Source organism: Polyangium jinanense (assembly GCF_028435365.1).
Genome location: NZ_JAGTJJ010000012.1, coordinates 1 through 115,343 on the forward strand (window position 1 = coordinate 1; position 115,343 = coordinate 115,343).

Genomic DNA, 115,343 nt, shown 5'->3' on the forward strand with positions numbered 1-115,343 from the left:
CGGTTTCTCGGCCCTCGGTCCAGGCCGTGCCTGGTCCGGGGTGCAGGGGGCGGACAGCCCCCTGCTGGGGTGCGGGGCAAAGCCCCGCTCCGCCCCCTCACCAGCCGCAGGTCTCGCCCTTGCTCTCCTCGCGGATCCACTTCCGCAGCGGCTCGAAGTATTCGAGGATCGCGCTTGCGTCGCCCTGGGTCTCGCCGGAGATTGCCTTCATTGCCTCTGGCCAGGGCTTGCTCGCGCCCATCGCCAGCATGGCCTTGAGCTTGTCGCCGGCTGCCTTGTTGCCGTAAATCGAGCACGTGTGCAGCGGGCCCGTGTGACCGGCCGCCTTGCAGAGCGCGCGGTGGAACTGGAACTGGTAGATGTGCGCCAGGAAATATCGCGTGTAGGGCGTCCCGCCGGGGACGTGGAACTTCGCGCCGGGGTCGAAATCCTTTTCGCTCCGCGGCACCGGCGCCGCGACGCCTTGGTATTTCTGGCGCAGATTCCACCACGCCTCGTTGTACTTGTCCGGCGGCGTCTTGCCCGCGAAGACGTCCCAGCGCCATTGATCGATGAGCTTCCCGAACGGCAGGAAGGCGATCTTCGCGAGCGCCTGCTTCATCAGGAAGTTCGTCTCCGCTTTCGGGTTCTCCGGGGCGTCCTTGAGCAGACCGATCGTCTTCAGATACCCAGGCGTCACGCTGAGCGCGATCGTATCGCCGATGCCCTCGTGGAAGCCGTCGTTCGCGCCCGATTGGAAGAGGACCGGCAGCGTGTGGTAGTAGACGTAGTAATAGTTGTGGCCGAGCTCGTGGTGGATGGTGATGAAATCCTCCTCCTTCGGCTCGATGCACATCTTGATGCGAATGTCGCCGGCGTACGTGACGTCCCAGGCGCTCGCGTGGCAGACGACCTCCCGGTCGCGCGGGCGCACGAACATGGAGCGCTCCCAGAACGTCTTCGGCAAGGATTCGAGGCCGAGCGACGTGAAGAATCGCTCGCCCATCTTCACCATTTCAATCGCGTCCACCTTCTTGTCGACGAGCGCCTTCGTCACGTCGATCGACGCTTCCTTCGGGTACGGCGTGACCAGGTCGTAGAGGTTCGACCAGTCCTGCGCCCACATGTTGCCGAGCAGGTGCGCCGGGATCGGGGCCTTTGCGCCGATCTTGTCCTCGCCGTAGAGCTTGCGGAGCTTCCCGCGGACGAGGCAATGCAGCTCGTCGTAGAGCGGTTTGACCTGGGTCCACAGGCGCTCGGTGTCGGCCTCGAAGGCCTCGGGCGTCATGTCGTAGCCGGCCCGCCAGAGCGCGCCCATGTCCTTGAAGCCAATCGAGCGCGCGCCCTCGTTGCCGAGCTCGGCGTAACGCGTGTACCGCTCCTTGATCGGCGGCGCGATCGAATGCCAGCCCGTCCAGGCGTCGAGCAGCTCGTCGTACTTGCGGCTCTTCCCCATGATGTTCGACAGCTCGTCGAGGTTCAGGCATTTGCCCTCGAGCCGCGGCGGGCAGTATTTGCCCTTGCCGTAATCGGCCTCCATCGAGACGGCGATCTGCGCGAGCTCGGCGCGCTTCTTCGGGTCCGGCGGCGCGGGCAGCGTGCTCGACAGCTTGATGAGCTTGAGCTGCCGCGCGACGGGCTCGTCGAGCTTCAGGCCGTCGAACCGGGTCGCGCCCGTGATCGCCGTGCCGAGGTATTCCATGTTCGCTTCCTCGGCTGCCGCCGAGAGCGCCGTCGTATCGTCCGTGATGTACGTCTTGTTCACCCAGGCCGCGCGTGCCGAGGCGGTCCAGAGTTTCTTCAGGTCGTCGTTGACACGGAGGGTGAACCCGTGCGCCTCCTCGGCCGTGGGCGGCTTCTCGGCCGCGGGCGCCTGGGTTTGCCCCGGCTTGGCCGTCGGGGCCTGGGTCGACGTGGGCGGGGGTGGCTCGGAATTACACGCGACGACGGCGGCGGCGGCGAACGCGAGCGGGAAGGTGAGGGCGAGGGAGGCGTAGGGGCGTAGTTTCATGGACCGGGCTCCGAGGTTTTGCCCGGTATAATCCGGAAACTAGGCGTCGGGGAAGAGCATTGCGAAGGCGCCCGGCGAAAGAAGATTGTCGCAGACGAACGTGGCGCCGGCCTTCGCGAGTTCTCCCGGGACGAACCTGCCCGTGCCGACGGCGAGCGACTCGGCGCCGATGGCATGCGCCGCCGCGATGTCCTTGGGCGTGTCGCCGATGACGACGACGCGGCAATCGCCCCGGTCCCTGCCGAGCTGCTCGGCGCCGCGCCGGGCGCCGGCATCGAGGATCCGGGCGCGTTCCTCGGCGTCGCAGCCGAATCCGCCGAAGGAGAAACGATCGAAGAGGCTCGCGCGGTCGAGCTTGATACGGGCGCCGTCCCGAACATTGCCCGTGCCGAGGCCGAGCGCGATGTGAGGAACACGAGCGGCTCGATCGAGGACGTGGTCGATGCCGGGGTGGGTGACGTAGCCGGTGGAGGCGGCGACCTCGGCGACGAGGGCTTCGAGGTAGGCTTCGAGGACGCGGTCGATCGAGGGTTCGTCGGCGCTCGCCCCGACGGCGTCGAGACCACGGCGGACGATGGCGCGATCGGTCATGCCGTCGAAGGAGAAGTGCGCGCACGCATCGGCCCGGCCGGTGACGCACTCGAAGGCGCGCTCCATGGAGCGACGGCCTGCCCCGCCCGTGTCGATGAGGGTGCCGTCGATGTCGAAGAGGAGGATGGTGGGTTGCACGGGCGGAGTATGCCAGAGACGAAGGATCGTGCTCCCCGCGGCGTGCGACCGGCTGCTCGGGAAACGAGGGCGCCGCTCAGGCGCGGCCGGCGCGCCGCGCGAGCTCGTGCAGGTCGGGGGCCCCGGTGGGGAGGTCGCCGGGGAAGCCCATGCAGGTGAGCTCGAGGTGATTGCCAAAGGGATCGTAGAAATAGAGGGACGCCTGTCCGGGTGAGCCGAGCCGGCGCGGCCCTTCGGTGGCGACGCCGTTCGCTTCGAGGGCGTTTTTCATCGGGACCATGTCCTCGGCCGCGACGGCGAAGGCGATGTGCGGGTGGTCCTGCGTGGCCGCCGGCCAGCCGTGGCCCTGCGGGAAGAGGTCGATCCGAGCCGTGCCGAGCTGGATCGTGATGTGGGTGCTGCGCGCGGCGTCACCTGTGCGGCCGAGCGAGGCGAGGAGCTCGGGGGTGACGCGCATGAGGACCTTCGCGCCGAGGAGGCCGACGTAGAAACGTTCGGCGACCGCGAGATCGCCGACGGGCAACGTGAGGTGATCGATTCCGTGGATGCGGCCCGCGAAGGGGCTTTCTTGGATATCGCTCATGATGTGACCTCCCCGAAGGGGATTCGTGAAGCCAGGGGAGGGCGACGTCCAATCGTTTCGTGCGAACGAGGATGAGCGTGGATTGTCGGTCGTTATGGACATACCTCCGGCGAGGCAAGGGCATCACCCCGAAGTCCGGTCGACAGGGCGCAGAGATGAAGGCGACCATGCCGACGCGCTGTCGATCGGGCGCGGGGATGAAGGGGACTACGTCGACGCGCTGTCGATCGGGCAGGGGGGATGAAGGCGACTACCCCGACGCGCTGTCGACAGGGCAGGGGGGATGAAGGGGACTACGTCGACGCGCTGTCGACAGGGCAGGGGGATGAAGGCGACTACCCCGACGCGCTGTCGACAGGGCGTGGGGATGAAGGCGACTACCCCGACGCCCGATCGATCGCACGCGGGGGTGATCGTGAGAACGTCGACGCCCGATCGATCGGGCACAGGGATGACAAGCGGGAGCCCCCTCCCTACTCCGCCGCGCGGAGAGGGAGGGAGGGGGAGGGGGAGGTCACTTCGGGGGCTTCTGCGCGCAGAACCCGTCGATGCACTCGTCGGCCGGGTTGCAGCAGTCGGCCTTCGTGGTGCAGGCGTTGCCGGTCTCGGAGCAGGAGCCTGGCGGCGGGGGCTCGCCGCAGACGTACGCGCCGCTCGCCGGGTCCTTGACGCACTGGCCGAGGCAGCAGTCGGCGCCCGTGACGCAGGTCTCGCCCTGCTCCTTGCAAGGCTCCGGCGCCATGTACGCGTTCTCGGAGAGGCCGCAGCCCTCCTGCCCGCGCATGTAGAAGGGCGGATGCGAGGGATCACCCGCCGTCGGCGGGTCGTCGATCGCCGTCATCCAGAGCTGCTGGCGGTTCGTGTTGACCAGCGTGTTGCCGTAGTCGCGGCGCGAGATGAAGACGAGCCAGTAATACCCGCCCGCGCGCTGCGGCGCGAAGACCGGGTTGAAGCTCTTGTTGTCGCTGGAGGCGATGGCGAGCTTCTTCAGCTCCGTGCCGTCGGGCTTGACGAGCCAGAGGTCGCCGTTGCCCGTCGAGCGCGAGCCGGACGTGGGGCGGCCGAACGCGATATACTGGCTGTCGGACGTGAAGCTCGGGTACGCCGGGCGTCCGCTGCCCGCGGCCTGCGAGACGATGGGCTGGACGTTGCTGACCGTGACGCCGTCGGCCGCGACGTCGCCCGCGGCGAGGTAGCCGCTCGACGCGTCGAAGACCCAGCCGCCGCCGCCGAGGCCACAGATGGCCGCGACCTTGTTCCCGTCCGGCGACCACGCCGGCTCGCCGCAGCCGGTGCCCATGGCGTTGCTGTTGAGCACGGCGCCGCCGGCCGCGTTGACGATGCGCAGGATGGCGTTGCTCGGGTTCAAGGCCGCGTCGTTGCTGACGAGGATCTTGTCACTCGTGTGGTTGAAGGCGCTGAACGTGCCGCCGAGGCCAGAGCCGGGCGGGATCGCGCCGTATTGCGCCGGGACCTGCGTGAGGTCGACCGTGATCTGCGGGAAGGGCGAGCCCGTGTCGAGCGTGGCCATCATCGTCTTGCCGTCACGGCTGACGCTGTGGCAGCCCCAGCAGCCGCCGGGGTTGAAGAACTCCTCGGGCGTGGCGGAGTCGGGCTTGATCTTGAGGATGCGGCCGTTCGAATTGCCGCCGCAGGCGCCGGGCAGCTCCCAGTAATACACGGCGCCGCGGACGCGGCCCTGCGCGACGTGCCAGACCTGGCTCGTGGGCGCATACGCGCCGCCGCCGGGCGCGAGGCGCGAGAGCTGCACCATGATCGGGTCGCTCTGCGCGCCCGTGCCGGAGGAGCCGATGTACTCCCAGTCTTTCTGGTCCATCAGATACCGAGCCGGCGCGCCGGTCTGGAAGTACGAGACGTACTCCATGTGCTTCTCGGTGATCTTGAGGCGGTAGATCTCGGTGCCGGAGGCGCCGTTCCACTGCATCTCGGGCGCGAGGACGCCGAGCGGGAAGACGGTGTCGTGGTACGGGTAGACGATCGACATGCCCGGGTCAGGGCCGATGGGGTTGTCGAAGGCCGCCTGCTGCGCAGGATCGAGGCCCGCCCCGTTGACGGTCTTCTTGACGTTGACCGTGACGTTGGTGTTCGCCACGGCGTTGCTGAGCTTCGCCGTGAGGACGCCGGTGCCGCCAACATTGCCGGTCGGCATGAAGGTCGCGCCGGTCATGTCGCCGATGTCCGGCCGCTCGTAGACCCACGAGACGAGGTTCGTCACGTCCTGGCCAGCCTGGGTCTTCACGGTGAAGATCTGGGTCGGCTTGTTGAGGTCGATGACGTTCAGCGTGGGGTTGAGGGGCGTGATGATGAGCGCCTGGACGTTCGGGTCGCCCCCATTGCCGCCCGAGCCGCAGTTGAAGAGACAGCCGCCTTCGCCGCCCCCTCCCCCCTGACTGGTGCTGGTGCTGCCCCAGTCGCCGGCGTCGCCGCCGTCGCCTCCATTGTTCGAGCTGGTGGCGCCGCAGCCATAAGCGAACATCGCCGCGCCGAGCGAGCTCACGATACCAAGGAATGCAAAGCGTCCGCGCATGCCCATCTCCCGGTGTGGGTCGCCGGCCGTGCCTGGCGGGCGAGAAGCCGCAAGATACCACTGAGCGGAGGAGCTCTGCAGGGCGAAGTGGCAATTTTCCGGCGGAGAGGGCCAGTACGCCGAGCAGAGCCGTCGCGCCGGGGCGCTGCCCCGGACCCCGCGGGGGCTGTTCGCCCCTCGACCCGAACCAGCGCAAGCGCTGGACTCGTGGTGGAAGAACTGCGCTTCGCGCAGTTCTTCCAACGGGCCCGTTGGACCGCGTCGCCCATCGACAGGGCAGCGCGGCTGTCTTGCTTGGCAGGGTGGTGGGTGGTCTTGACTCGGCCTGTTCGATGAACTGCGCATCGCGCAGTTCATCGACCCCGGGTCCAGCGCTTGCGCTGGTCCAGGTCCAGGGGCGGAGAGCCCCTGGTGGGGCCTGGGGCAACGCCCCAGCGCAACGGCCCCCGTCAGCGGGAGGTGCGGCGGCGAAGCGCGAAGGCGGCGCCGAGGAGCAGGGCTGCGAGGGGCGCGCCGGAGGAGGGGGCGGGGAGGCCGGCGACGCGGCAGCCGCAGCCACCTTGCTTGGGGGCTTCGGCGGGGGGCGCCTCGGTGGGCGTCTCGCCCGTGGCTGCGGGCTCCGTGGGCGCCTCGGCGGCGGCGGCGGCGGGCTCGCCTTCCTTCTTTTCGGCCGAGGCGTCGTCCTTCTTCTCCTCGGTGGGCTTCTTCTTCTTTTCGCCTGCGAAGACGATGGCGCGACGATCGACGACGGGGTTGTCGCCCTTCAGGATGAGCTTGATGGTCTGGCCCATCTGGGCGCCGTCGGTCTGGCGGGTGATCTTGAGGTCGTATTCGCCGGCCTCGAAGCCCTTGTCACGACGGATCACGAAGTCGAACTTCGTGATGTTGAAGACCTTGCCGCTCGCGTCGGAGAAACCGACGTCCATGCTCTCGTTGATGCTCGGCTGGTTCTTCAGCGGGAGCTTTGTGAGCAGCGGGCGCTCGGGGGACTGGTCCGTGAGCGAGCGCTCGTAGAGCACGGTGGGCGTGAAGCTGAAGATCATCGGGATGTACGCGATGTCCGGCTTTGCCCCGTAGTTGATGGTGAAGTTCAGCTTCCACTTGCCGTTGACCTCCTCGGGCTCGCGCGTGGCGAGGGCGACGGTGCCTGCGGCGCGCGCGTCGGTCGGCGCGAAGAGCACGAATGCGAGCGCGAGGGCGGCGAAGAGCGCGCGGAGGATCGCCGCACGACGAGGCTGTGGCTGCAATGCGAGCGCTGATTTCATGGTGGGACCAACCTATCAGGTTCGAGGGATCACGGGAACCAGAGGAGCTTGTCCTCGGCGCCCTTGTAACAATCGGCCTGGGCTTGCTCCTCGTTGTCGCCGCAGCCGCCGCCTAGGCAACTCGCGATGTCGTGGAGCGCGGAGGCGTTGTACCGCGTGGTGAACATGGCCTGCTGCGCGGGCTCGAGGCGCTTCATGGCGGCCTTGCACTCGGCGAACTCGACCTTCTCGCAGCGCGTGGCGCGGTTGCAGCGAGCGTCGATGACCTCGTCGACGCCGGGGCCGCTCATCGGGAGATCGACGAGGGCCTTGTCGTTGCACTCGGAGAGGAGGAGGGCGCGATCGGCGGCGGCGGGATCGCCGGACGCCTTGGCCTCCTCGACGCGCTCGAAGTAGCACTTCGTCATGACGCGGATGTAGGCTGCTGAGGCGGTGGGGGAGGCCGTGCGGCACTCGGTCATGCGATCCCAGGCGCCGCCCGGGCCCTCGGACTTGGCGAGGGCGTCGCACCACGCGGCCTGCGCGGTGGTGACGTCGGGCCGGTCGGGGTAGTTCGCGTTGCCGCCGCAAGCGACGATGGCAAAGCCGGTGACGAGGAGGGCCACGGCGCGGCGGGCCGTGCTCCGGCGATCCTTCGGGGTGGAACGGACGTCGTGCATGGCGCGACGGTATCATGCACGCGCCGGGCGGGACGAGTTCGTCTGCTTGGATCGATGTCCTAGCCGCCGCGGATCCGCGCGAGCACGGCCCGCGCCGTGGTCGAGAGGCCGTCCGGATCGAGCGCCGCCTCCACGACACGTTGCCTGCGCGCGAGCTCGAATGCTTCGGCCCGGCCCGCCTCGTCGAGGTCGTGAAAGGCCGGGTGGGTTCGCACCTCGCCGAGTGGGCCGCGGGCCCGGTAGGCGCCGGCGAGGGCCTCGATCAGCGCGTCTCGGTCGTCGCCCGGGTTGCCGCTCATCGGAGCTCTGCCTCCAGGTTGACGTGGTGCTTCTCCAGGCACTCGGCGAGCAATTTGCGCGCGCGGGTGAAGTTCTGGAGGAACGTGTTGATGCGCATCCCGAGCCGCTCGGCGAGTGTCTCGTCAGGCTCGGCGCCTCCGCTCGCGAGGCGGGCCCCGAGGACCTCGGCGGGCTTGTCGGGGAGTTTTTCGTGGCAATGCGCGATGAGCTTGCGCAGGAGCGGGTCGGGGGCGCGGGGCTCGAAGGTCTCGAGGCGGGTTTCGTCGAGGTCGTCGTCTTCGACCGGCGCGAGGCGGGCGCGGCGGAGGTCGTCGATGCAGAGGTTTCGGCCGATGCGGATGGCGAGGCGGACGAGGCTGTTGGGGCGGCCGTCCGCTGCGTGGCGCGGCGCGACTTGCCAGACGCGGAGGAGGGTTTCCTGGAGGACGGCCTCGGTGTCGACGCGGGTCGCGTAGGGCCGGAGGCTGTCACGCACGCGGCCCTCGGCGCCGGCGATCCAGCGCCCGAAGGCGTCGGCGTCGCCGGCGGCGATGGCGGGGAGGTGGACGTCGAGATCGAGCATCACGCGGGGGCGATGGAGGTGACGGGCGCAGGCAAGAGGCCGTGCTTGCCCGGCGAGTCGGGCGGCGCCGCGGGCTTGCGGAAGGCGTAAAGCAAGCCGGCGAGGAGCGCGAGCAAAAGGAGCACGAGGAGGACGACGGGAAGGCGTGAGGCGTGTTTCTTGGGCGCGGTCGCTAGCGCGAGCTGCGTATCCACGAGGGGGGACGGCTCCGGCATGTTGTTCTGCGGGATCACCGGGGTCGCCGGACGCGGGGCCGACGCAGGAAGATTGCGAGGCGCGGCCATGGCCGGCAGCGGGAGCGAGGGGGCCGGGCCCGCGATCAGATCATCCGTCGGGTCGAGCTTCGCCTCGGGCGCTGTCTTGCCGAGCCGCGCTTTGAGGTCGATCTTCCCTTTCGTCTTTCCGCCCGCGGCCGCGCGCGCTGGCCGCAGCCCGAGGCCCTCCGCCGACATGCCGTGCGGCAATTCGTGGGGCATGCGCTCGCGCCGGAGCGCGTCGTCGGGATCCACCGTCACCTGCTCGGTGACCGCGATCCACGAGGTCAGGCGCGTGGCGATCTTGAAATCGAGTCCGATGCGCTCGATGGCGTCGTCGAGGGTGCGCCGATCGCCGCCGCGGGCCAGGGCGAGCTCGAGGTCCTCGACCTTCTCGCGGCCGAAAAGCGCCGCTGCCGGGCTGTCGTCGCCGGCTTCGATGGCGGGGACGTCGAGGCGCTTTTCCCAGGTTCCTTCGCGGGTCTGTCCGCGGACGAGGAGGCTGCCTCCCTCGGGGCGGAGCGCGAGCGCGACGAGGACCGGCGCGCCCGCGAAGAGATCCGGCAGGCGCAGAGGCGCGTGCTCGACGAGCGCCGAGCCCGAGATGTCGAGGTTCACGAGCACCGGCGCCGCGGTGCGCGCGACGAGGCGCGCGGCGGCCCGCTCCGGGTCCTCGCCGAGGCCGATCACGACCTCGATCCCGCGTCCCGCGCGCGCGGCCGGCGCGGTGAGCGAGCGGTTCACAGCCGAGCCCACGCCCACCGTGTGCAGGCGCGACGAGGCCGGCAGGCGGTCGAAAATCGCCCGGAGCACCTCGGTCTCGAAGCCGATGTGGCCGTCGGTCACGAGGACGACCTGCCGCTGCGCGTCGGGCCGGAGCGTGCGCAGCGCTTCGAGGATGCCGGCGCGCATCTCGGTGCCGCCGGACGCGCGGAGCGCCCGGAGCCAGGCGAGGGCCTCGCGCTTGGCAAGGTCGGTCGCGCGGACGGGCGCGTCGTTCCAGCGCCGCGGCGCGCTCGAGAATTCGATGAGCTCGAGCTGGTCGTCGTCGTGGAGCGTGTCGATGAGGGCCGCGACGACGCGGCGGGCCTGATCGAGCGGCTCGCCATGCATGGAGCCGCTCGTGTCGAGCAGGACCACGAGATCCCGCGTGACGGGACGGAGCGAGGGCGAGGCCACGGGCGGGACGATGGTGAGCAGGCCGTGGGCCATTTGCGCGGCGTCGCCTGCGCGGCGCGAGGTGTCGAGCGAGAGGCCGACCTTGGGCGTGGCGATGCTCCAGCGGACGACGAGGTCACGATCGAGGCGCGCGCCGGCGCGGGCGCCGAGGTTCACGACGATGCCCTGCTTCGGGTCGCCGCTGATTTCGAGGGCGTGCGAGGGGGACTCGGGCCGCTTGCCCGCGGCGAGCGTGTCGTGGATGAGGCACGTGAGGCCGAGGCGCGCGGGCAGGGGGCCGTCGGCGACGTCCTGCGTGATGCGCGCGGCGTCGGGGACGCGGCCCTCTTCGCCGAGGTAACGGGGCGCGACGACGGTGGGGAAGCGCCACTCCCAGGCGCCCTCGTCGAGCCAGGCGAGGCGTTGGTCGATGACGATCTCGGCGACGAGCTCGGCGCCGGGCGGGATGTTGCCGATCTCCTGGGTGAAGAGGCTCGACCGGTCCTGTTCGAGCAGCGCGGCGCTCTTGCCCTCGACGAGGGCGCGCTCGTACCGCTCGCGTGCTTCGGCGCGGCCGCGGACGTCGCCGACGATGCGCTGATCGCCGATGCGGAAGGAGAAGGCGCTGACGGCGCCGCCTTCCGGGAGCGGGAGGCTGTAGGTGACCGCGAGGGGTTCTTCGTACGGGTTGGCGAAGCGCTGCTCGAGGATGACACGCGCGATGCCGCCTTGGGCGTCGGCCTGGAGGGTGGTGCCGCGGAGAGGGAGGGCGCGGCCGTCGGTCGTGACGAGGCGCGCGCCGTTCGAGGGCGCGGCCGGGGCGAGGTTCGGGGACGAGGGGGCGTTGCGGGAGAAGAGTGACAGGGTCATCGGTGCCTCCGCCCGACCAACGAGAGGGGCCGCAGGCTGATGACAAAAAATCGTACGGGCTTCGGAGCCGGGTGACCAGATGGGATGGACGGGGTCGTCCGGACGGAACGACGTGGCCGTCGACGCAATGGCGGGGCGAATGAAGAGCGCGCTCCATAACGGGCGGCGAAATCTTTACGCTTGCCTTTCTCGCCCTCGTCTCCGAAGGTGAAGAACGAGCGTCGGCAGCCATGAAGAGGATCCTGGGGAAAAGCTCCGCAGCGCGAATCGTGAGCGGCTGCGACGTGAACGAGCCTCCAGATCCAGGCCTCCTGATGTTCGGGCGTGGCATGAGCCGCGCGAAGCACGTGAAGGCCGCCGATCGGCTCGATCCGAGGCGCTCGGCGACCGAGCGGCGCGCGCCTGATCTGGCGAGGGGCCCTCCGCCCGAGCGCGCCGAACCCTAGTCGGGGCAGCGTCACGAAGGCCGTGATTTCGGCCGTTACGGATCGCCTGCCCTCGTTTCGCGCGCGCCGGTGAGCGCCGGGAGCCCGGTGCATTCGTGCGTGCTCGCGATGCCAGTCGTCCACGATTTCGATCAGGAGGGGACGATGAGGTTTTCGTATTTTCTCACGCGCCCCGAGCTCGTGCTTTTCGTGAAGCTCGGGCTCCTCGTGTCTTGTGTCGTCGGATTGCGGTCGCTCGCCGGGGTCCTCGTCGAGGAGGGCGAGGACGACGAGTCGGACGAATGACCGGTCCGCATTCCTTTCATGCCCCGAGAGGTCCACGCCCATGTTCCCCATCGCTCCGAGCCTCGTGATCACGACCCAGGATGCAGAGCGCCTTCACCGGGTCGTCGAGCTCCACCTCGAAGGCCAAAGGCGCGCGGCCGCGGAGGCGCTCGACCGGGAGCTCGCGCGCGCCAGGCTCGTCGCGCCGCCGAACGTGCCGCCCGACGTGGTGACGATGAACAGCCTGGTGTTGTACCTGGACGAGGTGACGCAAAAGCGCCGCGAGGTGGTGATCACGTATCCGCGGGACGCGCGTGTCGAGGATGGGCGCGTGTCCATCCTTTCGCCCATTGGAACGGCGCTGCTCGGTCTCTCCGTGGGCCAGGGCATCACGTGGCCGATGCCCTCTGCCGGCCCCAAGCGGCTGCGCGTGCTCGCCGTGCCCTACCAGCCCGAGGCCGCAGGGAATTTCCAGCTCTGACGACGGGCCCGTGGGCTCGTCCCGCGCCGTCCATGGCAGATGCCTTGCTTGCGCGGGGCCGTGGAACGGAGGGTGTCATGGCAAACGAGCTGACGGGCAGGCGGGTGGCCATTCTGGTGGAAAACGGCTTCGAGCAGGTCGAGCTGACCGAGCCGCGGCAAGCGCTCGACAGGGCAGGCGCGCAGACGGCGATCGTGTCGCCGGTGAGCGGGCAGGTGCGTGGCTGGAACTTCACGCAATGGGGCGATTCGTTCGGCGTGGACGTGGAGCTCGCGAATGCCGGGCCGGAGAATTTCGATGCATTGCTCCTGCCCGGCGGGGTGATGAACCCGGACAAGCTGCGGATGAACTTCGAGGCCGTTCAGTTCGTGCGCACGTTCTTCGATACCGGAAAGCCCGTCGCGGCCATTTGCCACGGGCCATGGATGCTGGTGGAGGCGAACGTGGTGCGCGGCCGGCAGGTGACGTCGTGGCCGTCCATCCGGACGGACCTCGTGAATGCGGGCGCGACGTGGGTCGATCGGGAGGTGGTGAACGACAGCCAGCTCGTGACGAGTCGCAAGCCGGACGATATCCCCGCCTTCAATCGGGTGATGATCGAGCTCTTCGCGAAGGCCCGGCCCGTGGCGAAGGCGGCGTAGGCGAGAGCGGAAGCCCTGCTCACGGGCTCGAACAAACGCCCGCGTCGCTGCGTCCCGCCCCACGGACGAGGGATGCGCCGGGCGAGGGAAAGCGGACGACGAGGGTCGTATTGTTCCGGGGGAAACGCACCTCGAGCCCCTCCAGGCAGGTGCGGCCGGTCGAGACGGCGACGAGGGCCGTGGCGCCGAGGCTCGGGGCGTCGTGGTCAGGGTCGGGCGGATCGAATTGCACGTCGACGAGGACCTCGGCGAGCAGGCGATAGGCGTCGGGGTCAGGGCGGCAAGCCGGGGAGGGGTCGAGGTTCGTGAGGCTGCCGGCGGCGCGTACGGGGCCGAGGGTCGCGCGGGCGAGGTCGAGGTCGGCGAGGAGGATGTCGCCGGAGGTGCCGGAGACGGCGCTCACGGCGAGCCGAGGGGAAGCGGCGTCGCCGCGGCGGCGCGCGAGGCCGAGGCGATGGCGGGTGACGTCGGGGACGCGGCCCATCTGGGTGAAGCGGCGGAGGAGGCCGCCGCGGAGGAGGAAGAGCTCGCCGTCTCCGGCCTGGAGCGTGAGGAGGTCGCCGCGGCCGAGGTCGGCGGCGGCGGTGAAGACGCCGTTGTGCTGGAGGGGAACGGGGTCGCGGCTCGGGCTGCCCGGGAGGCCGAGGTCGAAGCGGAGCTCGGGGGTCCGGAGGAAGAGGCCGACGGGCGAGGCGTCGGTCGCGAGGAGGACGGGGACGATGGCGCCCTCGACGCGGGTGAGGGACGGGGCCTTGAAGGTGGCACGGCGCGGAGGGCGCGGGTCGAAAGGGAGGCCGACGTCGACGGTGAAGCTGCCTGCGCGGACGAGGCCGACGGCGACACCAGGCGGGGTGCGGAGCGAGGCGGGGAGGGGCGCGGCGTCGGCCTTGCTGTCGCCGCGGGGCGCGGGGGCGCCGGGTCGTTCGAGGCGGCAGCGGAGGGGGAGCGAGCCGAGGCGCTTGACGGGCGGCTCGGGGGCGGAGGCGATGTCGGGAGGTGTGTCCAGCGGGGCGGCGGGGGCGGGGCTTCCCCAGCCGAGGCGGACGACGCCGTCGCCGAGGGCGCAGCCGAGCTCGGAGCAGCCCTGGACCATGTTCGCGTCGTAGGGGGCGTTGAGCTCGCCGACGGGGGGCGCGACGACGGGGCGGAAGGTGCGGCCGCCGTCGGTGCTCTCGTGGTAGGTGGCGGCGCCGTCGTTGTCGGCGCGGGCGAGGGCGAAGGGGCCGCCGCGGATGACTTCGACGACGCCGGGCGGGAGGGGATGGACCTCGACGCGGCCGTCAGGATGGATGTGGACGCCGGCGAAGCGGCCGCCGAGGCGCGTGGAGACGGGGAGCATGCGCTCGGAGCGGCCCTGGGGGATGGGGTCGGGGCGTTCGGCGTCCTCGGCGGACTCGTCTTCGGGCGGGAGGACGATCCAGCCGTGGATGGAGCCGTCTTTTTCGTCGAGCCAGAAATCGCGGTCGATCGAGCGATAGGGCGGCTCCTCCATGGGCGTCGGGGCGGCCGGGAAGGCGGCGCCGCCGAGGGCGGGATCCTCAGGGTCGACGTGGAGGATGCGGACGCCTTCGGGCGCGGGTTTGGAGGCTGTTTTCGTGTCTTTGCTGCGGAAGACCAGGGCCGTGGCTGTACCGCCGTCCCCGGGGAGGAACCGGTACAGATGGGTCGCGTCTTCGCCGGTGAGGCGTCGCTCGGTCCAGGCGCCGTCGGCGCTGCGGACGCAGACGTAGGCCTCGTCGGCGGGGGTCGGGTCGAGCGGCTCGGGCGGGTCTGCCGGGGGCGTCGTGAATTCGCGCTCGAACTCGCTGGGCCCGAAAAGCTTCGGTTGCGCGTCGTTCACGGGCGGGGCGCCCCGGAAATCGGCGGCCGTGGGGACGAGCGCGCCACATCGGCCCGTGAAGGCGAAACGCGGGCCTTGGCCCGCGATGAACGTGGACGGCTCGGGGAAGGTGGCTTCGAGGCGCGGCGCGGAGGGGTCGTCCTGGAGGGCGAGGACGTGGGCGCCGTGGGAATGGGTGCACGCGAGCAGGACGTCCGCGCCGCGGGGGATGGGCTGGCAATGTGCGAAGGGTTCGGCGACGTTGGTGAGGGGGGCGTCGTCGAGGACCTGGCCCGTGGCGAGGGCGAGGACGCGAACGGATTGCTCGCGGGTGACGAGGACGCGGCCGCCTGGAAGGCGAGCCCCGGCGAAGACGGCGGTCGCGAGCTCGGGAGGGGCGAGGCGGCGGCTCGAGGGGAGCGTGTCCTCCGTGGGGCTCGTCATCATGCCCCAGCCGAGGTCGTTCGGCGGGTCCGCGACGACGGGGACGAGGCCTTTGGCGGGGTCGAGGGCGAGCGTGGGCTGGCGGCCGGCGCCCGTGAGCAGGAGGAGCTTTCCGGATTCGCCTTCCTCGAGGGCGAAGATGCGGACGCTGCGCTCGGCGGTGAGGTCACGGAAGGTCTTGCCGCCGTCGGTGGTGATCTCGGCGCGGCCGAAGGCGTCGAGGCGGACGCCGTGCTTGCCGTCGAGGGAGAAGGCCTCGGCGAAGCGGGCGAGGTCGGTGCGGCGGAGGTCGGGGGTGGCGGCGCGGGGGTCGAGCTCGAGCAGGCCGAGGTCGGTGCGCAGGACGAGGGTGTCGAGCCAGGGGCGCGCGCCGCCCTCGGCCGCGATCTGGGCGATGGGGCGGAGCTCGCCGAGGAAGGTGTCGGCGCGGTAGGTGCGCGCGTCGGACCAGAAGACGTATCCGCCGCCGAGGCGCGCCGGCAGGGAGCGGAAGCCGTACAAAGCCTCGGGGCCAGGCGCCTCGGCGAGGACCAGGCCGCCATCGAGCAGGAAGCGATGGCCGGACGCGAGGGCGGGCTCGCGGCGCGGCAAGGCGGAGTCGCGGCCGGCCTCGTCGAAGGAGACGCCGACGCCCTCGGCGAGGACGTACCGGGCCGGGCCGAGGAGGGGCTCGGGCGCGGCGGTGGGCTTCGGGCGCAGCGGCGAGGGCGGCGGGGCGGAGGCGCCTGGGCGCTCGGGCTTCGCGGAACAGGCGGCGAGGGCGACGAGGGCGACGGACGCGGCCCGGGGGAAGGCGCGTTTCTTCATCGGACGATGCCTTCGCAGGTGAGCGGCTGGCGGACCTCGGCGCCGAAGCCGAGGACCACGAGCGTGCCCTTGCCGGGCCCCTTGCCATCGAAGCGAGCGACGACCTTGCGGACCGTGCCCGGCGGGTCGTAGTAGCCGAGCTCGGGCTCGTGGCGATCGTCGCGGACCGCGAGCTCCACGGCTTCGAGGCACACGCGCGAAGGCGACCAGCGCAGGACGGCGAACCCCGCCGTGCCGCTCGCCGTGACGCCGAGGAGCGAGCCCTGGGCGAGGCCGATCTTCGTGTCGAAGGGCAGGACCACGCGGGCGTCGTCGGGCTCGGGCGCGCAGCGAGGATCCGAGGCGGCGGCGAGGTCCGCGAGGGACGCGAGGCGCTTCTCGGGGCCGAGTGTGCCTCGATCCGGGTCGAGCGGCGCGAGCACGGCCTCGCCGCCCGCGTCGACGGCGACGACGACCGGGTCCTGCCCGCGCAGGCCAGCGGCGAGGTCGAAGCGGCCCGCGCCCTCGGGCGGATAAAGCAAACCGAGCTCGCGTCGCGCGCCGGAGAGAACGGCGCGGCCGGGCGTGCGCGTCGTTTTCGGGAGCTCCACGGCGGAGACGGCCTGATCGCCGCCGCTCCCCGTCACGAGCAGGACACGGCTCCCGTGCACGACGCCCACCGTGGGATCGTCGACGCACCCGCCGATGGGAATGGTCAGGCCGGCGTCGTCGACGAGCGGAGCGGCGCAGCGGCCGAGGCCCGAGGTGGCCACGGCGCGCACCTTCGCGCCGTCGAGCACGTAGCCGAGCCGGATCTCGTACGGGTGGAACGGCGTCGGGCCGAGGCGCGAGAGCGGGATCGTGGCGCGGGTGATCGGCGCCGCGAGGTCGAGCAGGGGCACGTACGCGATCTCGGCGTCGCCCGTCATGCCCGCGGGCTGCGGGCCGTTCAGGGGGATGAGCATCCCGCCCGTGAAGCCGATCCGGCCGGGCGCCGCGCGAGCGATCGGCGTTTTCGTGTAGCCGAGACCAAACGAATCGGGGATCCGTTTGCCCTCACTCGGGCCGGCGTACCGGCAGGCGAGGCGCACGAGCGGGGGCTCGGGGATCGGGCGCTGGTAGTCGGGGTTCGGCTTTGGCGGGGTCGTGTCCTCGAGCGCCGGCTCGGACCCGTCGTTCCAGCCGATCCGCACGAACGTGCCGACCTGGCAGCCGATCTCGCTGCACGACATGGGCTCGGACGATCCACCACTCGGCGGGGGCGCGATGGGGCGGAAGGTGCGGCCATGGTCGGTGGTCTCGAACAGGCGCTCGGTCTCGGTGCGAGCGAGGCCGAAGCGGCCCGAGGTCGCGATGCTGACGGTCTGCGCCGGAAGGGGGTGCTGCCGCGGGCGGCCCTCGGGGTCGATGGTGACGGCCGCGAGGCTCGAAGGGCCGTGCCCCGAGGGGAGCCAGCCTTCGATCGTGCCGTCGGGCGTGACGTGGAGCGCGCGGGTGAGCAGCGCGGTCGTCGAGGAGGAATACGTGGTGATGTCGAGCGGCGGCTCGTTGCGGGCCACGCGCACGACGCGGAGGGCGCCGCGCACGGTGACGCGGGGCGCGCCGTGGAGGAACGTGCCGGGGATGGCCACGAGGGCCACGGCGGCGCCCTCGGCCCGGGGAATCCAGGCGACGACGTCGCTCGCGTCGGCCGGCGCGAGCGTGTGCTCGACCCACACGCCCGGGCTTTTCCGCACGCAGAAAACCGGGCTGCGCTGGTTCGAGGCGTTCGTCGGCGAGGCCGAGGCGACGACGTCGGCAGGCGAGCCCGGCGCGGGGCCCTCGCACGGGCCGACGAAGCCGAGCGCCTCGCCGTCCGCGACCACGAACCGATCCCAGCTCGGCGCGTCCGGCAGATCGAACGTGCGCTCGATGCGCCCGCCGCTCGCCAGATCGAGCACGGTGGCGCGGCTCGGCGACTCGCAGACGAGCAGCGCGCCGTCCTTCACGCGGAGCGGCATGCACGTGTCGTCGCCCGTTTCGATCGAGAGCAGCGCGGTTGCCCGGCCCGTGCGCAGGTCGACGCGCGCGACGGCGCCCTCCGTGACCGTGAGGGCGTCCCCTTCGAGCCAGCGCAGCCCGTACGCGGCCGCCGCGTCGAGGGCCGACACGGCGGATTCCTCGGGCCAGCGATCGTCGAGGTCGGGCGGCGGCGCGTGGCGCGTCGGGCCCTGCGGAGCACGATCCGACACGATGCTCCCGCGCGCGTCGACGAGACGGCTCTCCTCGCCCCGGAGCAGCACGTGCAGATCCTCGCCCCGGACCTCGATCTCCGTCGCGTCCGGAAGCTCGGCCGACACGTCGCGGAACGTCGCGCCGCCGTCCATCGTGAGGCGCGCATGCCCGAACACCGTGAGCACGAGCGCGCGGCGCGCGTCTGCCGCGAGCCCGATGGCAAACCCGGGCAGGTCGAGCTTCCGGGGCGGCCCGCCCGCGGGCGACACCACGAACACGCCGGCCGCCGTGACGAGCCCCGTGCCGTCGACCCAGTCGAACGTGCGTTGCACGGCCGCAGGCAGCTTCCCGAGTGAACGCGCCTCGCCGAGCCATTCGGCCGCGCCGAACACCTCGCGCTCCCGAAAGAGCACGTACCGCGCGGGCGCCGCCGGCGCGACGGTCCACGAAGGGGCCGCGGTCGCTCCGTCGAACTCCGCCGTGTCCTTGGCCGTCGCGATCACGTCGGCGCCGCGCGACTCGACCCGGCGACCGCTCGCGAGCGACCGATCGACGCCGGCCTCGGTCCGCTCGATCCAATCTGTCGCCATCGGCACGACCCAGCGCGGCGGACCCAGCGTCGAAGCCGATGGCGACGCCTTCTCCGCCGCACGCGCCTTCTGCCCAGACGGCGGCGTGATCGGCTCGGGCCGCGCCTGCGTGCAGCTCGCCGCGGCCACGACGAGCGCGCAGGCCGACGTGAGGGCGGCGCGCTTCATCGGGCTCGCTCCTCCGGCGCCGGTTCGAGCTTGCAGTCGAGCGCTTGCCGAAGCCCGCCCGCCTGGAGCACGGCGCCGCGGCGTTTCGAGCCCGAAGCCTCCCACCGCACGACCAGGCTTCCCTCGCTGCGCGTGATGTCGTCGGGCCGCCGCTCGGCTCCGAGGTCGAGCGCCTCCACGCACACCCGCTCCTCCGTCCAGCGCAGGAGCGCCGCGCCTGCCGCGCGCAGGGAGATGCCCGGCAGCGCGCGTGTATCCATCCCGAGCCACCACGAGGGCTCCATCGGCACGAGCGCGCGCCAGCCCTTGGCCTTCTTGCAGCGTGGATCGTCGGCCGGCGTCGCGGTCGACCATGGCGCGAGCGCCGTGCGCGGCCGTGGGCTCTGCGTGGCCGGATCGAGCTCCGCGACTGCGATCACGTGCGGCGGGCTCCCGTCCCAGAGCAAGATCCCGATCGCCCCATCGTCCCGCCGCGCCAGCGTCACCGGCCTTCGCCCGCCGCTGTCGCGCTCCTGGCCCATGAAGACCGGCGGCCTCGTCGGCGCCTGCCCGTGCTCCTCGAACGTCATGCGCCGGCGGGTCTCGCCCAGCACGAGCACGCGCTCCGGCCCGAGCAGAAGCCCGGCGCCGACGGAGTTCTCGCTCATCGCGTAGCGCCGTGGCTCGAAGAGTGGCAGCGTCGTCGTGCGCTCGTTCGTTACCACGACCTCGTTCCTGTCGGTCACGAACAGCAGCGCGACGTCCCCTCTCGGCGCGAGCAGCGGCGTCACCACCACGCGCCGCGCTTCCTCGAGCTCCGCGCCCGTCGCGTCGATCCTGAGCGGCGGCGCGCCCGGCTCGAACGGCATCCGCATCATGAGCGAATGCGTGCGGAGTGGCGCCGCGCTGGCCTTTCGAGGCGGCGTTTTCCCCGGCGTTTTTCCGGGGGACGCCGGCGGAGCCTGTCCGGCCTGCTGCGCGCCTTTCATCAAGGCCTGCAGCGCGTCCTTCGGGAGCTGCGCGAGGACCTCCGGCGGCAGCGCTTGCAAGAGATCGGCCGACGGCCCCGCCGGAACGGCCTCCTCGGGCGTATTCTCCACCTCGCGCACGAGCGTCACCAGGTCGCCGAGCCCCGTTTGCCACGACAACTTGCCCTTGTCCGGCACGAGCGCGGCCTCCGGGACGACCTCCGGCGTGCCGGCCGGCGTGCAGGCGAGCCGCACCGGCGCCTTCACCTCCGGCTCCTCGTAGGGTTTGGCCGGGTACACCACCGGCGCCGCGCCGGTCGATCCCCAGCCGAGGCGCGTCACCGGCCCGATCGCGCACCCGAGTGGCGAGCAGAAGCCGCCGAACGCCGCGGGCGGCAGCGGCGACCGCCCCGCCGCTCGATAGCTCCGGCCGTGATCGAGCGTCTCGTACAGATCGCCGTCCCGCGTGAGCGCCACGCCGAAGTCGCCGGTCGTGATCATGCCGAGGACCCGCGGCGGCGGGGCGAACGCCGTCACCCGCCCGCGTGGATCCACGACGACGCCGGTGAACACCCCGCCCACCTCGCCCCCGTTCGGCGACACCAGCCAGCCCTCGACCGAGCCGTCCTCGCGCACCTGGAACCGCCGCTCGACGAGCGGCCCGAGCGGCCCACGCATGCCGCCCGAATACATGCCGTACGGATTGAACGAGGGCCGCGAGAACACCATGCCGGAGACCTCGGCCGGCACCCGCACGATCCGCACGCCGCCCTGCGCGACCACGCGTGGCTCGTCGACCTTCGGCTCGGGCAAACCCTCCAAGCGTGGATCGATGACCAGCGCCACCGCCGTCCCGTCCCGCCGCGGCGCCCAGCCGTACACCTCCTGCCCGGGCGGCAGCTCGATCGTGTGCTCGACCCATTCGTCCGCCCCTCGCCGCACGCAGATCCGCGTCGCCGGCCGGATCTCGCTGCCGAGATCCATGCGCGACGGATCGTTCATATCGAGCATCCGCGGCGTGAACTTGCACGACCCCACGAACGCGAGCGCGCCCGCGTCGTCGGCCACGAAATACCCGTCGTCGCTGAAGGCCCGCTCCAGGACCGGCGGAAATGCCCCGTCCCGCAGGCTCATCACGTACGAGCTCGTGTCCTGGTACATCTCCCAGCCGCACACGACGAGCGGCGCCTCGGGCCCCGCCACCGCCGAGCACATGAGCCCCGGCTGCGGAAAATCCGTCACCGTGCGGAGGAGCGTGCCCCGCGCGAGATCCACCTCGCCCACGGCCGACGGGTTCACCGCCAGCGCGCGCCCCGCCGCGACCCTCGCCCCGCCGAGCACCGCGGCCTGGATCGGCGGCGTATCCCGCCAGATCCACCACGCGTTCCGATCGTCCGCCCGAGATCCTGGCAAGATCGGCTCGAACCCGCGCCCGTGCGACGATCCGTGCTGCGCCCCATCCATCGGCCCGAACCGCCCGTCCGCGCCGAGCGGCAGCCGCCCTTGCCACGTCTCCACCGCGAGCGCGCCCGGCTGCACCAGGAACGTCTTGCTCCCGAGGCCCGCGACGCCCGCCGCATCATTCCACGTCGCTCCCCCGTCCCCCGTCGAGGCGAGCCGGCCGAGGTAGTCCACGCGCACCGCGCGTTTCCCATCGAGCGCCGCGAAGTCCGCGAGCCCTGCCTCGCTCGCCGCTTCCAGCGCGTCACTCCCTTTCCGCAGCGCTGCCGTCCCCGCCTCGCCGAACACGAGCACCGCGTCGAGCCCGCTCCTCGCCCCGCGCACGGCCCCGACCCCGAGCGCGCCGCCGAGCGCGACCGGCCGGAGTGGCCCTGTGAACGTGTCCGACCGAAACACCCGCGCGCGGCTCCAGTGGACGAACCCGCCGCCGAGGTGCGGCGCCACGGCGAGCGACCCGACGAGCGGATCACTCTTCAGCGACAGATCCACGTCCCACGCCGCCGAAAGCACCTCGCCGCTGTCGGGCGCGAGCTCGAACCGCACGCCCGCCGACACCAGCCGGTCCCGGTCCGCCTCGTGCGACACCCAGAACGACTCGTCGACCGCCGTATGAAACAGCCGCGCCCCGCCCACGAGCGGCGCGTCGAGCCCGAGGGACGGCGCTTCCTTTGGACCGGCCTTCGCGTGGGCGGGCGTGGGCGCCGGGCGTGTACAGGCCCCGAGCGCGAGGGCCGCGGCGAGGAGAGACGGTCGGTCGAGTCGTCCCAGCATCAGGGAAGCGCGCCGACGGTAGCGAAAGCGGCGCCCGGGTCCTAGGGGTTTTTGCTACCTCGCCCCGTGCCCGAGCGGCACGTGCGCGTGCGAAAACGTTCGCTTCTCCCGCACCTTGCCCCCCTCGAAATGCAGCACGTCGAGCCCCTGCCACGCGAACACGCGCCCATACACCCCGCGGAACAGGAGGTTGCGCACCTCGGCGAGCCCGGGCAGCGCTGTCTGGCCTCCTTCGAGCTCGTGCCGACAGGTCCAGCGCACCATTGCCTTCCCGGCCTCCTCGTCGAGCAGCCGGTCCTCCGTGATGAATGAAATCCGGCCGAACTCCCCCCGGAATTGCGGCTCGAATGCGGCGCGGATCCGCCCCTTGCCCCGGTGCTCCTTACCGTCGTACGTCACGTAGAGCGCATCTTCCGTGAAATGCTGCATCACGGCGTCGAGGTCTCCCCGGTTGAACGCATCGAGGAAACCGTCGACGAGGACCAGCAAATCGTCACGGGAGAGCGCGTGGATCGCCATCGGCCGCGGCATCGTCGCCGCCGCTCGCCTCCTTGTCAACACGCCTCCCCCCGCGGACGCTTGCATCCTCCTCCCCACGGGCGCCCCTCGATGTGGTACGAACGGCCCGAGGCGCGTGCGTCTCGCGAGACCCGTTCGCCGCGTACGCAGGCTCCGCTGCTTCCCGAAGTTTCGGATGTTCCCATGTGTGGTCGATACACCCTGACGAACGTCGCGCCGAACTTGCTCGGGCCCCTTTTCGGGGTCCTCGACATCCCGCTCCTCTCGCCGCGCTTCAATGTGTCGCCCACGCAGGACGTGCCCATCGTGCGTGTCCTCTCGCCCGGCGCGCCGCGCACGCTCGAGCTCGCGCGCTGGGGGCTCGTTCCTTCGTGGGCCAAGGATCTCTCGATCGGCGATCGCATGATCAACGCCCGGGTCGAGACCGCCGCCGAGAAGCCCGCGTACCGGTCGAGCTTCAAGTCGAAGCGTTGCCTCGTCGTCACGGACGGCTTCTACGAGTGGAAAAAACTCGGCACCGGCAAGAAGCAGCCCTGCCGCATGCACATGCCCGACGAGAAGCCGTTCGCCTTCGCCGGCCTCTGGGCGCGCTGGAAGAACGCCGAGGGCAGCACGCTCGATACCTTCACCATCCTCACGGCCGAGGCCCGCGCGGCCGTGGCGGACGTTCACGATCGCATGCCCGTCATCCTCGCCCCGGACGCCTACGGCTCCTGGCTCGATCCTGACGAGCAACGAGCGGATGTCCTGCAGGCGATGGTACAGGCGCGCATCGGGGACGACCTTGTGGTCACGCCCGTCTCCACCCGCGTCAACAACCCCCGCAACGAGGGACCCGAGAACGTGCGTCCCCTTTTCGCGCAGGACCTTTCGTGAACGCAAGACGCGCGAGGTCCGCGGACATCAGTGCAGCGTCCAGGCATCAGCGCGACGCGCGCGGGACGGACGTTCGGCGCGCGATCTTTGCGCGACACGCGCCAGCTTCGCGCGCCCTCTGCTCAATCGGGCGCCTCCCGACCGCACCTATGCGGTGGCACGACAATTGTTTACCTTGGTGGCGAATCCCCTGAACCCCCCGCCCCCCGGAGGAGGTACGTCATGTCCGCATTCGCCCTCGTCGCCGAACCCGATCCAGCCCTCTCTGCCGCCCAGGTCGCCGTCGTCGACGCCCTCGGCCTCGTCCCCCTCGTCGCGCAGGACGGAGAGCGCGCCATCTGGCTCCTCCGCCGCTTCGGGACCCCGGCGCTGCTCGTCACCTCCTTGTCGCTCCCCGTCGTCGACGGATTCGAGGTCCTCGACTGGCTGCGCGCGCGCATCAGCGGTCGTGGCGCGAAGGTCATCGTCACCTCGCCGTTCCCCGAGCTCCGCGCCTTCGCCGGCGCGCTGCGCGAGCACCTCGGCATCCACGCGATCCTGCCGCGGAACGCCTCGGCGGACACGCTGCGCGTCGTCGCCGAGGCCCTGCTGAAGGGCGCGGAGCTGCCGGCGCCGCTCTCGGAGGCGGCGCTCTCGACGCAGGTGAACTCCGTCCGCTCGATGCAGGAGGGCCCGAAGGATCCGCGCCTCGACTGGTTCGTCCGGTCGGCGGCGGAGGAGCTGCACGCGTCGGTGGCGCTTGCGATCGTGGCCCAGGGGGAGGGCCGCGTCCTCGTCTCGGCGGTGGGGATGGATCCGCGCAGGTGGCCGGTACTCGGGGGGATTGGCCGGCACGTGCTCGGGTCGGGGGAGACGCTCGTCGTGGCGGACGCGTTCGCGCACCCGTTTTTCCAGGGCGACGTCTCGGTGACGGAGGGGCTCGTGCGGGGCTTCGCGGCAGCGCCGGTGCTCGACGCGGCGGGACGCACGCGAGGCATGCTCTGCGTGATCGAGCCGAAGGCGCGCCTGCGCATCGGACCGGAGGGCCTCGTGCGTCTCGCCGAGCGGGCGCGGCTCATCGGCACGGCGATCCCCAACATCGAGCCCGGCATGGGCCGCCTCCTCCGCGCCAGCCGCCGCCGGATCATCGAGGCCATGCCGGACAGTTCGCCCATCTCCAGCCCTCGCTAGTAGGCGCTGCGCTGGGGCTTGGCCCCAGACCCCAGCAGGGGCTGTCCGCCCCTGCACCCGGACCAGCGCAAGCGCTGGACTCGGGGTCGATGAACTGCGCGATGCGCAGTTCATCGAACAGGCCAGGTCAAGACCAACGACGATCCTGCCAACCACCGGCCTGTGGGAAGAACTGCGCATCGCGCAGTTCTTCCCCAACTGGTCCAGGGCTTGCCCTGGTTCGGGTCGAGGGGCGAACAGCCCCCGCGGGGCCCGGGGCAGCGCCCCGGCGCGACGCCTCGCGATGAGACCAATGCTCTGTCGTTGATCTCCTCCCGCGTCGGGTTCGTGCCCGGGCCGCATCGGGTCCGTGCTGAAACACCGAGGGTTCTACCTGGCACGCTGGCCGGCGCTGGCCTTTCATCTTGGATTCCGGTATCAGTGGCGCATGCCCCCGGCAGTTCCTCCGAGAGCCCACTCCAGTGCGGAAGAGCACATCCGCTGGAGCCGGGGGGAGCTACGCATCAAGGCTGTCGACGACGTCGTCTACGAGCAGGTCAGCGGCTACCTCGAGAAAGAGATCGTCAGTAAAATCACGCAGCCCATCGACAAGCTGATCGGGCAAGGCGTGAAACCCATCATCTTCAACGACTGGTGGGACCTCTCCGGGTACGACTCCGACGCCCGCCTCAAGCTGACGGATTGGATCTTCTGGATTCGCGGCAAGATCGTGGGCAGCCACATCCTCGTCCGCTCGAAGATCGTCAGCATGGGCGTCTCGATCGCGAACCTTGCGCTCGGGGGGATGCTCACGGTCTATACCGATCGACAGGAATTCACGCTCGCCTACCACCGCGCCTTGCGGCAGGGCATGAAGCCGTCGTCGACCTCCAGCTCGTCCACGATGGCTGCGCCCGTGTCCACCGCGACCCCGCCGGTCTCGCAGACCTCTTCCGGCGCCTCGTCCTCGGCCACCGGCTCCTCCCCGGGCTCCTCGCACGACGAGCCGGTGCGGCCTCCGCGCTCGATCCGTTGACCGCGGGCGAGCGGCCTCGTGTCAAGAGGCAATGACGTGTCTTTGGGCATTTCGTGGCGTCCGCCCGGCGTGGTAGGAGTCGGGGAGGAGAGGCGGCCATGAGCACCGACAGCCCCAGGCTGCACCCCGATATCCCTGAAGACGCGGCCGTGCCGCGCGTGCCTACCTGGTACGTCGATCGAACGGCGGCGCGCGAGCGCTTTGGCGAGGCCGTCGACTCGTTCGGCCCGTTCCTCATGCGTGGCGACCCGCCCGCGGACGAACTCGTCGCCGTGCTGAACGAGCTCCGCCCCGCGCAGGCGAACCGCATGCTGCAGCAGGCGCTCGACGAGGGCATCGCGAGCGTCCGCCGCCCGCCGCGCGCGTTCGTGCAGTTCTTCCGGCAGGTCGACGAGATCCCGCTCTGGCTCGACTGGGACAAACTCGACCGTGGCGGCCGCGCCATCTTACGCACCGGCCCTCTCGGCGCGGTCGTCCTCGCCTGTTACTCGCTCCCGCTCTCCTATGCCTCGCCGGATGGCTCGAAGCCCCTCACGGCCTCGGGTCGCCTCGTCCAGCGTGCCTCGCGCAGGCTCACCGAGACGGCGCGCTTCCTCGTCGAGACGTGCCGCCCCGGCGGCCTTCGTCGTGGCGCCGCGGGCTTCAAGATCACGATCCGCGTCCGGCTCATGCACGCGCAGGTGCGCAGGCTCCTCCTGCAGCGCAAGTCCTGGCCCTACGAGCGCTGGGGTTTGCCCGTGAACCAGGCGTACATGGCCGGGACGAACGTGCTCTTCTCGTCGGTCCTCATCGAGGGCCTCTCGAAGCTCGGCTACGAGGTCCCGCAGGCCGAGCGTGACGACATCGTGCAGCTCTGGCGTTACGGCGGCTTGCTCAGCGGTGTCGACTCGAAGATCTGCGCGGCCACCGAGGCCGAGGGCTTGCGCCTCATCCGGCTCATCCACGCGGTGATGGATCCGCCGGACGACGACTCGCGCGCGCTCGTCAAGGCGCTCATGGAGGCGCCGCTCGAGCTCGCGAAGAACCCGGCGCAGAAGGCGGTGGCGCAGCGGCTCGTGGATCTGCTCTACGGTCTGTCGCGGCACCTCGTCGGCGAGGACCTGGCGAACGCGCTCGCGTATCCGCGCACGTCGTGGCGCCACGTCACGCCGCTGCTCCGAGGGATGAACATGATGATGAACTCCGTCGAGCGCCGTGTGCCGGAGAGCCGCGACGCGCTCTATCGGTTCGGGCTCGAAGCATGGGAGAGAGTCATCGAGAACGGCCTTGCCGGCATCCCGGCGGCGTTCGATTTCCGCAAGGCGACCGTGGGGGATGGAGGTCCGACGCATGCTCCGTGACAAGCTGAGTTTCCTGGGGGATCAGGACATCGAGCTCCTGCTCCGATCGAGCCAGAGGCGGCACGTCGTGCGGGGTGAGACCATCGTCCGAGAGGGCCAGAGCCCCGAGGCGATCTTCCTCGTGCAAGAAGGCTTCATCTCGGTCCGCGCGGGCGGCGTCACCGTCGGCTACTTCGGCCCGGGTCAGATCCTCGGCGAGATCTCCTTCCTCGAACGACGCAGCGCGAGCGCCACCGTCGTCGCCGAGGGCGACGCTGTTCTCAACCGCATCGACAACGCCGACCTCGAGGCGCTTCTCTCCGCGCACCCCGACCTCGCGGCGCGCTTCTACCGCTCGCTTGCGGTGAGTTTGTCCCGTCGCGTGCGCGCGCTCAGCGGCAGCCTCACGAAGCTCCGCGGCCAGCGCTCGCACAAGGCGCGTTACGGCCAGCTCTCGGCGCGGCACGTCCCTTCGAGCCTGATCGACGGCCTCACGACCGTCTTGAAGGAAGTCCAGCGCGTCGAAGAGTCGCTCGCGGCGCGCAGGACCACGGTGGACGCGGCGGCGCGCGTGGTCGCGTCCGCGTGCGATCGTGTGGTCGCCCTGCTCGAACAGCACACCACGGAGAAGGCGCTGCTCGCGATCAGCGTCGACGACCTTCTCACGTTCCGGGACATCAGCCGCCTGCGCGAGGGCGTCGGCAGCTTCGTCTTCCGCATCTGCTTCGCGCTGCTCATGTCGAGCGCGACGATCGCGCGTGTCTACGACAAACCCGGCGGCGTCGCCGAGGACGACGGGACGCGCCGCGCGATCGCCGATGCGGACGCCGAGGGCGACGGCCTCATCGGTCCGCTCGTCGATCGCTGGTTCCTCGACCGCGCCGTCTGCCGTGCGCGCCGCGAGAGCCGCAAGGCCATGGTCGCCGAGATCGTCCGTCGCGCTGCGGAGCACACGGGCACGGGCCCCTTCCAGGTGACGAGCATCGGCAGCGGCGGCGGCGACGAGCTGCTCGACGCGATGGACGAGGCGGACGAGGGCGCCCTCGCGGCGACGTGCATCGACCCGGATCCGGACGCGCTTCGCCGTGGCAACCACCAGGCATCGGAGGCGGGCCACGCCTCGTCGATGACGTTCCTTTGCGCGGAGCCTTTGAGCCTCTCGGGCTCGGGCTCGGAGATCTTCCTCGGACCGCAGCACATGGTCTATGCGCTCTGCTTCTTCGACTACCTCTCGGACGACGACGCGGTGGCGCTGCTCGACTGGATGTGGGGCCGCCTTGCGCCTTCGGGGACGGCGGTGTGGACGGCGCTCGGCCCGGACCTCACGGATCTACCGATGATGGAGCACCTGCTCGAGTGGAGCGTCGTCCCGCGTGATGCGCCGGCGATCCGCGCGCTCGTCGCCCGGACGCGCTTCGGCCGCTCGGTCGAGGTGCAGCTCCTCGAAGGCACCTCGCTGCACATGGTCACGTGCACGCGAGGGGCGGAGCCGTGACGATCGTCCCTTCGAGTCGCGTCGGGCCCAAGGAGGTCTACCGCAATCCGTACATGATCGTGCGGCACGACGTGACTCGAAAGCTCCTGATCGTGACACGAACGAGCGCGCCTTATCCCAGCATCGAGACGATGCGGGAGACGTTTCTCGAAATGGAGACGGCGATTGGCTACGTCTCGCGACCGCGGACGATGTTGCTCATCGACGCGCGCCCGGCGCTGCCGCGGAACGACCCCGACTTCGAGGCGGAGTTCGGGCGATTGCGGAAGCACTTTCTGCGAGAGTTCCAGAAGATCGCGACGCTGGTGCAGACGGCCGTGGGGATCCTGCAGGTGACGCGGCAAGTGCGCGCGGACGAGCGGCCGACGGGGGTGTTCACGGATCCCGGTGAGGCGCTCGCGTACCTGGGGGTGACGCTGGAGCCGGAGCGGGTCGAGGTGCGGGGGTAGAGCGAAGGGGGGCGGGTGGGGGAGTGCGGTCGCTCGGGCTGTTCTGCTCCGCTCTTCTGCACGCCTCCGTGCTCCTTGCAGCACCGGGACGGGCACACGCATTCGAACTCAGCGGCGGCGTGAGTTTGGGTGGGATTCTGGTGGGCACAGACCCGCGGCTCGCGGTGAGTCCGCACGTGCGCATGTCGTGGCGCATGAAGGACAGTATCCTGCTCGCGGTGGATGAGATGTGCAGCATTCTGCCGTCGACCAACGAACTCGGCATCGGCGTCTATAACCACACGTCCGTCGCCGTGGGATATGCGTCGCAGCAAGGCAACTTCAGTCTTGGTCCCTCACTTTCGCTTTACACCATGCCGGCGTGCGGCGTCACGTTGTGCGGCCGCGTGGCGGGTGTAGCGCCAGGCGCCCGCGCGCAGGCGGACGTTTACTTCGTCGGCCCGCTGGGCGTGTCCGTGAGTGCCGCGGTTGACTGGGTGGGTGGGAGGAGCCTCGTGCTTCCTGGCGGCATGGCAGCAATGGTGGTCGCAGGTCCCGTGCTTCGATGGGGGGCGAAATGAGCTCGGTGAGAAGTCTTGTTTGTGTCGCGATCGTTGGTATCTGGGGTTTCGCCGCGTGTAACTATACCGTTGGGGAGTGTTATACGCGCGATCAGCTCGGGGAAGGGGCCGGCGTAGGTGGTGGTGTGATTCTCCCGAGCGGGGTTGGTGGCTACGGAGAGACGCCGCCGGAGCCGGAGCGCTCCAGCAAGCAACTCGAATGCAACGCAACCGACGAGGGGGAGAGCCGCCCGGTCGAGGAGGATGCGTACGAAGCCGGTCTGAAGGTCTTTTGCTTGAAGCCGGACTGGGGAGGTACGTGCTCGGAGAGGTGCATTGCGCAAGGGATTGGGTGCGTGCCACTCGCTGTGCATCCGTACAAATCCGACCCCGGATATGGCGAGCTGTTTTCGTGCAACACTTTACCCATAGGGTTCATGTGTGGATATCATTACCCCAACGGAGACGATTGTTATTGGCCGTTCGGTACTCCGTTGCCGAAGTTTTGTTCATACTCGGGAAGCCACTAGGGGGATCGAATGACTGACGCAGATAAGGTTGCCGATTTCTACAGCGGCGCACAAATGCTTCCGTTCGTCGCCGCATGGGCGTACGTCGTCGCGAATCGTGAAAGGGTCCTCGAACTGCTCGACGCCTTCGAGAAGGCATACGAGCAGATGATCCCCCTTCACGCGGCTGGCAAGATCTACGCCGGAGACGCGGAGTTCACTGCGGAGAACCTCGACCGCGTCAAGCGCATCCGCCTTCTCCTTCAACCGGGCTTGGACAGTCGCGAGGCGATGCAGGCGGCCCCGGAGATACTCGCATTGGCCGAGCGATGCTGGAAGGGACTGACCGGAAAGGATGTCTTCCCTCTCGGTCAGGAAGAGTGACGGACCTCCCCCCGGAAGATCCACGCCGCGTTCGAGAACCTTGCCCTCGCCGGACAGGCGACGTCCGCCACCCCGCACCTCCTCGGACCTGCTCCCCGCCGCCGCCGCTCCGCCCGGCGAGCTTCTCCGACCTGCTCGAACACATGCCGGCCGCCCCGTACGACGAGATCCGAGAACCTCGCCCGCGCCGATGTCCGCCTGTGCCGAGCTTCTCGGACCTGCTCGAAGGGGGTGAGCTCGGGTGGTTCGGGTAGATCGGACCTGCTCCCCGCCGCCGCTGCTTTGCCCGGCGAGCTTCTCCGACCTGCTCGAACACACGCTCGCCGCCCCGTACGACGAGATCCGAGAACCTCGCCCGCGCCGATGTCCGCCTGTGCCGAGCTTCTCGGACCTGCTCGGAGGGGGTGGGCTCGGGTGGTTCGGGTAGATCGGACCTGCTCGGCGTAGGGTGGCCGCGGCTGTTCGAGCAGGTCCGAGAAGCTCGCGCAGGCACGTTCCTTCCCATGCACGTTGATCCGATGATCTGGCTCGTGGCTCGACGCGGGGCGCGGCGCTGGTCGGATGTGGTCGCTGGTGGCGACGGGTGGCGCGGCGGGCATGTCGGAGAAGCCCGTCGGTCCCGGGGGGTGGCTCGTGGCGCAGGGTCGAGGTGCTACGGGATGGCGGGCGTCGGGTGTGCGGGCAGGTGCACATTCCGCCCATCGTGAGCCGGGGAGGGCACGTGGGAGCTGGTACGCCCATTGCGATGCATACGCGAGGACGCGCCGAGAAAGGGACCACGAACATGCAGGATGGGCCGACCTCTCGAAGGGCATTCCCCAGGGCTCCGATGCATGCACCGGTCGGGTACGCCGCGTCTGTCGCTATCGCGTCCCTCGTAATCATGCTCGGCGCTTGTGCAGGGGACGGCGGCGTATCCGAGGCCGAGGATGGGGATACGAGCGAGGGGGGGACGGCCCAGTCCGACGCGCAGACGAGGAGATGCTTGTCCGTCACGCCGGACGCGACGTTGAGCCTCCTTGCCGGTGAAACGGAGAAGTCCTCGACGAGCAGGGGCCCGTCGTACAACACCGGCGTGGCGGGCACCCTCCATGGCTGCAACAGCTACGTCGTCGAGGTCTCCGTGCCCTCGACCAGCACGCCGCCGCTCGATTATGAGTCGTCCTTTCAATTTCATGCCGAGAAATCGACGCCGATTCGTGAAGATCTGTGCAATGTGGCGGAGATGCAATTCCGCGTGTACGCGTGGAACATCGTCGTCGGGGATTGGGCGTTCGTCGGCGGCGGAGTCAAGGAAGGCAAGTGGATTCCCGGCGGTCCCCTCACGAGCCCAGAATGCAGGTTTTTCCCGAAGCCGGGCGCATATACCGAGTTCGGCAACCACTTCGAGCCTCCATTGGCTGGAACGAACCGCTACCGCATTCTGAGCTCGGTCATGCTCCCCGACGCGTTCTTCGCGGAGGTTCGCGTCAGCGTGCAGCGCGATCACGAGATCTTCCTTGAATGACGAGCGCCTTTGTCGACCTCCGACGCCCCCCGCGCTCCTCACTCGCCGGACCGCTCCCCCGACTTCTCCTCCTGTGCCCGCGCGCGCTTCGCCTTGAGCGCCTCCGTCTCCGCGTCGAGCTTGGCCGTCGCCGCCCGCAGGCATATCGTGGGCTCTCTGCGCCCCTCGGCCCTGGCGATGGAACCAGCCCCTGCGACGTTTACGACACCAGGCATTGAGCAGCCATCGCTGTTCGGGCAGATGGAGGCTCCATCGGGTTTCGACGCGGGCGAGATGCGCCGCAAGCCGTGGGCGTGGCTTTTGCGGCATGTGTTTGCGATTGACGTGACGGTGTGTCCTGAATGCTCGGGCAAGATGCGCTGGAGCCGGTGGCGCTCACGCCCCCCCGAGGAGGCGGAAATCCTGGTTTATTTGTCCTAGGTGCCTGGCGTTCCAACTCTGGAAGCGTACGAGGCCCGCCCAGGAAATGCACAGAGAGGACACTCTGGCACAACGTGCCACACAGACGTATCGTATCGTCAACAGCGAGCGAAGGAGCAACATGAATCGCTATGAGGGTCGCCGGGCACTCGTCACGGGTGGGGGATCGGGCATCGGGCAGGCCACCGTGCTGCGGATGCTCGCCGAGGGCGGCCGCGTCGTCGCCGCCGACGTGAGCGAAGCCGGCCTCGCCGACACGGTCGCGAAGGCCGGCGACGCGGCCGAGCGCCTGCACACGGTCGTCGTGAACATCGCCGACGAGTCGTCCGTCCGCGAGGGCGTCGCCGACGCCGTCGCCTGGCTCGGCGGACTCGACGCGCTCGTCAACGCCGCCGGCATCCTGCGCTCCTCGCACACCCACGAGACCACGCTCGACGCCTTCGAGCAGATCGTCCGCGTGAACCTCGTCGGCACGTTCCTCGTCATCCGCGAGGCGATCCCCGCCCTCCTCGAGGGCAACGGCTCCGCCGTTGTCAACTTCAGCTCGACGTCGGCGATGTTCGCGCACCCGTACATGGCCGCCTACGCCGCGAGCAAGGGCGGCGTGCAGTCGATGACCCACGCGCTCGCGGCCGAGTACGCGAAGCAGGGCATCCGCTTCACCGCCGTGCAGCCGGGATCGATCTCGTCGGGCATGACCGACGGCTCCGGTCAGAGCGGTCAGAGCCGTGGCCCGGGTCTCCCCGAGGATGCCGACATGAGCCTCTTCATGAAGCTCCGGCCCGCGCTCGGTCAGGGCTTCGCGGGCCCCGAGACCGTGGCGGGCGTCGTCGCGATGCTCGCGAGCGACGACGGCCGGTTCATCACGGGCACCGAGGTGCGCATCGACGGCGGCACGCACTTCTAGTCGCCCGCCTTGGCAACCGGTGCGTCTTGGTGAATGCATGTGTGGAGGAGCTCTTGCGTTCGCTGCGAAGGCGAGCGAAGCGCCTCTTCGGGCTTGCAAGCGTCGATCGTGCGTTTCCCGGGGCGGTGACGTTCATCCAGCGCTTCGACTCGGCGCTCCGTCTCAACGTGCATGTACACACGCTCGCGCTGGACGGGGTCTATGTGCGGGAGGATGATTCGATGGGAGAGCCTGTCTTCCGCGCGCTCCCGGCGCCCACGGCAGACGAAGTGTTCGACATTGCCGAGCGCACGGCCAAGCGAGTCGTCGCCGCGCTGAAGAAGCGCGGCCGAGCTGTGGATGGGCTCTGGGACGAGGGGAGTACGGTGGACGATTTCGATCCAGCGCTCGTCGCTTGTTATGGTGTGGCAGCTCGTGCGTCCGCGCTTCGGATGGTGGAGGGCGATCGACCGCGCGACGGTGAGCGTGTTTCCGTGGTGATGGGCTTCGACATTCACGCGGGCGCGGTGATCGATGGCCGCGATTGCCACCGCGGGGCTTGGGGCGAAGGACGCCGAAGGCGATCCGGAGCCCCAAATGTCGAAGGGAGAGGCTGTGCCGGTATCTGGCCCGGCCGCCGATTGCACAGGAACGGCTCGTCGAGATCGCCGGCGGGAAGCTGCCTATGAGTTGAAGAAGGCGTTGTCCTAGGTGCCGCCGTCAAGCCTGAGGAGACCGCCTCGGCGGCTGGGCTCTCGAATTTCCTGCGCACCTGCGCGGGCGCGTTCGCGACCTCGCTGATGACCACCCTGTGGGACAACACCGCGAACGAGAAGCGGGCCCAGTTGGTCGGACACCTCAACGATGTCCCTGCGACCATCGATGCCATGAGCGCGAAGGGGCTGACGCCGGATCAGGCGGTGGGTCAGATCGAGCGCATGGTGCAGGTGCAGGCGGTCATGCTGGCGACCAATCACCTGTTCCTGGTCTCCATGCTGTTGTTCATCTTCGCCGCGTCGATCGTCTGGATCTCGCCCCGGCCGCGCGCCGCCCCGCCTCCAGGCGGGGGGCACTAGCTAGCGGGCGGGCCCTTCAGTTCGACCGTGTTGCCCTCGGGGTCCCGCAGATAGATCGAGAGGCCTTCGCCGAGCGCGCCGTAGCGCTGGCCGGACTCGGTGACCTCGACGCCGTGACGGGCCAGGTGGGCGCGGATCGCCGCCTCGTCGAACGGCGCGACCTGCAGGCAGAAATGGTCGAGGTTGCGGCCCTCCAGCTGCGGGCCCGCGCCACCCATTCGGCCCAGCGGACCGTCGAGGGTGACGAGGTCGATCATCTCGCGGCCGGCGCGCAGGTGGGTGAGGCCGAGCTCAGGCCGGTCCCAGTCGACGGAGCAGCCGAGCACCTCGGTGTAGAAGCCGACCATCCGCGCCTTGTCGCGGATGCGCAGCACGATGTGGTCAAAGCCCTGGAGCGCGATGGGATGGGTCATGGCCCCATCCTAGCCGCTGCGGGCTCAGAGCAGCAGGCCGAAGATGCCGCTCGACGCGGCGTGGCCGACGACCGGGAAGCTGCGCTATGAGTTGAAGAAGGCGTGGCGCGATGGGACACGATTCGTCGTTTTCGAACCGCACGAGCTTCTGGCGAGAGTATGCGCGATGATACCGCCGCCACGATTTCACATGATCCGATTTCATGGAGTGCTCGCCCCGAATGCGGCGCTGCGCAGGCACGTCGTGGGCTCTCTGCGCCCCTCGGCCCTGGCGATGGAGCCAGCCCCTGCGACGTTTACGACACCAGGCATTGAGCAGCCATCGCTGTTCGGGCAGATGGAGGCTCCATCGGGTTTCGACGCGGCAAGATGCGCCGCAAGCCGTGGGCGTGGCTTTTGCGGCATGTGTTTACGATTGACGTGACGGTGTGTCCTGAATGCTCGGGCAAGATGCGCTGGCGGGCGGTGGCGCTCACGCCGGAGACGATCGCAGAGGGACTGGCTCGAGCTGGGCTCTCCGCACGCGGGCCGCCGAGGAGGCCGAGAGCGCCGAGGGGCCAGCTCTCGCTGCCGTTTCCGCGCTGAGGCACAGCCTCTGTGCAGCTGTTCTGCGCCCATCATGCGTCCGATGAGCATCGGTCGTGGGCGTCAGGAAAGAGGTCGCCTGGTGCCGCGGCGGTTTCGTGTGTTCTACCAGAGGGTGGAGGGTCCTGCGAGGACCCAGCCGGCATCGGTAGGCTTGACCCAGAAGCCCAATGCCACCTCGATCGTCTGTGCGCGGTAGGTGACCTCGACGTAGAGATGGCTGCCGGTGTGGCCCCAGCTGAAGTCCCCGAGATCGAGTTCGCGGAGCCAGGACAGGTCCTGCTCCCAGTCGTCGGCAGCAGGACTGCAATTCGCCTCGTCCGCATCGGCGCTCGCTCCGACCGAGCCGAGCCATAGGGACTTGAGCACGTGCCCGACCGGTGGGTGATCGACGAGCTGTTCGGCTTCAGGGATCTTCCCAGCTCGGAGCAGACTGAAGTAGCGGCAAACGACCGCTTCGACGTCGGTGTTGGCGGGGCGCTCCGTCCAGGTCTCCACCGTTGAGATCATAAAGGTTGGATGGACACCACGGAGCGGTTTTCACCCTGAACATCGCGGGTTGTGGGGGCTGCATGAGGCGGGGCTGCGGGGCAAGTTGATGGGGTGACCGGCTTCTGCTCGGGCTGGTCAGCGGGCCGCCGGTGTGGAAGGACACGGTTGAGCGCCGCGCGAGATGCGTGCTACGCCCCCGAGGAGGCGGAAATCCTGGTTTATTTGTCCTAGGTGCCCCTGCAGCCGAATTGGACTGTCGATCTCGTTGAGCAGAATCCTCGCCTGCCCCCAGGTCTCATAACGTGCCGCCCAGGACGTCGATGCCGAGTTGCGGGTCGCCGTGCTTGGCCGTGAGCTTCAAGCAGCCGGCGGTTCCGGGCAGTGCTGAGGGCTTGCCGATCGCGCCGGGGAATCAACGCGCAGAAACTCTGACCATTCCAGAGACAAAAGGCAAGGCCTCACCCCGAATAGATCCCGCTATTGCAACCGCCGCGCTACGCCTCCCGTTTCCTCTCGCACGTACTGCCGGGCGACTTCATGATGATCGGCGGCGCCATCGGCCATCTGGCTCGCAACCACTGCCGCCATTTCTACGGCCGATCCTCGCCACGACCTGCCCACGATGTCAAACCTCATCCGCATCCCGCGTACAAGGGGTGAGCGGCTCGAGTTCGGTGCATTGATTGCCAGACCCGGGTCATGGCGCTACGCGACCACGAGCCCATTCCGTGGCTCGTTCTACGGCCAACCCCATTGCCGCGGACCCATCAGATCCGATGCAATTGATGCCGGCGTCTCGGTAAGCATCCAACTGGTGCGGTTTGACAACAACGACGATCGGCGATCGTGCGCCATGGAACTTGTAGGTCGCTACGTGCAAGTCATTGCCGTATCGATAGTCGAGATCAGACATATCAACGATCATGCCGTCTGGATCGATCATGGCGCAGAACATGTTCAGGACGCGTCCGATGAGGACCGCATCATCGAGACCTTCTGACCCTTGTCGATATGTCCCGCTAAACCGAACAAGCCCGATCCGCATCATTCCTTCCGCGTGTACTTCTGCGGCGGAGTGAATCGTCGGCGAACTACTATCAATCATGAAAACGCCTGGAGTCGCATCCAAGTCTCGTGGATCGACAGGCCTTCCCTTCTTGGTCTTGAGCTTTCGCTCGACACACACACGCGTCAATCCTTGTAACTCGACTGGGCTGATTGGCGTCAAGTCATCGCCTGCCTCTACTGCGACGCAATTCAATAGCCTAAAGGGATGGCTCATGATTCCCGCCTGGTTGGCAGGGGAGAAATCTTTCGGAAAGGAAACCGCGCCGCCGAGTCGATTTTCGGGTGCATCAAAACATTCACTCAAGCATAGGTTTGCCAACTTGGGTGCGCTGTAAGCGAATCCCATGTCGTTCACCTTCACCAGTGAAATGAGTCGTCCACCGCCAAGATGAAAATCCAGCAGCGGCACCGAAAGCTTTGGCAATGCTACAAAGGTCATTTCAACGTCCTCGACAACTGGCCCGGCGCGCGGGTCGAGGCGCAGGGGGCCCTGCCATGGCGGGTCGGAGTACGCGTCGACCTCGACGAACAGGAGGCCGGGCACCCACAGGAGCGGGCGGCGCTACCCCTCGGGCTTTCGGTCGGGCGACTCGTCGGTCACGAGCGCACCTCGTTAGGCGAGAGCGCGCGCGCTCGAGCTCGTCGAAACGCACCATCATGTCGGATCGGCTCACGAGCTAGCTCTGGAGGGGACGCTCACGCCCCGGAGCAGGAGCCAGACGCCGATCGTGAGCTCGAAGAGCGTCCCTGGCGCGAAGGCCAGCACCGTGTAGCTGGCGTACTGCGGCATGAGGATGTTCGTGAGCGACCCCAGGAGGATCAGCGTGTAACACACGATCCCGAAGCCGGACAGGCGCTGCGGGACGTAGCGCGACGTGTAGAAGAGCCAGCAGAAGGGGATCGCGCCCAGGCACATCAGGACCAGCAGGTAGTCCATGCCGACCGCGCGGACTCTCAGGAGCAGGTCGATCTGCGCGGCGGCCTGCGTGGCGTCGAGCGCGGTGCGGCCTTCCGCCAGCACGGCGACGAAGGCCCCGGCGAGCACCGTGACGCACCCCAGGACGCCCTCCGAGGCGCGGAACACGAGCGCGACGAGCGAGAGGTTCCTGTCGACCGGCGCGAGGACCGCGTAGTGCGCGGCCGACAAGAGCAGGACGGCCGCGAACATCACGAGGTCCAGCGCGAGGCCGAGGCGGAAGAGCGTCGGGTGGCTCGCGATCCTGGCGGCCGTCCCGGCGACGTCCCCCGCCTGGACGAGGTGAGGCTGGATCAAGACGAGGTTGAGGACCGGGGGCACGATCGCGAGCAGATAGGCCAGGCCCGTGATCCTGGCGTAGGTCGAGGGCGCCGGTGTGTGGATGCGGGACGCGTGGTCGGTGATCTGGAGGGCGGTGTCCATGGTGCTCCGTGGGCTCGGCGCGCGAGCGCCGGCGGAGCCAGGGTGGGCGTGCGGGGCCGCGCGGGCCAGCGTCGATTCCGTTCACGCGCTGTGCGAAAATGCAGAGGTGGACTGGGACGACCTTCGATATGTGCTCGCGATCGCGCGCGACCGAACCCTGAGCCGCGCCGCCGAGAGCCTGGGCGCGAGTCATACGACCGTCGGACGCCGGGTACGCGCGATCGAGCAGGCGCTGGGCGCGCGCCTCTTCGATCAGACCCCGGACGGGTTCGTGCCCACGAGCGCGGGGCAGGACATCGCCGAGGTCGCCGAGCGGATGGAGGCCGAGGTGCTCGCGCTCGAGGGACGGGTCCTCGGGCGAGACGTGCGGCTCCAGGGCAGCCTCCGCGTGGCGACCATGGACATCCTGTTTCGCAGGTACCGCGACGCGTTCGCGTCGTTCCTGGCCCGCTATCCGAGCGTCGAGCTGACCGTCACGTCCAGCAACGACGAGGTGTCGCTCACGCGGCGCGAGGCCGACGTCGCCCTCCGGATGACGAGCTCGCCGCCGGAGTACCTCGTGGGCCGCAAGGTGGGGCGCGTGGACTTCGCGGTCTACGGCAGCCGCGCGCTGGTCGAGCGGCTTGGCCCGGACGCCGGCTACGGCGACTACCCCTGGATCCACTGGGACGAGCGCCTGAACCTGCGCTGGCTCGACGAGTGGCTGGCCCGCAACGCCCCCGGCGCGCGGATCGCGATGCGCATGGACGTCAGCTCGATGGTGCTGCGCGAGGCCGTCGCCACGGGCATCGGCCTGCACTTCCTCGCCTGCTTCGAGGGCGACGCGGATCCCGCGCTGACGCGCGTGGGGCCCGTCGATCCGCGCTTCAGCCGGGACGTATGGCTGCTCACCATGCCCGACCTTCGCAGCACGAGCCGCGTCCGCGCCTTCATGGACCACATGGACGAATCCACGCGCGCGAGCCGCACCGGCGCGGCAACGGCCGAGTAGCGCCCGCGGGCGTCCGTATCCGCTCTGCGTGAGCGACGCCGACGGCAACCCGCCCTGACCAGCCCCCCCAGGGTCGAACCCCCCCGCCGCGCCTCCCCACCCACCCCGATCCCCGGCGTCGAGGTGCTCGGCCTCGGGCGAGGTGCGTGGCCTCGGCGCGGAGGTGCGCCGCTGGTGAGCGAGGCTCGCCCTTGCTGACCCGCAGGTACATCGCGCCACCGCGGGGAGATGACGGCGGCGGCGGACGTATAGACCTCTCATGAACCGATGGATCATCGCCCACGGGGACCGAGGAGGGCGGCTCCACGTCGTGGAGCGGGCCGTGCGTGCTACGCCCCCGAGAAGGCGGAAATCCTGGTTTATTTGTCCTAGGTGCAGTATCCCACCACCAGTGGTGGTGGGGGCGGCGGCGGCGGGGACTTCGGCGGCGGAAGCTGGGGAGGTGGCGGCTGGGGCCCTGGCGGTGGTGGCGGTGGCGGTGGCCGAGTCGACATCGGACCAATAACCGTCATCCAGTAGAACGGCGGTTGATCATGCCAGCACGAAGGATGGTCGTTCTGGCATGGTCAACGTGACAGCGCGGACGCCCTCAACCACTGCTGTACGGCCCCTTGCCCGGGAACACCTGCAGCAGCGCGCGGGTCATCACAGTGGGATATACCGTGAAGTGATCTTCGCCGTCGATCACCGTGTTCTCCACTTTCATTGGCCGACCGCTGCGGCGCAGCTGTTCTGCGAACTCGGCGTTGTGGCGCAGCATGTCGTTACGGGTGTAGTATCGTGGTTCCGGCTTGACCGTTTCGTAGCTGCCGATCGACAGCAGCACCGTCGTCGGCTGCGTCGGCACCTGCGCATCGGCCTGCATGCGCGGGACCAGATGGTTGTCGAACCACAGCGACGGGCTGGACAGGATGTAGGTCTGGAACATGGCCGGCCGCGTGGTCAGCACGTAGGCACCGAACAGGCCACCATAGGAATGGCCGGCGAAGGCCCGCCGCGCCGGATCGGTGCGGTAGCGCGCATCGATCATCGGCAGCACGTGGTCGGCGAGGAAATCGCGGTAGTGCGCGGCGCCGCCGTAGGTGACGTCGTCGCTGTAGTCGCGCGGGTCGGTACGCACCGGCTCGCTGGGCGTGTAGTCGCGCGAACGACTGGCCTTGGAGCTCAGCCCTTCCTGCGGCGGCAACCCGACCAGAATGAAATCCTCGATGTTGACGCCCTGCTGGCCCACCAGGTTGCGCAGGCTGCGCACCAGCGGGAAGCTGTACAGCGCGTCAGTCACATACAGCGCCGGATATCGCTTTTCGGGGTGAGCCGCGTAGCTTCCCGGCAGCGCCACCCAGACCGGGTAGTCACGACCGATCGGGTCATGCACGCGCAGTGCCTCGGTATCCGGCAGCACCACGCCCGGCGTGGTCGTATTGCCCTTCGCATCGCTGTGCCGGACCGGTGGTGCCATCGACATCGCACACCCGCTCAAGGCCAGGCAGGCCAGCACACTCCATCCACGCACACGCTGCATCCGTTCTCTCTCCCGTTGCGGGCGGCGCACGCTGATGGCGCCTCTGCCGCATCCTCACATGGCTCGCTGCTGTTCGCCAACCGCGCTCAGGGCGTGGCCGGCGGCGGCGCCGGGAACAGCGTGCGCAATGCCTGCAGCGCCGCCGGGTGGTAGATCGTGGCATGCGTCTCTTCCGGCAGCGGCTGGTACTTCACCAGCGGCGACGGCGAAGCCTGCTGCAGCAGCGCCGCAAAACGCACGGTGGACTCGGCCAGTTCGGGCTGGCCACTGCTGGCCAGGAACACCCGCGACCGCGCACGCGCCACCGCCGGCAGCAGCGTCGGCGCCGTAACCAGCGGTGCGCCGCGGTTCCACCACAGGCTCGGGTCGAGCGCGATGTAGCTGTTGAACAGCGTCGGCTCCTGCAGCAACGTCCCGACCATGAACAGACCGGCCAGCGACTCGCCGATCAGGGCGCGCTCGTCGGTGGTGGCGAAGCGCTGGCGCACCTGCGGCATCAGCTCATCGCGCAGGAAGGTGCGATACGCCGCCGAGCCACCGATGCGCGGCGCGATCTTCTGCTCCTGCGGATCGCTGCTCGGGCCGGTCATGTCGCGGCGGCGCTCGGTATTCTCGATACCGACCAGCAGGAACGGGCGCATGCTGCCGTTGCCGGTCAGCACCTGCACCAGGCCGCTCGTCGCTTGTTATGGTGTGGCAGCTCGTGCGTCCGCGCTTCGGATGGTGGAGGGCGATCGAGCGCGCGACGGTGAGCGTGCTTCCGTGGTGATGGGCTTCGACATTCACGCGGGCGCGGTGATCGATGGCCGCGATTGCCACCGCGGGGCTTGGGGCGAAGGACGCCGAAGGCGATCCGGAGCCCCAAATGTCGAAGGGAGAGGCTGTGCCGGTATCTGGCCCGGCCGCCGATTGCACAGGAACGGCTCGTCGAGATCGCCGGCGGGAAGCTGCGCTATGAGTTGAAGAAGGCGTGGCGCGATGGGACACGATTCGTCGTTTTCGAACCGCACGAGCTTCTGGCGAGAGTATGCGCGGTGATACCGCCGCCACGATTTCACATGATCCGATTTCATGGAGTGCTCGCCCCGAATGCGGCGCTGCGCAGGCACGTCGTGGGCTCTCTGCGCCCCTCGGCCCTGGCGATGGAGCCAGCCCCTGCGACGTTTACGACATCAGGCATTGAGCAGCTATCGCTGTTCGGGCAGATGGAGGCTCCATCGGGATTCGACGCGGGCAAGATGCGCCGCAAGCCGTGGGCGTGGTTTTTGCGGCATGTGTTTGCGATTGACGTGACGGTGTGTCCTGAATGCTCGGGCAAGAGGCGCTGGCGGGCGGTGGCGCTCACGCCGGAGACGATCGCAGAGGGGCGTCTGCCCTGGGCGGCGCACGTGCAGCGCCACGACTACTTCTACGGCATCTATATCTGGCACTGGCCGGTCATTATCATGCTGCGCGAGCTGCTGCCCCCGAGCGGACCGGTGGGGCTGACGCTGGTGACGCTGGCCGTGGTGCTGCCGCTGGCCATGCTCAGCTGGCACCTGGTCGAGGCGCCGTCGCTGCGCGCCGCACGCCGCTGGCTGAAGCGCCGCGCGCCACAGGCGGTGGCGGTGGCTGCCTAGCGCCCGCCCAGCCGTCCCGCATAGCTTTGACGTCTGTATCCGTTTTTGCTGGACCGGAGGTTTTTCGCCCCTCTAGGATCGGACATCCAGAACACATGGACATCTGATCATGGCCCGCCCCAGCACCCTGCTTCTTGCATTCCTGTTGTCCGCCGGCGCCTGCGCGCAGCAGCCCGATTTCGACCCGAGCAAACTGAAAGGTCCTGCCGGCGGCCCGGCGAACGAGGTACTGGTGCTGGGATCCTCGCACCTGTCGCAGCTGCCCAAGCGCTTCGACCCGGCCGGCCTGCGCCCCCTGCTCGACCGGCTGGCCGCATGGCGGCCGCAGGCGATTGCGATCGAGGCCCTGTCGGGGCCGCAGTGCGACGTCCTGCGCCGCTACCCGCTGCGCTACCAGGACACGATCACCACGTATTGCCCGGACCCGGACCCGGCCAGGGCCACGACCGGCCTCGACGTGCCGGCCGCCACCGCCGAGGCGCACAGGCTGCTGGCCGCCTGGCCTGCCGCCCCCACGGCCGCGCAGCGGCGCAGGCTGGCGGCGGTGTTCCTGGCGGGCGGCGAACAGGCGTCGGCCGTGGTGCAGTGGCTGCGCCTGCCCGAGGCCGAGCGCCGCGCCGGCGACGGGCTGGACGGGGCGCTGGTCGAGCAGCTGAACCGCCTGCAGGGACAGCGCGACGAAAGCATCCTCGTCGGCGCGCAGCTGGCGGCGCGCCTCGGACACGAACGCGTGTACCCGATGGACGACCATACGGCCGACGGCCCGAGCGCGGACGAGAAGGCGGCCGGCGCGGCAATCTCGAAAGCCTGGGACAACCCGGCGACGAAGAAACGGCTCGCGGCGAGCGCGGCCCTGGAACAACATCTCGACACCGCGGAGGGTGTGCTGGCGATGTACCGCGCCGCCAACGCGCCAGGTGAAACGAAACTCGCCTTCGACAGCGACTTCGGCGCCGCGCTCGAAGAGCCGTCGCCGCAACGCTTCGGCCGCAACTACCTCGGCTATTGGGAAACGCGCAACCTGCGCATGGCCGCCAACATCCGCGAGGTGCTGGGCGATCGTCCCGGCATGCGCATGCTGGTCATCGTCGGCGCCTCGCACAAGGGCTACCTCGAGGCCTACCTGCACCAGATGCACGACGTGCGGATCGTCGACACGGGTCCGCTGCTGCGCTGATTCCGCACAAGCTTGCCAGCTTGACCATGCTTCGTTGCTGGCACGCGCCACAAGTGCCATGCGTCGGCCCCCGGGCCCCGGAGAGCGGCCCCGGTCAGGAGCGGAAGCGGCAAGCGGGCCACCGGCTCAGGGCTGATACGGCGGCGCCTCGAAATTTCCGCCGTAATACAGCCCGACCTTCCTGCTCGGTTTTGACGGGGCCTTCGCGGCGGCTGCCTTTGCCCCTGGGGAAGCGAGCGCGGCCGATACGAGCCACGCCCGACGCCCCCCGCGCTCCTCACTCGCCGGACCGCTCCCCCGACTCCTCCTCCTGTGCCTGCGCGCGCTTCGCCTTGAGCGCCTCCGTCTCCGCGGTGATCTGGGCCGCCGCTGCGTGCATCAGCCGCGTGGCCCAATCGAGCAGCCGCGCGACCTCCTCGACGTGGACGTCGTCTGCGCCGGCCAGCTTCTCGCGAAGCGCGATATCGGCCAGCTTGCGCACCGCTGGCAAGAGCGCCGGATCGTCGGGGCCGGCGACGTGAGGCTCGAACAGCCGCAAGAGCCACGTCGAAAGCTCCTTCGCGCGCGGGAGGTTCCCCTCCTCGAGCCGGGCCTCCGCCGCGCGGTCGAGCACCACCCGGAGGCGCAGGCTCTCTTTGCCGAACTCCTTCTCCGCGATGGAAAGCGCCTCTTCGTAGAGCGCCGCCGCGCGCGCGTGCTCTCCGCGTTTCGTCGCGACCTCCGCGAGATGGACCCTGGGCACCACGCAATGGGTGCTCTCGGGGGGGTAGTGCGCCGCATAGACGTCACGCATGCGCTCGAACGTCTCTTCGGCGGCGTCGTAATCGTCCAGCGCGAGGTACGCCTTGCCGAGCTCGTCCAGCACGACGATGAGGGACAGGTCCTTCGGCCCGGACGCTTTTTCGAGCATCTCGAGCGCACTCTCGAGCGGCCTTTCGGCGAACTCCGGCTTCTCTTCGGCGAGCGCGGCGCGCCCGTAACGCAGGAGCGCCTCCCCCATCTTCCGTGGGTCACTGTCGAGCGCCCTGGCCGTGATGTCGACGGCGAGCCGATAGCTCTTGCGCGCCTCCTCGTAGTCCTTCATTGCGGCGAAGATGTCGCCTATCCGGACGGCGTCCGCATAGAGGTCCGCGGCATGCGTGGCGAGGTGCTTGCTTCGGATCTCGAACACGGCGAGCGCGGCGTCCGCGGCGCTGTCGAGCTCGCCGCGCTCGAGCTCGATGTCGGCGAGGAGCGCGAAGGACGAGGCCAGCTCGAGGTGGCCCTCTCCGAAGGTCTTGCGCTTGATCTCGAGGGCCTTCGTCGCGGCGCGGCGGGCCTTGTCGAGCTCGCCGGCATCAACGAGCAGGCGGGCGAGGTCGGATAGCCCCTGGAGGTGCTTTTCGAGCGCGGCAGGCTCCTCGGCGCCGTGAAGCATGCGGGCGTCGATGAGGCGTTCGAGGAGGCCCAGGGCGGCGGCCCATTGTGTGAGCTTGGTATAATGCGTGAGCGCCGTGGTGGCGGCGGCGAGGGTGTCGGGGTGAAACGCGCCGAGCTTTTGGTCGCGAATCTCGAAGAGTCGTTCGGCGAGCGGAGCGGCGAGCTCGAGCCGACCTTCGCCCTCGGCAGCGCGGAGCTGCATGTCGAGCTGCCAGGCCTCGAGCTCGGTCGCCTCGTCGTGGGGTGTGTCGCGGTCGGACATGGCGAGGGAGGATAGCGGTCGGGCGGCCGGGGAAGAAGGGAAAAGCTTCGGCCGTGCACCCTCGAAGCATGGTGCTCATTGGCAGGCGAGGCTGTAGGTGAGCTCCGAGCCTGAGGGGATGGAGTCGATGGTGTCCGCGGTGACCCACGCTTGAGCGAGCGCGTCGTAGTACTCCACGAAGATCGAGTCCACCGAGTAGACGACGTTGTCGGTCTTGAGGTAGAGGCCATTGGCCCTGGTGATCGCGTCGAAGCTCATACCGAGCCACGACTGGCCGGCGACGCCGGTATCGAACGTCTTCCAGAACGTCGAGGTATTCCCATCGAACGCATACTCCGGGAGGGACCACGACTGCGAGGCTCCGCTATCGATGGCGGTGCCGCCCGTCAACGGCTGGTTGCAGTCCGCGTCGGCGCAGAAGGCCATCTCGCGCAGCACCCATTGACCGCTGTCTTCCTGGACGCTGGCGTTGCGGATGCGCCAGCTCACGGGGAACGCGCGGCGAATCTTGACGTCATAGATCAGCTCGGAGCCCGAGGGGACGTTGTACAGGATGTCTGCCGTGACCCAGTGGCCGCGATTGGCGTCGTAGTAGTCCACGTAGATCGAGTCCACCGAGTAGACGACGTTGTCGGTCTTGAGGTAGATGCCATGCACGCCCCTGGGCGCGCCGAAGTCGATGCCGATCCACGACTGGCCGGCAACGTTGGTATCGAACGTCTTCCAGAACGTCGAGGTATTCCCATCGAATGCGTAGCTCGGGAGGGACCACGACTCCGAGTCTCCGCTGTCGATGGCGGTGCCGCCCGTCAAGCGCTGATTGCAGTCGGCGTCCGCGCAGAAAGCCATCTCGCGCAGCACCCATTGACCGCTGTCTTCCTGGACGCTGGCGTTGCGGATGCGCCATTTGGTCGCCGCGGGAGGAGGCGGCGGCGGACCACAGAGCGTCTGGGCGCTGGCGGCGCTCGGAGCCAAGCTCGCGGCGAAGAAGAACAGAGCGGCGATGACGGGGAGCGACGTGCGGGTATTGTTCTTCATGACGGACCTCGAAGGAATCGATTGACGGCTCATCTCGCGGCGAAGCGCCAGCGTCCCCATGGCTTTGCACGGGTGATGCCAGCTCCCTGATGCGCTGAAAAAGGCCTCTTTTTATTGTGGGAACACCTGGGTGGAGGCCCGCGCTGGAGGGCGGGGCCTCCATGTGGAGGCTTGAGCCTCCAATGGAGGGCCGTGGGTCCCGGCACCCGCTGGTGTGCGGAGCAACACCCATCGGCCCCTGCTCCCCCAACCCTGGCAAACCCCCCACCCCCGTCCTCGGTTTCACCGGCCGTCCCCCCGGGAAACCTCTTGCCGCGGGATCCCCCCCCTGCCAAAAAGGCGCCCCTGTTTCTCGCGCCGACCGATCGCCACGTCGAGCTCGCTCTTGCTGCGCCGGGCCAAGCTGCTCGTGGCGCCAGGACCTTGCGCACCTTCGTGCAGGGCGCCCTTGCCATGGTCGAGCCGGATTGTGGCCTCGCTTCGAGTGCCGTCACCCGCCTCGTCTCCCGCGTCGCCCTCGAAGCGGGCCCCGTCGCCGGCCTCGATCTTCCCGACGCACCGGCCGAGCGGGTCGCGTTTGCCGACGTCATCGACTCCGCCCTTGGCCGCCTTCGCCGCGCCGGCGTTCGGCCGGACCACCTTTTCCAGGCCGAAGGCCCCCAGGCCGCGCTCCTCGCCGAGGTCATGCGCCGCGCCGATGAAATCCTCGCGCAAAAGAGCCTCGTCGACCCGCGCAGCGCCGGGTTCGTCCTGTCTCGTGCCCTCCGCCGCGGCCCTTGTGACGCCCTCCTCCAGGAAATGTCGGCGTACGACGTCACCCTCTCCGGCCTCCTCGCCTTCGAGGCCGACGACCTCTCCTGGCTGGAGGCCTTGCATGCCCGCGCACGCGAGGCCGGCGGCCGTGGGCTCGTCGTCGAGATGCCGCTCTTCTCGGGGGAATCCCTGTTCGACCCGACCGACCTCGACGAGGAGGCCGTCGGGGGTGTCGCCACCGTCCTCGAAAAACGCTGGGCCGAGCTCACGTTCGGGCCCTCGATCGATTGGAGCCCCCTCAACGACGGCGCCGCCTCCCTCGTATTGCGCGCCGCCGGCCCCGAAGGCGAAGCCCGCGCCGTCGCCGCCGAGGTTTTGAGCGCGCTCGGCAGTGGCGTCCCGCCCGAATCCATTGCGATCCTCGTCCCCGCTCTCGACGACGGCACCCTCGATCCGCTCCGCGCCGCCCTCTCCGACGCCCGCATTCCTTTTCACGAGCCGCGTGGCCCCTCGCCCGACGCCTCGCCCGAAGGCCGCGCCGCGCTCGGCCTTTTTGCGCTCGCGTCCGGGCCCGTCACCCGCGAACGCGTGATCGATATCCTCCGTGCCCCCGGCCTTCATTCCGGTATCTGGGTCTCCGAGCGCGCCGAGCGCGACGCCGAGGCGAAGGCCGCATTGCTCGCGCACAGGCTGCGCGACGTCCCCGTCGAGGTCGATCGCACTGGCACATTGCTCGTCGAGAATCTCCGCGCCGTCATCGAAGCCGCGGGCGATGGGGACGAGGCCTGGATGCCGGATGCGCTCACGCGAATGCTGGAAAGCATCGCGCTCCTCGCCGGGGGAACCACCCGGGCCGAGATTGCCGCGAGGTTTGGCGCCCTTTGCGACAAACTCGATCTCGGAAGGCCTTCGATGGGCGAGCTTGGCGCGGCGCTCCGCGTCGAGGCGCTCCGGGGTCGATCCCTCGCGCTCAAGGCCATTGGCGAAGGACAAGCGGCAGTGCGGGCCATTCGCGACGCCACGCGCGCCGTCGTCGAAGCGGCCGCCATGCTCGGCCTCGAGGCTGCGCCGTCCCGCGTCGAGGAGCTTTATGCCGAGGTGCGTCGTGCGGGCGCGACGCAGGGCCGGTCCGACGGCGGCGGCAGCCGGGCCAGCGCCGTCCGGATCGCCCGACCTTCCGAGCTTTGTGGGATCCGGTACGAGGTACTGATCGTCACGGGCCTCGGCCCGGGTGGGTACGGGCCGGAGGCGGACGGTGGGCTCATCGACGAACGGCTCTGGTCCACGCTGCCGGCCTCGGCGCGTCCGCCGACGTCACGCGAGCGGGACCGCATCCGCCGCGCCGAGCTCGCGTGGGCCATGGGCGGAGCGCGTCGTGTCGTGCTCGCGTACAGCACCACCGACGACGAGGCGGCCCCGCACCCGACCGTCACGCGCGCGCTCAAATCGCAGATCACCGAGCGTGTCGAGCCCTCCTCGCGTGTGTCGCGGGCGGCCTCGCGGATCGATCCACGCGGGGCTGAGCTCGTCGCGCTCTCGGCGGGCTCGCTCCCGGCGCCGCTCATCGCGGATCGTGTCTCCATCGAGCGCGCGCGCCTTGCGTTTTTCCTCGATCCACGCGCGGACGCGGGGCCCTTCACGGGCCGGATCGACCCGGCCGATCCCGAGCTCGCCGCGCACCTCCGCGCGTGCGTGGGCGGCGACATGCCCTCGCGGCCGATCGCGGTCACGCATATCGAGAAGGCCGCGGGCTGCGCGTTCGCGGGGTTCGCGCGGCGCGTGTGGAAGACGCGTCGCCAGGAGGACGCGCTCGAAGCGGCGGATCCACGCGAGCGAGGCACGCAGGTGCACGCGGCCACGGCGGCGGCGTTCCAGGCGGCGTGGGAGGCGGGCGGGCGGGCGAACCGGCGCAAGGCGCTCGAAGCGGCGCGCGAGGCGGCGATGCGCGCGGTCGGCGCGGACAAGGAGGCGGCGCCGCTCCGGCGGGAACTTCTGATCGCGGCCGTCGACGTCGCGCTTGGCTTCGTCGCGCACGGGCTCGAGGAGCAGGGTTTTTCGTTCGCGCTCGCGGAACAACCGTTCGGCCCGTCGGTCGAGGCACCGTGGGACGCGCTCCCGATCGCGCCGATGCAGGGGGAAGGGGAGGGGGACCGAGCGCCGGGGCCCTCGGTCTTCGTCGAGGGCAAGATCGACCGCGTCGATCGAGGCGACGGCGGCAAGAGCGCGGCGCGCGTCGTCGACTACAAGACGGGGCAGATCCCGAGCAAGAGCGAGCAGGGAACCTTGCACCTCCAACTGCCGCTCTACGCAGCCGCCGTGGCGCGGGCGACGGGCGCCGAGGAGGTGCAGGCGCTCTACCTCGGCGCGGACAAGCGTGGCGAGATCAAGGCCTCACCGGCGAAGGACATGGACCGGCGCGCGATCGCGGACAAACGGATCGACGCGGAGCGCACGGCCCGCAAGGTGGTGCTCTCGCTCTGGGACGGCCACATCGAGCCGCGTCCCGTGAAGGGGGACCTCTGCGATCGGTGTGACGCGCGGGACGTCTGCCGCAGGCCGGCCGTGGTGCCGGGCGAGGCGGACGAGGAGGGCGGCGGATGACGTTGCCCCCCGAAGACGCGCTCCTCTACGCCTTCCGGCGCAACATCGTCGTCGCCGCGAGCGCGGGCACCGGCAAGACGTACCGGCTCACGGCCCTTTACGTCCTGCTCACGCTCGGGCTCACCTCGATGGGGAAGGCCGACGGTGACGAACCCGCCGAGCCGATCCCGCCCGAGCGGATCGTCGCGACGACCTTTTCGCGCGCCGCGGCGCAAGAAATCGCAGCCCGCGTGCAGGCGGCGTTGTCCGAGATCGCGGCGTGGGACGAGGAAGGAGCGCAGCCGAAGCTCGCGGCGATCATCGAGGCGCGACGCGCAGCCATCGCGGATCCGCCGTCGATCCACGAGCTCAAGCGCCGCGCGGCCGACGCGCTCGGCCGTTCCGCGGGCGCGCGCATCGACACGCTGCACGGCCTCGCGCAGCAGATCGTCCGCACGCATGCGCTCGCGCTCGGCGTCGATCCGCAGGCGCGCGTGGTCGAGGAAGACGAGGCGCAGGCGCTCGCGGATCTCGCGGTGGATGAAGCGCTCTCGGCCGCACTCTCGGCGGGCGGCGATCGAGCCGAAGCGGCGCGCGCGCTCGTCGCCGCCGCGAACGGCGTGTGGGGCGCGCGCAAGCAGGTCGCGAGCCTCTGCGACCGCCTCGACGAAGAGGGCCTCTTGCCCTCGGAGCTCCTGCTCGCCGAACACGAAGGCGGCGCGCGCTCCCTCCGCGCCTCGCTCGACTCCATCGTCGCCACCTGCGTCGCGGGCGGACAACGCACCAAAGACGCGGCCGCCGTCCTCGCGCGTGCCCTCGCGCAGGGCGGCCCCGGCGAGCTCTTCCCGGCCGTGGCCGAAGAGCCGCTCCGCGAGCTCTTCACCATCGCCATGCGCGGCAAGACGAGCGACGCCGACAAGGAGTTCGCCGCCTTCCGCGAAGAGCTCCCCGGCGACAGCAACGCCGAGCGCGCCGCGGGCCTCATCGCCATCCTCCGCGAAGCGCCGCATCTCTCGGTTCGCGAGCGTGGCATCGTCGCCCTCCTCGAAGACGCGCGCACCCGCCTCGGCGCCCTCCGCCGGCAGGAAGGCCTCCTGAGCTTCGGCGACATGCTCCGCATGGCTCGCGACGGCCTCCGTGATCGCCCCGAGATCGCCGCGCAGGTCCGCGCTTCCATCGACGCGCTCCTCGTCGACGAGTTCCAGGACACGAGCCGCGCGCAACGCGACATCGTTTATCTCCTCCGCGAGCGCGAGGACAGCGCTCGCCCACCCGGCCGCGCGCCCATCGCGGAAAACCTCGTCGCGCACGGCCTCTTCCTCGTCGGCGACCGCAAGCAATCCATCTACGGCTTCCGCGGCGCCGACGTCGCCGTCTTCTCGCGCATCACGGGCGAGCTCTGCGGCCCGCTCGCTCGCGAAGCCCTCGCCCTCGCGCCCGAGATCTGCGCCCCCGAGGCCCGCGCCGACCTCGTCGCCCTCCGCGAGAGCCGCCGCAGCGGCGGCAAGATCCTCGACTTCGTCAACGCCTTCTCCGCCCACGATTTCCACGCGCCGGGGGATGCGCATCCGCGCGACTTCGAGGTCGTCTACGGCCCCGCCGATCACCTCGTCCCGGTCACGGAAGCGCAGGGCGCAGGCGAAGTCGTGCTCGTCGACGACGACGGCGCCTCACCACCCGACGCCGAGCCCGTCGTCCGCGGCGCCACGCGCTCCATGCGTGAAGCCTTCGTCGCCGCGGCCTTCGCCGCGCGCTTCGTCCGGAGCGGTGAGGGCTCCTTCCGCGACATCGCCATCCTCGCACGTCGCCGGAAGACCCTCCCGCTCCTGGAGCTCGCGCTCGCCCGCATCGACGTCCCGCATGTCGTCGCGGGCCGCGCGCTCTTCGACACCTCCGAGGTCCGCGACGTCGCCGCGGTCCTTCGCCTCCTCGTCGATCGCCGCGACCGCCTCGCGCTCGCGACCGTCCTCCGCGGCCCCGCCGTCGGTTTGTCCGACGCCGCGCTCGCGTGGCTCGGCGCGCCCAAAACGGGGTTGTCATTGCCACTCGAACGATCGGACGCCCCGCGACTGCTCCCGACCTTGCCCGCCTGGGAAAAGCTCGGTCCCGCGGATCGCACGCGCCTCGAAGACTTCGTCCGCCGCTTCGTCGAGCTGCGCCGCGCGGCCCTCCGCCTTCATCCAGGCGAAGCGATCCGCGCGGCCGTCGCGGCCTTCGATCTCGATCGCGTCTTCGCCTCGATGCCTCGTCCCGAGATGCGCATCGGCCACGTCGATCGCCTCCTCGGCGTCGCGCGGCGTCGCGGCGGCTCGCTCCCAGGCTTCGTTCGCTGGCTCGATCGCCGCATGCGCGACGACTCCGACGAGCGCGACGAGGCCACCTTCGCCGAGGAGGAAGACGCCATCCGCCTCATGACGATCCACGCGAGCAAGGGCCTCGACTTCCCCGTGGTGATCGTCCTCGACCTCGACGCGGGCGTCTCACCGCGGCCCTCGGGCCTCCAGATCGCCTCCCTCGGCGGCCCCAAGCCCACGCTGATCCTGCGGCATCACGCATCGAGGCCCGATCCGCTCTCCGACACGATGCTCGCGCGGCTCGAACGAGGCGAGCGGCCCGTGCTCGATTCGCTCCGCACCGAAGCGCAGGCGAAAGCAGACGAGCTCGCCCGCGCGCGCGAGCTCGCCGAACGGCAACGCCTCACGTACGTCGCCATCACGCGGCCAAAGCGCGCCCTCGTCATGATCGGCGTCCCCGATCCGCCCGAAGGCGCCCGCAAGCGCGCGAAGGGCGGCTCCGCATTCGAGTCCCTCAAAGACGGCCTCACGAAGCCCGCCCTGAAGGACGCAATCACCCGCCGCGAGCAAGCCTCGGCCCTGCTCGCCGATCCCCACGCGCAGCCTCGCGAAGCACGGCACGGCGCCGTCTCCCCGACCGGCCCTGCGCCGCCGTGGCCCGAGCGCCCGCCCACCCGCACGATCTCCATCGCCACGACCCCGCTCTCGCTCTTCCAGGGCTGCCCGCGCCGCTTCCGTCTGCGTCAGCTCATGGGCTTCGACGAGCCCATCAGCACCGGCTACGTGGAGCTCCCCGGCGATCCCGCCGCCGAGCCGCTCGAGGTCGACACCGAAGCCGACCTCGATCCGCGCATCCGCGGCCTCGCAGCCCACGGCGTCCTCGAACGCTGGCCCCGCGAGGCCTTCGGTCGCCCCGTCGACGTCGCCGACGTCCGGCGCCGTCTCGCCCTCGCCGGCCTGCGCCCCGAGATGCCCGAGGCCTCACGCATCGCCGAAGGCATCGCGCGTTTCCTCGACGGCCCCTACACCCGCGCCATCCGTGATCAAGGCCTGCGTATGCTGCGCGAAGAACCGTTCGTGCTGACGATCGGTCTCTCCGCAGCCCCCGACGGTTCACCACGCGCCCTCGGTCTACGCGGCGCCGTCGACTTCGTGGTCTTTCGTCCGGACGGGACCGTCGACGTCATCGACTACAAGCTCTCGCGTCCGCGCTCGGACCTCTCGGTCTACGCGTTCCAGTTGCACGCATACGCGCTCAGCATGCACCGTCGCGAGCCGGAGCGGCGCATCCGCGCAGGCGTCGTTTTCCTCGCAGGCTCGTCGCCCGAGCCGATCTTCCTCGCTGCGGAGGGCGAAGACGGCACCATCACGAACGCAGAGCACGACCATTTCGCAAACGAGCTGAGGACGCTCGGCGAGCGTTTCGCCGAGGCACGCTGGGCCGACCGTTTCGACCCCGTTCCTCTGGATCGATGTCGCAAGCTGCACTGCGGCTTCGTCGGGGCCTGTTACGGGCCCGAGAGTACGTTGTAGCTGCCGCTGCCGCTGCCGCTGCCGCTTCCGCTTCCGCTGCCGCTTCCGCTGCCGCTTCCGCTTCCGCTGCCGCTTCCGCTTCCGCTTCCGCTTCCGCTTCCGCTTCCGCTTCCGGGGCTTTCGGGACGGTTGTTCTTTGTTTTCGTCCGGGGAGGTCGATTGTGCCCGCGTGCTCGGAAGGCGAAAGGCCGAGCCGTGCTCGCCGGGCTCGCCGTGCTCGCTTCGCTGCGCGCGGCTGCGCGCGGTGCGAGGCTTCGCCTCGCAGCCTTTCGCCTTCCTCCGCGCGCGGGCCGGGGTCCGGGGTCCCCGGTCGGGGATACGGAGGAAACAATGGCGCTCAGGATTTATAGCGTGGCGATCGAGATGCTCAGGACATTGCGACCGGTGATCGAACGAGTCGGGACCAAGGATCCGAATCTCGGGGATCAGCTACGGCGGGCGGCAACGAGTATTGCGCTGAACCTGAGCGAGGGCGCGTATTCGCAGGGAAGGAACGAACGGGCCCGGTGGTATACGGCAATGGGTTCGGCGGCGGAGGTTCGCGCGTGCCTGGAGGTAGCAGAAGCGCTCGGGTACATCGAGAAAGCGGACGAGAACCTGCTCGACACGCTCGACCGTATCGTAGCCACCCTGCATCGCCTCACACGTCGGTAATGACCCGGGCGTGACGCTCCCCGCAGGGCGGCACGCCTTCCAACGGCAGCGGAAGCGGAAGCGGAAGCGGAAGCGGAAGCGGAGGCGGAAGCGGAAGCGGAAGCGGAAGCGGAGGCGGAAGCGGCAGCGGCAGCAGCAGCGGCAGCGGCAGCGGCAGCGGCAGCGGCAGCGGCAGCGGCAGCGGGATGCTCCTGCAGGCGATGTATGGGATGTTTCGGCTCAAGCGATTCCTTGGGAAGCTCCGGCCACGCATCCGGGGCCGTGGTGCTGCCGTATCTGGAGGGCCGTTCGATCCGGGAGATCGCCGGATCGCTCGGGCTCCCGACGAAGACCGTCCATGGCCGCCTGCATCTCGCTCGGGAGCACCTGAAGACGCTCGCGCTCGCTTGACGCGCCGGCGAGTTCGCCGGCCCGCTCTCCCCGCTCCGCTGCTCCCTCCCGCCGCGTCTTTCCATCGAAGGAGCCGACTCAATCCGGATCCACGAGCGAAAGGACAGCCCGTAGACCAGCATTGGGTATGGCGAGCGCGGCGTACGCGACGAAGAGCTTCAGGGCGAGGCCGTGCTTCTTCGTGGTGAGCCAGTTTGCCCCAATGCGGAGCAGGCCCGTGAGCCAAAGCCCGCAGCCTGCGGCTACGGCCAGGCCGCACACGAAATCGATCCCTTTCACGCTTTGGGGCAGGGATGTAACGAATTGGCTCGTCGTTCCCGAGAATGCTGCCAGCCACATCAGCAGGGCGCCAAGGAGGCAGAACGGCGCCGTGACGACGAAGAGGAGTGGGAAACTCGCCATGACGAGGTACGCGCGCGTGTGATCGATCGTCACGGGTCCGCTCGCCCTGCGCCCCGCGCGATGGAGGAGGACGACCGCCGTGAGTGCTGCGGCGAGCACGGCGCAGGAGGGGCCCACGGAGCGGAGCACGATAAAACACGTGATCGACGGGGCAATTTTCTCTGCATGAAAGTAGCTCAGCGCGTAGGCGTACTCGAAACTCACCAGACAGCCTCCAACCAGCCCGACCACGGCGCCGATTGGGAAAGAGAGCCTCACCACCTTGTCGTAAGGCGAGACCACGTCGGGGAGCGCCGTGGCGGGCGGCGACGCGACAGGCGGCGCGTACGCCTGACCGAGGTCGAGTTTGTCGTCCATGTCTCAGCCCCGCACCCTACTCGATGGGTTTGTCGGGGTCAACAACCTCCGCGTTCGCCGCTCCCGCCTCGATCATGGCAAGCTCCTTGGGCGTCAGCGGGCGCAGTTGTCGGAGGAGAGTGCTTGCCCATTCTCGTCCGCACTCAGCCTCCGAATGTCCCCCATCCATCGGAGTACCCCCCCACCTCTGCGCCCAGTTCATCGAGCTCCCGCTGCGCAGCAACGACCGCCTCGTATGTGGGAACCATCCGTTTGGCGCAGTAGCAGATCCATTCCTCAGCTTCATCGTCGAATTCGAGCGACGGAGTATAGCCTCGCTTCGCCGCCAAACGCGCCAATTCCGCACCCGCAGCTTGATCCGGGACAGATACAACGAAGTCGATATCCATCGGCTTCGACATGTCGCATCGTGTCGCTATGCGACGCAGGGCAGCGCCATCGGCATCGTCGGGGTAATCCATCATTTCTCCTATTCGAGTAGCTTTTTCCCGGGAGATTCGATCTTGTTATAGTTATCAGGGCGAGCCGGGCCACCGTGTTCCTGTAGTCGACGCGCTTCTTCCTTGAAGGCTTCTTCCCCGTTCGGCGCGGGCCTCCAGTCCGTTGCTACATGCTGGTCTCCGGTTTTCCGCTCGATGCGACGACCGGATACCTGGGAGCGCTCTCGACTACCTTTCCCATCGTACGTTTTTCCACTGGCGTGCGTGTTCGTATATGATCCTGTTTCGCCGCTGCGGCTACTCCCCGACACGGGCCGCGTCGTCGTCGTGACGGTCGTCTCGTTGGGCGGCGCCACTGCCTTCGGCGTGCTCGCGACCGGAGCACTCGGCAGCTTCGGCTGCCGCAAGAACCCACCCGGCCCGCCCGCCGCGCTCGGCAGGAAGACCGGCATGCTTCGCAGCCTCTGCTGGGCCGCTCGCAGCGCCCTCGCCCCCGCGGTCTCCAGGGCCGACGCTCCCCCGGTGCCGACCATCAACAAGGCGTCCGCCAGGGCGTTCAGGATCGCGAATTTCAGCTCGGCATCCGCCCAGCCTTTGCCATACCCCTTGAGAAATGCCTCCCAGGCGATCTTGGCGAGCCCCTCGTCGTCGTACGTCGGCAGGTCCGGGATTGCATTCAGCTGTTTGGCCAGACCGGTCTGGATGTCCTCCACGAATCTGGCCCCCCTCCAAACCCCTAGATCGAAGATCCGCGCCTGTCCTCTCTGGATGGTGTCCCTCGTTTCCTCCGCCCTGCCGAGCGTCTCGCCCCATAGACGCCCGATCCGCTCACCGGTACGCCTCGCCTCCTCCTCGGCGTCCCTCCGCGCCAGGTTGGCTTTCTGCTCTTCATACGTTTTCCCGGGAGGAGGCGGCGGACACGGCACGTTCGTCCCAGGCGTGGGGGCGGGCGTGGGAGCCATTTGCCCGATGAAACGCTGATCGGGTGGCCTGTTTCGCGGCCTGTCGCAGGGCTTTATCGCCGACGTCCGCGTCACGGTTCGGACGGTCGTGCCCTTGGCCGGCCCGGCTTCCGGCTCTTTCGCCGCAATCTTCTCCGGCGGCGGCGGCGGTTTATCGCAGGGCAGATCCTGATACGCGAGCCCCAGGAGCCTCCGGCTCTCGGACGGCGCGAGGGGGTCATGAACGAAGACGGCCTTGACCGAAGGGTTTTCCAGGAGCTTTTCGAGCGGTTCGAACGCCGGTCGATGTACGCCGTCCCCGAGTTCGTACCAGTAACGCGCATTCGGGCCGACGCGGGGATGCCGCCGGCAGACGCGAAACACGCTCTTTCCGTGCAGCTCCTGCGCCCACCCCTCGGTATGCACGCCCGCCGCGCCGCACCCGAGGAGCCATGCCGCGACGCCAAAAGCGAAGAGCACCGGCAGCCCGAATCGAAAGAAGCGCAGAGCACCGATGATCCACAGACGCGGATGCAACGACGATGCGAGCGCGCGGCGCGAAGTCATGGAGACCCCTCCCTGGCAGGCAGCAAGAGTCCAGTGGCGACCCCAGGCTAGAAGATGGCGTTCAAGCCCACAAGGATGCAGGCGTGCGCTCCATTACCGACAAAACCGTTGACATCCCCTCCGAGATCAGCCCCAGGGCCGCCTCCGCGAACCACGGGGGATGCCGCGAGCGGTCCCGCCATGCCGTCTCCCAGGTCCACGCGCTGCCTCGTCAACTCCAGGCGGCTGTTTTTACGCCTTTCACCCCCTCTCCGCCGCGCAGAGAGGGGGTAGGGGGGTGAGGTTCGCGTGCAAACCGAGATCGGCGCGCTCCGAGTGGTGTTTGCAACGCGTGCAGAGGGCACAACGTACGTCGGAAACCCGGTTGCAACGCGTGCAGAGGGCACAACGTACGTTCGAAAAGCCGTTTGCAACGCGTGCAGAGGGCACAACGTACGTCGGAAACCCGTTTGCAACGCGTGCAGACGGCGCAACGTACGTTCGAAACCCGTTTGCAACGCGTGCACGCGGGGTCTGGTACGCTGTGATCAGCGTTTGCAACGCGTGCACGCGGGGTCCGGTGCGCTGCTAGCCCTTTCGGGCGGGGGGGAAGCTAGAACTCCCCGTCCGCGATCGCTCGCATCAGCACCTGCATCGTCACGATCCCCAGGTACCGACCGTGGTGCTCCACGATCACCGGATCGTACGTGCGTGGCTCGTCCCGCGACGTCGCGAGCCGCAGCGCGACCGGCAGCGGCGTCGCCTCGTCCACCCGCAACGGATGCGGATCCATCAGCGTAGCGATCGGAGAACCACCGCGGCGCGTATGCGAGAGCTCGTCCAGAAGCCGCTCCCGCGTCGCGAGCCCCAGCACGTGTCCCTCACAGTCCACCACCGGCAGCGCCGCGTACGTGGTCGATCGCCGCAGCGCCTCCGCGACCTCTCCCGCGGGCGTTCCTGGCAGCACGGACGCATGGGATCCGCGCAGCGCGCTGATCGTGCGCGGCGGTGGGATCGACCGCCCATCCCGCTCCGTTTGCCGCGCCGCGCGCCGCACGAGATCCTTCACGCTCGTCGTCAAAGGCGAAAGCTCCGGCGCAGGCCTCGCGAGCAGGTAGCCCTGACCAAGCTCCACGCCGCACGCGAGCAGCGCGTGCAGATCGTGTTCGTCCTCGATGCCCTCCGCGATCACCTGAATCCCCGCGCGCCGACCAAAATCCGCCAGCGACCGCACGAGGTGCGCGCGCAGCGGATCCCCCGAAAGGTGCCGCACGATCGCCTTGTCGAGCTTCAAAAAATGCGGCCGCACGCGCACGAGCGCCGTCAGCGACGCGTACCCCGCACCCACGTCGTCGAGCGCGATCCGAAACCCTTGGCTCGCGTAGTGCCGGACGATCCGTTCCAGACGATCGCTGTCGAGCACCGCGCCCGACTCCGTCAACTCGAGGACGATGCGCGTCGGCGCGACCCCATGCTCCTCCAGCAGCCGTCGCGTGAACCCCGCGCTGAACGCCGGGTCGTCGATCACCCGTGGATCGACGTTCAGGAAAAACACGCCCTCGGATCCGCCGCGCGCGAGCGTCTCGATCCCGATCTCGCGGAAGCGCCGGTCGACGGCCACGAGTCTTCCGTGCGAGTGCGCCATCTCGAGCAGCGCCTGCGGCCCCGACACACCACGCGCGTGCGCCTCGGACGCACCAGGACCGAGGCGTCCGAGCACCTCGCGCCCCATCACCTCGCCCGTGCCGAGATCCACGATCGGCTGGAAAGCCACGTGCAGGTGTTCACTCACGAGCAGATCGTCGAGCCAGGTCGCGGCGGTCGACACCGCGCCCGATCCTGGCGGGATCGTCCCGAGGGTATCCTCCCTCGCCGCCGCTTCTGCGCGCTGCTCACCGGCCTTCATCGGTAGGTCAATCCTCCGGTCTCCTCATACTACCGGTTTTTTTCGGGACGGTAGCATTCCCGTTTCTTGCGAACGTACGTACGCAGCCGTTCGTGGTTTTGCTCGCGTATGCACGCTTTCGAGTCTGCCCGCTCGGCTCTAGGGCTTTCCTTAGAGGAGGACGTATGCCGAGGGAACGGGCCACGTTCGATGTCCTGGTCACGACGCCTCACGGCGCGCCTGTCCAGGGTGCATCCGTGCGTCTCCTCGGCCCGCGGGGGGCCCTGGTAGCGGAGGAGTTCACGCCCGGCCGGAGCCGCGTCGTCTTGCCGCGGCGCGGCGATTACGAGCTCATCGTGGAGCCCGGGGCCTCGCCGTTCGAGCTCAAGCCGCTCCGCACCACGCTTTTCCTGACACCCGGCAAATGCGGGAGCTCCCTCGCCGCGATGAGCGGCCTCGATGGCGTGCGCTCCCGCGTCGAACGTATCGAATGCGCGGAAGGTCGCATCACGGTCCACGTCGTCCTCGATTACGTATGGTTTTCCCACATGGGGTATCCGCCGACGCTCGGCAATCGGGTGGACATCCTCGTCGACGGAGAGGACGGCTGGCGCGCGGTGGCCGAGGCGCTCCTGGAGGCGCGCCGCACGATTCGCGTCACCACGTGGGTCTACGAGCCGGAGCTCGAGCTCTTGCGCCCCGATCCACTCGCCGAGCCTGCCGATCGCGAGGCCTATACCATCCAGCGCATCCTCGAATCCCGGGCCCAGGCGTCCGTCACCGTGCAACTCCTTCTCTGGGATCCGCCCCTCTTGCCCATTCCCGGCGAGGCGCGGCGCGTCGCGCTCACCGAGGGAGACGGATTCGAGGTCCTCACCGAGAAAAACCCGACCGAGCGCCCGATCTTCGACGAACGTCATTCGCTGGGAAACTTCCTTTTCGGCGACGTCCAGATCGGCTCGTTTCACCAGAAAACCGTGGTCGTCGACGGTCGCATCGGGTTTTGCGGCGGCATGAACATGCGCCAGAACGACTGGGACACCCGGCATCACCGTCTCTTCGAGCCGGGCCGGTGCCGCTTCTCGCGGCCGGGCTCGTTCCGCGCCCGCGTCAAGGAAGGCCTCTGCGCCGCAGACCACCCGCCCCGCCACGATTTCGTGGCCCGTATCGAGGGCCCGAGCGTCGCCCACCTCGAAGAGAACTTCCGGGAGCGGTGGAATCGCCTCCTCGAGCGCGGCGCACCGAACGCCGAGCGCTCCACGCCCGTCCCCCCGCCCGAGCCCGCCGTGCTCCCCGAGGCGCCCGGGCGTGCTGTCGTGCAGGTCGTCCGCACCATGCCCGCGCCCCACACCGAGCGCGGCATTCTCGACGTCTACCTCCGCGCCGTCGCCGCCGCCCGCCGCCTCATTTACGTCGAGGACCAGTATTTCCGGTCCACCTACGTCAGCGAGGCGATCGTCGAAGCAGCCCGGAAAAACCCGCGCCTCGCGGTCCTCGTCATCACGAGCGAGGCGCAAGCGAACCACCCGCTCACCGGCGCGTGGAGCCACGCCTGCTTCGAGCGCATCCGCGAGGCCATCCCCGATTTCGAGCTCTACTCGCTGCGCTGCGCCGGCCGCGATGGGCGCGGCAAGCGCCGCGTCCAGGAGGTCGACCATCACGGCAAGTTGCTCCTCGTCGACGACGTGTTCGTCATGGTGGGGAGCTGCAACGTGAACGACCGCGGCTTCGAATACGAGGGCGAGTGCAACGTGGCCATCGTCGATCCGGCCTTCGCCGCCACGTTCCGCCTCGGCCTCTTCCGCGATTACCTCGGCGGCGATCCACGCCTCGGAAAGGACATCGAGCGCGACGTCGCGATCTTCCGCGAGCACGCCGCGCGTCATGCCGAGCGCCCGCCCGACGGCGATCCACACCCGTACGTCGTCCCGTTCGCCCCGCGCCCCCGCCGCTCGCAGATCTTCGGCCGCAGCGTCTTCTGACGCTCCCCGCGCGCCTCCCCCCTTGACGGACGCGCCTCGCTCCGATGTTCTCTCGCTGCCATGCAGATCGACCGCTCCCGATTTCTCCTCCTCACCGCGACCATGGCCTCCGGCGCGTGCGGCGGCGCCGCGCAACCCGGGGCCGGTGATCCCGTCGTCGCGGCGCCGGTCGTCACGTTGCCCGAGGAGGACAAACCCGCCGAATCCCGCACGACCGCAGGCTCGCCGGGCCAGCCGGGCGTGGGCGAGCCGAGCGAGGAGGTCCGCGCGACGCTCGAAGGGGCCGGCTCCTCGTCCGGCGACGAGCCTTCCGTGTGCGACGACGGCGGTCCGGCGCCGAAGGGGTGTGACACCCTGCGCGCGCCGGGGCCTCAATGCGAGAGCTTCATCGATACCCGCGACATGTGCGGCAAGCTCGCGCACGGGCTCAAGCCCCGCGTGGCGGAGAAGGTCGTCGATTGCCTGCTCGCGAAGAGCGGCAAGCAGTCGCTCTGCACCTTCGACATCGCGAACCAGTGCGGGATGTCGGCCGTGCGCAAGGCGTCGTGCATCGAGCCCTCCACGCAATCGGCGTGCGCCCCCGCCGTGAAGAGCTGCGGCGGCCGGCTCGCGATGAAGGATTGCCAGGCGCTCCTCTCGTCCGTGAACCGCAAGAACCGCGAGAACATGCTCGCCTGCGTGACCGAGGGTTGCTCGATCGATTATTGTATGTATTCGGTGGAATAGCGGGGGATCAAGCGGGCAGGGGAGAACGCGCGCCACGCAGGCGCCGCCGCGCGAGGGCGAGCATGCCCGCGCCGAGTGTCGAGAGGATCACGACGAACGTCCCGCGATCCTTGTTCGAGCCATTGCCGTTCTCGGGCAGGAGCGCCACGCCGGACGGGCAGATCGTCTCCACGTTCGTCGACGACCGCGCCCGGATTTCGTGCTCCACCTCGACCTGGTTCTCCGCAGGCTCGACCTCCAGATCCTTCACCAGCGCCGCGCGCGGCAGCCTCGCTTCGAGCCGCGTCAGCCACACGTCACTCGGGTGCAGGCCATTCAGCGCCGTCGCCACGTCGTCCAGCGTCGAATCCACGAGCTGGTCGTTCTCGCCGCATTCGAAGAGCCGCGCGTCGATCTCCCCCGCGGCCACCTCGCCGCAGGACGGATCATTCGACGGAACGCCTGCCGGACACGGATCCACGACCATCCGGTTGTCCTTCGCGAACGTGTTGAAGGTCGACACGCACGACTCGTCGGTCGTCTCCTTGTTGATCACGCCCTGGCCGACGTACCCCTCCGCGATCGTGCGCGCGGTGCGCGAGGGGAAGCCGAATTCGTCGACCTCCAGCGTGAGCTGCACATTCCCCCGCACCGCGCCTTCGATCGGCGCGAGCAGCGCCTGCGGTTTCGCGAACGTCGTGACCCACGTGGCGCCGTCGTTCGCCGCGAGCATCTTTTCCCGCAGCGTGGCGTAGTTCGAGGCGTTCGTCGAGAAATCCCACGACACGAGATCCGCCGGGACGAGCGCATTCGCGAAATTCTTCGCGCCCCATCGCCCCTCGGTGATCAAAAACAGCGTGATGTCCACGTTCGCCCCCGTGCCGACCGCGACCATGCGCAGCGGCAAGGTCGGGCTGATGCCGGGTTGCCATACGCGGACCGGCTTCATTTCGTTCACGCCTTTGCCCGGCTGCAGCCGGAGCGCGATGAAATCGAACCCCTCGTCGATGTACGCGTCGATCACCGGCGCCGTCTCCGGGGGAATCGTGTATCCGGCGGTCGTCAGCCAATCGTCGAGCACGCCCGGCGTCTCGGTGCTCAGCGTCACGGTCTCGAACGGCCCCACCGTGCCGCGGTGCACCACGGTCACGCCTCCGCCGTTCGGCGCGAACTCGCCTCCGACCCCCGCGAAATCGGCCTGCGCGCACCCGCAATCGAAATCGGGGCCATTGTTGCAGCTGATCGGCGGCGCGAACACCGTGGTCGACGTCGCCGCGTCCAGCGTCTCGAACCAGGCGTCGGTGGAGATCTCGATGACCGCGCCCGGCTTCACCGGCAAAAGCCAGCCCCAGCTCTCGGGGTCGCCGTCGTATCGGATCTGATCCCAGAGCACCGTCTGCTTCGGTGAGACCGAGAGCGCCATCCGGTGCGCGTTCACGATGGTGTTCACCATGGGCGGGACCACGCAGCCGCCGCACGCGTGGGCGTCGCTCGGCGCGAGCAACGCGGCGAGAGGGGCGGAGACGAGGAGGGTCGCAAGCAAGGATGTCTTCATGAAGGTCTCCCATCGCGCCGGGAATGAGGCGCGGCGCGGGGCCATCGTAGAGCAAATCGCCCCCGTCGATCGGGCTTTCGCCCTCCGACCTGTCGCTCAGTCCCGGGGCGGAGGTATTTCGCCTTGGTTTCCCACCCCCGGGGGAAGGAAGGGGAGCTCCACGAGGAACGTCGCTCCGGCGTTTGGCTGGCTTTCCACGCGGACGGACCCGCCATGCGAGGTCACGATCCAGTGCACCAGGTACAGCCCGAGGCCGAGGCCCCCGAAATTCTGCGCCGGCACCGCGCGCTCGAAGCGATTGAAGATCTTGGCCTGATCTTTCTCCGCAATTCCGATTCCATGGTCCCGGACGACGAGCAACGCCGAGGCGGCCTGCCTGCGCACGGTCACGTGAATGGGCTGATGCTTGCCGTATTTCATCGCGTTCGACAGGAGGTTCACCACGACCTGCTCCAGGCGGGACTTGTCCCAGGACCCCACCACGGGCGCGTCCATCTCGAGCTCCATCCGGCAGCCCGCCGATGCGAGCTGCGGGGCCATTCGCCGGGCGACCTCGCGGGTCAGGGCGGAGAGCTCGACCGGCTCGAAGGTGAGCGTCAGCCGTCCGCTGTGCAGCCTCGCAACATCGAGCAGCTCGTCCACCAGGTGCCCGAGCCGCGCGACCTGCCGATGGAGGACCTGGAGCATCGTCTCGATCCGTGCCGGGGTGAGAGGCACGGACGGGTCGCGGCGCATGAGCCGCTCGACCAGCTGAATCTGCAATTGCAGCGACGCGAGCGGGGTCTTGAGCTCGTGGGAGGCGACCATGAGGAATTCGTCCCGGAGTCCGATCGCCTCCTGGGCTTTGGCGTACAGCCGGGCATTGTCGAGCGCGAGCGCTGCGCGGCGCCCCAGCTCTTCGGCGAGTGCCAGGTCGGCCGCGCCATAACGACGATGAGGCGCGGTTGCCAAGAGGAACATGACCCCGAGGCATCGATCACGCGCGAGGAGCGGGACCCGGAGGTAGGCGTGGACGTTCCGGTCTTGCAAAAGGGGCGCGGCGCGGGCGTCTCCGATTTCGGGCTCGGTCGGCATCGATACCACGAGCCCGCTCAGCGCCTCGCGCAGCATATCGAGCTCTCCGGGGGGCACGCCTCGGGCAGCGGTATGGAAACGCGTGTCGTTCTCGGAGGGGACGGTGACGACGCACTGGTCGGAGAGCTCGGGCACCGCGAGCGCGGCCACGCTATCGAGCGTCGCTTCATACCCGAGCACCATCAGGGTACGGCTCGCCTCGGCCAGAAAGCGCTGGGCTCGCTCGGCCTGCTTGCGCTCGGTGATGTCGGTCGACATCCCGCAGAGCGTGCGCGATGCGGTGCCTTCGCCGAGCGGGAACTTGACCGACAGGAAGGTATGCAATCCATCGGCGAGCGGAACCTCCTCCTCCCACTCCATCGGCGCGCCTGCCTCGAGCACCTTCCGATCGTGGTCACGAATCATCTCTGCGACCGGAGCGGGGAAGAGGTCCGCGTCGGTTTTTCCGAGGAGATGCTCGTTCGGCACGCGGAGCAGGTGGCCCACGTGCCGATTGGTGAGCAGGAAGCGGCCTTCGCGGTCCTTGAGGTAGATGGCCGCCGCCGAATTGTCGATGATGGCCTTGAGGGCCTGCTCCGCCCGCCTCCGCTCGGTGTTCTCCTCTTCGAGGTCAGAATAGAGCACGGCATTTTCCACCGAGATGGCCGATTGCGAGGCGAGCAGTTCGAGCACGCTGAGCCGCCCGGCGGTGAACGCCCCGGTGACGAGGTTGTTCTCCAGGTAGAGCATCCCGAGCAGACGCGTCTGGCGCACGATCGGCAGGCAGAGCAATGACCTCGGCCGCTTGCGCGTGAAGTAGTCGTCCTCGAGGAACGGGTGCCGGGCGGTGGCGTCGTCGAGCAGCACGCGCTCGCGGGTCCGGCGAACGTAGTTCAGAATGGATTGCGGAAGCGTCGCCGTCGACCTCTCGGTCGTATCGAGCAATTGCACCGTCCCTCCGCGCGCCTCGATCGCGGCCGCAATAGACAGGCGCTCGTCCCGGACGAGGAGCACGTGCCCTCCGTCCGCGCCCGCGTGCTCGATCACGACGCGCAGCAATGTCTCGAGCAATCGCGGCAGCTTGAGCTCCCCGGAGATGCTTTGCGAGGCCTTGACCACCGATAAGACGTCGAATTGCTCGGCCCGCACGGCGAAGGTGACGGTGGGGGCGATGGGCTTGCGCTCCACGAGGTGGGGGTAGCGCTGGTCGAGCTGCTCCACCTTGGCATGGGCGCCCCAGCGGAAGTAGCCGGCGCGGGCCTTTTGCAGGTAGGCGTCGGCGGCGATGGAAAGGCCGCGCGCGCGGTAAAACCCCGCCGCGAGCTCGCAGGCGATGGCCTCGTACTGGACGAAGCCGTGCTCCCGCGCCGACGAAATGGCCTGCTCGTAGAGCCGGATGGCCTCCGCCTCTTGCCCCCGGAGCCGGGCGATTTCGGCGCGGAGGAGGGCGTGCTTGTGGAGGAAGTTTTCGGGGCAGTTCGAGGCCCACACGCCGAGCTGCCTCTCGCCCGAAAGGAGGCCCTCGGGGAGGTCCCGCGGCTCCGAGGGCGACGCCTCGTCGCAGAGGGCGGCGAGCGCGAGCGCGCGATAGAAGACGTGATCGACGAACAACGGACTCGTCCTGATCTTTGCAGGGTTCTCGGCGCTCGCCAGGGTCGTCGCCGCGGCAGCCTCTCGGGGACAGCCAAGCACGAAGAGCGCCTGTGCTCTCAGGATGTAGTAATAGCCATGGGCTCCCTCCATGTCCTTCGGATCCAGCCGCGCCTCGAAGGCCTCTTGATCCAGCACCGATCCATCCAGCATCGGGAAGTGGACGGCTCTCCCTCGCAGCGTCTGGATCAGGCCATGGGCGCTGAGGAGGGTATCATGAGCGAACGGGTAACCGGCCCTGCGCACGAAGGCGAGTCGATCTTCGACTGCATGAATGACGTCCTCCAGGCGCTCTCCGCAGGCGAGCGGGAACAACGGGGCATGACCACTATTGAGACATGCGATGATCAGATCACCCGACTCGATCGCGGCATTGAAGCCAATGCGCCCGGCGAGACCACTCTCTCGATAGCCACGCATCCAGAAAGCAATGTGGTGTCCGAATATCGTGAATGCGAAGGACTTCGTGGTGATGAAGCTGCTCCTGTCCGCCAGGTCGCAGGCGACTTTGCCGAACCGGTAAGCCTCCTTGTATCTTTCGAACCTCCAGCTGATCTCCATTGCGAAATCGATGTACGCGTGGGCGGAGCTCTCGGCGTTGCCGTGACGCAGGCTGAGCTCGATTCTGCGCGTGGCAAGGAGATACACCAGGTTCGGGTCTACCAGATAAGCGGCGACCCCCATGCCTCGCAAGACGCCCATCACCACCTTGATCTCCGGGTGCGTCATGGGGGGCAGATGCAGGAGATCCTCGATAGGCCGGTCGCCCAGCAATCGCCAGATACGTTCGGTTTCTTTTTCGATCTCGGTGTCGGTGGGGTGCGGTGATATCTCGATACCGAAGGCGCGGAGGCACGGAAGCCCGATCTCCACCGCGCGGGCGCTTTGCCCGCGGGTCGCATGGAAGGCCACCACGAGCTCGACGACCGCGGCCCTCTCGATCGTGGTCCGCGCTCGCGCCATCAGCTCTTGGAAGAGCTGTTCGATGTCAGCGAAGCTGCTCGTGGCATACGCTGCGTGCGCGCGCTCGAAGGTCAGGCTGTACGTCAGCTCGTACTGCGCCTCCCAGCGGTCAGGCGCGAGCAATGCCACGCCGGCGGCGAAGAGCGCAGCCGCCGAGTGGAAGGCCGCCGCGGCCTTGGCCTTTCTGCCGGCGCGCAGGTTCAACGCGGCCAGCTCGTCCCTCTCCGCCTGCGAATGGAGGAGCGCCGCGCCGCGGTTCAGGTGACCGACGATGTCGAAGATGGTCTCCTCACGCTTTTCGGCGCGTTGACGCTGGAGGAGCACCCGGCCAATCCCGAGGTGCACCTCAGGGAGCTGCCCTGTCGGAATCAGCGCGTAGGCGGCTTGCTGCACCCGGTCGTGGAGGAATCGATAGGTCCCGCCCTGGGAAAGGATCAGCCCCTCCCGCGCGGCCTCTTCGAGCGCCTCGCGGAGCTCTGCGGCCGGACGCTTGGCGACCACCGCGAGGGTATCGACGTCGATGCGATTGCCGATGCACGCGGCGAGCTTGAGCGCGTCCTGCGCCGGGACCGAGAGCCGCGAAAGTTTTCCTGCCATCAGCTCGACGACGTTGTCGGTGAAGCCTTTTTCGTGGATCGCGGTGATGTCCCATCTCCACGCGCCCGCCTCCGCATCGAGGGCAATGAGCCCCTCTTGATGCAGCGCGATCAAAAACTGGAGCACGAAAAACGGATTGCCGCCGGTCTTCTCATACACCAGGCGTGCGAGCGGCTCGGCCCGCTCCGCGCTTTCGTGGACCGCCTCGGCCACGAGCGCTCCGACATGCGCGGCCGAGAGCGGGGCGAGGACGATGTCGGCGACCGCGGCGCCGCGCTTTTTCACGTCCGCCAGCGTGAGCGAGAGCAGGTGCGCGGGGCCGACCTCGTTGTCGCGGTAGGCGCCGAGCACGAGCAAGTGCGCCGCCTCGGTATACGTCACGAGCTGCTCGAGGAGCTTCAAGCTGGCCGCGTCGGCCCATTGCAGATCGTCGAGAAACAGCACCAACGGATGCTCTTTCCTGGCAATCACGGCGACGAAGCGCTGGAGCGTCGCGTGCAGCCGGCTCTGGGCCTCGACCGCGGGGAGCTCGGGCATGGGCGCTTGCGGGCCCACGACCTGCTCGATGTCGGGGAGCACGTCGGCGAGCAGCCGACCGTTCGGGCCGAGGGCCTCTCGCAGGCGCTCCCGGAAGCGTTCGACCTCGGCCTCGCTCGCGCTCAGGATCTCCTGCAAAAGGCCGCGGAACGCCTGGAGGAAAGGAAGGTAGGGGATGTCTCGATTGTAGGGGTCGCACTTGCCAGAGACGAAAAACCCCCGTTCCCGCACCACGGGGTTGTGAAGCTCGGCCACGAGTGACGATTTGCCGATGCCCGAGTAGCCCGACACGAGCACGAGCTCCGGCCGGCCCTCTGCGACCACCCGCTCGAATGCGGCGCGCAGCGCCTCGACTTCGCGCTCGCGCCCATAGAGTCGCTGCGGGATCTGGAAGCGGTCGGAGAGGTCACGCTGCCCGAGCGCAAACGGTTGAATGATGCCGCTCGTCCGCCACCGGGCGAAGCACTCGGTCAGGTCGTGCCGCAGCCCGAGCGCGCTCTGATAACGATCCTCGGCGGCCTTGGCCAAAAGCTTGAGCACGACTGCGGACAAAAGCGGGGGAACGGACGGGACGATCGCGTGGGGCGGGAGGGGTGTCTGGGCGATGTGGCAATACACCCATTCCACGGGGTCGCTGGCCTGGAAGGGCAGGGTGCCCGTCAGCATCACGTAGAACGTGACGCCGAGGGAATACAGGTCGGTCCGCTCGTCGATCCAGCGGTTCATCCGGCCCGTCTGTTCCGGGGCCATATAAGCGAGCGTCCCCTCGATGAGAACGGCGTGGGTGAGGTTCTGGGATTCGCGTGGCGCCCGGGAGGCGATCCCGAGATCCGTGATTTTGACCTCGCCGGTATCGGGGTTGTAGAGCAGGTTTTGAGGCTTGATGTCCTTGTGGATGACGTGATGCCGATGCAGCTCGGCGAGCGCTGAGGTCATTCGGAGGGCGAGCGGGAAGAAGCGCTCGAGCGGCATGGGACCGTCGAGCAGCTGATCGAGCGAATGGCCCCCGAAGTCCTCCAGGACCAGGGCCGGCTGGCCGTCGAGCGCATCGATTGCGTACGGCTTGACGACGGCCGAAGCGTCCATCGCCCCGGCGATTTCGTACTCGTGATACAGCCGCCCGAGGGCGCGGGGGCCGGCGTGGTCGGCTCGCAGGACCTTGAGCACCACCGGCCGGTCGTCTTCTTTGCGGCGCGCTCGGAAGACGAGGGTGTCTGCCCCTTCGTGGAGGATTTCGAGTCCGACATAACGCGAATCACGGGTCATGTGAGCCTTTGGAGGCGATCGGCGTGCCTCCGGTTCATAGAGCTATCGAGCCACTTGCGCATCGCGCAGGCCACGCACGGGAGCCCTTGCTCGACCTCTTCGTCGATTCCTTCGGCTGGATGTACTAGGCTCGGCGCCCATGTTCCCGCCGCCGCCCCGTTTTTCGCGCCGCATGACCACCGCGGGCGTCACCGGCACGAACGGAAAAACCACGACCACGACCTTCCTCGCGGCCGCGCTCGCCTGCCTCGCGCGGCCCGTCCTGCGCGTCACCACGCTCGGCGCCTTCCTCGACGACGCGAAGCTCCCGTTCCCGGCGACGCACGACGACTTCCTCGAAGCGATGCGCCACGGCTACGAAAAGGGCGCGCGATATGCCGCCGTCGAGGCCACGAGCGAGGCGCTCGCGCTCGGGTTTGCCAAGGCCTGGCCCATTTCTCTCGCCGTCTTCACGAACCTCACGCGGGATCACCTCGACGCGCACGGCTCGCCCGAGCATTACCTCGCGAGCAAAGCGCAGCTCTTCGTGCACCTGCCCGCGGGCGGCGCGGCGATCCTCAATGCCTGGGATCCCGCCTCGGAGCTCCTCGCGGAGGTCGTCGCGAAAGGCGCGCGGACCGTCACGTACGGCCTCCCGTCCCGCACGCCGGGAAGGCCGGCGCTCCGGCCCGATCTCGTGGCCGAAGCCATCTCCGTCGGCTGGGACGGCACGCGCGGCAGGCTCGCGCCCTCGTCACGGTATCGCGACATGCCGCAGGAAATACGCATTTGCGCGATCGGCGAGCCGTTCCTGGAGAATGCGCTCGCCGCGCTCGCGGCCGCGATCGAGGCGGGCGTCCCTCCGGCCGACGCGGCGGACGCCATCGCTCGCGTGCCCGCGCCGCCCGGCCGATTCCAGGTCCTCGGCGAGGGGCCACGCGCCGTCGTCGATTACGCGCATTCCCCCGACGCGCTCGTCCGCACGCTCGTCACCGCGCGTAGCCTCACCGCGGGCCGCCTCGTCGTGGTCTTCGGCGCCGGCGGCGATCGCGACCGCGGCAAACGCGCTTTCATGGGCGAAGCCGCGCGCCGCGCCGATCGGGTCGTGCTCACGAGCGACAACCCCCGGAGCGAGGATCCCGCGGCGATCGCCGAACAAATCCGCGCGGGGCTCGGCGATCATCCGGGCGTCCGCGTCGTCGTCGACCGCGCCGAGGCCATCCGCGGGGCGATCGCGGACGCGGGCCCTTCGGACGTCGTCGTGATCGCGGGCCGCGGCCCCGAGACCGAGCAGATCTTCGCCTCGGGAAAACGCAGGCTCGTGGACGCGGAGGTCGCGGCCGCGGCGCTCGCGAAGGCGTGAAGCAAAAAAAAACCGGCATTCCCCGTACCCGCCGCGCGCCGTTCGGGCATGATGCCCGCGATGCAGCGAGGGTTCGTCTTGCGCTTGGTTCAACGCGTCGTCGCCGTGCGCCCCGAGGAGATCGGCGCCGTCGTGTGGGCGTTCGTCTACTTCTTCCTGCTCCTCTCGGGGTATTACCTCATTCGCCCGCTCCGGGACGCCATGGGCATCGCCGGCGGCGAGAAGGCCCTGCCGTGGCTCTTCTCCGCGACGTTCGTGGTGATGCTCTGCGCGGTCCCGCTCTACGGCGCCCTCGTCACGCGCCTCTCGCGCCGCCGCCTCGTCCCCGTCGTCCACCGGTTCTTCGCGGCAAACCTCCTCCTCTTCTTCGCGCTCGCCTCCCTCGGCGTCCCGCGCCCGATGATCGGTCGCGTCTTCTTCGTCTGGACCAGCGTCTACAACCTGTTCGTCGTCTCCGTCCTCTGGAGCTTCCTCGTCGACGTCTTCACGAGCGAGCAAGGCAAGCGCCTCTTCGGCGTCATCGCCGCGGGCGGCAGCGCGGGCGCGATCGTGGGCCCGCTCGTGACCGCCGCCGTGAGTGAGCGGCTCGGACAAACCCACCTCTTCTGGCTCCTCGTCCTCTCGGCCGTGACCTTGGAAGCCTGCGTTTACTGCGCGCGGCGCGCCGAGCACCACGCGGGCGCCCGGAACGAATCGGAGGCGCGCGCCTCATCGGACAAACCCGTCGGCGGGTCGCTCTTCGCCGGCGTTCGCCTCATCGTCGCGTCGCCGTACCTCGCGGGCATCGCGCTCGCGATGCTCCTCCTGACGACGATGAACACGTTCCTCTACCTCCAGAAGACGGACCTCGTCCGCCGCGCGGCGCAGGGAGCGGCCGCGCATACGGCCCTCTTCGCCTGGAACGATACGGCCGTGAACGTCCTGTCCGCCGCGCTCTCGCTCTTCCTCACGGGCCGATTGATGACCCGGCTCGGCCTCGCCGCGGCGCTCGTGGTGCTTCCCGTCCTCTCCGGCCTCGGATTCTCGGCGCTCGCCGTCTATCCGTCGCTCGCCGTCGTCGCCGTCGTCGAGGGCCTCCGCCGCGCGTCGCAATACGCGATCGAGCGCCCGGCGCGCGAGGTGCTTTATACCGTCCTGCCCCGGGAAGCGAAATACAAGGCGAAGAGCTTCATCGATACCGTGGTGTTCCGCGGCGGCGACGCCTCGAGCGCGTGGGCCCACGCGGGCCTGCTTTCGCTCGGTTTGTCCTCCTCGGGTATCTCGCTCGTCGCGGTCCCGCTCGCGGGCCTCTGGCTCGGCGTGGCGCTGTTCCTTGCCCGCCGCGAGAAGATCATGGCCGCGGAGCTTTCCGAGCCGCGCGCGGCGCCGAGACCGGCGGAGGAACCGGGGATTTCCCAGGGATGACGCAGAGCGTCAGCCGTGGCCCTTGGCGCGCAGCCAGGCGAAGCTCCTCGCCATTCCCTCGTCGAGCCCGATCCGCGGCCGGTAGCCGATCGATTTGATCCGTTCGATCCCGTATTGCCCGCGGCGAAGCACGTATCGCACGGCCTCGCGGTTCATCTCGAGCTCCCGCCCGAGCGCCGAGGCCGCGCGATCGAGCGTCGAGGCCGCGCGGAGCACGAGCGGCGCGGGGAGATCGGGGATCCCGCGCAGACCCAGGAATCGCTGGTAGTGGCTGAAAAACTCGCGCGCCGTCGTGCGCCTTTCGTCGGTGACCGTGAAAGGCAGGCCGCTCTTTTTCGCGTCGAGGACGAGGTCGATCGCGTCGAGGAGGTTGTCCACGTAGACGTGGTTCACGTGACAAACCTTGCTATCGACGTAGATCCAGGACCGCGCCGCCATCATGCGTGTGGGCCGCTCCGTCCAGGGGATCGAGCCCGGGCCATAGACGTCGCCGGGCCGCACCACGTAGACGTCGAACACGCCCGGCTCGTGCGCCGCGAGCGCGAGCGCCTCGCTCCGAATCTTCGTCGCGCAATAGGGATTGTCGAGGCCGCCCACGGGTCCGTCCTCGGGCACGCCGTCGGGGAAATCGAAGCCGTGCACCATGACCGACGAGATCATCACGAAATGGCGCACCCCCGCGCGCCGCGCCGCGACCAGCATCGCGCCCGTGCCGCCCACGTTCACCCGCTCGAAAAGCGCCATCGGGCCCGATTCCCGCACGACCGCGGCCGTGTGGTAGACGATCTCCGCGCCCGCGCAGAGCGCCGCGCACGCCGCCGGATCCGAGACGTCGCCGCGGACGAGCTCGATCGAAGGGCCGCCCTCCCGATCCGGCGCGAGATCCAGCCCTCGCACACCCCTGCCGGCCGCGAGCGCGCGCGTGGCGAGCGCCCGGCCGAGGAAGCCCGACGCGCCCGTGATGGCCACGACCGATCCGCTCATGCGTCTCCCCGCTCCTCCTCTCCGAAAGGCGCACCTTGACCACAAGGCCCCTTTCGGTTTCCTTTCACGCCATGCCCCACGTCGATCTGAATGGCCAAAAGATTTTCTACGAGGACACGGGCGGCGACGGACCGCCCGTCGTCCTTGCGCATGGCTTCTTGATGGATCTCTCGATGTTCGATCCGCAGGTCTCGGTCCTCGCGCCCGAGTTCCGCGTGATCCGCTTCGACGCCCGCGGCTTCGGCCGCACGCAGAGCGACGGCAATCGCTTCACCTACTGGGACTCGGCCGAGGACTGCATGCGGCTCCTCGATCACCTCGGCATCGAGCGCGCCGTCGTCGGCGGCATGTCCCAGGGCGGCTTCCTCGCGCTGCGCGCCGCCCTGAAGTGGCCCGATCGCGTGAAGGCCCTCGTCCTCATCAGCTCGCAGGGCGGCGTCGACGACGCCGAGACCCTCGCCGGGAACCGGGGCATGCTGGAGACCTGGCGGCAACAAGGCCCGATCGATCCGATCATCCACACGATCGCCGGCCTCATCCTCGGCGCGCCCGAGCACTGGGAGCCCTGGATCTCGACGTGGCGGAAGACCCCGGTCGAGACCCTCGTGGCGCCCACGCTCGCCCTCATCGAGCGCGAGGACATCACCGATCGCCTCGGCGAGATCAAGCAGCCCGCGATCGTCTTCCACGGCGACGCGGACGCCGCGATTTCGCTCGAGCGTGGCCGCCTCCTCGCGGACAAACTCCCGGGTTGCAAGGCTTTCGTCCCGGTGAAGGGCGCCGCACACGCGTCAAACCTCACCCATGCCGATCAGGTGAACCCGCCGCTCCTCGCGTTCCTCCGCGCGCACGCGTGAGCCGGACGGGCTGAACATCCGAGCAGACAAACCGGGGCCCTCGCGCTAGGATGCGCGGCATGCCGCGCCCCGTGCAGAACCCGCCGAACCCCTGGGCGAAGACCGAGGTCGAGTGGCTCGACGAGCCGCCGAACGCGACGCTCCAGGTCTTCGAGGAGGAGGCGCGCTCGATCCTCTCCGAGAACGAGAGCCCGGATCTGCCCTTCCGCTTCAGCCTGAACCCCTACCGCGGCTGCATCCACGCCTGCGCCTACTGTTATGCCCGCCCGAGCCACCAGTACCTCGGCTTCGGCGCGGGCACCGATTTCGATCGCAAGATCGTGGTCAAGACGAACGCGCCGCGCCTCCTCCGCGAGGCCTTCGAGAAGCCGAGCTGGCGCGGCGACGGGATCGTCCTGTCCGGAAATACGGATTGTTATCAGCCGCTCGAGGCGAGCTACGAGCTCACACGGCAATGCCTGGAGGTTTGCCTCGCGTTCACGAATCCGGTTTCGATCATCACGAAGAGCCGCCTCGTGGCGCGGGACGCGGGCCTCTTGGCGGAGCTCGCGCGGCGGGCGCGGGCGCACGTGTTCCTCAGCATTCCGTTCGCAGAGGACGAGGATGGGCGCAAGATCGAGCCCTGGGCGAGCAAGACGAGCCTGCGCTTCGGCGCCATGCGCGCCCTCGCCGACGCGGGCGTCCCGGTCGGGATCGCCATTGCGCCGGTCATCCCGGGGCTCAACGATTCCGACATCGCCGAGCTCCTCGAGCGCGCGCGGGAGGCGGGGGCGGAAGCGGCGTTCCTGCAACCGCTCCGGCTCTCGGCCGAGGTCCTGCCCGTCTTCGAGGAGCGACTCGCCGAGGCGTACCCGCTCCGGGTGCAGAAAGTCCGCAATGCGATCCAGGAGATGCGCGGCGGGAAGATGAACGAGAGTGCGTTCGGGGCGCGCTTCTCGGGGCTCGGGCCCCGGTGGGCCATGATCGAGCGGATGTTCGAGGCCCATTGCGCGCGGCTCGGCCTGAACCGGGAGCGGATCACCCGCGAGGCAAAGACCACGTTCCAGCGACCGAAGCGGCAGCTCTCGCTCTTCGACGAGTGATAACAAAACCGACCACGGTACCATGGCTCGGGGCCGCGGCGCGCCGTTTTCCCTCCCGCGCCGCCGCGGGCTCCGAAATGGGCGAATGGAAAACCCGCCAGGTTACCATCGCCGGCGGACGGGCGACCATGGAAATCTGCGCTGCCCTACGAATTCGGTCATGAAGTGAGATCAAGATCACGGATTGTGCGCCTGCGCCTGATTCGACGCGAAAAATGAAGGAACGCGACGGCGGACGGGTTACGCTGGAGATGGTCACTGCGTAACGACGTTCGGCGCCGCCCCCCGCTCGGCGTGCACGTCCCCGCCGTGTCGGAGGTGAGGTGTGTCATGGCCAAAAGCCTGTCCCTGTTCCGTTCTTCTGCCGCCCTTCTCCCCTGTGTGACGGCCTTCGCGAGCCTTTCCGGCTGCATGTTCGATGCGGAAGAGCTGCACGATATCGCGCAGTTCGGCCTCGATCGCCAGGACGAGGGCGACGACGAATCCAAGCAGGCCGCGTTCGAGGAAGAGGACGTCGCGCCAGACGACGTCGATGCCGAAAAAAAGAAGAGCCATGGTAACCCGAGTCCCCAGGCGGGCGCGGCGTGTACCACGGTGGCCACGTTCAAATATGCGACGTCGGGGGACGTCACGACCGCCTCGATCAACAGCACCGTCGTCGCCTGGTTCACGAAGGGCGCCTATACGGTCCGAATGACCGGCCCCTCGCGAACCTTCTCCGCCGGGGTGACCGGCGTGCCCTCCGTCACCACGACGATGTGGATTCGCACGCTCGCCACGCCCTTCGACCCCGTCACGATGGGGACTACGGTTCGTAGCGCCTGGCTCAACGCCGCGCGCGCCGTCAATTGCGTGACGGGGACCTCGGACATCCTCGCTGTCGCTTATGAATACATCGAGGGCGGCTCGAATCACGCCGGCTACGCGAGCGGCGCGGACTTCCACGATTATCTCGGCCTTTCGTGGGATCCCGCCGACGGAAACATCGTCGCGCCGGACTCCACCCAGATCGGCAAGGTCGATTGCTCGGGCTTCTTGCGGCTCATCTTCGGCTTCCGCGCGAATTTTCTTTATGGTGGCGTGGAGGCGAAGATCCCGATGTCGTGGTACGTGACGGGCACGCTCACCCGCGCGAGCAAGGATCAATATCAATCGGGTCCGGGCAAGATCATCGTGCCCTTCCGCACCCAGCCGACGGGCGCCGTCGCTTTCAACGGAACGCCCACGGCGGCGGAGCTCTCGGCCATCCAGGTCGGCGATATCGTATTTTTCGACTCGGGCTGTGATTACTCGGTGTCCTCCCCCTCCTGCGGCACGGACTGGACCACGATCGGCCACACCGGGATTTACGTCGGCCGGGATTCCTCGAACAACGCCCGCTTCCTCTCGTCTCGCTCGACGGCGGACGGGCCCACGGTGGCGAACACGGGCGGCTGGTCGGTCTTCAACGACGCCGCCGGCATCTCCGGGACCTACCCGAAGCGCTTCCGGGCCGCGCGCCGGTTCTGAATGGTGCGTGGGCCGAGTTACATTGCTTCCGCCCGAAAAGAAAGAGAAAGCGACACGGAGCAGACACGCTATGCTGCGCACTTCTTGGCGCGTCGTCGCTTTCGTAAAGGCCGATCGGCGCGCGTGAACATACTTGCATTGGAGGTAACTCCAGATGGCAAATCGTGTTACCGACCTTCGATCGGTCGCCGCGATCCTTTTTTCTTTTGCGCTCCCCGGCTGCATCCTCGACGCGAAGGGCGCGCCCGAGCCGCCCGAGGACGAGGCTATCGACTCGATATCGCAGGCCATGTCGGCGTGCGGGGCGTCCTCGACATTCAAGTTCTCGACGTCCGGCGACATCACGACCGCCCACATCGGGGGCGACGACGTCGCGTGGTTCACGCAAGGCGCCTATACGGTCCGGATGACCGGGCCTCCGCGGACATTCGACGCGGGCGAGGCCGTTCCACGCATCACGACGACGACGTGGATTCGCACCCTGGACACGCCGTTCGACGCCGCCGCGACGTCGAGCCAGGACCTCCGCGCGTGGCTCAACGCCGCGCGCGCCGCGAACTGCGCGACCGGGACGCCCGACATCCTGGCCATCGCCTTCGAATACACCGAGGGCACCACGAAGGACGCGGGCTACGAGTTCGGCGCGGACTTCCACGATTACCTCGGCATCGACTGGGATCCGCCGGACGCGGACCCCCGCGCCGCCAATCCCGCGCAGCTCGGCAAGCTCGATTGCTCGGGCTACATGCGCCTCGTCTTCGGCGAGCGCACGAACTTCGTCCACGACGGGGTGCGCGCGAGAATACCCCTTTCGCTCCACGAAACCGGCGGCGCGATTCCCCGGACGAGCAGGGAGCAATATCGATCGGGTCCGGGCAAGATCCTCGTCCCCTTCCGCACCGAGCCTCCGGGCGCCGCGCCTTTTCACGGCGAACCCACGGCGGAGGAGCTCGCCGCCATCGAGATTGGCGACCTCGTCTTTTTCGACACCGATTGCCAATACGACGTCGAGACCCCCTCCTGCGGCACGGACTGGACCACGATCAGCCACGTCGGGCTTTATGTCGGAGAGGACGCCGACGGCGATCGCAGGTTCATCTCGAGCCGCATCGTGGCGGATGGTCCGACGATCGCGAACACGGGCGGCTTTTCGATCTTCAACGCGACGCCCGGCGTGCCCCACGCGTACCCCGCCTGGTTCCGAGCCGCGCGCCGGTTCTGATCCGCAAATTCGTCCGGCACACCGCTTGCAGCTTATCGTAGCCGAACCACGCCGCCTCCCCCCGGCGGCAGGCCCGGAAGCCCCGGCGCCGCGTAACCCCGACCCTCGGAGGTTCCCCCCATGGCCACGATGCTCGCTGCACTTCGGTCTTTTGCCAGCGTCCTCGTCCCCGGAATCACGCTCGCCGCGACCCTCACCGGTTGCTTCGGCGGGGGTGGAAAAGATGCGGCCCCCCCTGCGGGCCAGGACGTGGAAATCACGGACGGTAACGAGCCCGACGAGACGGGCGGTGACGAGCCGATGACGCCGCCGCCCGGCGACGAGCCGGTCGTGGAGGTCGGGGAAGAGGAGCAAGCCGCGGGGCCGTGCGCGAAGGTCGAGACGTTCACCTTCACGAAGTCGGGCGATACGAAGATTGCGTCGATCGACGGTGAGCCGGTCGCGTGGTTCACGCACGGCGGGTATTCCGTGCGGATGATCGGGGCATCGCGCACGTTCGGCGCGGCGGATAAATCGGTCGCCACGGTCACGACGACGTCGTGGGTGCGGACGCTGAGCGAGCCGTTCGACATCGAGAAGACCTCGGAGACGATGCTCTCGGCGTGGCTCAATGCGGCCCGCGGGGTCAACTGCGACGCCGGCACGCAGGATGTGCTCGCCATCTCCTATGATTACGTGGAGGGGGGTTCCGAGGACGCGCGGTACGCGCTCGGCGCCGATTTCCACGACTTCCTCGGCCTCGACTGGGATCCCATCGACGCGTTGAAGATCCTCCCGGACCTCGGGCTCGAAGGCGCGCTCGACTGTTCGGGCTACATGCGCCTCGTCTGGGGCAGCCGCACGAACTTCACGTTCGACGGCAAGGACGCGAGCATCCCGCTCTCCCTGAAGTCGCTCACCGGTCACCTGCCGCGCACGAGCGAGGACATGTACCGGGCCGGCACGGGCAAGATCCTCATCCCCTTCCGCACGCAGCCCGCCGGCGCGCCCTCCTTCCAGGGCGCGCCCACCACGACCGAGCTCGCCTCGCTCGAGCCGGGCGACCTCGTCTTCTTCGACACGACGTGCAGCTACGCGATCGCCACGGCCATCCTCTGCAGCAAGAATCCGAGCGCGATCAGCCACGTCGGCATGTTCGTGGGACGCGACAGCGGCGGGAACTACCGCTTCATTTCGAGCCGCACGACCGCCAACGGCCCGACGGTGGGCAATACGGGCGGCTGGTCGATCTTCAATGCCGGCGTCGACGGTACGGGCTCGTACCCGCAGCGCTTCCGCGCTGCCCGCCGGCTCTAAACCGAGCCCGGGGGGTGAGGCTCCGGCGCCTCAGGTACGTACGACAAACCTGGATCTCCACTTATCCGCCTGGATCACGGATGCACCAGGATCCCGGATCCTGATTCCTGCGTCTGGTGGCCTGGCTGGGCTTCCCGCGGGCCGCTCCTGGTGCCAGGTTTCCCTCGGGGCGGCTGAACGAGGGGAGGCGAGGGGGTGGAACGCTTCGACGTGCTCATCGTCGGCGGAGGTCCGGCCGGGCTCGGTGCGGCGCTGATTCTGGGGCGCTGCCGTCGCAAGGTGCTGGTCTGCGACGCCGGGGCCCCTCGCAATGCGCCTGCGCGAGGCATTCACGGGCTCCTCGGGCACGATGGTTTGCCCCCGGCGGAGCTCTTGCGCCGTGGGCGCGAGGAGGTCCGGCGATACGGCGTCACGATTCGTGACGTCGAGGTCTGCGACGTCCGCCGGAGCGGGCAAGGATTCGAGGCCGATCTCGCGGATGGCGGCCGGGTCGAGGCGCGCAAGGTCGTGCTCGCGACGGGAATGCTCGACGTCATTCCCTCGATCGAGGGCATGATCAAGTATTACGGGCGCGGCGTGTACCATTGCCCGATCTGTGACGGCTGGGAATGCCGCGACCAGCCGATTGGCGTCATCGGCCCCGCGCACCGCGCGATCCGCGCTGCGTTGCAGCTCCTCCGCTGGAGCGACGACGTCGTCATCTTCACGCACGGTCCTGCCGCGCTCACGGACGACGACAGGCGCCTGCTCGAAAAACATCGAATCGGATTGCGGGAGGCGCCCATCACGCGGCTCGAAGGCGACGGCGAGGAGCTTTCGCATGTCGTGCTCGAGGACTGCGAGGTCGTGCCGCGGCGGGCAATCTTCCTGAAGACGGGCGAGGTGCCTCGATCGGATCTGCCCACGAAGCTCGGCTGCAAGATCAACGGCGACGGGACGACGGAGGCGGAGTTCCACGGGAGCACGGAATCCGAGGGCGTCTTCGTGGTGGGTGACGCTTCGCCTCGGGTCCAGCTCGTCAGCGTGGCGCAGGCCGAAGGGGCGGCCGCCGCCGTCCGCATCAATGCGATCTTGCAGGACGAGGACCTCGCATCGCGTTGAGCGTGTGAGAGTGGAAGACATCCCCCTGTCCATTTGATAGGGTGCGCCAATGTCCGCGTCCTCCCCCGTCCCCGAAGCCGAGGCCGCTGCCCCCGACGCATCGGCCCCGCACGCGTCCCACGAGCCTTACGTTTCCGCGCGCGAGAGCCCACGCGAGCTCACCGTGCGCGCCGTGGCGCTCGGCGCGCTGCTCGGTATCGTCTTTGCCGCCTCCTCGGTCTACCTCGCCCTCAAGGTCGGCTTGACCGTCTCGGCGTCCATTCCGATCGCCGTCATGTCGATCACGATCTTCCGCTTCTTCGGACGCGCGACGATCCTGGAGAACAACATCGTCCAGACGACGGGCTCCGCGGGCGAGTCGATCGCGGCGGGCGTGGCATTCACGCTGCCCTCGCTCCTGCTCATGGGGTACGACCTTGCGGCGGGCCGGGTGCTCCTGCTCTCCGTGCTCGGCGGCTTGCTCGGCGTGCTGATGATGATCCCGCTCCGGCACGGGCTCATCGTGGAGGAGCACGGAAAACTGACATACCCCGAGGGCACGGCCTGCGCCGACGTGCTCGTCGTGGGCGAGACGGGCGGCACGAACGCGAAGACCGTGTTCGCGGGCTTCGGGCTCGGGTTTTTGTACAAGCTCCTCGGCGACCCGCTGAAGCTCTTCAACATGAACCCCGCCTATCGGTTCACGAGCTGGAAGGGCGCGAGCATCGCGGGGGAGCTCACGCCGGAGATGCTCGGTGTCGGCTATATCATCGGCCCGAAAACGGCGAGCACCACGATGGCGGGCGGCGTCCTCGCGTATCTCGTGCTCATCCCGCTCATCGCGTTCTTCGGCGACAAGATCGATAGCCCGATTTTCCCGGCGACGACGCTCATTCGCGACATGTCGCCGAACGACATCCGCAGCCGGTACGTGCTTTACATCGGCGCGGGCGCGGTGGCGACGGGCGGCTTCATCAGCCTCGGCCGCGCGCTGCCCACGATCGTCAAGGCGTTCCGGAGCGGCATCAAGAGCTTCCGCGCGGGCAAGGCGGCGAAGGAGGTGCCGCGCACGGAGAAGGATCTGCCGTTTTCGGTGGTCGTGTATGGCCTCATCGCGCTCCTGCTCGCGATATGGCTCGCGCCCATGCTCGGGATCACGCTGCCCACGGCCCTTCTGATCATGCTCTTCGGCTTCGTGTTCGTGACCGTCTCCTCGCGGATCTGCGGGGAGATCGGCTCGTCGTCGAATCCGATCTCGGGCATGACGGTGGCGACGCTGCTCATCACGTGCCTGCTCTTCCTGGCGATGGGCTGGGTCGGCGTGGAGCACCGGGCGATGGCGCTCTCGACGGCGGCGATTGTGTGCATCGCGGCCTCGAACGGCGGGGCGACGAGCCAGGACCTGAAGACGGGCTATCTCGTGGGCGCGACGCCGCGAAGGCAGCAGATTGGCCTGCTCGTCGGGGTCGTGACGAGCGCGCTCGTCATTGGCTACACGCTGCTCTTCCTCAATGCGTCCTACACGACGCGGGCCGCGGAGACGTACGACGTGCCCATTCCGGTCGAGTCGATCACCGCGCAGGTGGAGAAGGGCCCGGACGGGAAGGACTATCGAATCGCTTACCAGCCGAACTCGGGCGCGGCCATTCCGCAAGGAAAATACCTGGTCGAGGAGTCGGGGAAGGTGGCGTTCGTGATCGACCCCGGCATCGGCGGCCGCGTGCCGCACGAGCCGAAAAAGCTCGAAGGCGACGTCGTGGTGCCCAAGAACGCGACGAGCAAGGGCACGATGCTCGGCCCGGATCGCAAATCGTACACGGTCTTCGAGGTGGCCGAGGACGGGGCCATGCACGCCGGGCGGTACCTCGGCGAGGACGGGAAGCTCGTTTACGAGCTGCGCGAGGTGAAGAAGCTTGACGCTCCGAAGGCGAGCCTGTTCGCGCTGATCATCGACGGCATTCTCACGCGCAAGCTGCCCTGGAGCCTCGTGCTCATCGGCGTGATGCTGGCGATCGTGATGGAGCTCTGCGGCGTTTCGGCGCTGCCGTTTGCGGTCGGCGTGTACCTGCCGATCTCGACGAGCGTGCCCATTTTCGTCGGTGGCCTCGTGCGGTGGCTGGTCGACAGGAAGCGCGGGCAGGCGGGCGGCGACGAGGAGTTCAGCCCGGGCACGCTGCTCAGCTCGGGATACATTGCGGGCGGCGCCATCGCGGGCCTTGTCGCGGCGCTCGTCGCGGGGCTCGGCATGGAGCACAAGTTCGACCTCTCCACCGTGTTCACGCGGTTTTCGACGTCGAACCTCTCGGGCGTGCTCGCGTTCGGCGCCATCGCGGCTGCGCTTTACTGGGCCGCCGTTCGGGGGAAGTCGGCCGTCGGCAAGAACGAGGGCTAGCAGCCTGCGGAAGGGCCGGGGGGCGCGGCGCGGACCTTGCCAGCCGCCCCCCCGATGTCTCCTCGAAACGTACTGAAATACCTCCTCGTCATCCTGTTTTTCCCCGCCTGCTCGGGCGAAGAGCCCGAATCCTTCACCGAAGATCCCGAATTCCTCGCCGAAGAATCCGAATCCCTCGCCGAGGACGTGTCCGCGATCGCGCGACGCTGCGAAGTCGGCTCCGATTGCGCCGCGGGGCTCGGCTGCGTCCAGGGTGTCTGCTCGCCGTGCAATCGTCACGCACACTGCGCGAGCGACGTGTGCGACCTTTACCAAGGCGGCCGGTGCATCCCCGAAAACGAGGTCCTTTACGTGGGCCGCAAGGTCGTCGTCGACTACGAAGAATGCGAACGCGCCACGGGCGTGAGGAACGATCCCTTCTGCCAGATCCGGGACGCCATTCCGACGCTGGGCAGCGGGAAAAAGGTGATCCGCGTCGCGCCGGGGTTCTATTTGCCATTCCACGTCAGCGCGGGCGAGGCGCTCACCGTCTACGGCCCGGCTGGCGAGGGCGGGATCGCGCAGGTCACCGAGGAGGACGTGGGCGGATTGAGCGTGCGGGGCGGTGCGAACGTCGTGCTCGATGGGCTCGAGATCGGCCGCTATTCGTATCGCACCGGCCTGCGCTGCGAGGGCCCGGGGACGCGGCTCGTCGTGCGGCGCAGCCAGATCTTCAACGACACGAGGGCGCCCATGCACTCGAATGGATGTGACCTGAAGCTCGAGCACACCGAGGTCTTCACCCGCGATTAGTCTTGTTTCGTGGTGGCTGCGGAGCCCTCTTCTTTCGCGCTCCGAGAGTTCCAGATGCGGTGGCCCCAAGCAGGCGGCGGAAGGTGGGGCATTCCATGTGGCTCGGCGCGCGGCAGGCAGCGGCGTGCCGGAGGCCGTCGCGCATGGCACTCAGTTCACGGATCGTCTTGTCGAGCTCCTCCGCTTTGGCCACGAGCATCTGCCGGTCGATGCGCGGCCGCCCATCCGGCGCGAACATGAGCGCGATCTCGTCGAGCGAAAAACCGGCGGCGCGCCCCAGCGCGATCAGCGCCAGCCGCTCCAGCACGCCGGGATCGAACAGACGGCGCAGGCCCCGCCTGCCGATCGAGGCGATGAGCCCCTTTTCCTCATAGAACCGCAGCGCCGAGGCGGGAACGCCGGACCGCTGCGCTACCTCGGCGATGTCCAGGTTTCTCACCCCTTGACCTCAAGTCGACTTGAACTGGCATCGTGTAGCTCCCGCTTCCTGAAGGCAAGGAAAAGGAGATGACCATGGATGCGACGCAACGTACAGACAACGAGCAGGCGAAGCTTTGGAACGGCCTCGCCGGACGCGCCTGGGTCGAGGCGCAGGAGCTCCTCGACCCGATGTTCAAACCGTTCGAGGACCTGCTCGTCGAAGCGGTTTCCGCCGAATCCGGAGGCCGTGTGCTCGACGTCGGCTGCGGCACGGGCAGCACGACGCTCGCCGTCGCGCGGAAGCTCGGAGCGAAGGGCCGCTGCGTCGGCATCGACATCTCGGAGCCGATGATCACCGCCGCCCGGGGCCGCGCCGAACGGGAAAGCGCGCCGCCGAGTTTCCTCTGCGCCGACGCGCAGCGCCACGCATTCGAGCCTGCGAGCTTCGATACGATCATCTCGCGTTTCGGCGTCATGTTTTTCGACGATTCTGTCCGGGCCTTTGCGAACCTGCGGCGTGCCGCGAGGGACGGCGCCGAGCTCCGGTTCGTCGCTTGGCGGAGCGCCATGGAAAACCCATTCATGACGACAGCCGAGCGCGCCGCGGCGCCGCTCCTGCCGAACCTCCCCGCCCGCCGACCGGATGCGCCGGGGCAGTTCGCATTTGCGGACCAGCGCCGGGTGCACACCCTTCTCGAAGAGAGCGGCTGGGCCGAGATCGATATCCGGCCGATCGATGTCACCTGCACCCTGCCCGAAAAGGATCTCGTCCGTTACCTGAGCCAACTTGGTCCCGTCGGCCTGCTCCTTCAACAGGCGGACGACCGGACGCGCACGCAGGTCATCGAAACGGTCCGCGCCGCCTTTGAGCCCTACGTGCACGGAGCCGAAGTCCGCTATACGGCTGCCTGCTTTCGGGTCGACGCCCGAGCGCCATCTGCGTCCGCCTAAATATCCTCCGCCTCGCGCGGCGCCGGTGTGCGCGGCAGGGTCACCGTGAACGTCGTCCCCTTGCCGAGCGCGCTCTTCATTTCGATCGTCCCGTCCATCATCTCCACGAGCCGCTTCGTAATGGAGAGACCAAGCCCGGTTCCCCCGTATTTGCGGCTCGTCGAGAGGTCGGCCTGCGTGAAAGGCTGGAAGAGCCGGCGTTGCTGCTCGGGCGACATCCCGATCCCCTCGTCCTTCACGACGAGCCGCACGCAGGGCCGGCCCTCCGCCTCGTGGAGCGACGCAGAGAGCACGATACGCCCGCCCTTCGTGAACTTGGCCGCGTTGCTGAGCAGGTTGTTCAGCGTCTGCATCACGCGCTTCCTGTCCGCGACCATTTCGATCGGCGCGGCGGCGCCCTCGACGAAAAGCTCGCTGCCATTGCGATCGACCATCGGCTGCACCGTCCCGCGCACCTCTTCGAGGAGCGCGGCGAGGTCGAACCGCGTGGGATCGAGGACCATCCGGTTTGCCTCGATCTTCGACAGATCGAGCACGTCGTCGACGAGCATCAAGAGCTGTTTGCCCGCCTGCCGGATCTTGCCGAGATCCGGGACGATCGCCTTGTAACCGCCCTCGTCGGCCTCCTCTTCGAGCATCTCGCTGTAGCCGATGATCGCATTTAGCGGCGTGCGCAGCTCGTGGCTCATGTTCGCGAGGAACTGGCTCTTCGCCTGGTTTGCCGCCTCCGCCGCGCTCGCGAGGGTTTCGGCCTCGGCGCGTGCTTGCCGGAGCGCGCTTTCCGTCTTTTCGTGCTCCTTGATTTCCTGTTCGAGTTCGACGTTTTGCCGATCGAGCTCCTCCTCGACGAGCTCGCGGCTCTCCCACGAGAGCACGAGCCACCACGCGCCCACGCCGACGAGTACGACGACCGTCGCATACAGCTCGGTGAACGTCCGTCCGAGCGCGGCGCGGCTCTCGCCGGTCACGGCCGAGGCCTGGTGGAACAGGAAAAACACGAGCGCCACCGCGAAGGCCATGCCCGCATAAACGGCGGCGAATCGCAAAAGGCGCGAGGCGAGGCGCGGCGCGAGTTTTCCTTCGAGGAACGTCGAGATGCGCCGGCGGCTATCCGTCTTCGATTTGCAGGCGTCGTGGCAGCGCCCGTCGAGCGTGCAGCAGAGCGAGCAGATCGAGCCCTGGTAGACGGGGCAATGGGCCATGTCCTGCGGCTCGTACGAGTGCTCGCAGATGCAGCATGGCTCGCTGCCGTGGGCCTTGTCGTTCGGGAAATGGTCGTTCGTGCGGGCGATGTAATATTTGCCCTTCGTCGCCACGGCGATGAGCGGCGAGAGCACGAACGCGAGGCCGAGGGCGAGGAACGACGAATACGCCTTGAGCGCCGGGCCGAAGAAGCCGGCGTAGCAGAGCATCGACACGACCGAGGCCGCGGCCATCGACCCGAAGCCGACCGGGTTGATGTTGTACAGGTGCGCCCGCTTGAACTCGATGTACTTTGGCGACAAACCGATCGGCTTGTTCACCACGAGATCGGCGACGATGGCCCCGATCCAAGCGATGGCCACGTTCGAATACAGCGCGAGCACCTTGTCGAGGGTGTGGAAGACCCCGAACATCATGAGGAGCAGCGCGATCGCCACGTTGAACACGAGCCAGACCACGCGGCCGGGGTGGCTGTGCGAGAGGCGCGAGAAGAAGTTCGACCACGCGAGCGAGCCCGCGTAGGCGTTCGTCACGTTGATCTTGAGCTGCGAGACGAGCACGAGCACGATGCCCGCTCCGATCATCATGTTCCGGCTCGAAAAGACGTATTCGTAGCCGGCCACGTACATCCAGATCGGCTGGAGCGCCTTTTCCACGCTCGTGCCGTGCCGGATCGCGAGCGTGGCGAGAAACGCGCCCGCGAGCTGCTTGGCGCCCCCGAGCACGATCCAGCCCGGGCCGGCGGCGAGCAGGGCGAACCACCAGACCTTGCGGTTCGATTTCGTTTGGTCCGGCATGAACCGGAGGTAATCAACCTGCTCGCCGATCTGGACGATGAGCGAGAACGACACGTTCGCGGCGAGCCCGAACAGGATCGGATCGAAATGGCGGCCGCTCGGGGAGTCGCCGGCGAAGCTCGTCCAGCCGGCGAGCGCGGAAGGGTCTTTTTTGAAGACGTAGACGAACGGCAGGATCATGAGGACCAGCCATAACGGCTGGGTCCAGAGCTGGAAGCGGTTGATCAGCGTGACGCCGAAGAGGACGAGCGGAATGATGCAGAGCGAACTCACGAGGTAGCCGGCCACGAGCGGCATCCCCAGCCAGAGCTCCAGCGCCTGGGCCATGATCGAGGCCTCCAGCGCGAAAAAGATGAACGTGAACGAGGCGTAGATGAGCGAGGTGACCGTCGAGCCGATGTACCCGAACCCGGCGCCGCGGGTCAGGAGGTCCATGTCGAGGTTGTATTTCGCGGCGTAATACGTGATCGGAACGCCGGTCAGGAAGATGATCGCGCTGCAGGCGAGGATCGCCCAGAAGGAGTTCTGGAAGCCGTAATGGACGACGAGCGAGCCGCCAATCGCCTCCAGCGCGAGGAACGAGATGCCCCCGAGCGCGGTGTTGGCCAGCTGGAGCGGCGACCATTTGCGGAAGGACCTCGGCGCGTACCGCAGCGAGTAATCCTCCATCGTCTCGTTCGCGACCCAGCCGTTGTATTCGCGTCGCTCCCGGACGATTTGCCTGACGAGCTGCATGGTGTTTCCGACAGGGTGGCCTCAGCGCACGACGCGGATTTCCGCCAGCATTCCTTGGTAGGCGCGCTCGCGCTCGCGGTGCCGCCGGAGCTCGAGGGCCATGCGGATTCGCGCTCGGAGCAGCACCATGTGGAAAGGCTTCGTCACGTAATCGTCTGCGCCGCGCTCGAGCGCCGAGACCACGCCGTCGAACTCGTCGAGCGCGGAGATCACGATGATCGACGCGCTCCCGAGGCGGCCCTCCGCCCGGAGGACGTCGAGCACCTCGAGGCCGCTGCGATCCGGCATGACGAGGTCGAGCAAAACGAGATCGAATTCGCGCATCCGGAGGAGCTCGAGCGCCGGATCGCCGCCGTTCGCCTCCTCGACGTCGTGCCCCTGGCGGACGAGCCATTGGCGCAGGACGTCCCGCGTGACGGAGTTGTCGTCGACGAGCAAGAGATGGCCCCGCTCGGCGGACGGCGCCTCGGCGAGGCGCGCCTCGCTCGCCGGGTCCGCGGCCTTCGGCATTCCGCCGAGCTTGGGCGCATGGGGCAAAAGATCGAGCGCGTATCCGGCGAGGAGGTCGTTCAGCATGACCCCCGCTGCCTGAATGCGGCAGAGCGTGGGGATGAGGGCGTAATGCCCGGCGCCCTCGGCCGCGGCGACGAGGCGCGCGCAGAGGGGCGCGATGGCCGAGGCGGGCTCGGCGCAGGCGTCGCCGAGGTCGCGCACGAGGCGCGGCAACGTGGAGGCCGACAGATCTCGCAATGACTCCGCGCCAAGGCGCTCGTTCACGAGCGAAAGGACAGCCGCGCCCGCGCTGCGCAAGGCTTTGAGCTCGGCCCGGATCTCCTCGGGGCCCTCCAGCGTCTCCAGGAGGTCCTCGCTGTATCCGATCACGGCCGTGAGCGAGGTGCGCAATTCGTGACGCAAATGCGCGACGAGGCGCCGCAGCTCCTCCTCGCCCGGCGCGGGGCGGCTCGGGGGCCATGCGTCGGGGCGATCGGGCAGGCTCATGACGCCTTCCTTTCGAGGAGCGCCCGCATTTTTCCGAGCAGACGATCGATGTCCACGGGTTTTACATCGTAATCGTCCGCGCCGGCCGCGAAGGCGCGCTCGCGGTCCTCGGCCATTGCGCGCGCGGTGAGCACGAGGATCGGCACATCGCGTGTCCTTGCGTTCGCCTTGAGCTTGCGCGTGACCTCCAGGCCGTCGATGTCCGGCAAGGTCATATCCATCAGGACGAGGTCCGGGAGCGCCTCCTCGACCATGCGGATGCCGGTTCCCCCATCCGCGGCGATCCGCACGAAAAACCCCCGGCGCACGAGGCGGCGCGCGAGCATGTCGCGATTCATTTCGTTGTCCTCGACGAGCACGATGTCGGGCATGGCCTTGGCCTCCCTTCGGAGCGCTAGACGCTCTGGCCGGTGGGTTTGGAAAGGCGTCGAAGTGCGAATTGCAGCGCGGCCTGGAGTTTGCCGAACGAGAGGAGCTCGCCGAGCCCGACGTCGAGCCCGACGAGGGCGCTCGCGACGCGCGGCGAGAGCCCCGAGAGCAGGCACGAGGTGCCGAGCAGGCTGGCGGCGCGGCTCATTTTGACGAGGTGATCGGCGGTCTCGGCATCCACATCGTCGACGCCGGTGAGGTCGAGAACGACGAACGTGCTTTGCGTGTCGACGACCGCTTCGAGCAAGCTGCCCATCATGTCGGAGGCCCGACGTGCGTCGAGCCCGCCCACGATGGGCAATACGAGGATGTGGTCCCAGACCTGGATGACGGGCGTGAAGAGCGCGCGGATGGTCGCTTGTTGCTCCTCGATCTTGGCGAGCTTGTCGGTGAGCTCCAGCGTCCGCTCCCGCACCTTTTCTTCGAGCCGCTCGTTGGCCTGACGCAGCGCTTCCCGGGACGACTCGAGCTCCTTCTGGAATGACGCGAGCTTCTTGTATGCGTCCGAGAGCGAGTCGTTCACCGATTTCCAGAACGCTTGCTGCTGCTGTGACTCTCGCTGGATTTTTTTGATCTGCCAGAACGCTGACTCCAGCTCCTTGCCGGAGAGGACAGCGCCTTCGGGAATCTCGGCCGCTCGGAAGAAATCTTGCGCAGATAATTCGGGCATCGCCCCCCGCTCCTGCTCCACCCCCTATACCGGCGCCGACACTACCAGAGGTTTAGCGAGCGACCAAGCCTGGACAGTGCGTCATTTCCACGGTCGATTTTCGCGGATTTGGGGTATGTGATCCCCGTTGTCGCGCCGCACAACCAATCCAGCGCACGTGGTCGCGGATGGGTCCACGCGAATGCGTCATGGAGCACCGGTCGGCGGAACGTTCGTTTCGGACGGAATGCGCTCTGCCTGGGGGGAGCAACGTCCTTCCCCAGGGACCGGCGTCCTTTGGATCACTCGTCGATCGCGACGAGGTATTCGTCGAGCGGCGGCACGTTGTCGATGATGCCGAGGTCTTTGAGCTGCTTGCCGAGCGTGTCCCAGCGCTCGCGCGTCATCATCCCGAGTTTTTTCGTCTGCGGGTTCTCGACGAGCGGCTTTTGCGCCGCGGCCGCCGCGGTGAACGTCTCGGCGTCCATGGTCGGATTGAGCTTTTGCATCACCGCATTCGCGGGGGCCGGGTCGTCGAGGTAGGAGCGCCAGCCTTCCCGCGAGGCGCGCACGAACGCGCGGACCCTGTCCGGATTCTCCTTCCAGAGCGCCTTGCGCGTGATGATGACCGCGCCGTACGGGTCGAAGCCCTCGTCGGCGACGAGAAAAACCTTCGGCTCCGCGCCCTTTTTCCGCGCCGCGATCGGCTCCGACGTGATGAAGCATTGCTGGGCGTATTCCTTGTCCACGACGAACCGGGCGACGCCGCCGTCATAAGGGACGATCTTCACCTTGTCGAATCCGTATTTCTTCTTGAGATACGCGGCGTACGCGGTGCCGGGCTCGATGGCGAGGGTGCCGGATTGGAAGACGTCGGCCATGGTCTTCGCGCCGCGCGACGCGTGGACCATGATTCCTTGCGGAAACGTCTGGTACGTGGCGAAGACCGGGATCACGTCGGCGCCGCGGGCGCGGGCGATGATGACGTCGTCTGCGCCGACGACGCCGAAATCGCTCTGGCCGTTCGCGACCATCTGCATGACGGGCACGCCCGCGCCGCCGGGCATGATGTCCACGTCGAGCCCGGCGCGCTTGTACGCGCCTCCCTCACGGGCCGCGTAAAACCCTCCGAATTCGGGCTCGGCTACCCAGTTGAGCGTGAGCTTGACCTTGTTGCCCGCCGCCGCACCCCCGCCCTCCGCGGACCCCTTGCACCCCGCGGCGGTCGCGAGGAGCCCGAGTGAGAGGAAGAGCCAGGCGCGGCGGGGAAAGCGGGAGAGGGACGCCGTTTTCATGCTTGGCATTGATCCCACGGCGGCGAATGCGCTGCAAGATCTGCCCGCTTGGAGGCCGAGAGGGTCGGTGAACGCAGGGGGAAGCGCGCCTTGGGTCCCTCGGGGGGTCGTGATCCGCGGCGCGAGAGGCTGGAACAGGAAGCGCACGAGGGCGCCCCCGGGTGGCGTGGACTCGGCCGGCAGACGACGTCCCCTCCTCTGCTCATCAGCCGAACCCTACCCCGCCCGTCGCGCGGACGGGACGAAATGTTTGTCCCCGGGCTTGACCGTCCCGTTTGTCCGCGGTAAAGCCCAACGGCCGGCGCGGGGTCGTGTTCGTGGTTGGCCAGGCGGCAGGGCCCCGCGCCGGTTTTCCTTCCGGACCTGCACAAATGTTTGTCCCGGTGCTTGACGGACACGTTTGTCCACGGTGAGAGGATGCTCGGAAGCCGGCGCGGGGCCGTTGTCGTTCGAGCCCAGACGGGCGGCACGGCTCCGCGTCGGGTTCCTGGACGAACCCCCCTTGCGGTCCCGGCCAAACTCCGGCAACCTAGGGTTCGTCATGTTGAAACATGTCGTTGCCGCCGCCGCTGGATGCGTCGCCTTGGCACTCTCCGGAAGTGCCGCCGCCGAAGTCCCCCCGCAGATTGCGTTCCGCCTGAATTACCAGGCCAACCTCCACCTCCCCGGGCGCGGATGTCCGAACGCGGACGAGTTTGGCCTGATCCTCGCGGGTGAGTTTGGATATCTGCTCGTTCGTGATGACGCGGCGGCGACGCTGCGCATCGAGACGCGGACGAACGGCAAGGGGATCGAGGCCGAGCTTTCCGCGCCAAACCCGACCGGGGAGGGGGAGTGGCGGCGGGTGATCACGAGCGGGGACTGTCGGGAGCTCCTTTATGATGCGGCGACGCTGATTCGGATCCGGTTTGGCCCGGGCGGGTGGCAGGGGGAGGAGCCGCCGCCGTGGCTGCTCGCGCCGCCGAGGTTCGAGGTGGAAAGCCCCGAGCTGCGGATGGTGGTGCCGGCGGCGTTCATGGAGTCGATGGCGGGGGGGGAGCCGTCGTCGGCGCCGCTGTCGCCGTGGGAGGGCACGGCGCCGCTGTGGGCGCAGCCGGCGCCGGCCCAGGAGCCTGAAAAGCCGCCATTCCAAGCCGAGGTGGCCCTGGGCGCCACGGTCATGCCCTACGGGATGCCGCGGGTCGCCGTCGGAGGGGGGGGAATGCTGGGCGTTCGGTGGAAAAGCTTCGCGTTTGGCATGGACATTCGGGGTGTGATCACCCCCGTCGCCGGTGTCGGGGAGCCGGAGCTGAAGGACGCCCGTGCGTCGCTCTTCACGGTAGGCTTTCTCCCTTGCGTGGGCGTCCGCTTCGTCGACATCTGCGGCGCAATCAACGCCACGATCATCGGCCTCGATGCGCCGCCGCCCATCGTGGTCAGCGCATCGGACGGTTTCTCGATGGGGTTTGGCGGGCGGCTCGTGGGCAGGTACCCGCTCTCGTCGCGTTTCATTCTGTTCGGCTACGGGGACGTCAGCGGGCAGCTTAGAGCCATCACGATCAGGGGCCCGCTCGACGGCGACTCCACGAACATCGTGACCCACTGGCGATCGCCATACCTGCGCGTCGCGCTGGGGCTCGGCGTTGCTGTTTCTCTTATGGAATGAGGAGTATCGGAGATGCACAAGAATTGGCGTGTGCTGGGCAAGCTGATGGCGTTCCTCGTTCTTGCCGCCGGCATGGTGGCGAGTGCTTGTGGGCAAGGGGAAGGGGTGATCGAGGTCATCGTTCCCCCCGAAGGCGGGGGCGGTGAAGGCGGCGGTGACGCCGGCACCGACGGCGGCGAGGAAGAGGACGCAGGCCCAAGTAGCAGCAACTGCGACTTCAGCTGCGACGGCGAATGCGTACCGCTCCACCCCGGCGACAGCTCGTACCCGGTCCTCGTCTGGATCGGCCCCAACGACGGCAGCGGGCCGCCTTGCCCGAACAACGCGCCCGTCGAGCAATTCGTCTGGTTCACGGATCTCGTCATCCCCCCGAAGAAATGCGGCCCGTGCTCCTGCGGCCCCTCGGACGGTACCTGCTCTCTTCCGGAGACGATAACCGCCCACGCCGCACCTTGCACACCACCCGAGGACACGGCCGCGACAGCAACCAATCCACCGGACGCCTGGGACGGCACCTGCGCCGCGGACAATACAATCGCGGCGGGACTGTCGTGCGGCCCGGAAACTCCCTGCGTGCAATCCGTCACCGTCGGACCGCTCGCAAAACAGGACATCGGCTGCACCGTGATCGACGCGACGGGCGCGACCACGGCCGCGCCGCCTTCTCCTTCGTGGGGCCGTGTGGCGCGCGTCTGCGAAGGCAGCGCCTTCGGGAAGTGCGAGCCAGACGAGCATTGCGCTCCCAAGCCGCCCGCCGACTTTCGGCAGTGCGTGTACCTGAGCGGGGTGCACGCGTGCCCACCCGACAAATACACGGAGGCATTCGTCGTCTACGAAGGTTTCGCGGACAAACGCACCTGCACGGCGTGCACCTGCGGCGCCCCCGAGGGCACCTCCTGTCATGCGGACATCTCCATTTTCGCCGACGCCGCCTGCACGGTGTCCCCGCTGATCGTAAGCGCGTGGTCCGAAGGCACGACCTGCCACGACGTCGCCTCCAAGGGCCGCGCGCTCGGCGCGAAGACGGCCGCTCCGCCCGTGTATCAGCGCGGATCCTGCGCTCCCGCGGGTGGTGAAGTCGAAGGCGACGTCGCGCTCGCAGGTCCCCGCACCCTTTGCTGCGTGGCTTGACGGAGGCCCCCATGGACGACCGCGATTTCGCAAGAGCCCTGGAGTCGCAAAGAGCCAAGCTGCAAGCCTGGCTCTCCCGCCGGTTCCTGGCGAGCGACGTGCCGGACCTCGTACAAGAGACGCTCCTCCAGTGCTGGAAAAACCGCGAGGAGTACGACCCGACCCAGGAGATCGGCGGCTGGGTGCATTACCGGATGCGCACCGTCGCTTACGCTTCTCACAAGCGTGCCCGCGTGCGCGAGCGGGCCGCGCCGCTGCTCCACGAGGACGATGTCGCCCCGTCCACCCCGGAGCGCGACGTCTCGATGCACGAAACGGATTCGCTCCTCCTCCGCATCCTCGATTCCCTTCCCGTGCAGGAGCGCGAGATGGTCGCGGCGCGGTTCTTCGACGAGCTCTCGATTCGCGAGGTCGCAGCCTCGTTCGGCCGCACGGAAGACGCCGTCGACGCGGCCTTGCGGCGCGTCAATAAGAAGATGCGCGAAGCGCTCCAGCGCGTCGGCGTCGAGGACGCGCGGCGGGGCGCGGTGCTGCCATTCCTCGTCGAGGGACTCGGCGGCGCGGAGACCGAGGACGATGCACAAGGCGCGCGGCCGACGCCTGTTTCGACGTCCATCCCTCCCGCCCTCCCGTCCGTGGGGCCCACCATGGCAGCATGGGAGCCATGGGCCCGCCGCTTTGCGGTCGCGGCCGGTGTCGTGCTCCCTGTCCTCTATCTGCTCGCGCAGAAAGACGCCCCCTGGGCGAATCACCTCGCGCTCGTGGTGCCCGACCTCCGGCCCGGTGCAGGCGTGGTGCCGCTCGTGACCGACCCTCTGCAGCCACACCCGACCGTCGAGCCGCCGCCTATCTGCCCGCCATCCCAGCCGCCGCCGCGCACGCTCCCTTGCCCGGCGGACGACACGCACAAGAACGCAGGGCCACGCTCGCTTGGCCGCGCCGCCGCGACGGCTCTCGACCGGGGCGATACGAAGAGCGCCGCGGAGGCGTGCCGCTTGGCGGGCCCGGGCAACGTCTTCTGCCGAGAGCTCCAGAGCCTCCACCCGTAGAGCCCGCACGCACCGCGGGCGTCCGTCAGAAAAAACGACGTCCCTCGTCACGATGCGCGACGGATTCGCGCGTCTCGGGTGCAGTACCGATCGAGCTGCGCAACGCGGCTCCGCTGGATGGCCAACTGCCAGCGCGACGCTCGCAGCGAACCCACGTGCGCGAAGGAAACCCCTACACGCGCACCTCGTGCACGTGGGTTCGCTGGGGGCGTCGAGTCTGGGCAGCGCCCCCGCCTCCCCCTCCCGGTTCGAGCGGCTTCGTCTGGGTCTGGCCAAGCCGTGCGTCAAGGCATCGTGCTCGAGCCGGGAGGGGAGAGGTTTTTTTACGCGAGCGCTGCTAGCGCACCTGCGCCCAGAGGAGCGCGAACAGCTTGCTCCGCGCCGGGGCGTCGAGCTTGCCTTCCGCCGCGTATTCGACCCGCCCGTTTTTGCCGACGAGCAGCACGCTGCTCACGCCGCGCCGCAGGCCGTATGCCTTGCGGAATTGGCCCTCCCAGTCGCAATAGATCGTCTGCCCGACCTCGGCGGACTTCTTGCGCACCGAGCGCTCGGCGAAGCCGCGCAGCGGCCAGGAGCGGTAATCGCTCGTGTCGGCAATGGCCACGAACTGGATCTGCTTCGCCTCGGATTTCGTGTCCGCGAGCTTGGTGAGCTCGTCCTTGAGTGCCCGGTTTTGCGCCGCTGACTTGCGATCCTCGTAAAGAATGAGCGTCGGCTTTTCCCGGGGAAACCCGAGATCCATGACGCGCCCGTCCGGATCCTCGACCACGACCCGCCGCGCCGATTGCCCCACGCTCGGCAGCGCCAGCGCCGCGCCCGCGGGGAGCAGGAGGACCAGGGAGAAAATCATCAGGAAGAACCGGAGCTTGCGGACCAACGTCTGTTGCATGAACTGGCCTCCTCGCCTCGATCTCTGGGGGACGCGGGGCGTAGCACCAAGGGGTACGGGAGGCATGCCGAGGCAGGGCGGTACCTTTCGGAATCGGGGGGACGCATCTCCCGAGGTCCCCCGCCCGATTCCGACGCTTCCAGATCGTCCTCCGGAGCTCTTACGCGCCATCCTGACGCGTCCGAATCGTCCTCCGGAGCTCTTGCGCGCCATCCCGACGCGTCGGGATCGTCCTCTGGAGCTCTTGCGCGCCATCCCGACGCGTCCGGACGCTCGTTTTTCAGTCCTCCGAGCCGCCGCCCTTCTTCCGCCTCGCGCCGCTCGGCTTGGGGAAGAACTTCTCCGCGGCGGGTTTTCCGAGCTCGCTGACGAGCAGACCATACACCTTGGTCATGAGCCGCCGAAAAGCTTCCTCGGCGGCGTCGAGCCGGGTCGAGGCGAGCGACTCCGCGGTCAGGGACGCGGCGAGGGCTCTCTCGGCGTCGTCGAAGGCGTCGAGGCCGGCGGCGATCTTCGGGACGGCGTCCTTTCGGACCTCGTCATTCGCGGGGAGGTGCTCGGTCAATCGTTTCTGGAGCTCGTCGTACCGCTTCTTTTCCTCGTCGATGGGGGCGGCGGTATAATATCCGATTCCATCGGGGAAGATGAGCGTATAGGGCGCCTTTTTGACGGCGTCGGCGCTCCGCCCGGCGAGGTTCGCGCGCGCGTCTTGCGCGACGGAATCGAGCTCGTCGTCGGCCGCGTCGCGATCGGCGCGCGCGTCTTGAACGGGGCCCTTCGCGTCTTCCCATTCTCGGCCGCGCTGGAGGACGAGGAGCGTCGCCGCCTCGACGTCGGCCGCGAGTGAGGCGCGCTGGGCCCGGCGGAGGCGCCTCGTGACGTAACGGCCGTAATGGACGTTGTGGCTGAAAGCGGCGTCTTCGTCGGGGGGGCGCATGGGGATGAGGGCTCCTTTTCGTTATCGAGTCGTGGCGGAGGCTACGGGGGCATGGGGCAGGGTGTCAAGAGGCTGACGGTGAACCGTGGAGGGAGGGCCCGCGCGGGGCGTGGTCACGGGCCCTTTTGCTGGGCTTCGAGCTCGCCGCGGAGCTCACGGGTTCAGTCATCGTCCGGGGTGCTGCGGCGCGCCTCGTCGATCCGCCGCGTCGTCTTCCCCGGGATTTGTTCGCCCCTTTGTTGGGCCAGGAGCTCGTCACGCAGCTTCCGCAGAGGTTCGAGGTGGTATTCGAAAAAATCCGTGTCGCTCTGCGTCGCCCTTGCTTCTTCGAGCCCCCGCTCGAGCTCGGCGACGAGCGGCTCTAGCAAGGCGAGCCCCTCCTCGGGGGTCTCGTCGTACCGACAGCACTCCGCATAGAACCAGGTCATCGTGTATTCTCGTTCCCTGTTCGAGAAGCCGAGGCGAACCATGTCCTTCCAGGCTTCGCGGCAGACTTCGAGGGGGGGGTGCTTTACTTCCGCGAGCGTGAGGATCATCTCGGCGATGCGTCGCCTCGTCTCGAGCACGTGGAAGTCAGTGTCGCATCCACGCACCACGAACTCCGCCTCGAGCCGGCGGAAGTCATCCACGGCCTCGGCGAAGCTGCGCTCCATGTCCAGAGACTTGACCATGAGGCGGCCGCTGGCGTTGCAGAAAGCCAGCTCCTCCCCCTCCATCTCTCGGCCCGATTCGAGCTCGTCGCTCATTTACACGTCTCCCATCTGGACAGCTTGATCTTGTCGGGCCATTGGCCCTCCCCACGACACCGTTGATGGCAAGCCATGCATATCGAATGTCTCCATACACTCCCCTCTTTGCTCTGTCGCGCCGAGTCGAGGCAGTCGTTTAGGGGCTCTTGACACGGGTCCTTCTTCTTCCGAACCGTCTCCACAATATCCGCCTTGCTGAGCTCCAGCGAAGCGGCACACACGATGATGACGGCGGGGCCTACTTCGATGACGAGGTCGGCGAGCGCGACCGCCACGACCACGAGCACCCCGGGGTGCCCGACGAGCCCGCGCTCGGCCGCCGTCTGCCCATTCGCAGGCGCGTGCGACTCGGACAGGCGCAGCTTGCGCAGCCGGAGCAGATCCTCCGGGACCGTCATGGCGCGCAGCGCGATCCGCATGCACCCCGCGAGATCCGCGTGGGGCACGCCCTTCGACTCCACATCGACCACGCGGCCCTCTTCGTCGACCTTCACCGCGACGTCGAACACGTAGTACCCCCGGGGAAGGTCGCCACCGAACTCATCGACGCACTCTCGCAGGCGCTCCGCGGTGGCGTCCGGCACGCGCGGGCCCTCGCTCGCTTCCGGGTATCTGATCTTGGCCCCGCAGCCGAGCGGCACGAGCGCAGTCGTCGCGCAACCGAGGAGCCCGAGGGAGAGGAGGGGTCGTACCCGCGAAAAGCTCATACTCAAGCGGACCACGCCGCAAAGGCTTACGTCAATGCGGCGGGCGAGGAGGCGCGGCCGGCATCGGCCCCGGGCCGGGGCCCGGCGGCGCCGCTTGTTTTCGTTGTCCCTCCGAAAGCAGCGCCCGATAGGTCTCCGAGGTCCGAACGAGCTCCTCGTGCGTGCCCATCGCCGCAATGCGGCCTTTATCGAGCACCACATTGAACGTTGATTTCACGAGGTGCGGCGCATGCGTGACAATGATTGTCGTCCGCCCGGCCGAGAGCTCGACCACGCTGCCGAGCAGCTCCTCCGCCGTGGCCGCCGGCAGCCCCGCTTCCGGTTCGTCGAGCACGAGCAGCCGCGCGTCGCGGAGGAGCATTCGCGCCAGCATGATCCGTCGCTGCTCGCCACCCGAGAAGTTCGGCGGCACCTTGCGCACGACCGCCTCGAGCCCCCGGCCGCCCTTGTCCTCGGCCAGATCGTCGAGCCGCACGCGCGCGAGGATGCGCCGCATCGCCGCCTCGTCCGGTGGATCGGCAAGGCCAAGCGCGAGGTTCTGCGCGACGCTGCGCTCGAAGAGCACCGACGCCTGGCCGAGCACCGCAAAGAGGCGCGCGAGGTCGCGCGGGGAGAGGCGCGTGAGATCGACGCCGCCGACCTCGATCCTGCCACGCGTCGGATCGTCGAGCCGCAAGAGCAGGCGCACGAGCGTGGACTTGCCCGAGCCCGACGCGCCGCAGATCGCGACCACCGCGCCCGCGGGGATGCGGAGCGAGAGGTCGCAGAGCACGTCGTCCTTCGCGCCCTCGGGCCGGTAGCCGACGTGATCGAGGACGACCTCGTCACTCGCGATCGCCGCGAGCGAGAGCGGGCTCTCGGGCTCGGGCGGGTGCGGGGGCAAGGAGAGCAGATCGCGGAGCGAGGTGAGCAGCGGCGCGCGTTCGAGCAGGCCCGAGCGGAGTCCGTCGAGCGCCTCGAAGCGCGCGAGCAAGAGCGGCGTGACGAGCAGGAGTTTCGCGACGTCGCCGGCCTCGTACACGCGGCCCGAGAGGCGGAGCGCAACGAGGATGACGAGCGGCGACATCGCCGTGAGCACGCTCTTGATCTGCCCCGACGCTGCGAGCGCAGCGGCAAAACTCCGGCGCGCGTCGGCCGCACGATGTGCCGCGTCCTGAACCTCGGTGAGCGCCGTTTGCCGCGCGCCGAGCAAGCGCAGCTCCTCGGTGCCCGCGAGCATCTCGCCGAGCGCGCCGAAGACCGCCGTGTCCGATCGCTGCATCGCCTGCATGCGCTCGCCCACGCGGCGCGAGGCGCGATCGGAGAGCACGCGCGAGAGCACGAAGAGCAGCGCCGTGCCCACGAGCACGGGCCACGCGCCGCCCGTCGCGAGCTCGAACGCGAGGACGAGGAGCGTGACGATCGCCTGCGGCAAGCCCGTGATGACCGCGACGGCAAAATCCGAGACGGCCGCCGCGTCGCGCGCGATGACGAGCTTCACGGCCTCGAAGCCACGCACGGCCGGCGCCTTCACGCCGGGCGGCGCGGGAGGACCGCCCTTCGGCGCGAGGGCGCGCGCGCCGGCCGCGTCGACCTCGCGCGGAGAGGCCCAGAGCGCCGCGCGCACGAGCTCCACGCGGAGCGCCGCCGTGAGCTCGGCCGAGAGCTCGGAGCCTTTGCGGCTCTGCGCCATCGTGACGCCCACGCTGATCGTCACGGCCACGAGCGTCGCGACGATCACGAGCCACGGGCTCTGTCCCGACACGAGGCGCGCGAACAGGCCCGCGAGGCCAGGGCTCGGCGACGCGGGACGCCCCTGGATCGCGCCGATCGCGACGCCGATGAGGCCCGGCAGGACGCCGGCCATCACGCCCGCGAGCGACGCGAGGCCCGCCGCGAGGACGAAGCCGAAGAGCGGGCCGCCGCGCAAGGAGCGACGAACGACGCGGAGGATCCTCCAGAGATCGCGCACGGGCCGCGGATGCTACCCGAAGACGAGCGAGCAAGGGCGCCGTTGCAAGCCGCGCGCTTTCGGTAGACCCTACGCGTGGTGCGAAGAGAGCAGAACGGAGGCTTCGTGCTCACGGCCCTGCTGTGCGCCTCGCTCGTCGCGTGCACGAGCGAGCCGGCGCCCGCGCCCGCGCCTCCGCCACGTGCAGCCTCGTCCGTGTTCTCGCCCGAGGTCGCCGCGCGTCTGCCGCTTGCCGAGCCCGAGGAGGGCGGCGCGCCCGTCGCGAAGGCGCCCGTGCGGGGCGTGCTCGAGGAGATCCTCGCCGCCGCGCCGAAGTCGTCCGCTACGCCGACGGGGCCGGACGGAGGGACACGCGTCGGTACGGAGACGGGTGTCCGCGACGAGACGGAAGGTGCGCCCGAAGGCCCACGCGTCGGCCTCGAAGCCTCCGCGCCGCGCATGGCCAAACGAATCCAGATCCAGGAGGGGAGCCCCGACGTGCACGAGGGGATCCCGTCGCCGGCCGTCGAACGCGCAGCACGCGCGCAGCTCTATTACCCGCTCGTCACGCGTTGCCGCGGCGATGATGGCAAGATCCTACCGCCCGACACGATCGTGCTTCGCTTCAAAATCGACGTGGACGGGTACATCGTGCCCTCGTCGATCAGCGCGAGCGGCACCGAGGCGCGCTACGAGGCCGCGGCAAACTGCATGCAACGCGAGCTCTCGGCCGCGGCGTTCCGGGCGCCCGCGGCCGCGCGAGGTGTCGCCACCTGGGTGAACGCCACGGTTCCGTCCGTTGATTGATTGACGCTTTGACGCCGGAACTTGCTCCACGTCGGGGCGCTTGCGGTTCGGCTTGCATGACCGGCGCGGCGAGCCCAGCCTGGCTCGATGCCTCGCGGCGCGGGCAAGGGAGGGGAGCGCGGAATGCGGGCCATTTTCGTGGGCCGCGTTGCTTGGTCATTCGGCTTGCGTGGTCTTTTCGAGCCTTTGCTTCCGTCCGGGAAATACGGGGATGGAGTATAAGGGCCGAGCGCCGCCGCGATGACCGAGGGTAAGACGGGTGAGCGGAGACCGACGGTGGACCTGAGCGACCAGTCCCAGACCCTGGTGATCATCGGCAACGGGATGGTCGGCTGGAAGCTCTGCCAGCGAATGGTGGAGTACGGCGCGAACGACGAGATCCGCATCCTCGTGTTCGGCGAGGAAGCACATCCGGCCTACGACCGCGTGCACCTCACGGAGTACTTCGCCGGGCGCCCGCTCTCGACGTTCTCGCTCTCGCCCGAGAGCTGGTACCAGCAACACGGGATCGAGCTCTTCCTCGGCGATCCGATCGTCGAGATCGATCGCGAGCAGAGCGTGGTGCGCTCGCGCTCGGGCCTGCGCGTCGAGTACAACCGCCTCGTCTTCGCCACCGGGTCGCGCCCGTTCGTCCCGCCGATCGAAGGCGCCGATCTGCCGGGCGTCTTCGTCTACCGCACGCTCGACGACGTCGCCGACATCGAGGAGTACGCCTGCGATTTCGCGCCGACGAAGAGCGCCGCCGTGATCGGCGGAGGCTTGCTCGGGCTGGAGGCGGCGAAGGCGGTCTACGACCTCGAGCTCGACGTGCACGTCGTCGAGGTCTCGCCGTACCTGATGCCGCGGCAGCTCGACGCCGACGGCGGCGCGGCGCTGCGCGACCACGTCGAGCGGATGGGCGTGAAGGTCCGGTGCGGGAAGAAGCTCCTCCGGATCGAGCAAGTCTCGCTCGATCCGCCCGGCGGAGCGTACGGCAACGGCGGCGCCTACCGGACCCTTGCCCCGCGCGAGCCGGACGAGGCCGAGGGCGAGGACGACGCCGTCGAGCCTGCGATGGCGCTGCGCCTGCATTTCGACGACGGCGAGACGCTCATCGTCGGCATGGTGATCTTCGCGGCCGGCGTGCGCCCACGCGGCGAGCTCGCGAAAGCAGCGGGCCTGCAGATGGCCGGCAACGGCGGGATCGTGGTCGACGATCGGCTGCAGGCCATCGACCGGAAGACGCGCGAGCCCGACGAGCAAATCTTCGCCGTCGGCGAGTGCGCGTCGCACCAGGGCACGACGTACGGCCTCGTCTTGCCGGGCTACCAGATGGTCGACGTGCTCGCGGCGAACCTGCTCGGCGCCGAGCGCAAGTTCGAGGGCGCCGACACCTCGGCGAAGCTCAAGCTGATGGGCGTGACCGTCGCGGCGCTCGGCGAGCACGACGGCGATCAGCGGCTCGGCGGCAACGCGCTCGTGTTCAGCGGCGGCGGCGTCTACCGCAAGCTCGTGATCCGCGACGGACGGCTCATCGGCGCGGTGACCGTGGGCGAGTGGGAGAACCTCGACCGCATCCGAGAGCTGCTCAAGGCGCCGCTGCCGCTCTCGTTCTGGGACATGCGCAGGTTCCGCGGCACGGGCAACCTGTGGCCGAAGTCCGAGTCCTCGCCCGTCACGGAGTGGCCGGCCGAGGCGATCGTCTGCGGCTGCGTGCGGGTGACGCGCGGCGCGCTCGCGCTGGCGATCGAGGGCGGGTGTCAGTCCGTCGAGGCGCTCGGGACGAAGACGGGCGCGGGCACGCTCTGCGGCTCGTGCAAGCCGCTGCTCGCGGAGCTCCTCGGCCAGGACGGACCCGTGAGCGTCTTCGAACCGATGCCCGCGTCGTGGCGCGAGGCTCCGCGGAGCCGTCGCGGCGACGGCGGGCCCCGGTCGCGGCGCGGGGAGGGGCCGCGGAGCCGTCGCGGCGGCGAGCTCTCGCCCTCGTCGCGGCTCGAATCGTCGAGACGCACGAGCGTCCTGCCGCCCTCGTCCCTCGCCACCGTGTCGTCGTCGTCCCTCGACAGCGACGCGCCGCGCTCGCGCCGCGACGGCATTCCGTCGTCGCTCGAGGCCCTCGCGGGGCTCGAGCTCGGGCCGCCCGCGGTCCTCGACATCGCGCCGACCTCGCGCCGCTTCTCGATCACCATCACGGATCGGCCGCCGGCGCTCACGAGCGCGCAGGGCCTCGGCCTTCCGAGCTTGACGCCCCTCGCGCCCGTGGTGGTCGAGGACGACGAGGACATCGAGCCGGCGCCGATGTCCGTTCGGGGCCGCATGATCCACGCGCCGGCCGAGGACGAAGGCGACGCGGGCCCCGTGTCGATGCGCAGCGCGACGCTCTCCGCGGGGGTCGCCGTGGACCTACCGCCGCCGAGCACGCTCCGCTCGTCCCTCCCGCCGCCTTCGTCGGACGAGCTGATCCAAGCGGCAAACTTCGTCGCCGCTTCATTCGAGGCGCCCGAAGCGCCGGAGGAAGCGCCCGTCGCGCGCCGTGGCGTCGCGCTCGCGTCGGAAACGCCGCCGGCCGGCACCGAGATCGCGCTGCGCTCGCCGCGCCTCTCGCTCGATCCGGTCCCCCGGGACGACGCCGCCCCGACGCCGCCGACGGGCATTGCCGTCGTGCCGCGCTCGCCGCGTTCCTTGGAGGTCCAAGCGCCTCCCTCGGTCCGCGCGTCTTCGCTCACGCCGCCCTCGGGCATCGCGATCACGCCGCGCACCCCGCGTCGCACCTCGACCCCGCCGGCCGGAATCGCGCTCATCGGGCTCGGCGGCGAGGCGCCCCCGTCTTCGCTCCCCCAGACGCCCGCGACCGGCCTCGTCCTCGGCCTCGCCGCGCGCGCCACCGCCGAGGGCCCGATCCGCAGGTCGACCCCGCCGGCCGGCTCGGTGCGCGTCGCGTCCATCTTGCCGCCGCCCTCTTCCCACGCGATCCCGCCTTCGTCCGCGCCGCCGACGTCCTCGCGCCCGATCTCCAGCGGCATCATCCTCCCGCCCTCGGACGTGGCCATCATCTCGGTCGACGAGCCCCTGCCCAGGCTCGCCCCCTTGCCCGTCATCGAGTTGCCCCTCTTCGCGGCCTCCTCGGACGTGCCGCCCTCCTCGGCGCGCCGGCTCTCCGCGATGGAGGGCCTCATCGACACGGACGAGCGCAAGGAGAGCTCCTCGACCCGCTACTCGCGCATCTCCCTCCTCGCGAGCGTCGACGAGGGCGAGATCGCCGACGTCCTCGCGGCCTCGCGCGACGGGCTCACGCCGAGCGCCACACCGGGCCTCGCCGTCGTGGACCGGGCCCCGATGTCCCGGCGGAGCTGGGTGCCTCCGAAGCGCCTCAGCATACCGCCGGGCGCGCTCCAGACCCCCTCGGTGCCGCCGGCGCGCCCCTCGATCGCGCCTTCGATCCAGGCTCCGCCGGAGCGCGGTCGCAAGATTCTCCTCGTTGCGTCGGTGGTCGCTTTATCCTGGGTCCTGGTGCTGGTCCTCGCCCCCTCGCTCACCCCTTCGCGCTCCATCCAGACGGGCGTCTTCCTGGACGCGCTCCTGCGCCCGGGGATCGGGAGGCAGGTGAGCGGCTACGCCCTCGTCGGGCTCGCGATGGCGAGCCTCGGGGTCTCGCTGCGCAAGCGCTGGAAGCGCTTCCGGTCCGCGGACGTGCCCGTCTGGCGCACGGTCCACGCCGTCCTCGGCGCGGCGACCTTGCTCTTGTTTTTCCTGCACACGGGCCTCTCTGCGGGGACCCGGATCAACCTCGTCCTGACGATCGACTTCCTCGCCGTGGTGATCCTCGGGGCGCTCGCGGGGGGCGTGTTCGCGGTGAGCTCCCGGTGGAGCCCCCTCGCTGCGCGGGACCGTCGTTTGCGGGCTTCCTACGTTCACCTCCTCCTGACCTGGCCGCTGCCGATCCTGATCGCCCTCCATGTGCTTGCCGTGTACTACTACTGAGAGGCGGGCCTTTTGATGAGCACGCGTACCTCGATCTTGGCCTGGCTCCTGCTCACGGGGCTCGTGGGCGGCTTCGGGGCCTTCCGGTTCACCTCGCGGGACCAGACGCTCTATTTGCCCGACCAGACGTCCCACGGGCATCATCAAATCGAAATGGCGTGCGCGTCCTGCCATACCCCGTTCGGCGGCGTGAAGGACGACGCTTGCACGAATTGCCACGGCGAACAGCGCACCGCGGCCGACTCGCACCCGGCCTCGAAGTTCAACGACCCGCGCAACGCCGGCAACCTCGAAAAGATCGACGCGCGTCGCTGCGTCACGTGCCACGTCGAGCACTGGCCCGAGGGGACGCACCGCGAGGGCTACACGCTCCCCGTGGATTTCTGCGTCACGTGCCACGCCGACGTCGGCACCGAGCGGCCGAGCCACGCGGGGATGTCGTTTACCACCTGCAGCGACGCGGGCTGCCACAACTACCACGACAACCGCGCGCTCTGGGAAGATTACCTGAAGAAGCACATCGGCGAGCCGTTCGTGCTCGCGTCGGCGAAGGTCTTGCCGCGCGGGGTCGCGATGGTCGCGAAGGGGCCGAAGTCGCTCGCCGCGAAGGATCAGGACGCGCCGCGCACGGTGGCGTTCTCGGCGGCGCTCGTCTCCGAGTGGGAGGAGTCGGCGCACGCGCGCTCGGGGATCAACTGCTCCGGTTGTCACGGCGGAACGCAGGGGCTCGCCTGGGTGAACAAACCCCCGCTGACGATCTGCGCGGGCTGCCATGGCGAACAAAACAAGGGGTTTGGCCTGGGGAAGCACGGGATGAGCGTCGCCGCGGGCCTCGGCCCGATGAGCCCGGGACGCGCGCGTTTGCCCATGCGGGCCGAGGCCAAGGAGCTCGAGGTCGGCTGCGACAGTTGTCACGGCGGGCACTCCGTGAATGCCCGCAAAGCAGCCGTGGACTCGTGCCTCGGATGCCACGACGACGAACACAGCCGGTCCTACCAGCGGTCGCCGCACTTCAAGTTGTGGGAGGCCGAGATAAACCGCACGGCTCCGCCCGGGACGGGTGTATCGTGTGCAACGTGCCACATGCCCCGCGAGAAGTCGTCGAGTGGAGCTGTCGTGGTGCAGCACAACCAGAACGACAACTTGAGGCCGAGCGAGAACATGGTCCGCAACGTCTGCGCGAGCTGCCACGGCGTGGGCTTTTCGCTCGACGCGGTCGCGGACCCGGAGCTCGTCCGGCACAACTTCGCCGGTCGCCCGAAGAAACACGTGGCGAGCGTGGACATGGTCGAGAAGCGCGCAGCGCAGGGGAAGCGCTGAGCAAGGAGAAGACGACGTGAAGATGGGACACTCGAAGGCGGGCGCGATGCTGTGTAGCGCCGTGGCCCTCGCCGGCGTGACGGCGTTCGGCTGCGGCAGCCAGGGTGGAGGCGCGGGCGGGGGCATCCAGCCGCAGCAGATGGCGGACGCGCTCTACGCCGTCATTGCGGCCGATCGCGCGACCTACGCGGGCCAGGTCGTCGATCGCCTCGTGAAGGAGAACGCGATCAAGGCGACCGAGCGGTTCAAGGAAGAGAAGACGCTCCCGCTGCCGGCGCAGATGCTGCGCATGGGAGCCGAGCACGCGCAGAAGACGAACTCGAGCTTCTCGTACGCGCTCCTCTCGCAGTGGCCGATCAACCAGCAGAACAAGGCCAAGACGGACGCCGAGAAGGCGGGCCTCAAGTTCGTCGCGGAGAACCCGGGCAAGAACTACTACACGGAGGAGAAAATCGCGGACAAGACCTATTTCACCGCGGTTTATCCGGACAAGGCCGTCGCCGCCGCGTGCGCGAATTGCCACAACGAGCACGCCGACAGCCCGCGCAAGGACTTCAAGGAAGGCGATATGATGGGTGGCCTCGTGATCCGCATTCCCGTGAACAAGTAACGCCTCGGCCGGGGGGGCCGAGCGGGGGGTTTTACTTGTCGGTCGGAGCCGGAGCCGAAGGCGCGGCAGGCGTCGCCTCGGGCGATTGCGGCGCGTCGGGGGACGCGGAGGTATCCGCGGGCGGCGGCGGAGGCGGGGGCAGGGCCTTGGGCGGCTCGGCGAAGAAGGGCTCGGGCGCGGACGCGAGCCGGAGGAGCGTGGGCGTCTTCGTGAAGAGCTCGGCCGTGTAGGCCTCGGCGCCCTCGACGGTCTCGCCGGCGTTCAGCGTGGTGGTCACGCGGTAGAGGCCCGGGCGCGGGAACGTGCCGCGCGGGCAGACCTCGTGGAGCAGGATGGTGAACGAGGTGGAGGCGCCGGGCTTCAAGGTCCGGAACGCGTCGCGCGGCAGCCCGCGCGGCGGATCGCCGAGACAACTCTTCGTGTGCCCGTAAGGCCCGTCGACGCGGAACGAGAACATCCACGGCCGGAGCGCCACGAAGATCGGCCGGAGCCCCGCGTTTTTCGCGGTCACCGTCAACGAGACCCCGTTCGGCGCGGCCACGTCCTTCCACGCATCGGCCGTGATTTCGAGCCTCCCGGCGCGCTCGTCGACGATCGGCGCGGGCGCGGGCGGCTTGCCGTCCGCAGGCTTCGTTCCGTTCGTGCTGCCGTTCGCGGCTTGCGGCGGTGGAGGCGGAGGAGGCGGGCTCTCGCCGAGCACGATCGCGGGCGCGAGGATCTGCGGCTGCGGGGCGACCGTCGGCTCGCGCTCGGTGCTCTCGGCGGCGAAGGGCGGCTCGGGCGGCTTCTTCGAGGTCTTCTTCGGCGGATCCCAGCCGAGGCGCGCGTGCAACGTGACGCCCGGCCGGAGCGCGTCCGCGGCCTTGCCGAAGCAGAAGAGCCGCGGATCGAAGGGCTCGACGTACGACTGCCCCGGGCCGAGCAGGAGCGCGCGGCTCTCGGGGAAGCTCGACGGCTTGAGCGCCTTCGGCAGCTCGCACGTCGTGGGCTTCTTCTCGCCTTCGATCTCGATCTCGAACCGGAGCAGCCGCGGGTCGGCGGGCACGCGCAAGGGGACCGTGCCCTCGTTGTCGATCCGCATCGTCCACGGCCCCGTCATCGTCGGCGCGACGATCCAGAGGCGCGCTTGCGCGGGCGGGAGCGGCGGCGGCTCGGGCGCTTTCTGGGCCTTCGCGGGCTTCGCGGGCGGCGCCGCGTGGGCGCTCGGCAAGACGAGGCTCGAGAGGCAGAACAGCGAGGCGAGGAGGGAAGCGCGCGAGGGTCGCATCAACGGGAGCTCCGGCGTCGGTCGAGAGGCGGCTTTCCGCTTTCCTTCCGAGGGCGTCAACCTTAGCGTACAAATGAGCGCCCGCATGCGAGGTCTGTACGCCATCGTGGACACCGCCGCGCTCGACCGGCGCGGAATCGACGTCGTCGCCTTCGCCGAGGCGGTGCTCGCCGCCCGCCCCGCCGCGATCCAACTCCGCGACAAAACTTCGGGCGTGCGGCGCACGCTCGCGCTCCTCGCCGAGCTCACGAAGCTCGCTGCGCGCGCCTCCGTCCCGCTCTACGCGAACGATCGGCCCGACCTCGCGCTGCTCACGGGCTGCCCGGGGATCCATGTAGGTCAAACGGATCTGCCCGTACCGCTCGTGCGCGCGCTCGCGGCGCGGACGGGCGCGTCGTTCACCGTGGGACTGTCGACGTACGACGAGGCTCAAATCGACGCCGCCGTCGCCGAGGGCGCGGACTACCTCGGGATCGGTCCCGTCTTTGGGACACAAAACAAAGACGACGCCGAGCCTCCGATCGGCCTTCCGCGCCTCGCGGCGCTCGCGCGGCACGCGCGCTCGCTCGGGTATACGCGTCCGCTCGTGGCGATCGGCGGGATCACGATGGAGAACGCGGCCGCGGTCGGCGAGGTCGTCGACGCCGCGGCGGTCATCGGCGCGCTCTTGCCGATCGCGAGCGGGGACGCGGGTCTCGCCGAGGCGACGGGGCGCGCGCGGACGCTGCACGAGGCGATCCTCGGCACGATGCCCCGAACGGAGAACACATGAGCCTCGTCGCCATCGCCGTCACGGCCGCCGTGGCCGCGTCCCTCGGCTACCTCGCGAGCCGGCGCCGCGAGAGCACGCGTGAGGCCCCGGGGCCGGACGAGACCAAGGCGCTCGATGACAAGAAGAAGCCTCGCGCGCTGAAGGCGCCCGCGCCCGCCGATCCGCTCGCGGGGCTCGCGTTTGCGCTCGGCGACGTCGTCTCCGCGGAGGGCGACGAGCGCTGGCTCGCGGGCGCGATCGTGGCGCGGGAGCAGGCGCTCGCCGCGGTGATCTTCGTGGCGCCGGAGGGCCTCGCGCACCACGCCGTGGCGCTCTTCCCGGCGGATGCGCGCGCGGCCCTCTGGCTCAGCCCAGAGGCCGTGGACACGCCGCCCGAGCCGCCGGGGACGCTCGAAATTCGAGGCATGGCGATGCAACGCCGGAGCCGCTTGCCCGTGACGTTCGAGCGGCTTGGCCAGGGCGCGCCGACGGTCGGCCCGTCGGGCATCCTCGCCATGTACGAGGCCGGCGGCCGCGAGGTCGCGATCGTCGTCACGAGTGAAGGCAAGGCGCTCGCGTGGGCCGGTCGCCGCCTCGACGAAGGCGAGTACGACCGCATGGGCCGCGGCGACGACGAGGGCTGATCAGGGCATCGCGTCGCGCAGCTCCGACACGAGCTGGATGATCGACAGGTTCGGCGAAGCGTTGCGCTCGAGGTACCCGATCGTGCGGAGCACGAACTCGTAGCGCCGGGCGTCGATCACGGACGCGCGCGGATCACTCGCCGCGCGACCACGCGCCGAACGGGCAAGCGCCGCCCCGAGGGCGCGCAGGTCATCGCGCAGCCGCTCCTTGTCCTTCGTGTCGAGCGCCTCCGCGAGCGCCACCGCCGGCCCGAGATCCGGCGCCGCCACGGCCGAGAGCATCGACGTGACGAACTCGTCGCGCGCCGCCGTGCGCTCTGCGTCGGCGAGATCGAGCGCCGCTGCCGCGCTGCCTGCGGCGAGCTCGATCGCGAGGTCCTGCTGGCCCGCGGGCATCCCTCCCGCCTCCAGGATCTTGTGCAGCACCGCATCCGAGAGCGGCCCGAAGCGGATCTTCAGCGTGCGGGATCGGATCGTGTCGAGCATGCGATCCGGCCGCGACGTGAGCAGCACGAAGTGTGTCCCTTGCCGCGGCTCTTCCAGCGTCTTGAGGAGCGCGTTCGCGGCTTGCACCGTGATCTCCTCGGCCCTGCGGATGATGAAGATCCGCGCGCGGCCCTCGTGCGGCGGGTAGGAGGCGTGGGGGAGCACGATGCGGCGCACCTGCTCCACCGAGATCCCTTGCACCTCCTCGGAGCTCTTGCCGAGCGTCGCCGGCGGGTAGAGCCCGCGTTCGACGAGGATCACATCCGGGTGCTTTGGCACCTCGGGGCGGTCGGCCCCGAGCGTCACGGCGCGCTTGCACGCGTCGCATCGCCCGCAGCCGAGCTTGTCGCCGCCGGTGCACACGAGCGCTTGCGCCAGCGCGAAGGCGGCCATCTCCTTGCCCACGCCGTCGGGCCCTTCGAAGCGGTAGGCGTGGTGGACGCGCCCGCTCTCGAGGGCCCGTACGAGGGTCCGGATGGCCTCGTCCTGGCCGAGGATGCGCGAAAACGGCACGCGCGAGTGCCTAGCACGGCGCCCTGCCGCGTTGAAGTGCGCTCCGCACCCCCCGAACCCTGCGCGGTGCGCTTGAATGTGGAAGGTCCACCAAACAACCAAGATCCACCCATTTGAAGGGAGGAGTCATGCGCTGCTCGTCTCGTGCTGCCTTGCTCGGCGCGCTCGTCGTTCTCGCGGGAGGAATTTCGCCTGGCCGCGCCGAAGCCGACACCTGGCCCGTCTCGCGCCATGACGCCGCGCGCACGGGCGCATCGGCGGGGAACGTGCCGGTGGTCGAGCCCATCGTCACCTGGCGCGCGTACATGGGCGGCCGCCCCACGGGCCGCGTCGCGCGCTTCGGCCTCGACCATGTCTCGCGGTTCGTCGTGGCCGTCGGCGGTCGTTTCGTCGCCAAGCACGGCGTCTCGGGGGCGACGCTCTGGAAGAGCGACATCCTCGGCGTGGGCGCGGTCGAGGCGTTCGCCGATCTCGACGGCGATGGCAGAAACGAGGTCGTGGTCCGCACCGAGACGCGCACGCACGTCCTCGACGGCCTGACGGGGAAACTCCTCTGGAGCTCGCCGCTCGGCGAGTTCCGCGCGCCCGCGTCCGTCCGCGTGACCGATCTCGACGGCGATGGTTTGTCCGACGTCTACATCGATGAATGCACGGCTTGCGCGACGCCCGGCACCATGACGGCGGGCGCCTTCTCGTTCGCCGCCGGGTTTGGCGCGGGCAGCGCGCTCTGGATGCGACCGGCGAATGCGTCGCCGCCGCCCTCGCACACCGGCACGGATACGATCCTCGACCTCGATGACGACGGTTTGCCCGAGATCGTGCTCACCTCGCCGTCCGAGATCGTGATCGTGAGCGGCAAGGACGGCCAGACCGTGACCACGGTCGGGCTGCCCGGCATCGAGGACAAACCTTTCTCGCAGGCGTATGCGCTCGCGGCCGAGATCGACGGTTTGCCGGGCAAGGAGCTCATCGTTGTGCAGCCGCACGGCCAGGTCGCGGCGAAGGTCGGCCCGCCGGGGATCACGGTGTTCAAGCTCGATCCGCAGACGAAGGCCGGGACGCTACTCTTCCAGCGAAAGAGCGCTGGATACGAGGCCGAAATGGTCGCGCTCGCCGACGTCGCCAAGGACCTCGACGGCGACGGAATCGACGAGCTCGTCTTCTCGCACCGCGCGACCGCTGCGTCGCCGTTCACCACCGAGATCCTGAAGGGCGCGGCAGGCACGACCGTCGCCGTCCTCCCCGGCGCGCGCTTCGAAGGCGCGGCCGACCTCGACACGACGGCTGGCGCGGAGCTCGTCACCGCGACCGCGGCGGGCCTCTCGGTCCACCATTTCGACGGCAATGCCCTCACGTCCCTGGCCGGCCCGATCCCCGGGGTGCGCGCCCATTCGATGCCCGACCTCGAGCGCTGGCAAAGAGGCCCGCTCGACCACCGCCTCGCCGTGCTCCCGCGGCCCGGACAACCCCCGGTGCTCCTCGTCGGCAGGCCCAAATCCGATCTGCCCTACGCTGCACAGGAGAAACCGCAGACCTTCCGGGACATCCAGGGGTTCGCGCTCGGCGCCTCGGGCGCGACGAAGATCGGCGAGCACGTCCCGCTCGTCGGCGACGTGACCGGCGTCTTCGGGGCCGATTTCTCTACCCGGCCGTATCCGCAGGTCGCCGTCGGCACGACTGCGGGCACGATCGTCGTGCTCGGACAAGCGCTGCAAGGGACGAACGGCATCGTCTTCTGGGGCGGCAAGGCGACGGGCTCGCTCGTCGGCGGCGGGATGCAACCGAGCGGGGGCGCCGTGGGCGGGCCGCTCGTCGGGAGCGATGACCTCGGGCCCTTCGTGGTCCTGCCAGGCTCGCCGCTCGGCCTCTACGTCGGCGACGCGCGCTTCGCCTCGCTCATCGTCCCCCCGCTGCCGCGCTTCATTCAGCCCGGCATGCAGGCGGCGAGCATCGTGGACCTCGATTCGCTCGGGATGGCCGTCGTCGGCGTGGAAGGCAGCGCCCTCGTGGCGCGGCGCTCGCAGGACGGCACCTCCCTCGGCGCCGTCGACCTCGGCCCCGGTGCGCCCCACGGCACGCCCTTGCCGCTCCGCGTGCAGGGCCAAAGCGTCCCGCGTGTCGGCCTCGACTGGCGCATCGAGGGCGTGCAGATCGTCCAGTCCGCGGTCGATTTCACCTCCAAGAGCCTCGTTTGGCAGGGCGCACCCTTGCCCTTCGGCGGCTTCTTCGGCTCGGGCGTCGGCGACCTCGACGGCGACGGCACGGATGCGTGGTATTCGATGAACGACGGCCTGAACGCGCGCGACGCCGCGACGGGCGTCGTCACCACGACGCCGGGCAATTACATGTGGTATTCGCTCCCCATGCTCGCCTCGTTCCAGGGCGGGCCCGGGCCCGAGCTCCTGCTCCAGGCGGGCGCCTCCTCGCCGCGGCTCCTCCACGCGGACCTCGGCACTGCGTGGCAAGCGGAGAGCCCCGAGCAGGTCAATGGAATGGCCGGCGCGCGCGTCGTCTGCGACAATGCCCCGCGGTTCGTCACGCCGGCCGTTCTCTCCCCCACGCTGCGCGCCTTCGACGGCGCGACCGGCGCGCTCCTCGGCGCCCGCACGCTCGCCGGCGGCAGCGCGTTCCCCACCGTGGACGCGGCAATCGCCGCGGGCAAGCGCCCCGGCGTGCTCTCGAACGTGACCTCCGTGGCCTCGCTCGGCCCGGGCGGCCCCGCCATTCTCACGGGCTCGACGGACGGACACCTGTATGCCCTCGACGCCTGCACGCTCGATCTCCGCTGGTCGAAGTTCCTCGGCGGCTCGGTCGCCGAGCCCGTCGTGGGTGACACCGACGGCGACGGCGCGGACGAGATCATGGTGGGCGTTGCGGACGGCTACATTCACCACATCGACGTCCCCGGCTGCCTCACGCCGGGCTTCATCTCGTTTGGCGCGACAGACGACGGCCCGCCGGATGATGCGCCGCACGTCGTCAAGCCTGGCGAGGCGGTCACGGTCGCGTTCGCGCCGGTCGCCGAGGCGAAGAGCTACGAATACGCGCTCGTCGGCCCGGACGACCAGGCCCTCTGGTCCCCGGCCTACAAGACCGCCGCGGGGACCGAGATTCCGCTCGACCTCGAGGGCGTGCTCGCCGATCGCCCGTACCGCGTGGCCGTGCGCGCGATCGGCCCGAACGGCGCGAGCCCGGACGTCTTTTCGAGGCCCGTCGTCGTCGAGGACGGGAATGACCCCACGCTCGAGGTCGCGGCGACGGCCGACGGCACGACCCTGCACGTCGCCCTCGATGCCTCGGACGACCTCGCCCTCGACCACTGGCTCGTCAAGATGATCGAGCCCGCGGTCGACTCCGCGGAGGAGATCTTCGCCGGGGAAGGGCTTTTCGAGGGTCGCGCGGGCAAGGCCGAGCTCGCGATCACGCCGCCGTCCACGCTTTTCGGCAAGAAGGTCACGGTGTTCGTCTCCGTGCTCGACTCCGGGGGCAACGAGGCGCTGACCGCAATCAACGCTTCCGTTGATGACAAAGGCCACTTCACGCAAGTCGATCCGCCCGTGATCCTCGATCCGGATCAGCCGATCGAGACCCCGACGCCCGAGCCCACCACGTTCGGCGGCTGCGGCGCTTCGGGCCGAACGCCCGGCGCGTCCGCCCTCGTGGTGGCGCTCGGGCTCGGCCTCGGCGGTCTGTTCCGTCGCGCGCGGCGCGCCTCGACCAAGCGCAGGTAGCGGGCCCATCCGCGCGTCCGTGCGCCCCGCCGCTGCGCAGGCGCTTCCCATCCGAATTCGTGGAACAGCGAGAGTCGAGAGGGAGGCGGGGACAATCTTTCCCCGCCCATTCCACGACACTCCCGCGTCGGCCTTTGCCGCCGCGTGGCACGGCGATGGCACCGAGCGAGGGCATGCTGGTCATCGAGAAAGCGGTGTCGACTGGTTTTTCCTCGGCTCTCCTGCTTTGCGCGCTCACGATCTCGCCCGACGCGCGCGCCCTCACGTTCTCCGGTTTCGAGTGGGATCTCAAGGACAGCGGAGGCGCGCTGGTCGGGCCCGGCCCCAACGTGTTCAGCGCGAGCAACGTGTTCGTCGACCCGCAAGGGCGCCTTCACATGCTGATTCGCCGTATCAATGGCATCTGGACGTCCTCCGAGCTGATCATGCGGGAGTCCATTGGATACGGCACGTACAGGATGGTCCTCGCGACACCGATCGATAACTTTCACCAGCAATCGGTGCTCGGCTTTTTCACGTGGGACAACACGGACGTGCCGGCCAACAACGAGATGGATGTCGAGATCGCGCGATTCGGAAACACGGGCCAGAACCTGTTTCACTCGTTGCAGCCGAGCTCCCGGGGGTACAGCGTGGGTGGCGGCGCCTGGGCCCGGAGCGAACACACGTTCGTCTGGTCGCCCGGTCGCGTGGACTTTTCGAGTGTTCCCCTCGGATTCGGCGGGAGCAGGGTGACCACGGTCTTCACCACGGGGGTGCCGACGCCGGCGAACACGACGTTCCCCCGCATCAACTTCTGGTTGCGCGACGGTCGGCGGCCCTCCGGGATACAGACCCAGCTCGAGGTCATCATCGAGAGGGTCGACTTCTTCTGATCGGCTCCGTCGAGCTCGGCCGGGACGATTGTAAAGAAATGCGTACCCGGGAGGCGCGTGTTGACAGCTGGCGCGGCGAGCCGCAAGCTCCTCCCACGGCGCGAGGCATGAGGCCCGCGCTCGAAACACCCGCCGGGCGCGACGAGCCCCGGCGAGGAGGAGTGAAAATGCATCCTGCATTCGTGGCGTGGTGGCACGCGGGCCGAGGCGGCTCGTGTGGCCCCGAGGGTTGGTCCGGCGGTCGTCGTGCGTGGTTCGGAGGCGGTTGCGGCCCCGGGAGAGGCGGCGGCCATGGGCACGGGGGCGGCGACGATCTGCCCGGCGGCTCCGACTTCGACGGAGCGGGCGGCGGCAACTTCGGCGTGCGCCGGCCGCTGCGATTCTTGGCCCATCGGCTGGAGCTCGACGACGGGCAAATCGCGGAGCTCGCGACGATCCTGGACGAGCTGAAAATCGAGCGGGCGCAAGCCGCGGTGGATCATCGGCGCTCGACGAGCGCGTTCGCCGACGCGGTGCTCGGCGAAAAGATCGACGATACGCGGCTCGATCAGATCCGCGCGGATCGGGTGAAGAGCGCCGAACGGCTGCAAGCATCGGTGGTGCGCTCGATCGGGCGCATTCACGCGATTCTGTCGGCCGAGCAGCGAAAGAAGCTCGCGTATCTCCTGCGAACGGGCGCGCTCGCCATCTGATCTTCCCCAACGGCTGAGCATTGGTCTCAT

At 69.0% G+C, this 115,343-nt stretch carries 91 protein-coding genes; 48 read left to right on the top strand and 43 right to left on the bottom strand.

All coding sequences use genetic code 11. The annotated features are described in order from the left end of the window. Positions 1-97: 97 nt before the first annotated feature. From KEG57_RS21745 to KEG57_RS21785, 9 genes are all read right to left on the bottom strand, one after another. Entirely contained in the window at positions 98-1,990 is a 1,893-nt protein-coding gene (locus KEG57_RS21745; RefSeq protein ID WP_272420953.1) for a M2 family metallopeptidase, read from the bottom strand. Between the two features lie 39 nt (positions 1,991-2,029). Continuing rightward, the gene (locus KEG57_RS21750) at positions 2,030-2,719 is read right to left on the bottom strand and encodes an HAD family hydrolase (RefSeq protein WP_272420954.1); all 690 of its coding nucleotides are present in this window, start codon (positions 2,717-2,719) and stop codon (positions 2,030-2,032) included. A gap of 76 nt (positions 2,720-2,795) precedes the next feature. Beyond that, positions 2,796-3,302, bottom strand: coding sequence for a VOC family protein (locus KEG57_RS21755; protein WP_272420955.1), 507 nt, complete (start codon positions 3,300-3,302; stop codon positions 2,796-2,798). 514 nt (positions 3,303-3,816) lie between these two features. After that, a complete protein-coding gene (locus KEG57_RS21760; RefSeq protein WP_272420956.1) occupies positions 3,817-5,850 on the bottom strand; it encodes a TolB family protein in 2,034 nt (677 codons plus the stop codon). A gap of 449 nt (positions 5,851-6,299) precedes the next feature. Next, a complete protein-coding gene (locus KEG57_RS21765) occupies positions 6,300-7,115 on the bottom strand; it encodes an MYXO-CTERM sorting domain-containing protein (protein WP_272420957.1) in 816 nt (271 codons plus the stop codon). Positions 7,116-7,144: 29 nt separating this feature from the next. Further along, on the bottom strand, positions 7,145-7,774 hold the full coding sequence (locus KEG57_RS21770; RefSeq protein ID WP_272420958.1) for a hypothetical protein: 630 nt from the start codon (positions 7,772-7,774) through the stop codon (positions 7,145-7,147). 59 nt (positions 7,775-7,833) lie between these two features. Continuing rightward, positions 7,834-8,073, bottom strand: coding sequence for a hypothetical protein (locus KEG57_RS21775; RefSeq protein WP_272420959.1), 240 nt, complete (start codon positions 8,071-8,073; stop codon positions 7,834-7,836). Continuing rightward, positions 8,070-8,639 (bottom strand): RNA polymerase sigma factor, encoded by a 570-nt coding sequence (locus KEG57_RS21780; protein ID WP_272420960.1) that lies wholly within the window; start codon positions 8,637-8,639, stop codon positions 8,070-8,072. Before KEG57_RS21780 ends, KEG57_RS21775 begins: the two co-directional genes overlap by 4 nt. Next, the gene (locus tag KEG57_RS21785) at positions 8,636-10,918 is read right to left on the bottom strand and encodes a VIT domain-containing protein (protein WP_272458762.1); all 2,283 of its coding nucleotides are present in this window, start codon (positions 10,916-10,918) and stop codon (positions 8,636-8,638) included. The genes KEG57_RS21780 and KEG57_RS21785 overlap by 4 nt, the downstream gene beginning before the upstream one ends. Positions 10,919-11,148: 230 nt before the next feature. Here KEG57_RS21785 and KEG57_RS21790 point away from each other — a divergent pair, with 230 nt between their 5' ends. The 4 genes from KEG57_RS21790 to KEG57_RS21805 all read left to right on the top strand — a co-directional run bounded on the left by KEG57_RS21790 (position 11,149) and on the right by KEG57_RS21805 (position 12,750). Further along, the gene (locus KEG57_RS21790; RefSeq protein WP_272458763.1) at positions 11,149-11,364 is read left to right on the top strand and encodes a hypothetical protein; all 216 of its coding nucleotides are present in this window, start codon (positions 11,149-11,151) and stop codon (positions 11,362-11,364) included. A gap of 144 nt (positions 11,365-11,508) precedes the next feature. Next, the gene (locus KEG57_RS21795) at positions 11,509-11,649 is read left to right on the top strand and encodes a hypothetical protein (RefSeq protein ID WP_272420963.1); all 141 of its coding nucleotides are present in this window, start codon (positions 11,509-11,511) and stop codon (positions 11,647-11,649) included. Between the two features lie 40 nt (positions 11,650-11,689). Continuing rightward, on the top strand, positions 11,690-12,109 hold the full coding sequence (gene rnk, locus KEG57_RS21800) for a nucleoside diphosphate kinase regulator (protein ID WP_272420964.1): 420 nt from the start codon (positions 11,690-11,692) through the stop codon (positions 12,107-12,109). A gap of 77 nt (positions 12,110-12,186) precedes the next feature. Continuing rightward, positions 12,187-12,750 (top strand): type 1 glutamine amidotransferase domain-containing protein, encoded by a 564-nt coding sequence (locus tag KEG57_RS21805; protein WP_272420965.1) that lies wholly within the window; start codon positions 12,187-12,189, stop codon positions 12,748-12,750. A gap of 19 nt (positions 12,751-12,769) precedes the next feature. On the opposite strand, the gene KEG57_RS21810 is transcribed toward KEG57_RS21805, so the two are convergent. The 4 genes from KEG57_RS21810 to KEG57_RS21825 are packed head-to-tail and all read right to left on the bottom strand — an operon-like array spanning position 12,770 to position 22,469. Further along, positions 12,770-15,820 carry a hypothetical protein gene (locus KEG57_RS21810; protein ID WP_272458764.1) on the bottom strand — a complete coding sequence of 1,017 codons (3,051 nt, stop codon included), beginning with the start codon at positions 15,818-15,820 and terminating at the stop codon, positions 12,770-12,772. Then, positions 15,817-18,771, bottom strand: a complete 2,955-nt coding sequence (locus KEG57_RS21815; RefSeq protein WP_272458765.1) for a hypothetical protein — start codon at positions 18,769-18,771, stop codon at positions 15,817-15,819. Before KEG57_RS21815 ends, KEG57_RS21810 begins: the two co-directional genes overlap by 4 nt. Further along, positions 18,768-21,950 (bottom strand): hypothetical protein, encoded by a 3,183-nt coding sequence (locus tag KEG57_RS21820; protein ID WP_272420968.1) that lies wholly within the window; start codon positions 21,948-21,950, stop codon positions 18,768-18,770. The genes KEG57_RS21815 and KEG57_RS21820 overlap by 4 nt, the downstream gene beginning before the upstream one ends. Before the next feature lie 54 nt (positions 21,951-22,004). Next, positions 22,005-22,469, bottom strand: coding sequence for a YybH family protein (locus KEG57_RS21825; RefSeq protein WP_272458766.1), 465 nt, complete (start codon positions 22,467-22,469; stop codon positions 22,005-22,007). Between the two features lie 183 nt (positions 22,470-22,652). On the opposite strand from KEG57_RS21825, the gene KEG57_RS21830 reads away from it, so the two are divergent. The 9 genes from KEG57_RS21830 to KEG57_RS21870 all read left to right on the top strand — a co-directional run bounded on the left by KEG57_RS21830 (position 22,653) and on the right by KEG57_RS21870 (position 31,732). Further along, positions 22,653-23,345, top strand: coding sequence for an SOS response-associated peptidase (locus KEG57_RS21830; RefSeq protein ID WP_272458767.1), 693 nt, complete (start codon positions 22,653-22,655; stop codon positions 23,343-23,345). A gap of 222 nt (positions 23,346-23,567) precedes the next feature. Continuing rightward, complete coding sequence (locus KEG57_RS21835; RefSeq protein WP_272420971.1) at positions 23,568-24,515, top strand: response regulator; 948 nt, start codon at positions 23,568-23,570, stop codon at positions 24,513-24,515. Between the two features lie 427 nt (positions 24,516-24,942). After that, positions 24,943-25,530: a hypothetical protein gene (locus KEG57_RS21840; RefSeq protein ID WP_272420972.1), complete on the top strand. Its 588-nt coding sequence runs from the start codon at positions 24,943-24,945 to the stop codon at positions 25,528-25,530. 98 nt (positions 25,531-25,628) lie between these two features. Then, positions 25,629-26,870 (top strand): oxygenase MpaB family protein, encoded by a 1,242-nt coding sequence (locus tag KEG57_RS21845; RefSeq protein ID WP_272420973.1) that lies wholly within the window; start codon positions 25,629-25,631, stop codon positions 26,868-26,870. After that, positions 26,860-28,344, top strand: a complete 1,485-nt coding sequence (locus KEG57_RS21850; RefSeq protein ID WP_272458768.1) for a cyclic nucleotide-binding domain-containing protein — start codon at positions 26,860-26,862, stop codon at positions 28,342-28,344. Before KEG57_RS21845 ends, KEG57_RS21850 begins: the two co-directional genes overlap by 11 nt. Continuing rightward, entirely contained in the window at positions 28,341-28,793 is a 453-nt protein-coding gene (locus KEG57_RS21855; protein ID WP_272458769.1) for a hypothetical protein, read from the top strand. The genes KEG57_RS21850 and KEG57_RS21855 overlap by 4 nt, the downstream gene beginning before the upstream one ends. Before the next feature lie 194 nt (positions 28,794-28,987). Then, a complete protein-coding gene (locus tag KEG57_RS21860) occupies positions 28,988-29,353 on the top strand; it encodes a hypothetical protein (RefSeq protein ID WP_272458770.1) in 366 nt (121 codons plus the stop codon). Between the two features lie 518 nt (positions 29,354-29,871). Continuing rightward, entirely contained in the window at positions 29,872-30,225 is a 354-nt protein-coding gene (locus KEG57_RS21865) for a hypothetical protein (protein WP_272458771.1), read from the top strand. A gap of 985 nt (positions 30,226-31,210) precedes the next feature. Beyond that, the gene (locus KEG57_RS21870) at positions 31,211-31,732 is read left to right on the top strand and encodes a hypothetical protein (RefSeq protein ID WP_272458772.1); all 522 of its coding nucleotides are present in this window, start codon (positions 31,211-31,213) and stop codon (positions 31,730-31,732) included. A gap of 38 nt (positions 31,733-31,770) precedes the next feature. On the opposite strand, the gene KEG57_RS21875 is transcribed toward KEG57_RS21870, so the two are convergent. Then, a complete protein-coding gene (locus tag KEG57_RS21875) occupies positions 31,771-31,947 on the bottom strand; it encodes a hypothetical protein (protein ID WP_272420978.1) in 177 nt (58 codons plus the stop codon). Between the two features lie 326 nt (positions 31,948-32,273). Between KEG57_RS21875 and KEG57_RS21880 the strand changes: the two genes are divergently transcribed. Next, complete coding sequence (locus KEG57_RS21880) at positions 32,274-33,059, top strand: SDR family NAD(P)-dependent oxidoreductase (protein WP_272420979.1); 786 nt, start codon at positions 32,274-32,276, stop codon at positions 33,057-33,059. Here KEG57_RS21880 and KEG57_RS21885 read toward each other — a convergent pair. Continuing rightward, positions 33,056-33,685, bottom strand: a complete 630-nt coding sequence (locus KEG57_RS21885) for a hypothetical protein (protein WP_272458773.1) — start codon at positions 33,683-33,685, stop codon at positions 33,056-33,058. The two genes, KEG57_RS21880 and KEG57_RS21885, sit on opposite strands and share 4 nt — an antisense overlap. Positions 33,686-33,838: 153 nt before the next feature. Between KEG57_RS21885 and KEG57_RS21890 the strand changes: the two genes are divergently transcribed. Then, positions 33,839-34,114, top strand: coding sequence for a hypothetical protein (locus KEG57_RS21890; RefSeq protein ID WP_272420980.1), 276 nt, complete (start codon positions 33,839-33,841; stop codon positions 34,112-34,114). Here KEG57_RS21890 and KEG57_RS21895 read toward each other — a convergent pair. Further along, positions 34,111-34,527: a VOC family protein gene (locus tag KEG57_RS21895; RefSeq protein WP_272420981.1), complete on the bottom strand. Its 417-nt coding sequence runs from the start codon at positions 34,525-34,527 to the stop codon at positions 34,111-34,113. The two genes, KEG57_RS21890 and KEG57_RS21895, sit on opposite strands and share 4 nt — an antisense overlap. Before the next feature lie 43 nt (positions 34,528-34,570). Between KEG57_RS21895 and KEG57_RS56095 the strand changes: the two genes are divergently transcribed. Then, positions 34,571-34,951, top strand: a complete 381-nt coding sequence (locus KEG57_RS56095) for a transposase (protein WP_372518259.1) — start codon at positions 34,571-34,573, stop codon at positions 34,949-34,951. Between the two features lie 266 nt (positions 34,952-35,217). Here KEG57_RS56095 and KEG57_RS21900 read toward each other — a convergent pair whose 3' ends face one another. The 3 genes from KEG57_RS21900 to KEG57_RS21910 all read right to left on the bottom strand — a co-directional run bounded on the left by KEG57_RS21900 (position 35,218) and on the right by KEG57_RS21910 (position 38,071). Then, a complete protein-coding gene (locus KEG57_RS21900) occupies positions 35,218-35,610 on the bottom strand; it encodes a hypothetical protein (RefSeq protein WP_272420983.1) in 393 nt (130 codons plus the stop codon). Positions 35,611-36,301: 691 nt separating this feature from the next. Next, positions 36,302-37,216 carry a hypothetical protein gene (locus KEG57_RS21905; RefSeq protein ID WP_272420984.1) on the bottom strand — a complete coding sequence of 305 codons (915 nt, stop codon included), beginning with the start codon at positions 37,214-37,216 and terminating at the stop codon, positions 36,302-36,304. A gap of 126 nt (positions 37,217-37,342) precedes the next feature. Then, positions 37,343-38,071 (bottom strand): DUF4386 domain-containing protein, encoded by a 729-nt coding sequence (locus tag KEG57_RS21910; RefSeq protein ID WP_272420985.1) that lies wholly within the window; start codon positions 38,069-38,071, stop codon positions 37,343-37,345. On the opposite strand from KEG57_RS21910, the gene KEG57_RS21915 reads away from it, so the two are divergent. Beyond that, the gene (locus KEG57_RS21915; protein WP_272420986.1) at positions 38,070-39,062 is read left to right on the top strand and encodes a LysR family transcriptional regulator; all 993 of its coding nucleotides are present in this window, start codon (positions 38,070-38,072) and stop codon (positions 39,060-39,062) included. The genes KEG57_RS21910 and KEG57_RS21915 overlap by 2 nt on opposite strands. A 589-nt stretch (positions 39,063-39,651) precedes the next feature. Here the strand turns inward: KEG57_RS21915 and KEG57_RS21920 are convergent. Beyond that, positions 39,652-40,584, bottom strand: coding sequence for an alpha/beta hydrolase (locus KEG57_RS21920; RefSeq protein WP_272420987.1), 933 nt, complete (start codon positions 40,582-40,584; stop codon positions 39,652-39,654). 86 nt (positions 40,585-40,670) lie between these two features. Beyond that, entirely contained in the window at positions 40,671-41,252 is a 582-nt protein-coding gene (locus KEG57_RS21925; RefSeq protein WP_272420988.1) for an alpha/beta hydrolase, read from the bottom strand. A 159-nt stretch (positions 41,253-41,411) separates the two neighbouring features. Here KEG57_RS21925 and KEG57_RS21930 point away from each other — a divergent pair, with 159 nt between their 5' ends. Together KEG57_RS21930 and KEG57_RS21935 are read left to right on the top strand one after the other, a co-directional pair. Continuing rightward, positions 41,412-42,203 carry a transposase gene (locus KEG57_RS21930; RefSeq protein ID WP_272420989.1) on the top strand — a complete coding sequence of 264 codons (792 nt, stop codon included), beginning with the start codon at positions 41,412-41,414 and terminating at the stop codon, positions 42,201-42,203. 109 nt (positions 42,204-42,312) lie between these two features. Then, the gene (locus tag KEG57_RS21935) at positions 42,313-43,380 is read left to right on the top strand and encodes a DUF5694 domain-containing protein (protein WP_272420990.1); all 1,068 of its coding nucleotides are present in this window, start codon (positions 42,313-42,315) and stop codon (positions 43,378-43,380) included. 277 nt (positions 43,381-43,657) lie between these two features. On the opposite strand, the gene KEG57_RS21940 is transcribed toward KEG57_RS21935, so the two are convergent. Next, complete coding sequence (locus tag KEG57_RS21940; protein WP_272420991.1) at positions 43,658-45,061, bottom strand: tetratricopeptide repeat protein; 1,404 nt, start codon at positions 45,059-45,061, stop codon at positions 43,658-43,660. A gap of 75 nt (positions 45,062-45,136) precedes the next feature. After that, positions 45,137-46,099 carry a discoidin domain-containing protein gene (locus tag KEG57_RS21945; RefSeq protein WP_272420992.1) on the bottom strand — a complete coding sequence of 321 codons (963 nt, stop codon included), beginning with the start codon at positions 46,097-46,099 and terminating at the stop codon, positions 45,137-45,139. A 423-nt stretch (positions 46,100-46,522) separates the two neighbouring features. Between KEG57_RS21945 and KEG57_RS21950 the strand changes: the two genes are divergently transcribed. The 4 genes from KEG57_RS21950 (at position 46,523) to KEG57_RS21965 (ending at position 54,303) form a co-directional block, all read left to right on the top strand. Continuing rightward, positions 46,523-49,453: a PD-(D/E)XK nuclease family protein gene (locus KEG57_RS21950; protein WP_272458774.1), complete on the top strand. Its 2,931-nt coding sequence runs from the start codon at positions 46,523-46,525 to the stop codon at positions 49,451-49,453. Next, positions 49,450-53,259, top strand: coding sequence for a UvrD-helicase domain-containing protein (locus tag KEG57_RS21955; RefSeq protein WP_272420994.1), 3,810 nt, complete (start codon positions 49,450-49,452; stop codon positions 53,257-53,259). The genes KEG57_RS21950 and KEG57_RS21955 overlap by 4 nt, the downstream gene beginning before the upstream one ends. 330 nt (positions 53,260-53,589) lie before the next feature. Continuing rightward, positions 53,590-53,913, top strand: coding sequence for a four helix bundle protein (locus KEG57_RS21960; protein ID WP_272420995.1), 324 nt, complete (start codon positions 53,590-53,592; stop codon positions 53,911-53,913). Positions 53,914-54,144: 231 nt separating this feature from the next. Further along, positions 54,145-54,303, top strand: coding sequence for an RNA polymerase sigma factor (locus KEG57_RS21965; protein ID WP_272420996.1), 159 nt, complete (start codon positions 54,145-54,147; stop codon positions 54,301-54,303). A 78-nt stretch (positions 54,304-54,381) separates the two neighbouring features. Here the strand turns inward: KEG57_RS21965 and KEG57_RS21970 are convergent, their stop codons facing one another. The 4 genes from KEG57_RS21970 to KEG57_RS21985 form a co-directional block, all read right to left on the bottom strand. Further along, positions 54,382-55,062, bottom strand: a complete 681-nt coding sequence (locus tag KEG57_RS21970; protein ID WP_272420997.1) for a hypothetical protein — start codon at positions 55,060-55,062, stop codon at positions 54,382-54,384. Between the two features lie 143 nt (positions 55,063-55,205). Further along, on the bottom strand, positions 55,206-55,526 hold the full coding sequence (locus KEG57_RS21975; RefSeq protein WP_272458775.1) for a ribonuclease E inhibitor RraB: 321 nt from the start codon (positions 55,524-55,526) through the stop codon (positions 55,206-55,208). Positions 55,527-55,531: 5 nt separating this feature from the next. Beyond that, positions 55,532-57,010 carry a hypothetical protein gene (locus KEG57_RS21980; protein WP_272420999.1) on the bottom strand — a complete coding sequence of 493 codons (1,479 nt, stop codon included), beginning with the start codon at positions 57,008-57,010 and terminating at the stop codon, positions 55,532-55,534. Between the two features lie 592 nt (positions 57,011-57,602). Continuing rightward, on the bottom strand, positions 57,603-58,895 hold the full coding sequence (locus KEG57_RS21985; RefSeq protein WP_272421000.1) for an EAL domain-containing protein: 1,293 nt from the start codon (positions 58,893-58,895) through the stop codon (positions 57,603-57,605). Between the two features lie 164 nt (positions 58,896-59,059). On the opposite strand from KEG57_RS21985, the gene KEG57_RS21990 reads away from it, so the two are divergent. Both KEG57_RS21990 and KEG57_RS21995 read left to right on the top strand, forming a co-directional pair. Continuing rightward, positions 59,060-60,856 carry a phospholipase D-like domain-containing protein gene (locus tag KEG57_RS21990; protein ID WP_272421001.1) on the top strand — a complete coding sequence of 599 codons (1,797 nt, stop codon included), beginning with the start codon at positions 59,060-59,062 and terminating at the stop codon, positions 60,854-60,856. Positions 60,857-60,916: 60 nt separating this feature from the next. After that, the gene (locus KEG57_RS21995) at positions 60,917-61,582 is read left to right on the top strand and encodes a hypothetical protein (protein ID WP_272421002.1); all 666 of its coding nucleotides are present in this window, start codon (positions 60,917-60,919) and stop codon (positions 61,580-61,582) included. A gap of 7 nt (positions 61,583-61,589) precedes the next feature. Here KEG57_RS21995 and KEG57_RS22000 read toward each other — a convergent pair whose 3' ends face one another. After that, a complete protein-coding gene (locus tag KEG57_RS22000) occupies positions 61,590-63,116 on the bottom strand; it encodes a DUF2330 domain-containing protein (RefSeq protein ID WP_272421003.1) in 1,527 nt (508 codons plus the stop codon). Between the two features lie 96 nt (positions 63,117-63,212). After that, positions 63,213-69,182 carry an AAA family ATPase gene (locus KEG57_RS22005; protein WP_272421004.1) on the bottom strand — a complete coding sequence of 1,990 codons (5,970 nt, stop codon included), beginning with the start codon at positions 69,180-69,182 and terminating at the stop codon, positions 63,213-63,215. Between the two features lie 139 nt (positions 69,183-69,321). Between KEG57_RS22005 and KEG57_RS22010 the strand changes: the two genes are divergently transcribed. Both KEG57_RS22010 and KEG57_RS22015 read left to right on the top strand, forming a co-directional pair. Continuing rightward, positions 69,322-70,524, top strand: coding sequence for a Mur ligase family protein (locus KEG57_RS22010; RefSeq protein WP_272421005.1), 1,203 nt, complete (start codon positions 69,322-69,324; stop codon positions 70,522-70,524). 78 nt (positions 70,525-70,602) lie between these two features. After that, a complete protein-coding gene (locus KEG57_RS22015) occupies positions 70,603-71,928 on the top strand; it encodes an NTP/NDP exchange transporter (RefSeq protein WP_272421006.1) in 1,326 nt (441 codons plus the stop codon). A 9-nt stretch (positions 71,929-71,937) separates the two neighbouring features. Here the strand turns inward: KEG57_RS22015 and KEG57_RS22020 are convergent, their stop codons facing one another. After that, positions 71,938-72,912: an NAD-dependent epimerase/dehydratase family protein gene (locus tag KEG57_RS22020; protein ID WP_272421007.1), complete on the bottom strand. Its 975-nt coding sequence runs from the start codon at positions 72,910-72,912 to the stop codon at positions 71,938-71,940. A gap of 71 nt (positions 72,913-72,983) precedes the next feature. Between KEG57_RS22020 and KEG57_RS22025 the strand changes: the two genes are divergently transcribed. From KEG57_RS22025 to KEG57_RS22060, 8 genes are all read left to right on the top strand, one after another. Next, positions 72,984-73,769 carry an alpha/beta fold hydrolase gene (locus KEG57_RS22025; RefSeq protein WP_272421008.1) on the top strand — a complete coding sequence of 262 codons (786 nt, stop codon included), beginning with the start codon at positions 72,984-72,986 and terminating at the stop codon, positions 73,767-73,769. A gap of 59 nt (positions 73,770-73,828) precedes the next feature. Next, the gene (locus KEG57_RS22030; protein WP_272421009.1) at positions 73,829-74,851 is read left to right on the top strand and encodes a PA0069 family radical SAM protein; all 1,023 of its coding nucleotides are present in this window, start codon (positions 73,829-73,831) and stop codon (positions 74,849-74,851) included. 330 nt (positions 74,852-75,181) lie between these two features. Continuing rightward, complete coding sequence (locus KEG57_RS22035) at positions 75,182-76,360, top strand: NlpC/P60 family protein (protein ID WP_272458776.1); 1,179 nt, start codon at positions 75,182-75,184, stop codon at positions 76,358-76,360. A 154-nt stretch (positions 76,361-76,514) separates the two neighbouring features. Then, positions 76,515-77,582 carry an NlpC/P60 family protein gene (locus tag KEG57_RS22040; RefSeq protein WP_272421011.1) on the top strand — a complete coding sequence of 356 codons (1,068 nt, stop codon included), beginning with the start codon at positions 76,515-76,517 and terminating at the stop codon, positions 77,580-77,582. Positions 77,583-77,702: 120 nt separating this feature from the next. Beyond that, a complete protein-coding gene (locus KEG57_RS22045) occupies positions 77,703-78,878 on the top strand; it encodes an NlpC/P60 family protein (RefSeq protein ID WP_272421012.1) in 1,176 nt (391 codons plus the stop codon). Between the two features lie 195 nt (positions 78,879-79,073). After that, positions 79,074-79,979, top strand: a complete 906-nt coding sequence (locus tag KEG57_RS22050) for an NAD(P)/FAD-dependent oxidoreductase (protein WP_272421013.1) — start codon at positions 79,074-79,076, stop codon at positions 79,977-79,979. A 49-nt stretch (positions 79,980-80,028) separates the two neighbouring features. Next, positions 80,029-82,350 (top strand): OPT family oligopeptide transporter, encoded by a 2,322-nt coding sequence (locus KEG57_RS22055; protein WP_272421014.1) that lies wholly within the window; start codon positions 80,029-80,031, stop codon positions 82,348-82,350. Between the two features lie 54 nt (positions 82,351-82,404). Continuing rightward, on the top strand, positions 82,405-83,142 hold the full coding sequence (locus tag KEG57_RS22060) for a hypothetical protein (protein WP_272421015.1): 738 nt from the start codon (positions 82,405-82,407) through the stop codon (positions 83,140-83,142). Here KEG57_RS22060 and KEG57_RS22065 read toward each other — a convergent pair. Then, positions 83,129-83,581, bottom strand: a complete 453-nt coding sequence (locus tag KEG57_RS22065) for a helix-turn-helix domain-containing protein (protein WP_272421016.1) — start codon at positions 83,579-83,581, stop codon at positions 83,129-83,131. The two genes, KEG57_RS22060 and KEG57_RS22065, sit on opposite strands and share 14 nt — an antisense overlap. A gap of 74 nt (positions 83,582-83,655) precedes the next feature. Between KEG57_RS22065 and KEG57_RS22070 the strand changes: the two genes are divergently transcribed. After that, a complete protein-coding gene (locus tag KEG57_RS22070; RefSeq protein WP_272421017.1) occupies positions 83,656-84,513 on the top strand; it encodes a class I SAM-dependent methyltransferase in 858 nt (285 codons plus the stop codon). Here the strand turns inward: KEG57_RS22070 and KEG57_RS22075 are convergent. The 5 genes from KEG57_RS22075 to KEG57_RS22095 all read right to left on the bottom strand — a co-directional run bounded on the left by KEG57_RS22075 (position 84,510) and on the right by KEG57_RS22095 (position 90,620). Then, positions 84,510-87,248: an ATP-binding protein gene (locus KEG57_RS22075; protein WP_272421018.1), complete on the bottom strand. Its 2,739-nt coding sequence runs from the start codon at positions 87,246-87,248 to the stop codon at positions 84,510-84,512. The genes KEG57_RS22070 and KEG57_RS22075 overlap by 4 nt on opposite strands. Before the next feature lie 21 nt (positions 87,249-87,269). Next, the gene (locus KEG57_RS22080; protein ID WP_272421019.1) at positions 87,270-88,247 is read right to left on the bottom strand and encodes a response regulator; all 978 of its coding nucleotides are present in this window, start codon (positions 88,245-88,247) and stop codon (positions 87,270-87,272) included. After that, positions 88,244-88,618 (bottom strand): response regulator, encoded by a 375-nt coding sequence (locus tag KEG57_RS22085; protein WP_272421020.1) that lies wholly within the window; start codon positions 88,616-88,618, stop codon positions 88,244-88,246. The genes KEG57_RS22080 and KEG57_RS22085 overlap by 4 nt, the downstream gene beginning before the upstream one ends. 23 nt (positions 88,619-88,641) lie before the next feature. Next, positions 88,642-89,346 carry an STAS domain-containing protein gene (locus KEG57_RS22090; protein ID WP_272458777.1) on the bottom strand — a complete coding sequence of 235 codons (705 nt, stop codon included), beginning with the start codon at positions 89,344-89,346 and terminating at the stop codon, positions 88,642-88,644. Between the two features lie 281 nt (positions 89,347-89,627). Then, entirely contained in the window at positions 89,628-90,620 is a 993-nt protein-coding gene (locus KEG57_RS22095; protein ID WP_272421022.1) for an ABC transporter substrate-binding protein, read from the bottom strand. A 541-nt stretch (positions 90,621-91,161) separates the two neighbouring features. Here KEG57_RS22095 and KEG57_RS22100 point away from each other — a divergent pair. Genes KEG57_RS22100 through KEG57_RS22110 form a run of 3 tightly spaced genes read left to right on the top strand, consistent with a single transcriptional unit; the run spans position 91,162 to position 94,445 of the window. Then, on the top strand, positions 91,162-92,265 hold the full coding sequence (locus KEG57_RS22100; RefSeq protein ID WP_272421023.1) for a hypothetical protein: 1,104 nt from the start codon (positions 91,162-91,164) through the stop codon (positions 92,263-92,265). 12 nt (positions 92,266-92,277) lie between these two features. Continuing rightward, entirely contained in the window at positions 92,278-93,396 is a 1,119-nt protein-coding gene (locus tag KEG57_RS22105; RefSeq protein ID WP_272421024.1) for a hypothetical protein, read from the top strand. Between the two features lie 11 nt (positions 93,397-93,407). After that, positions 93,408-94,445 (top strand): sigma-70 family RNA polymerase sigma factor, encoded by a 1,038-nt coding sequence (locus KEG57_RS22110; protein WP_272421025.1) that lies wholly within the window; start codon positions 93,408-93,410, stop codon positions 94,443-94,445. 337 nt (positions 94,446-94,782) lie between these two features. Here the strand turns inward: KEG57_RS22110 and KEG57_RS22115 are convergent, their stop codons facing one another. The 5 genes from KEG57_RS22115 to KEG57_RS55670 all read right to left on the bottom strand — a co-directional run bounded on the left by KEG57_RS22115 (position 94,783) and on the right by KEG57_RS55670 (position 99,678). Continuing rightward, on the bottom strand, positions 94,783-95,334 hold the full coding sequence (locus tag KEG57_RS22115) for a YtfJ family protein (RefSeq protein ID WP_272421026.1): 552 nt from the start codon (positions 95,332-95,334) through the stop codon (positions 94,783-94,785). A gap of 280 nt (positions 95,335-95,614) precedes the next feature. Then, positions 95,615-96,271 carry a hypothetical protein gene (locus KEG57_RS22120; RefSeq protein ID WP_272421027.1) on the bottom strand — a complete coding sequence of 219 codons (657 nt, stop codon included), beginning with the start codon at positions 96,269-96,271 and terminating at the stop codon, positions 95,615-95,617. Between the two features lie 161 nt (positions 96,272-96,432). Then, positions 96,433-97,017: a hypothetical protein gene (locus tag KEG57_RS22125; RefSeq protein ID WP_272421028.1), complete on the bottom strand. Its 585-nt coding sequence runs from the start codon at positions 97,015-97,017 to the stop codon at positions 96,433-96,435. Next, a complete protein-coding gene (locus KEG57_RS22130; protein ID WP_272421029.1) occupies positions 97,014-97,727 on the bottom strand; it encodes a hypothetical protein in 714 nt (237 codons plus the stop codon). Before KEG57_RS22130 ends, KEG57_RS22125 begins: the two co-directional genes overlap by 4 nt. Positions 97,728-97,758: 31 nt before the next feature. Next, positions 97,759-99,678, bottom strand: coding sequence for an ATP-binding cassette domain-containing protein (locus KEG57_RS55670; RefSeq protein ID WP_272421030.1), 1,920 nt, complete (start codon positions 99,676-99,678; stop codon positions 97,759-97,761). A gap of 75 nt (positions 99,679-99,753) precedes the next feature. On the opposite strand from KEG57_RS55670, the gene KEG57_RS22140 reads away from it, so the two are divergent. The 4 genes from KEG57_RS22140 to KEG57_RS22155 all read left to right on the top strand — a co-directional run bounded on the left by KEG57_RS22140 (position 99,754) and on the right by KEG57_RS22155 (position 106,354). Beyond that, complete coding sequence (locus KEG57_RS22140) at positions 99,754-100,464, top strand: hypothetical protein (RefSeq protein ID WP_272421031.1); 711 nt, start codon at positions 99,754-99,756, stop codon at positions 100,462-100,464. 240 nt (positions 100,465-100,704) lie between these two features. After that, entirely contained in the window at positions 100,705-104,424 is a 3,720-nt protein-coding gene (locus KEG57_RS22145; protein WP_272458778.1) for an FAD-dependent oxidoreductase, read from the top strand. 15 nt (positions 104,425-104,439) lie between these two features. Further along, positions 104,440-105,744: a cytochrome c3 family protein gene (locus tag KEG57_RS22150; RefSeq protein ID WP_272458779.1), complete on the top strand. Its 1,305-nt coding sequence runs from the start codon at positions 104,440-104,442 to the stop codon at positions 105,742-105,744. Between the two features lie 22 nt (positions 105,745-105,766). Continuing rightward, the gene (locus KEG57_RS22155; protein ID WP_272458792.1) at positions 105,767-106,354 is read left to right on the top strand and encodes a Tll0287-like domain-containing protein; all 588 of its coding nucleotides are present in this window, start codon (positions 105,767-105,769) and stop codon (positions 106,352-106,354) included. Positions 106,355-106,385: 31 nt separating this feature from the next. Here KEG57_RS22155 and KEG57_RS22160 read toward each other — a convergent pair whose 3' ends face one another. Beyond that, positions 106,386-107,621, bottom strand: a complete 1,236-nt coding sequence (locus KEG57_RS22160) for a hypothetical protein (RefSeq protein ID WP_272458780.1) — start codon at positions 107,619-107,621, stop codon at positions 106,386-106,388. An 85-nt stretch (positions 107,622-107,706) separates the two neighbouring features. Between KEG57_RS22160 and KEG57_RS22165 the strand changes: the two genes are divergently transcribed. Beyond that, complete coding sequence (locus KEG57_RS22165; RefSeq protein WP_272458781.1) at positions 107,707-108,393, top strand: thiamine phosphate synthase; 687 nt, start codon at positions 107,707-107,709, stop codon at positions 108,391-108,393. Then, entirely contained in the window at positions 108,390-109,016 is a 627-nt protein-coding gene (locus tag KEG57_RS22170) for a hypothetical protein (protein WP_272458782.1), read from the top strand. The genes KEG57_RS22165 and KEG57_RS22170 overlap by 4 nt, the downstream gene beginning before the upstream one ends. Here KEG57_RS22170 and KEG57_RS22175 read toward each other — a convergent pair whose 3' ends face one another. Continuing rightward, complete coding sequence (locus KEG57_RS22175) at positions 109,017-110,015, bottom strand: DNA polymerase III subunit (protein WP_272458783.1); 999 nt, start codon at positions 110,013-110,015, stop codon at positions 109,017-109,019. A 128-nt stretch (positions 110,016-110,143) separates the two neighbouring features. Between KEG57_RS22175 and KEG57_RS22180 the strand changes: the two genes are divergently transcribed. The 3 genes from KEG57_RS22180 (at position 110,144) to KEG57_RS22190 (ending at position 115,313) form a co-directional block, all read left to right on the top strand. Then, on the top strand, positions 110,144-113,746 hold the full coding sequence (locus KEG57_RS22180) for an FG-GAP repeat domain-containing protein (RefSeq protein WP_272458784.1): 3,603 nt from the start codon (positions 110,144-110,146) through the stop codon (positions 113,744-113,746). Between the two features lie 155 nt (positions 113,747-113,901). Next, a complete protein-coding gene (locus tag KEG57_RS22185; RefSeq protein WP_272421039.1) occupies positions 113,902-114,621 on the top strand; it encodes a glycoside hydrolase family 16 protein in 720 nt (239 codons plus the stop codon). 167 nt (positions 114,622-114,788) lie between these two features. After that, complete coding sequence (locus KEG57_RS22190; RefSeq protein WP_272421040.1) at positions 114,789-115,313, top strand: Spy/CpxP family protein refolding chaperone; 525 nt, start codon at positions 114,789-114,791, stop codon at positions 115,311-115,313. Positions 115,314-115,343 lie beyond the last annotated feature (30 nt).

Excerpts from the sequence above, each read along its gene's own strand:
- KEG57_RS21745 (WP_272420953.1), bottom strand. The coding sequence starts at position 1,990 with ATGAAACTACGCCCCTACGCCTCCCTCGCCCTCACCTTCCCGCTCGCG.
- KEG57_RS21755 (WP_272420955.1), bottom strand. The coding sequence starts at position 3,302 with ATGAGCGATATCCAAGAAAGCCCCTTCGCGGGCCGCATCCACGGAATC.
- KEG57_RS21760 (WP_272420956.1), bottom strand. The coding sequence starts at position 5,850 with ATGCGCGGACGCTTTGCATTCCTTGGTATCGTGAGCTCGCTCGGCGCG.
- KEG57_RS21765 (WP_272420957.1), bottom strand. The coding sequence starts at position 7,115 with ATGAAATCAGCGCTCGCATTGCAGCCACAGCCTCGTCGTGCGGCGATC.
- KEG57_RS21770 (WP_272420958.1), bottom strand. The coding sequence starts at position 7,774 with ATGCACGACGTCCGTTCCACCCCGAAGGATCGCCGGAGCACGGCCCGC.
- KEG57_RS21775 (WP_272420959.1), bottom strand. The coding sequence starts at position 8,073 with ATGAGCGGCAACCCGGGCGACGACCGAGACGCGCTGATCGAGGCCCTC.
- KEG57_RS21785 (WP_272458762.1), bottom strand. The coding sequence starts at position 10,918 with ATGACCCTGTCACTCTTCTCCCGCAACGCCCCCTCGTCCCCGAACCTC.
- KEG57_RS21790 (WP_272458763.1), top strand. The coding sequence starts at position 11,149 with ATGAAGAGGATCCTGGGGAAAAGCTCCGCAGCGCGAATCGTGAGCGGC.
- KEG57_RS21795 (WP_272420963.1), top strand. The coding sequence starts at position 11,509 with ATGAGGTTTTCGTATTTTCTCACGCGCCCCGAGCTCGTGCTTTTCGTG.
- rnk (WP_272420964.1), top strand. The coding sequence starts at position 11,690 with ATGTTCCCCATCGCTCCGAGCCTCGTGATCACGACCCAGGATGCAGAG.
- KEG57_RS21805 (WP_272420965.1), top strand. The coding sequence starts at position 12,187 with ATGGCAAACGAGCTGACGGGCAGGCGGGTGGCCATTCTGGTGGAAAAC.
- KEG57_RS21810 (WP_272458764.1), bottom strand. The coding sequence starts at position 15,820 with ATGAAGAAACGCGCCTTCCCCCGGGCCGCGTCCGTCGCCCTCGTCGCC.
- KEG57_RS21815 (WP_272458765.1), bottom strand. The coding sequence starts at position 18,771 with ATGAAGCGCGCCGCCCTCACGTCGGCCTGCGCGCTCGTCGTGGCCGCG.
- KEG57_RS21820 (WP_272420968.1), bottom strand. The coding sequence starts at position 21,950 with ATGCTGGGACGACTCGACCGACCGTCTCTCCTCGCCGCGGCCCTCGCG.
- KEG57_RS21825 (WP_272458766.1), bottom strand. The coding sequence starts at position 22,469 with ATGGCGATCCACGCGCTCTCCCGTGACGATTTGCTGGTCCTCGTCGAC.
- KEG57_RS21830 (WP_272458767.1), top strand. The coding sequence starts at position 22,653 with ATGTGTGGTCGATACACCCTGACGAACGTCGCGCCGAACTTGCTCGGG.
- KEG57_RS21835 (WP_272420971.1), top strand. The coding sequence starts at position 23,568 with ATGTCCGCATTCGCCCTCGTCGCCGAACCCGATCCAGCCCTCTCTGCC.
- KEG57_RS21840 (WP_272420972.1), top strand. The coding sequence starts at position 24,943 with ATGCCCCCGGCAGTTCCTCCGAGAGCCCACTCCAGTGCGGAAGAGCAC.
- KEG57_RS21845 (WP_272420973.1), top strand. The coding sequence starts at position 25,629 with ATGAGCACCGACAGCCCCAGGCTGCACCCCGATATCCCTGAAGACGCG.
- KEG57_RS21850 (WP_272458768.1), top strand. The coding sequence starts at position 26,860 with ATGCTCCGTGACAAGCTGAGTTTCCTGGGGGATCAGGACATCGAGCTC.
- KEG57_RS21860 (WP_272458770.1), top strand. The coding sequence starts at position 28,988 with ATGAAGGACAGTATCCTGCTCGCGGTGGATGAGATGTGCAGCATTCTG.
- KEG57_RS21865 (WP_272458771.1), top strand. The coding sequence starts at position 29,872 with ATGACTGACGCAGATAAGGTTGCCGATTTCTACAGCGGCGCACAAATG.
- KEG57_RS21875 (WP_272420978.1), bottom strand. The coding sequence starts at position 31,947 with ATGCCTGGTGTCGTAAACGTCGCAGGGGCTGGTTCCATCGCCAGGGCC.
- KEG57_RS21880 (WP_272420979.1), top strand. The coding sequence starts at position 32,274 with ATGAATCGCTATGAGGGTCGCCGGGCACTCGTCACGGGTGGGGGATCG.
- KEG57_RS21890 (WP_272420980.1), top strand. The coding sequence starts at position 33,839 with ATGACCACCCTGTGGGACAACACCGCGAACGAGAAGCGGGCCCAGTTG.
- KEG57_RS21895 (WP_272420981.1), bottom strand. The coding sequence starts at position 34,527 with ATGACCCATCCCATCGCGCTCCAGGGCTTTGACCACATCGTGCTGCGC.
- KEG57_RS56095 (WP_372518259.1), top strand. The coding sequence starts at position 34,571 with ATGCCGCTCGACGCGGCGTGGCCGACGACCGGGAAGCTGCGCTATGAG.
- KEG57_RS21915 (WP_272420986.1), top strand. The coding sequence starts at position 38,070 with ATGGTGCTCCGTGGGCTCGGCGCGCGAGCGCCGGCGGAGCCAGGGTGG.
- KEG57_RS21910 (WP_272420985.1), bottom strand. The coding sequence starts at position 38,071 with ATGGACACCGCCCTCCAGATCACCGACCACGCGTCCCGCATCCACACA.
- KEG57_RS21920 (WP_272420987.1), bottom strand. The coding sequence starts at position 40,584 with ATGCAGCGTGTGCGTGGATGGAGTGTGCTGGCCTGCCTGGCCTTGAGC.
- KEG57_RS21935 (WP_272420990.1), top strand. The coding sequence starts at position 42,313 with ATGGCCCGCCCCAGCACCCTGCTTCTTGCATTCCTGTTGTCCGCCGGC.
- KEG57_RS21940 (WP_272420991.1), bottom strand. The coding sequence starts at position 45,061 with ATGTCCGACCGCGACACACCCCACGACGAGGCGACCGAGCTCGAGGCC.
- KEG57_RS21945 (WP_272420992.1), bottom strand. The coding sequence starts at position 46,099 with ATGAAGAACAATACCCGCACGTCGCTCCCCGTCATCGCCGCTCTGTTC.
- KEG57_RS21955 (WP_272420994.1), top strand. The coding sequence starts at position 49,450 with ATGACGTTGCCCCCCGAAGACGCGCTCCTCTACGCCTTCCGGCGCAAC.
- KEG57_RS21960 (WP_272420995.1), top strand. The coding sequence starts at position 53,590 with ATGGCGCTCAGGATTTATAGCGTGGCGATCGAGATGCTCAGGACATTG.
- KEG57_RS21970 (WP_272420997.1), bottom strand. The coding sequence starts at position 55,062 with ATGGACGACAAACTCGACCTCGGTCAGGCGTACGCGCCGCCTGTCGCG.
- KEG57_RS21975 (WP_272458775.1), bottom strand. The coding sequence starts at position 55,526 with ATGATGGATTACCCCGACGATGCCGATGGCGCTGCCCTGCGTCGCATA.
- KEG57_RS21980 (WP_272420999.1), bottom strand. The coding sequence starts at position 57,010 with ATGACTTCGCGCCGCGCGCTCGCATCGTCGTTGCATCCGCGTCTGTGG.
- KEG57_RS21985 (WP_272421000.1), bottom strand. The coding sequence starts at position 58,895 with ATGAAGGCCGGTGAGCAGCGCGCAGAAGCGGCGGCGAGGGAGGATACC.
- KEG57_RS21990 (WP_272421001.1), top strand. The coding sequence starts at position 59,060 with ATGCCGAGGGAACGGGCCACGTTCGATGTCCTGGTCACGACGCCTCAC.
- KEG57_RS21995 (WP_272421002.1), top strand. The coding sequence starts at position 60,917 with ATGCAGATCGACCGCTCCCGATTTCTCCTCCTCACCGCGACCATGGCC.
- KEG57_RS22000 (WP_272421003.1), bottom strand. The coding sequence starts at position 63,116 with ATGAAGACATCCTTGCTTGCGACCCTCCTCGTCTCCGCCCCTCTCGCC.
- KEG57_RS22005 (WP_272421004.1), bottom strand. The coding sequence starts at position 69,182 with ATGACCCGTGATTCGCGTTATGTCGGACTCGAAATCCTCCACGAAGGG.
- KEG57_RS22010 (WP_272421005.1), top strand. The coding sequence starts at position 69,322 with ATGTTCCCGCCGCCGCCCCGTTTTTCGCGCCGCATGACCACCGCGGGC.
- KEG57_RS22020 (WP_272421007.1), bottom strand. The coding sequence starts at position 72,912 with ATGAGCGGATCGGTCGTGGCCATCACGGGCGCGTCGGGCTTCCTCGGC.
- KEG57_RS22025 (WP_272421008.1), top strand. The coding sequence starts at position 72,984 with ATGCCCCACGTCGATCTGAATGGCCAAAAGATTTTCTACGAGGACACG.
- KEG57_RS22030 (WP_272421009.1), top strand. The coding sequence starts at position 73,829 with ATGCCGCGCCCCGTGCAGAACCCGCCGAACCCCTGGGCGAAGACCGAG.
- KEG57_RS22035 (WP_272458776.1), top strand. The coding sequence starts at position 75,182 with ATGGCCAAAAGCCTGTCCCTGTTCCGTTCTTCTGCCGCCCTTCTCCCC.
- KEG57_RS22040 (WP_272421011.1), top strand. The coding sequence starts at position 76,515 with ATGGCAAATCGTGTTACCGACCTTCGATCGGTCGCCGCGATCCTTTTT.
- KEG57_RS22045 (WP_272421012.1), top strand. The coding sequence starts at position 77,703 with ATGGCCACGATGCTCGCTGCACTTCGGTCTTTTGCCAGCGTCCTCGTC.
- KEG57_RS22055 (WP_272421014.1), top strand. The coding sequence starts at position 80,029 with ATGTCCGCGTCCTCCCCCGTCCCCGAAGCCGAGGCCGCTGCCCCCGAC.
- KEG57_RS22060 (WP_272421015.1), top strand. The coding sequence starts at position 82,405 with ATGTCTCCTCGAAACGTACTGAAATACCTCCTCGTCATCCTGTTTTTC.
- KEG57_RS22070 (WP_272421017.1), top strand. The coding sequence starts at position 83,656 with ATGGATGCGACGCAACGTACAGACAACGAGCAGGCGAAGCTTTGGAAC.
- KEG57_RS22075 (WP_272421018.1), bottom strand. The coding sequence starts at position 87,248 with ATGCAGCTCGTCAGGCAAATCGTCCGGGAGCGACGCGAATACAACGGC.
- KEG57_RS22080 (WP_272421019.1), bottom strand. The coding sequence starts at position 88,247 with ATGAGCCTGCCCGATCGCCCCGACGCATGGCCCCCGAGCCGCCCCGCG.
- KEG57_RS22085 (WP_272421020.1), bottom strand. The coding sequence starts at position 88,618 with ATGCCCGACATCGTGCTCGTCGAGGACAACGAAATGAATCGCGACATG.
- KEG57_RS22090 (WP_272458777.1), bottom strand. The coding sequence starts at position 89,346 with ATGCCCGAATTATCTGCGCAAGATTTCTTCCGAGCGGCCGAGATTCCC.
- KEG57_RS22095 (WP_272421022.1), bottom strand. The coding sequence starts at position 90,620 with ATGAAAACGGCGTCCCTCTCCCGCTTTCCCCGCCGCGCCTGGCTCTTC.
- KEG57_RS22100 (WP_272421023.1), top strand. The coding sequence starts at position 91,162 with ATGTTGAAACATGTCGTTGCCGCCGCCGCTGGATGCGTCGCCTTGGCA.
- KEG57_RS22105 (WP_272421024.1), top strand. The coding sequence starts at position 92,278 with ATGCACAAGAATTGGCGTGTGCTGGGCAAGCTGATGGCGTTCCTCGTT.
- KEG57_RS22110 (WP_272421025.1), top strand. The coding sequence starts at position 93,408 with ATGGACGACCGCGATTTCGCAAGAGCCCTGGAGTCGCAAAGAGCCAAG.
- KEG57_RS22115 (WP_272421026.1), bottom strand. The coding sequence starts at position 95,334 with ATGCAACAGACGTTGGTCCGCAAGCTCCGGTTCTTCCTGATGATTTTC.
- KEG57_RS22120 (WP_272421027.1), bottom strand. The coding sequence starts at position 96,271 with ATGCGCCCCCCCGACGAAGACGCCGCTTTCAGCCACAACGTCCATTAC.
- KEG57_RS22125 (WP_272421028.1), bottom strand. The coding sequence starts at position 97,017 with ATGAGCGACGAGCTCGAATCGGGCCGAGAGATGGAGGGGGAGGAGCTG.
- KEG57_RS22130 (WP_272421029.1), bottom strand. The coding sequence starts at position 97,727 with ATGAGCTTTTCGCGGGTACGACCCCTCCTCTCCCTCGGGCTCCTCGGT.
- KEG57_RS22145 (WP_272458778.1), top strand. The coding sequence starts at position 100,705 with ATGACCGAGGGTAAGACGGGTGAGCGGAGACCGACGGTGGACCTGAGC.
- KEG57_RS22150 (WP_272458779.1), top strand. The coding sequence starts at position 104,440 with ATGAGCACGCGTACCTCGATCTTGGCCTGGCTCCTGCTCACGGGGCTC.
- KEG57_RS22155 (WP_272458792.1), top strand. The coding sequence starts at position 105,767 with ATGGGACACTCGAAGGCGGGCGCGATGCTGTGTAGCGCCGTGGCCCTC.
- KEG57_RS22160 (WP_272458780.1), bottom strand. The coding sequence starts at position 107,621 with ATGCGACCCTCGCGCGCTTCCCTCCTCGCCTCGCTGTTCTGCCTCTCG.
- KEG57_RS22165 (WP_272458781.1), top strand. The coding sequence starts at position 107,707 with ATGCGAGGTCTGTACGCCATCGTGGACACCGCCGCGCTCGACCGGCGC.
- KEG57_RS22170 (WP_272458782.1), top strand. The coding sequence starts at position 108,390 with ATGAGCCTCGTCGCCATCGCCGTCACGGCCGCCGTGGCCGCGTCCCTC.
- KEG57_RS22180 (WP_272458784.1), top strand. The coding sequence starts at position 110,144 with ATGCGCTGCTCGTCTCGTGCTGCCTTGCTCGGCGCGCTCGTCGTTCTC.
- KEG57_RS22185 (WP_272421039.1), top strand. The coding sequence starts at position 113,902 with ATGGCACCGAGCGAGGGCATGCTGGTCATCGAGAAAGCGGTGTCGACT.
- KEG57_RS22190 (WP_272421040.1), top strand. The coding sequence starts at position 114,789 with ATGCATCCTGCATTCGTGGCGTGGTGGCACGCGGGCCGAGGCGGCTCG.